Origin of the sequence: Oculatella sp. FACHB-28, assembly GCF_014696015.1 — a bacterium.
Taxonomy (GTDB): Bacteria; Cyanobacteriota; Cyanobacteriia; order Elainellales; family Elainellaceae; genus JAAUTN01.
The window spans coordinates 115,344-230,686 of the sequence record NZ_JACJPJ010000045.1 but is presented as its reverse complement, the minus strand read 5'-3'; the positions used below and the strand labels follow the sequence as shown (position 1 = coordinate 230,686).

The 115,343-nt window shown below is 49.0% G+C and carries 102 protein-coding genes and 3 pseudogenes (2 of these 105 cut by a window edge); 53 read left to right on the top strand and 52 right to left on the bottom strand.

Annotated elements, in window-relative coordinates; translation table 11 throughout:
- Positions 1-235 carry the end of a DMT family transporter gene (locus H6F88_RS08140; protein WP_190642232.1) on the top strand. 848 nt of this gene lie to the left of the window's left edge, so only the last 235 of its 1,083 coding nucleotides appear in the window; its start codon lies beyond the left edge, outside the window; the stop codon is at positions 233-235.
- A 193-nt stretch (positions 236-428) separates the two neighbouring features.
- Here H6F88_RS08140 and H6F88_RS08135 read toward each other — a convergent pair whose 3' ends face one another.
- The gene (locus H6F88_RS08135; RefSeq protein WP_190642231.1) at positions 429-623 is read right to left on the bottom strand and encodes a hypothetical protein; all 195 of its coding nucleotides are present in this window, start codon (positions 621-623) and stop codon (positions 429-431) included.
- Positions 624-840: 217 nt separating this feature from the next.
- A complete protein-coding gene (locus H6F88_RS08130; RefSeq protein ID WP_190642230.1) occupies positions 841-2,100 on the bottom strand; it encodes a class I SAM-dependent methyltransferase in 1,260 nt (419 codons plus the stop codon).
- Positions 2,101-2,533: 433 nt separating this feature from the next.
- Here H6F88_RS08130 and H6F88_RS08125 point away from each other — a divergent pair, with 433 nt between their 5' ends.
- From H6F88_RS08125 to H6F88_RS33900, 7 genes are all read left to right on the top strand, one after another.
- Positions 2,534-5,941, top strand: a complete 3,408-nt coding sequence (locus tag H6F88_RS08125; protein WP_190642229.1) for a phycobilisome rod-core linker polypeptide — start codon at positions 2,534-2,536, stop codon at positions 5,939-5,941.
- Between the two features lie 720 nt (positions 5,942-6,661).
- Positions 6,662-7,147: an allophycocyanin subunit alpha gene (gene apcA / locus H6F88_RS08120; RefSeq protein WP_190642228.1), complete on the top strand. Its 486-nt coding sequence runs from the start codon at positions 6,662-6,664 to the stop codon at positions 7,145-7,147.
- A 48-nt stretch (positions 7,148-7,195) separates the two neighbouring features.
- A complete protein-coding gene (gene apcB / locus H6F88_RS08115; RefSeq protein WP_190642227.1) occupies positions 7,196-7,681 on the top strand; it encodes an allophycocyanin subunit beta in 486 nt (161 codons plus the stop codon).
- A gap of 258 nt (positions 7,682-7,939) precedes the next feature.
- A complete protein-coding gene (locus H6F88_RS08110; protein ID WP_045054192.1) occupies positions 7,940-8,143 on the top strand; it encodes a phycobilisome linker polypeptide in 204 nt (67 codons plus the stop codon).
- 311 nt (positions 8,144-8,454) lie between these two features.
- Positions 8,455-9,021, top strand: a complete 567-nt coding sequence (locus H6F88_RS08105; RefSeq protein ID WP_190642226.1) for a Uma2 family endonuclease — start codon at positions 8,455-8,457, stop codon at positions 9,019-9,021.
- Between the two features lie 24 nt (positions 9,022-9,045).
- Positions 9,046-9,462 (top strand): hypothetical protein, encoded by a 417-nt coding sequence (locus H6F88_RS08100; RefSeq protein ID WP_206756429.1) that lies wholly within the window; start codon positions 9,046-9,048, stop codon positions 9,460-9,462.
- Between the two features lie 51 nt (positions 9,463-9,513).
- Positions 9,514-9,645, top strand: coding sequence for a hypothetical protein (locus H6F88_RS33900; RefSeq protein WP_277882150.1), 132 nt, complete (start codon positions 9,514-9,516; stop codon positions 9,643-9,645).
- Between the two features lie 64 nt (positions 9,646-9,709).
- Here the strand turns inward: H6F88_RS33900 and H6F88_RS08095 are convergent, their stop codons facing one another.
- From H6F88_RS08095 to cimA, 4 genes are all read right to left on the bottom strand, one after another.
- On the bottom strand, positions 9,710-10,000 hold the full coding sequence (locus H6F88_RS08095; RefSeq protein WP_190642291.1) for a DUF2103 domain-containing protein: 291 nt from the start codon (positions 9,998-10,000) through the stop codon (positions 9,710-9,712).
- Between the two features lie 124 nt (positions 10,001-10,124).
- Complete coding sequence (clpS, locus tag H6F88_RS08090; protein ID WP_190642290.1) at positions 10,125-10,451, bottom strand: ATP-dependent Clp protease adapter ClpS; 327 nt, start codon at positions 10,449-10,451, stop codon at positions 10,125-10,127.
- A 180-nt stretch (positions 10,452-10,631) separates the two neighbouring features.
- Complete coding sequence (locus H6F88_RS08085; protein WP_190642224.1) at positions 10,632-12,683, bottom strand: FAD-dependent oxidoreductase; 2,052 nt, start codon at positions 12,681-12,683, stop codon at positions 10,632-10,634.
- 145 nt (positions 12,684-12,828) lie between these two features.
- Positions 12,829-14,463 carry a citramalate synthase gene (gene cimA, locus H6F88_RS08080; RefSeq protein WP_190642223.1) on the bottom strand — a complete coding sequence of 545 codons (1,635 nt, stop codon included), beginning with the start codon at positions 14,461-14,463 and terminating at the stop codon, positions 12,829-12,831.
- Positions 14,464-14,641: 178 nt separating this feature from the next.
- Between cimA and H6F88_RS08075 the strand changes: the two genes are divergently transcribed.
- The 3 genes from H6F88_RS08075 (at position 14,642) to thiO (ending at position 17,796) form a co-directional block, all read left to right on the top strand.
- Positions 14,642-14,980, top strand: a complete 339-nt coding sequence (locus tag H6F88_RS08075) for a 2Fe-2S iron-sulfur cluster-binding protein (RefSeq protein WP_190642222.1) — start codon at positions 14,642-14,644, stop codon at positions 14,978-14,980.
- Between the two features lie 167 nt (positions 14,981-15,147).
- A complete protein-coding gene (locus tag H6F88_RS08070) occupies positions 15,148-15,684 on the top strand; it encodes a hypothetical protein (RefSeq protein ID WP_190642221.1) in 537 nt (178 codons plus the stop codon).
- Between the two features lie 36 nt (positions 15,685-15,720).
- Positions 15,721-17,796 (top strand): glycine oxidase ThiO, encoded by a 2,076-nt coding sequence (gene thiO / locus H6F88_RS34340; RefSeq protein WP_190642220.1) that lies wholly within the window; start codon positions 15,721-15,723, stop codon positions 17,794-17,796.
- 27 nt (positions 17,797-17,823) lie between these two features.
- On the opposite strand, the gene glsA is transcribed toward thiO, so the two are convergent.
- Together glsA and H6F88_RS08055 are read right to left on the bottom strand one after the other, a co-directional pair.
- On the bottom strand, positions 17,824-18,858 hold the full coding sequence (gene glsA, locus H6F88_RS08060; RefSeq protein ID WP_190642219.1) for a glutaminase A: 1,035 nt from the start codon (positions 18,856-18,858) through the stop codon (positions 17,824-17,826).
- A 165-nt stretch (positions 18,859-19,023) separates the two neighbouring features.
- The gene (locus H6F88_RS08055) at positions 19,024-20,676 is read right to left on the bottom strand and encodes a CHASE2 domain-containing protein (RefSeq protein ID WP_190642218.1); all 1,653 of its coding nucleotides are present in this window, start codon (positions 20,674-20,676) and stop codon (positions 19,024-19,026) included.
- Positions 20,677-21,113: 437 nt separating this feature from the next.
- Here H6F88_RS08055 and H6F88_RS08050 point away from each other — a divergent pair, with 437 nt between their 5' ends.
- Positions 21,114-21,569 (top strand): hypothetical protein, encoded by a 456-nt coding sequence (locus tag H6F88_RS08050; protein ID WP_199313801.1) that lies wholly within the window; start codon positions 21,114-21,116, stop codon positions 21,567-21,569.
- Positions 21,570-21,591: 22 nt separating this feature from the next.
- Here H6F88_RS08050 and H6F88_RS08045 read toward each other — a convergent pair whose 3' ends face one another.
- Complete coding sequence (locus tag H6F88_RS08045) at positions 21,592-22,371, bottom strand: SDR family oxidoreductase (RefSeq protein WP_190642217.1); 780 nt, start codon at positions 22,369-22,371, stop codon at positions 21,592-21,594.
- Positions 22,372-22,375: 4 nt separating this feature from the next.
- Positions 22,376-23,227, bottom strand: coding sequence for a nuclear transport factor 2 family protein (locus tag H6F88_RS08040; RefSeq protein WP_199333500.1), 852 nt, complete (start codon positions 23,225-23,227; stop codon positions 22,376-22,378).
- Between the two features lie 195 nt (positions 23,228-23,422).
- On the opposite strand from H6F88_RS08040, the gene murG reads away from it, so the two are divergent.
- Positions 23,423-24,493, top strand: a complete 1,071-nt coding sequence (gene murG / locus H6F88_RS08035; RefSeq protein ID WP_347277676.1) for an undecaprenyldiphospho-muramoylpentapeptide beta-N-acetylglucosaminyltransferase — start codon at positions 23,423-23,425, stop codon at positions 24,491-24,493.
- A 561-nt stretch (positions 24,494-25,054) separates the two neighbouring features.
- A complete protein-coding gene (locus H6F88_RS08030) occupies positions 25,055-25,222 on the top strand; it encodes a hypothetical protein (RefSeq protein WP_190642216.1) in 168 nt (55 codons plus the stop codon).
- Between the two features lie 142 nt (positions 25,223-25,364).
- Here H6F88_RS08030 and H6F88_RS33895 read toward each other — a convergent pair whose 3' ends face one another.
- The 6 genes from H6F88_RS33895 to H6F88_RS08000 form a co-directional block, all read right to left on the bottom strand.
- On the bottom strand, positions 25,365-25,976 hold the full coding sequence (locus tag H6F88_RS33895) for a prepilin-type N-terminal cleavage/methylation domain-containing protein (protein WP_190642215.1): 612 nt from the start codon (positions 25,974-25,976) through the stop codon (positions 25,365-25,367).
- 55 nt (positions 25,977-26,031) lie between these two features.
- Positions 26,032-27,045, bottom strand: a complete 1,014-nt coding sequence (locus H6F88_RS08020) for a type II secretion system protein (protein ID WP_190642214.1) — start codon at positions 27,043-27,045, stop codon at positions 26,032-26,034.
- 66 nt (positions 27,046-27,111) lie between these two features.
- Entirely contained in the window at positions 27,112-27,888 is a 777-nt protein-coding gene (locus H6F88_RS08015) for a type II secretion system protein (protein WP_190642213.1), read from the bottom strand.
- Positions 27,889-27,935: 47 nt separating this feature from the next.
- Positions 27,936-32,507 carry a hormogonium polysaccharide biosynthesis protein HpsA gene (gene hpsA, locus H6F88_RS08010; RefSeq protein ID WP_190642212.1) on the bottom strand — a complete coding sequence of 1,524 codons (4,572 nt, stop codon included), beginning with the start codon at positions 32,505-32,507 and terminating at the stop codon, positions 27,936-27,938.
- A 758-nt stretch (positions 32,508-33,265) separates the two neighbouring features.
- A complete protein-coding gene (rpmB, locus tag H6F88_RS08005; protein WP_190642211.1) occupies positions 33,266-33,502 on the bottom strand; it encodes a 50S ribosomal protein L28 in 237 nt (78 codons plus the stop codon).
- 79 nt (positions 33,503-33,581) lie between these two features.
- Entirely contained in the window at positions 33,582-34,778 is a 1,197-nt protein-coding gene (locus H6F88_RS08000) for an aminotransferase class V-fold PLP-dependent enzyme (protein WP_190642210.1), read from the bottom strand.
- A 234-nt stretch (positions 34,779-35,012) separates the two neighbouring features.
- Here H6F88_RS08000 and H6F88_RS07995 point away from each other — a divergent pair, with 234 nt between their 5' ends.
- Together H6F88_RS07995 and H6F88_RS07990 are read left to right on the top strand one after the other, a co-directional pair.
- On the top strand, positions 35,013-36,719 hold the full coding sequence (locus H6F88_RS07995; RefSeq protein ID WP_242050446.1) for a TM0106 family RecB-like putative nuclease: 1,707 nt from the start codon (positions 35,013-35,015) through the stop codon (positions 36,717-36,719).
- Positions 36,720-36,745: 26 nt separating this feature from the next.
- The gene (locus H6F88_RS07990; RefSeq protein ID WP_190642209.1) at positions 36,746-37,357 is read left to right on the top strand and encodes a rhomboid family intramembrane serine protease; all 612 of its coding nucleotides are present in this window, start codon (positions 36,746-36,748) and stop codon (positions 37,355-37,357) included.
- 3 nt (positions 37,358-37,360) lie between these two features.
- On the opposite strand, the gene H6F88_RS07985 is transcribed toward H6F88_RS07990, so the two are convergent.
- From H6F88_RS07985 to H6F88_RS07975, 3 genes are read right to left on the bottom strand one after another with little or no spacing between them, the layout of a single operon-like run.
- On the bottom strand, positions 37,361-38,596 hold the full coding sequence (locus tag H6F88_RS07985) for a DUF445 family protein (protein ID WP_190642208.1): 1,236 nt from the start codon (positions 38,594-38,596) through the stop codon (positions 37,361-37,363).
- Between the two features lie 31 nt (positions 38,597-38,627).
- Positions 38,628-39,335 carry a bifunctional demethylmenaquinone methyltransferase/2-methoxy-6-polyprenyl-1,4-benzoquinol methylase UbiE gene (ubiE, locus tag H6F88_RS07980; RefSeq protein ID WP_190642207.1) on the bottom strand — a complete coding sequence of 236 codons (708 nt, stop codon included), beginning with the start codon at positions 39,333-39,335 and terminating at the stop codon, positions 38,628-38,630.
- Positions 39,336-39,376: 41 nt separating this feature from the next.
- Positions 39,377-40,210, bottom strand: a complete 834-nt coding sequence (locus H6F88_RS07975) for a response regulator (protein WP_190642206.1) — start codon at positions 40,208-40,210, stop codon at positions 39,377-39,379.
- A gap of 25 nt (positions 40,211-40,235) precedes the next feature.
- On the opposite strand from H6F88_RS07975, the gene H6F88_RS07970 reads away from it, so the two are divergent.
- The 3 genes from H6F88_RS07970 to H6F88_RS07960 all read left to right on the top strand — a co-directional run bounded on the left by H6F88_RS07970 (position 40,236) and on the right by H6F88_RS07960 (position 43,890).
- A complete protein-coding gene (locus H6F88_RS07970) occupies positions 40,236-40,766 on the top strand; it encodes a GrpB family protein (RefSeq protein ID WP_190642205.1) in 531 nt (176 codons plus the stop codon).
- 139 nt (positions 40,767-40,905) lie between these two features.
- Positions 40,906-42,882, top strand: coding sequence for a molecular chaperone HtpG (gene htpG, locus H6F88_RS07965; RefSeq protein ID WP_190642204.1), 1,977 nt, complete (start codon positions 40,906-40,908; stop codon positions 42,880-42,882).
- A gap of 381 nt (positions 42,883-43,263) precedes the next feature.
- Entirely contained in the window at positions 43,264-43,890 is a 627-nt protein-coding gene (locus H6F88_RS07960) for a YdcF family protein (RefSeq protein ID WP_190642203.1), read from the top strand.
- 137 nt (positions 43,891-44,027) lie between these two features.
- On the opposite strand, the gene H6F88_RS07955 is transcribed toward H6F88_RS07960, so the two are convergent.
- From H6F88_RS07955 to H6F88_RS07940, 4 genes are all read right to left on the bottom strand, one after another.
- Complete coding sequence (locus tag H6F88_RS07955; protein WP_190642202.1) at positions 44,028-45,104, bottom strand: AI-2E family transporter; 1,077 nt, start codon at positions 45,102-45,104, stop codon at positions 44,028-44,030.
- Between the two features lie 117 nt (positions 45,105-45,221).
- Positions 45,222-45,518, bottom strand: coding sequence for a DUF2288 domain-containing protein (locus H6F88_RS07950; RefSeq protein ID WP_190642201.1), 297 nt, complete (start codon positions 45,516-45,518; stop codon positions 45,222-45,224).
- 93 nt (positions 45,519-45,611) lie between these two features.
- The gene (locus H6F88_RS07945; protein WP_190642200.1) at positions 45,612-46,250 is read right to left on the bottom strand and encodes a lysophospholipid acyltransferase family protein; all 639 of its coding nucleotides are present in this window, start codon (positions 46,248-46,250) and stop codon (positions 45,612-45,614) included.
- Between the two features lie 238 nt (positions 46,251-46,488).
- The gene (locus H6F88_RS07940) at positions 46,489-48,495 is read right to left on the bottom strand and encodes a hypothetical protein (RefSeq protein ID WP_199333499.1); all 2,007 of its coding nucleotides are present in this window, start codon (positions 48,493-48,495) and stop codon (positions 46,489-46,491) included.
- A gap of 402 nt (positions 48,496-48,897) precedes the next feature.
- Here H6F88_RS07940 and H6F88_RS07935 point away from each other — a divergent pair, with 402 nt between their 5' ends.
- The 3 genes and pseudogenes from H6F88_RS07935 (at position 48,898) to H6F88_RS07925 (ending at position 51,713) form a co-directional block, all read left to right on the top strand.
- Entirely contained in the window at positions 48,898-49,167 is a 270-nt protein-coding gene (locus H6F88_RS07935; RefSeq protein ID WP_190642199.1) for a hypothetical protein, read from the top strand.
- Between the two features lie 447 nt (positions 49,168-49,614).
- Positions 49,615-50,804 (top strand): annotated as a pseudogene (locus H6F88_RS07930) (IS701 family transposase).
- A 255-nt stretch (positions 50,805-51,059) separates the two neighbouring features.
- Positions 51,060-51,713, top strand: coding sequence for a hypothetical protein (locus H6F88_RS07925; protein WP_190642198.1), 654 nt, complete (start codon positions 51,060-51,062; stop codon positions 51,711-51,713).
- Positions 51,714-51,768: 55 nt separating this feature from the next.
- Here H6F88_RS07925 and H6F88_RS07920 read toward each other — a convergent pair whose 3' ends face one another.
- Positions 51,769-51,918 (bottom strand): hypothetical protein, encoded by a 150-nt coding sequence (locus tag H6F88_RS07920; RefSeq protein WP_190642294.1) that lies wholly within the window; start codon positions 51,916-51,918, stop codon positions 51,769-51,771.
- 165 nt (positions 51,919-52,083) lie between these two features.
- Between H6F88_RS07920 and H6F88_RS07915 the strand changes: the two genes are divergently transcribed.
- The 4 genes from H6F88_RS07915 (at position 52,084) to H6F88_RS07900 (ending at position 54,164) form a co-directional block, all read left to right on the top strand.
- Complete coding sequence (locus tag H6F88_RS07915) at positions 52,084-52,347, top strand: hypothetical protein (protein WP_190642197.1); 264 nt, start codon at positions 52,084-52,086, stop codon at positions 52,345-52,347.
- Positions 52,348-52,586: 239 nt separating this feature from the next.
- Complete coding sequence (locus H6F88_RS07910; RefSeq protein ID WP_190642196.1) at positions 52,587-52,880, top strand: hypothetical protein; 294 nt, start codon at positions 52,587-52,589, stop codon at positions 52,878-52,880.
- Between the two features lie 248 nt (positions 52,881-53,128).
- The gene (locus tag H6F88_RS07905) at positions 53,129-53,803 is read left to right on the top strand and encodes an HAD family hydrolase (RefSeq protein WP_190642195.1); all 675 of its coding nucleotides are present in this window, start codon (positions 53,129-53,131) and stop codon (positions 53,801-53,803) included.
- A 10-nt stretch (positions 53,804-53,813) separates the two neighbouring features.
- Positions 53,814-54,164: a DUF952 domain-containing protein gene (locus H6F88_RS07900; protein WP_190642194.1), complete on the top strand. Its 351-nt coding sequence runs from the start codon at positions 53,814-53,816 to the stop codon at positions 54,162-54,164.
- Between the two features lie 38 nt (positions 54,165-54,202).
- Here the strand turns inward: H6F88_RS07900 and H6F88_RS07895 are convergent, their stop codons facing one another.
- The gene (locus tag H6F88_RS07895; RefSeq protein WP_190642193.1) at positions 54,203-54,658 is read right to left on the bottom strand and encodes a DMT family transporter; all 456 of its coding nucleotides are present in this window, start codon (positions 54,656-54,658) and stop codon (positions 54,203-54,205) included.
- A 112-nt stretch (positions 54,659-54,770) separates the two neighbouring features.
- On the opposite strand from H6F88_RS07895, the gene H6F88_RS07890 reads away from it, so the two are divergent.
- Positions 54,771-55,262, top strand: coding sequence for a MarR family transcriptional regulator (locus H6F88_RS07890; protein ID WP_190642192.1), 492 nt, complete (start codon positions 54,771-54,773; stop codon positions 55,260-55,262).
- A gap of 70 nt (positions 55,263-55,332) precedes the next feature.
- Here the strand turns inward: H6F88_RS07890 and H6F88_RS07885 are convergent, their stop codons facing one another.
- A complete protein-coding gene (locus tag H6F88_RS07885) occupies positions 55,333-56,631 on the bottom strand; it encodes a pitrilysin family protein (RefSeq protein WP_190642191.1) in 1,299 nt (432 codons plus the stop codon).
- Positions 56,632-57,082: 451 nt separating this feature from the next.
- On the opposite strand from H6F88_RS07885, the gene H6F88_RS07880 reads away from it, so the two are divergent.
- Positions 57,083-57,316: a hypothetical protein gene (locus H6F88_RS07880; protein ID WP_190642190.1), complete on the top strand. Its 234-nt coding sequence runs from the start codon at positions 57,083-57,085 to the stop codon at positions 57,314-57,316.
- Positions 57,317-57,723: 407 nt separating this feature from the next.
- Here the strand turns inward: H6F88_RS07880 and H6F88_RS07875 are convergent, their stop codons facing one another.
- The 5 genes from H6F88_RS07875 to H6F88_RS07855 form a co-directional block, all read right to left on the bottom strand.
- Entirely contained in the window at positions 57,724-58,527 is an 804-nt protein-coding gene (locus tag H6F88_RS07875) for a DUF4340 domain-containing protein (protein WP_190642189.1), read from the bottom strand.
- A 13-nt stretch (positions 58,528-58,540) separates the two neighbouring features.
- On the bottom strand, positions 58,541-60,211 hold the full coding sequence (locus H6F88_RS07870; protein ID WP_190642188.1) for a Gldg family protein: 1,671 nt from the start codon (positions 60,209-60,211) through the stop codon (positions 58,541-58,543).
- Between the two features lie 171 nt (positions 60,212-60,382).
- Entirely contained in the window at positions 60,383-61,180 is a 798-nt protein-coding gene (locus tag H6F88_RS07865; protein ID WP_190642187.1) for an ABC transporter permease, read from the bottom strand.
- Positions 61,181-62,230, bottom strand: coding sequence for an ABC transporter ATP-binding protein (locus tag H6F88_RS07860; protein WP_190642186.1), 1,050 nt, complete (start codon positions 62,228-62,230; stop codon positions 61,181-61,183).
- A 206-nt stretch (positions 62,231-62,436) separates the two neighbouring features.
- Positions 62,437-64,500 (bottom strand): S9 family peptidase, encoded by a 2,064-nt coding sequence (locus H6F88_RS07855; protein ID WP_190642185.1) that lies wholly within the window; start codon positions 64,498-64,500, stop codon positions 62,437-62,439.
- 594 nt (positions 64,501-65,094) lie between these two features.
- On the opposite strand from H6F88_RS07855, the gene H6F88_RS07850 reads away from it, so the two are divergent.
- A complete protein-coding gene (locus H6F88_RS07850; protein WP_190642184.1) occupies positions 65,095-65,691 on the top strand; it encodes a hypothetical protein in 597 nt (198 codons plus the stop codon).
- A gap of 68 nt (positions 65,692-65,759) precedes the next feature.
- On the opposite strand, the gene H6F88_RS34335 is transcribed toward H6F88_RS07850, so the two are convergent.
- The 7 genes from H6F88_RS34335 to H6F88_RS07820 all read right to left on the bottom strand — a co-directional run bounded on the left by H6F88_RS34335 (position 65,760) and on the right by H6F88_RS07820 (position 71,180).
- Positions 65,760-66,023 (bottom strand): hypothetical protein, encoded by a 264-nt coding sequence (locus tag H6F88_RS34335; RefSeq protein WP_347277675.1) that lies wholly within the window; start codon positions 66,021-66,023, stop codon positions 65,760-65,762.
- Positions 66,020-66,250, bottom strand: a complete 231-nt coding sequence (locus tag H6F88_RS07845; protein WP_190642183.1) for a hypothetical protein — start codon at positions 66,248-66,250, stop codon at positions 66,020-66,022. Before H6F88_RS07845 ends, H6F88_RS34335 begins: the two co-directional genes overlap by 4 nt.
- Before the next feature lie 88 nt (positions 66,251-66,338).
- Positions 66,339-67,388: a hypothetical protein gene (locus H6F88_RS34330; RefSeq protein ID WP_190642182.1), complete on the bottom strand. Its 1,050-nt coding sequence runs from the start codon at positions 67,386-67,388 to the stop codon at positions 66,339-66,341.
- Complete coding sequence (locus H6F88_RS07835) at positions 67,376-68,344, bottom strand: GTP-binding protein (protein ID WP_190642181.1); 969 nt, start codon at positions 68,342-68,344, stop codon at positions 67,376-67,378. The genes H6F88_RS34330 and H6F88_RS07835 overlap by 13 nt, the downstream gene beginning before the upstream one ends.
- 43 nt (positions 68,345-68,387) lie before the next feature.
- Entirely contained in the window at positions 68,388-68,894 is a 507-nt protein-coding gene (locus H6F88_RS07830) for a DinB family protein (protein WP_190642180.1), read from the bottom strand.
- On the bottom strand, positions 68,891-70,873 hold the full coding sequence (locus H6F88_RS07825; protein WP_190642179.1) for a WD40 repeat domain-containing serine/threonine-protein kinase: 1,983 nt from the start codon (positions 70,871-70,873) through the stop codon (positions 68,891-68,893). Before H6F88_RS07825 ends, H6F88_RS07830 begins: the two co-directional genes overlap by 4 nt.
- Before the next feature lie 58 nt (positions 70,874-70,931).
- Positions 70,932-71,180, bottom strand: coding sequence for a Ycf34 family protein (locus H6F88_RS07820; RefSeq protein WP_190642178.1), 249 nt, complete (start codon positions 71,178-71,180; stop codon positions 70,932-70,934).
- Positions 71,181-71,354: 174 nt separating this feature from the next.
- On the opposite strand from H6F88_RS07820, the gene H6F88_RS07815 reads away from it, so the two are divergent.
- Positions 71,355-72,722 (top strand): CCA tRNA nucleotidyltransferase, encoded by a 1,368-nt coding sequence (locus tag H6F88_RS07815; protein WP_190642177.1) that lies wholly within the window; start codon positions 71,355-71,357, stop codon positions 72,720-72,722.
- Positions 72,723-72,927: 205 nt separating this feature from the next.
- Positions 72,928-73,122 carry a hypothetical protein gene (locus H6F88_RS07810; RefSeq protein WP_190642176.1) on the top strand — a complete coding sequence of 65 codons (195 nt, stop codon included), beginning with the start codon at positions 72,928-72,930 and terminating at the stop codon, positions 73,120-73,122.
- A 312-nt stretch (positions 73,123-73,434) separates the two neighbouring features.
- Here the strand turns inward: H6F88_RS07810 and H6F88_RS07805 are convergent, their stop codons facing one another.
- Positions 73,435-74,493 carry an FAD-dependent oxidoreductase gene (locus H6F88_RS07805; RefSeq protein ID WP_190642175.1) on the bottom strand — a complete coding sequence of 353 codons (1,059 nt, stop codon included), beginning with the start codon at positions 74,491-74,493 and terminating at the stop codon, positions 73,435-73,437.
- Positions 74,494-74,711: 218 nt separating this feature from the next.
- Between H6F88_RS07805 and H6F88_RS07800 the strand changes: the two genes are divergently transcribed.
- The 3 genes and pseudogenes from H6F88_RS07800 (at position 74,712) to H6F88_RS07790 (ending at position 76,751) form a co-directional block, all read left to right on the top strand.
- Positions 74,712-75,557, top strand: coding sequence for a hypothetical protein (locus H6F88_RS07800; RefSeq protein ID WP_190642174.1), 846 nt, complete (start codon positions 74,712-74,714; stop codon positions 75,555-75,557).
- 185 nt (positions 75,558-75,742) lie between these two features.
- Positions 75,743-76,168: pseudogene (locus H6F88_RS34325) on the top strand (J domain-containing protein); the annotation flags it as partial.
- Positions 76,169-76,478: 310 nt separating this feature from the next.
- Complete coding sequence (locus H6F88_RS07790) at positions 76,479-76,751, top strand: DUF3143 domain-containing protein (RefSeq protein ID WP_190642173.1); 273 nt, start codon at positions 76,479-76,481, stop codon at positions 76,749-76,751.
- Positions 76,752-76,787: 36 nt separating this feature from the next.
- Here H6F88_RS07790 and H6F88_RS07785 read toward each other — a convergent pair.
- The 4 genes and pseudogenes from H6F88_RS07785 to lysA form a co-directional block, all read right to left on the bottom strand.
- Positions 76,788-76,973 (bottom strand): annotated as a pseudogene (locus tag H6F88_RS07785) (DUF4351 domain-containing protein); the annotation flags it as partial.
- A 54-nt stretch (positions 76,974-77,027) separates the two neighbouring features.
- Complete coding sequence (locus H6F88_RS07780; protein ID WP_190642172.1) at positions 77,028-77,780, bottom strand: isoprenyl transferase; 753 nt, start codon at positions 77,778-77,780, stop codon at positions 77,028-77,030.
- Entirely contained in the window at positions 77,777-78,697 is a 921-nt protein-coding gene (gene cdaA, locus H6F88_RS07775) for a diadenylate cyclase CdaA (RefSeq protein WP_190642171.1), read from the bottom strand. Before cdaA ends, H6F88_RS07780 begins: the two co-directional genes overlap by 4 nt.
- A gap of 172 nt (positions 78,698-78,869) precedes the next feature.
- Positions 78,870-80,273 (bottom strand): diaminopimelate decarboxylase, encoded by a 1,404-nt coding sequence (gene lysA / locus H6F88_RS07770; protein WP_190642170.1) that lies wholly within the window; start codon positions 80,271-80,273, stop codon positions 78,870-78,872.
- Between the two features lie 101 nt (positions 80,274-80,374).
- Here lysA and rimI point away from each other — a divergent pair, with 101 nt between their 5' ends.
- The 4 genes from rimI (at position 80,375) to H6F88_RS07750 (ending at position 85,466) form a co-directional block, all read left to right on the top strand.
- Positions 80,375-81,064: a ribosomal protein S18-alanine N-acetyltransferase gene (rimI, locus tag H6F88_RS07765; RefSeq protein WP_190642169.1), complete on the top strand. Its 690-nt coding sequence runs from the start codon at positions 80,375-80,377 to the stop codon at positions 81,062-81,064.
- Positions 81,065-81,261: 197 nt separating this feature from the next.
- The gene (locus tag H6F88_RS07760) at positions 81,262-83,739 is read left to right on the top strand and encodes an ATP-dependent Clp protease ATP-binding subunit (RefSeq protein ID WP_190642168.1); all 2,478 of its coding nucleotides are present in this window, start codon (positions 81,262-81,264) and stop codon (positions 83,737-83,739) included.
- A 242-nt stretch (positions 83,740-83,981) separates the two neighbouring features.
- Positions 83,982-84,914 (top strand): phosphoribulokinase, encoded by a 933-nt coding sequence (locus H6F88_RS07755; protein WP_190642167.1) that lies wholly within the window; start codon positions 83,982-83,984, stop codon positions 84,912-84,914.
- A gap of 39 nt (positions 84,915-84,953) precedes the next feature.
- Complete coding sequence (locus H6F88_RS07750; RefSeq protein WP_190642166.1) at positions 84,954-85,466, top strand: hypothetical protein; 513 nt, start codon at positions 84,954-84,956, stop codon at positions 85,464-85,466.
- Positions 85,467-85,563: 97 nt separating this feature from the next.
- On the opposite strand, the gene H6F88_RS07745 is transcribed toward H6F88_RS07750, so the two are convergent.
- From H6F88_RS07745 to H6F88_RS07730, 4 genes are read right to left on the bottom strand one after another with little or no spacing between them, the layout of a single operon-like run.
- Entirely contained in the window at positions 85,564-86,679 is a 1,116-nt protein-coding gene (locus H6F88_RS07745) for an ABC transporter ATP-binding protein (RefSeq protein WP_190642165.1), read from the bottom strand.
- A gap of 45 nt (positions 86,680-86,724) precedes the next feature.
- Positions 86,725-87,630 (bottom strand): carbohydrate ABC transporter permease, encoded by a 906-nt coding sequence (locus tag H6F88_RS07740; protein ID WP_190642164.1) that lies wholly within the window; start codon positions 87,628-87,630, stop codon positions 86,725-86,727.
- Positions 87,631-87,633: 3 nt separating this feature from the next.
- Positions 87,634-88,548 (bottom strand): sugar ABC transporter permease, encoded by a 915-nt coding sequence (locus H6F88_RS07735; protein WP_190642163.1) that lies wholly within the window; start codon positions 88,546-88,548, stop codon positions 87,634-87,636.
- A gap of 12 nt (positions 88,549-88,560) precedes the next feature.
- A complete protein-coding gene (locus tag H6F88_RS07730) occupies positions 88,561-89,901 on the bottom strand; it encodes an ABC transporter substrate-binding protein (protein ID WP_190642162.1) in 1,341 nt (446 codons plus the stop codon).
- 432 nt (positions 89,902-90,333) lie between these two features.
- On the opposite strand from H6F88_RS07730, the gene H6F88_RS07725 reads away from it, so the two are divergent.
- Positions 90,334-90,960, top strand: coding sequence for a hypothetical protein (locus tag H6F88_RS07725; RefSeq protein WP_190642161.1), 627 nt, complete (start codon positions 90,334-90,336; stop codon positions 90,958-90,960).
- A gap of 108 nt (positions 90,961-91,068) precedes the next feature.
- Here H6F88_RS07725 and H6F88_RS07720 read toward each other — a convergent pair whose 3' ends face one another.
- Positions 91,069-94,287: a COR domain-containing protein gene (locus H6F88_RS07720; RefSeq protein ID WP_190642160.1), complete on the bottom strand. Its 3,219-nt coding sequence runs from the start codon at positions 94,285-94,287 to the stop codon at positions 91,069-91,071.
- Positions 94,288-94,492: 205 nt separating this feature from the next.
- On the opposite strand from H6F88_RS07720, the gene H6F88_RS07715 reads away from it, so the two are divergent.
- The 3 genes from H6F88_RS07715 (at position 94,493) to H6F88_RS07705 (ending at position 96,212) form a co-directional block, all read left to right on the top strand.
- Positions 94,493-94,762, top strand: coding sequence for a DUF4278 domain-containing protein (locus H6F88_RS07715; RefSeq protein WP_190642159.1), 270 nt, complete (start codon positions 94,493-94,495; stop codon positions 94,760-94,762).
- 573 nt (positions 94,763-95,335) lie between these two features.
- On the top strand, positions 95,336-95,704 hold the full coding sequence (locus tag H6F88_RS07710; RefSeq protein WP_190642158.1) for a hypothetical protein: 369 nt from the start codon (positions 95,336-95,338) through the stop codon (positions 95,702-95,704).
- Positions 95,705-95,963: 259 nt separating this feature from the next.
- Positions 95,964-96,212 carry a hypothetical protein gene (locus H6F88_RS07705; RefSeq protein ID WP_190642157.1) on the top strand — a complete coding sequence of 83 codons (249 nt, stop codon included), beginning with the start codon at positions 95,964-95,966 and terminating at the stop codon, positions 96,210-96,212.
- Between the two features lie 208 nt (positions 96,213-96,420).
- Here H6F88_RS07705 and H6F88_RS07700 read toward each other — a convergent pair whose 3' ends face one another.
- Positions 96,421-97,035 carry a Uma2 family endonuclease gene (locus H6F88_RS07700; protein ID WP_190642156.1) on the bottom strand — a complete coding sequence of 205 codons (615 nt, stop codon included), beginning with the start codon at positions 97,033-97,035 and terminating at the stop codon, positions 96,421-96,423.
- A gap of 36 nt (positions 97,036-97,071) precedes the next feature.
- Positions 97,072-97,692, bottom strand: coding sequence for a YdeI/OmpD-associated family protein (locus H6F88_RS07695; RefSeq protein WP_242050445.1), 621 nt, complete (start codon positions 97,690-97,692; stop codon positions 97,072-97,074).
- A gap of 908 nt (positions 97,693-98,600) precedes the next feature.
- Here H6F88_RS07695 and H6F88_RS07690 point away from each other — a divergent pair.
- The 5 genes from H6F88_RS07690 (at position 98,601) to H6F88_RS07670 (ending at position 107,277) form a co-directional block, all read left to right on the top strand.
- Positions 98,601-99,878, top strand: coding sequence for a response regulator (locus tag H6F88_RS07690; RefSeq protein ID WP_199333498.1), 1,278 nt, complete (start codon positions 98,601-98,603; stop codon positions 99,876-99,878).
- Between the two features lie 53 nt (positions 99,879-99,931).
- On the top strand, positions 99,932-100,297 hold the full coding sequence (locus H6F88_RS07685; RefSeq protein WP_190642155.1) for a response regulator: 366 nt from the start codon (positions 99,932-99,934) through the stop codon (positions 100,295-100,297).
- 152 nt (positions 100,298-100,449) lie between these two features.
- A complete protein-coding gene (locus H6F88_RS07680; protein WP_190642154.1) occupies positions 100,450-101,034 on the top strand; it encodes a chemotaxis protein CheW in 585 nt (194 codons plus the stop codon).
- Positions 101,035-101,087: 53 nt separating this feature from the next.
- The gene (locus H6F88_RS07675; protein ID WP_190642153.1) at positions 101,088-103,601 is read left to right on the top strand and encodes a methyl-accepting chemotaxis protein; all 2,514 of its coding nucleotides are present in this window, start codon (positions 101,088-101,090) and stop codon (positions 103,599-103,601) included.
- A 70-nt stretch (positions 103,602-103,671) separates the two neighbouring features.
- Positions 103,672-107,277: a hybrid sensor histidine kinase/response regulator gene (locus tag H6F88_RS07670; protein ID WP_190642152.1), complete on the top strand. Its 3,606-nt coding sequence runs from the start codon at positions 103,672-103,674 to the stop codon at positions 107,275-107,277.
- A 40-nt stretch (positions 107,278-107,317) separates the two neighbouring features.
- Here the strand turns inward: H6F88_RS07670 and H6F88_RS07665 are convergent, their stop codons facing one another.
- Positions 107,318-108,196 (bottom strand): DMT family transporter, encoded by an 879-nt coding sequence (locus H6F88_RS07665; RefSeq protein ID WP_190642151.1) that lies wholly within the window; start codon positions 108,194-108,196, stop codon positions 107,318-107,320.
- Entirely contained in the window at positions 108,193-108,678 is a 486-nt protein-coding gene (locus tag H6F88_RS07660; protein ID WP_242050443.1) for a MarR family transcriptional regulator, read from the bottom strand. The genes H6F88_RS07665 and H6F88_RS07660 overlap by 4 nt, the downstream gene beginning before the upstream one ends.
- 166 nt (positions 108,679-108,844) lie before the next feature.
- Between H6F88_RS07660 and H6F88_RS07655 the strand changes: the two genes are divergently transcribed.
- The 6 genes from H6F88_RS07655 to H6F88_RS07630 form a co-directional block, all read left to right on the top strand.
- Entirely contained in the window at positions 108,845-109,837 is a 993-nt protein-coding gene (locus tag H6F88_RS07655) for a ligase-associated DNA damage response exonuclease (protein ID WP_190642149.1), read from the top strand.
- Complete coding sequence (locus tag H6F88_RS07650) at positions 109,837-111,453, top strand: ATP-dependent DNA ligase (RefSeq protein ID WP_190642148.1); 1,617 nt, start codon at positions 109,837-109,839, stop codon at positions 111,451-111,453. The genes H6F88_RS07655 and H6F88_RS07650 overlap by 1 nt, the downstream gene beginning before the upstream one ends.
- A 358-nt stretch (positions 111,454-111,811) precedes the next feature.
- The gene (locus tag H6F88_RS07645; protein ID WP_190642147.1) at positions 111,812-112,546 is read left to right on the top strand and encodes a PEP-CTERM sorting domain-containing protein; all 735 of its coding nucleotides are present in this window, start codon (positions 111,812-111,814) and stop codon (positions 112,544-112,546) included.
- A gap of 117 nt (positions 112,547-112,663) precedes the next feature.
- Entirely contained in the window at positions 112,664-112,945 is a 282-nt protein-coding gene (locus H6F88_RS07640) for an acyltransferase family protein (protein WP_190642280.1), read from the top strand.
- 132 nt (positions 112,946-113,077) lie between these two features.
- Positions 113,078-115,270, top strand: coding sequence for a polyphosphate kinase 1 (gene ppk1 / locus H6F88_RS07635; protein ID WP_190642146.1), 2,193 nt, complete (start codon positions 113,078-113,080; stop codon positions 115,268-115,270).
- Between the two features lie 43 nt (positions 115,271-115,313).
- On the top strand, positions 115,314-115,343 hold the beginning of the coding sequence (locus tag H6F88_RS07630; RefSeq protein ID WP_190642145.1) for a glutaminase. The gene runs 888 nt beyond the window's last position; 30 of the gene's 918 nt are visible here — the first part of the coding sequence; its start codon is at positions 115,314-115,316; its stop codon lies beyond the right edge, outside the window.

Here is a 115,343-nt window from a genome sequence, read left to right as displayed (position 1 = left end):
CACGGCGATCGCAGGCTTTTTGCTCAACAACATCGGCATTCGCAGAGTTGGCGCGGCCCAGGCTGCCATCATTAGCGCAAGTGGTCCCGTTTTCACAACACTGCTGGGCTGGCTGCTGATTCAAGAAGCGTTACAAGACAAAGCTCAAGCAATTGGCATTTTGCTAGTGACAATTTGGGTGGGGGCGATCGGCACCGGAGCAATGAATCGAGATTCGCAAAATCAAAGCTCGTAAAGTCATTATGCTTTGGTTCGAAATAGCATTGCTTCTATCAAGGGCTTTTGCTCGCTGCACGACACCATTCCAATGAAAATGGACTACAGATTGGAGCGGGTGCCCTTTCATCTGTAGTCCGAATTCTTGGAATGAGTATTAAGTTTTGTGATTATGACGAAGCTAAGTGGCTAGCGATCCTTTCTAGCAGCTTCTAGTAGCTGTCATCTCCTGCTACTTCTACTGTTTCTGGTTCCGGGAGACGCTGCTCCAGGGAAGCATCACGAATTGCCTGCCAGTGGCAAAATAAATCGTTTTTACTTAAGTCATTCGTCCTGTAATAGCGGATTGCCTGCTCCAACTCTTGAGGGGTTTGAGGAATAGGAACAGTACAAGTGAGTTCTGCCATAAATGACCTCTACTGTTAATTGCGTTGTGATTGCGTAAAACCGTAGTTTCACTAATTGTAATGAAGCCCTCTCAGAAAAAGTATCAAGATATACAGTTTTTGTTTTGATTTATGTGAACTTCTCGCAAAGCCGAGGGCAGGTGAAGGAGAGTTTGCTTCGTTGTCCTACTGTTCCCCTATTACTCCGTCGATCTTCTACGCAAGGCTAGAAAAATCCTCAAGCAGGAGTAAGCAAAATTAACTGCTGACTGAGTAGCGATCGCACCCCCTCTATTCCCAAATTCACTTCGGCTAAAATCTGTTCTACAGTTTGCTGTTCAGCTTGCTCTGCGTTGCGATCGCAAGCCTTAAGAAACTGCCATTCATTTTCAGCCAGATTAATGATCTGGTAATCATAATTAAACAAACAGCGGCTATCCCACCCGTCCATACATGGGCTCCGTTCTGGAATGGCGGCTAAAACTGCCTGATCAGATGACCAGTCGTTTTTAGGTAAAGGGTTCCGCCCTAAGAAAAATTCGTAGTGAGTAATGGTTTCCGGGTCGAGCAGTTCGATGAGGCGATAGAGTTGGCGATCGCTCAAACCTTGCGATCGCTCCAGCAAGTCCGGCACTTTGCCCAATAGCCGCTCTAGATTCCAGACGCGAGGATTAGAAAAGCCGATGAACTCCAGCCCAGACGCATCGATTAGCTCGAATAAGGTGTCAATGTTGTAGTCGATTTCTTGGGGATGCACGTACATGTCAGCAAAGCATTCATCTCGCTGATTTTCGAGTGACCAGCGCTCTTGTTCCCGCTTGACCAATCGATTGTTTTCGGGCAGTGCTGAGAAGATTTTTCGCCCAAGCTGTACGCCGTCCCGGTAGTCACCTCGCTGGTTTCCTTGGAGGAGGGCGATCGCCTGCTGCATCAGCTTGATTTCCCAGCGGCCCAATTCGCCATAGACAAAAATGTGCATCAGCCCACCGGGAGCCAGTTTCTTAGCGAGAGACTGAATTCCACGAATTGGGTCAGGCAAATGGTGCAGCACACCGACGCAGTTAATCAGGTCAAACTCACCTTTAAGTTGGTCAGCATCATAGAGACTGAGATGGTGAAACTCAACTCTGTTAGTTTCAGAATTTGCTGCTGCAACGCCCGACTTTTGACAGCGCTCTTTTGCCACTGCCAGTGCACCCGCACTCAGGTCAATTCCTACCACCTGTGCTGAAGGGTTAAGGTGAACCAGATACTCCGTACCTACTCCTGTTCCACAGCCCGCGTCCAGAATGCGAATGTTTTGCTTAATGGGCTTTTGTCCGGTGCAAAAGTTGTAAGCGGCTAACCAATCCCAGCGCCAGTTAAAGCCTGGAGGTGGAGCGTCGAGCAATGGCTCTGGTGGAAAGGGGTAAGTGTCATAAAGTTTTGCAACGGCAGCACTCACGGTCTGAGAGGCAGTTTGAGCAGGTAGTTGAGAGGAGGGCTGAGAATCTAACATAATGGACAAAATTGCAGCAACCTAGAGTTTACCGAATGTTCTACTCATAAGGTTGTCGGGCAGCAATTTTGTACAGCCCATCAAGTTACTTTCAGGAGTTTTGCAAATTCTTGGTTTTGAGAAAGTAACAGAACTTAAATTTTTTCTCAGCTTCCTTACCGCGATCCTCTATGATTGCCTTTGTAATGACTACGCAATCTCCTTTGGGAATGCTACACACTTTTTAATAAAGCGATGTTGTAACCCCGAAACGTTTTAATCTAAAAACTGATCGAGTTGACCCTGGGCAGCCGTTGGTGGATTTTTGACCGGAAGCCGCTTGATGCAAGAGCAATCTGGAATTATTCACCCGACAAATATTCATCCAATCGGGCTTTGGGCAGGTCTCATGTAATTACATGCAATCCAATTGATAGGGAGCTTTTGAAATCCAATGAGTGTAAAGGCAAGTGGTGGAAGCTCTGTTGCGCGTCCGCAGCTATACCAAACCCTACCCGTTTCAACAATTTCTCAGGCTGAACAGCAAGATCGCTTCTTGGGGCGAGGAGAACTGGGTGAATTGTCTAGCTATTTCAGTTCAGGAATTAAGCGCCTGGATATTGCCCAAACGATCACGCAAAACTCAGAGCTAATCGTCTCGCGCGCTGCCAACCGCATCTTCGTCGGTGGCTCCCCGATGGCTTATCTGGAAAAGCCCAGAATTCCTGTAGAAAGCTTTGCCACCGCAGAAGCAGGGCTGGACGTAAAACGGGCAATGGAACTGGGAACCGCGACCTATGTGGAAAGCCGGGGCGGTTTTCTAGAAGGATTGCGATCGCTCTTTAGCGCCTCAGGCGGCGGTCCAACCCCAGCCGGATTCCGTCCTATCAACGTGGCTCGCTATGGTCCCAGCAACATGCAGAAGTCTCTGCGCGATTTAAGCTGGTTCTTACGCTATGTCACTTATGCGATCGTTGCAGGCGACCCCAACATCATCTCGGTAAACGTCCGAGGTTTGCGGGAGATTATCGAGAATGCTTGCTCTGGCGAAGCTACGATTGTCGCACTGCAAGAGATGAAGCAGGCTGCGGTCGGCTACTTCCGCAAAGACAGTGATGCAGAAGCGATCGTCAGCCAATACTTTGACGTTCTGATCACTGAATTTAGAGCGCCAACCCCCTCTAACAAACTGCGTCAGCGTCCTTCTGGTGACTTGCAAGGCTTAGAGCTGCCGCAGATTTACTTCAACGCTGCCGAGCGTCGGCCTAAGTACGCCATGAAGCCGGGCCTTTCTTCCACCGAGAAGAATGATGTCGTCAAAGCTGCCTATCGTCAGGTGTTTGAGCGCGATATCACCCGCGCCTATTCACTCTCCATTTCTGATTTGGAATCAAAGGTGAAAAACGGCGAAATCTCCATGAAGGAGTTTATTCGTCGCCTTGCTAAATCGCCGCTTTATCGTAAAAACTTTTTTGAACCCTATATCAACAGCCGCGCTTTAGAACTGGCATTCCGTCATGTCCTCGGTCGTGGACCTAGCTCCCGCGAGGAAGTGCAGAAGTACTTCTCCATCGTTTCCAACGGTGGTCTGTCTGCTCTTGTAGATGCGCTAGTTGATTCCAAAGAATACGCTGACTACTTCGGTGAGGAAACCGTCCCTTACCTGCGTGGTCTAGGTCAAGAGGCACAAGAGTGCCGCAACTGGGGTCCTCAGCAAGACCTGTTTAAGTACAGTGCTCCTTTCCGCAAAGTACCTCAGTTTATTACTACCTTTGCTGCTTACGAGCAGCCTCTGCCTGATCAGCACCCCTATGGTTCTGGCAACGATCCGTTGGAGATTCAATTTGGCGCAATCTTCCCCAAAGAAACTAAGAATCCCAGCAGTAACCCCGCGCCTTTTGGCAAAGATACTCGCCGGATTTTGATTAACCGGGGTGCAGGTATCAACAACCAGTTGAGCAATCCTGGCGCTAGAGGTGTTGCACCTGGTTCGTTGGGTCCAAAGGTGTTCAAGTATGACCAGATTCCTAGCTTTACTGGGCTCCAAACGGGCAGACGCACAACCAACACGCAGGGCATCAGCGTTAAATTCTCGGAGAGCTCGACTCAAGCTGTCATTCGGGCGGCTTACCTTCAGGTATTTGGGCGTGATGTCTATGAAGGGCAGCGACTCAAGGTTTCTGAGATCAAGCTAGAGAATGGCGAGACTACAGTCCGTGAGTTTGTCCGTCAGCTTGCCAAGTCTGACCTATTCCGTAAGCTCTATTGGACTTCGCTGTATGTGACCAAGGCGATCGAATACATCCACCGTCGTCTCTTGGGTCGCCCAACCTACGGACGCCAGGAAATTAACAAATACTTCGATATCGCCTCCAAGAAAGGTTTCTATGCGGTTGTAGATGAGATCATTGACAGCCTTGAGTACAATGAAACCTTTGGTGAAGACACGGTTCCCTACGAGCGCTACCTCACTCCTGGCGGTCTGGCACTACGAACTAACCGAGTTGGCAGCATCAATGAGAAAGGACTGCGAGTTGATCAGGAAGAAACACCTCGCTTTGTAGAATTGGGTCAAGTCAAGGAAAACCGCTCTGAACCTGATGTCCAGTTCCGCTCTCTGCAAGGGGTCAACAAGCGGCGTGAACAGACTAAACAGTTCAAACTCACTAGCACTGAAGATAAAACTCAGTTGCAGACGGTGGTTCGTGCTGCTTATCGGCAAGTCTTTGAGCGCGATATTGAACCCTACATCCTCAAGAATGATTTCTCTGAGCTAGAAAGTAAGCTCGGAAACAACGAAATCAACGTGAAGGAGTTTATTGAAGGGCTGGGCATTTCTGACCTGTACCTTAAGCAGTTCTATACGCCCTATCCCAACACCAAAGTGATCGAATTGGGTACCAAGCACTTCCTTGGACGTGCGCCTCAAGATCAGGCAGAGATTCGCAAGTATAACCAAATTTTGGCATCGTCCGGGCTGAAGGGCTTTATTGGGGCGATGGTCAACAGCATGGAATATGCTCAGGTATTTGGCGAAGATACGGTGCCTTACCGTCGCTTCCCCACCTTGCCTGCAGCGAATTTCCCCAACACAGAGCGGTTGTATAACCAACTCACCAAGCAAAATGATGACCTGGTGGTGCCCAGCTTTGAGCCAGTCAAGTCCCGCATGGACAACACCAAGCTGCCGCTGATGGGGCTAGCTATGGCGGATATGGCAATTCAGGCTCGTAAGATGGACTTGAGCAAGCCTAAGTTCATTGAACTGGGTCGCTCATTTACCAATGGTGATGGTCAGTCGGTTGAGGTGGGTGTTGGTACATCTCGCCGTAAGCCAGCTCGCATCTATCGGATGAATCCTGGTATGGGTCAGGACGAAACGATGCTGGTGATTAACTCCATCTACTGTCAAGTGTTGGATGTGTTTAGCGGACAGGTGCCGGGAGAGTTCCGCCGCTCTGACCTGGAGAGCAAACTCCGCAATAGCGAAATCTCAGTGCGCGAATTTGTTCGCACTTTGGCTAGCTCTGACATCTACCGTCGTCGTTTTTACACGCCCTACCCCAACACCAAGGTGATTGAATTCCTGTTCCGTCACTTACTGGGACGTGCGCCAGCAACTCAGTCTGAAATCCGCCAGTACAACAAGTTGTTGGCTGACCAAGGTTTGAAGGCGGCAGTTGAGGCGATGGTGGATAGCCCTGAGTATGCCCGCTACTTTGGCGAGGATGTAGTGCCTTACAAGCGCTTCCCCTCGCTGCCAGCTGGCAACTACATTGGTAGCGTCAAGGCAGATGCGGACTTGGTGAAGCAGTCTTGGTCTGACCTGTCGCCTTCTTACCTGACAGGGCAGTCTAGCTAGAGGAGCTTAAATCTTGTAGGGGTGTTTCAAAAACACTCCTACAGGTGAATAGGCTTCCTAAACCCATCTGTGCTTTGAGTCGCAAATAAACCGCAAAAAGGGGCACTCCTTCCGGGTGCCCCAGTCGTCATCAAGTGGTGGTGACTCGACCTTGTGACTCGATTGAATGCAGCATAGGGCTAACCCCTCTGACTTCTTGTATCAAGAAGCACTTTGTTGGGTTTGCGTGGGCAATTCATAACATTTCCATGTAAGTCTGAATTGGACATAAATTTGAGCTTGGCTGTAGAACTGAAGGACAGCCAAGATTTTGTGCTGAGAAATTTTCGAAATTGGTTGGGAGAGGGAAGGGCGATCGCCCCTCCCTCTCTTTTGCTCAAAGCATTGCAATTTTTCTTAATGTTTATTCTGCCAAAATGCCCGAAGATCCAGCGAGAGTAAACATGAGTGTGAATATTACAAAATATTGCGAGTCCACTAAGAATGTGAACCCTATGCCCGAAAATATTTGCGGTACCGCAACTTGAGCCTGAACTTTTAAGAGGGCGATCGCGTTAAAGCGTAACCAAGCCTCTTAGGGTAGAGTGAAAAATGCACATCCAGGCAGTGGTCAAAAGCTGCTCAACCTGGAGGCTCTTTGTTTCAAGGCTTAAGTCGTTCAATCATGAACGTTGGTTTAAACACATCCGGTTACATTTTGCTTTTCGGAGGAATCCATCAATGAGTATTGTCACGAAGTCAATCGTGAATGCCGATGCTGAGGCACGCTATCTCAGCCCTGGTGAGCTAGATCGGATCAAGGGCTTTGTTACTTCTGGTGAGCGCCGTCTACGGATTGCTCAAGTTTTGACCGAGTCTCGTGAGCGCATCGTGAAGCAAGCAGGCGACCAGCTTTTCCAAAAGCGCCCTGACGTTGTTTCTCCTGGTGGAAACGCTTACGGTGAAGAGATGACTGCTACCTGCCTGCGTGACCTCGACTACTACCTGCGTCTCGTGACCTACGGCATTGTTGCTGGTGATGTCACCCCCATCGAAGAAATCGGTATCGTTGGCGTGCGCGAGATGTACAAGTCTCTGGGCACCCCCATCGAAGCTGTGGCAGAAGGTGTGCGGGCAATGAAGAACGCGGCAACCTCCATGATGTCTGGCGAGGATGCTTCTGAAGCAGGCTCCTACTTCGACTACGTGATTGGCGCAATGCAGTAAGGGTACATTTGTCCCTCACTTAATGACCATTTTTAAGGAATCAAGATCATGCAAGACGCAATTACTTCTGTTATCAATTCCTCCGACGTTCAGGGCAAGTACCTAGACACCGCTGCCCTAGAAAAGCTCAAGGCTTACTTCCAAACTGGTGAACTGCGCGTTCGTGCGGCAACCACCATCAGCGCTAACGCTTCTGCGATCGTCAAAGAAGCAGTTGCTAAGTCTCTGCTGTACTCTGACATCACCCGTCCCGGCGGCAACATGTACACCACCCGTCGCTATGCTGCTTGCATCCGCGACTTGGACTACTACCTCCGCTATGGCACCTACGCAATGTTGGCTGGCGATCCCTCCATCCTGGATGAGCGTGTGCTGAACGGTTTGAAAGAGACCTACAACTCTCTGGGTGTACCCATCGCTGCTACTGTGCAAGCAATCCAAGCAATGAAGGAAGTCACCGCTAGCTTGGTTGGTGCAGATGCAGGTAAAGAAATGGGTGTTTACCTCGACTACATCAGCTCTGGCTTGAGCTAGTCAGTTACGAGTTATGAATGATGAGTGGTGAGTTGGTTAAAACTCAAAACTCAAAACTCAAACTCACATTGAGGTCTGGGAGATCTGGAGCGAGTGTTAGATGGTCAATGGCTATTTCATCACTGGCTGTGGCGATTTAAGATTGGCTCTCGACTTCCAGACCTCAAGCAATTAACTTGATATATCAATCAAAAATTTTGGCGTTGTGGTTCTGATTGAGATTAAAAATTCTCAAGCTTATCTAGGAGAAATTGACCCATGCGGATGTTCAAAGTCACTGCTTGCGTTCCCAGCCAAACCCGAATTCGGACTCAGCGTGAACTGCAAAATACTTACTTCACCAAGTTGGTTCCCTATGACAACTGGTTCCGCGAACAGCAGCGGATTATGAAAATGGGCGGCAAGATCGTCAAGGTCGAGTTGGCAACGGGTAAGCCTGGAATGAACACGGGACTAGCCTAGTGGCTAAAGGGACTTGAGCCTATCTGAAGGCTTGAAGCAGTCTCTCATCGACACTGCTCAGCCTAAAGGTCGCTATTAAAGCTTTCAATATTCAATACTCTGCTGAATGTTTAAGAGGTCGTAAGACCTCTTTTTTGTTGGTTTAGCCTGTCAATGTATAGCTTTATCCATACAGGTTAGGACAGAAAAAAGGGGGGTGGGCAAAGCCCACCCCCCTTTTTTCTGTCTTGACTTTCGTGACCAGCGCCATATCAATAAAAAATACAATAATTGCTAAACTAGACCCAACCGATTTCATAACGATAAGAGGTATGACTGTTGCGAAACCTGCATCTCTAACTCTAGAGGAGTTTCTGAAATTACCAGAAACAAAGCTTGCTAGTGAATATACTGATGGGGAAGTCATCCAAAAAACAATGCCAAAGGCGTGCTGCTCAAGACTTCAAGGCAAATTGATTGATGCGATCAACGAAGTCACGGAGGCACAGCAAATTGCTTATGCTTTTCCAGAGTTGCGCTGTACTTTTGGCGATCGCTCCATTGTTCCAGACATAGCGGTATTTCGTTGGCAGAACATTGAGCTTGATGAAGATGGAGAACCTGTAGGCAACGTCTTTGCTGCTCCTGACTGGACGATTGAAATCCTTTCACCCGATCAAAGTTCCAATCGGGTTACAGGCAACATTTTGCACTGCTTAAAGCATGATTGTCAGCTTGGTTGGTTAATTGACCTTGATGATCGTTCAATTCTTGTGTTTCAGCCGCAGCAACAACCAGAGCTATTTCATCAAGACGACAAATTGGTTGTTCTAGAGGGCGTTGAGTTAGACCTGACAGCAAAACAGTTATTTAGCTGGTTGAAGATGCAAGCAGAGTGAGTAGGACACAGATCAGGTATTGCAATGAGAAACTTCATGGTCACTCCCCCATTTGCACTACCACTCTACGTTCTTTCTATTGGGCTTTGGCTAGTAGGTTGGTTTTACCTGATTGACCCATATTTCGAAGCAGTCAGTAAACTTCCCACCTATACCGATGGGCAATCTATCGCACTTTCAATCGGTCAAATTGGGGCAATCCCTGCCCTGCCTGTCATTATTCTGATTCTTTTTCTCATCCTCAAACCCTATCCCGGTTGTGTGTCCCTCTGGGCATGGAATTCTCAGAAACAGGGTTTAAGTATTTTTTGGACAGCATTATTTTTGTCTCTGTCCTTCGTCTTAATCCCAGAAGCTCAACGAATACTGTCTCTTGGGTTATGGCTGAATGCCCTGATCTATCTAGTTTGGGTTTATTTTTGGCATTCCGTTCGATTGTAGTAACAAAGACAATAGGTGTTGAGATAGTGCTTCCAAGCACCGCTCCGGATTATGTTATTTGTTCCCAATGTGATTTGGAACAGTGGCGAGGATATGACGAATGCCAAAGATGCGGCAGACATATCGCCTGATATTCTACTAAACGCCAGGAGGAAAGCGATCGCTTCTGCAAAGACGCTATGAATCACTGTCTTTACAGAAGGTGGCGATCGCGTGTTTACATTGCCTAAAGAATGTGTGTTTAGGGTTAACGCAGGACTTTGGCGATCGCCCCCTCCAGTTCCTCCTGAGACAAACTGGTTAAAATAAATACCTCTTGCACCGTTTTTCCTTTGCGGGCAATGAGTTTGAAGCCACCACGAATGGGAACGGATACCTTCAGCTTCAGGTTGGGTGAATTGGATCTAACACTGCCGATGACAGCGGGAGTAATCGTTTGAATGCCGGGTTCTTGGGTCAGGCGTTCTAAGATTGGGATGAGTCCGGGAAGGTGAGTTGAATGATTCCAAACGAGTCTGCCACTGTCGGGTTTGGGCATGAGGTTGAGGGTGCGATCGCCTGCCTCTTTAGTGTAGGGCTTTCTACCTAGTTGCACCGCCCAAATTAAAGGGCATCCCTTTGTTAAGGGATGCCCTCTAAAGTTCCTAAATCAACACCGTTACTCAAGCCGCTTCTAAAGGAGCCATTGTTAGCCCCGCTCGTTGAAGCTGGACGTGATAGAGTTCGGCTTGCTCTTGTGGCCCCACCCAAACAACCGCCTGTCCCTCATTATGAATCTGGTGGGTCAGTTCCCAGGCGCGATCGCCCGTCATGTTGGGAACGTATTTCACCAAACACTCTGCTACGTGCTGAAACGTGTTGAAATCATCGTTCAACACGATCACCTTGTAGTTGGGGTACGTTTTTCGAACCGTCTGGCTGGTGCGATCAGGCGTTACAACCGGTGCAGTTGCCATTGCATGAGGAACTTGTGGAAGTGCCGTCACCATAAGCATTAGCTACTGGGAGAAGTTAACAAAAGTATGCGTTAAGCAAACTTTACCCCACCAGTCTAACTGCTGACAGCAAGATGTATCACAAGTTCTGGTGTGAATTCAACCTCAATTTGCCAGACGCGCAGAATCATGTCATCCATAGTACGGGCGACATGATTCTGCATGACTTAGCAATTATTGCCATTCCTCCCAATCTTCATTAAAGATTGAAGTGTTGGGGAAAGCTGTGGGATTGCCCTGACGCTGTAAGCGTTGCTGAAACTCTTCTAGCAAAGGTTCTCTCAGCGGAATTTGATCCACCAGTTCGTAGGGCAACACGTCTCGGTCGAGAGCAAAGTCCACCACGTTGCCGACGGCGGCACCCGATGACCATTCAAATGAATGCACTCGATAAGCTGCCGCCGCGATGTGGCTGGTGGCAATGCTCTTTCCAGCAACCATTAGGTTGTCAATCTCCTGGGGAATCAGCGATCTCAAGGGAATTTGGAAAGGATAGGCCTGTCCTGCGCCTCTCCGCTCACCCGGACGCTCATAGTTATCAGGTTGCTCTGGTGGAGTTAGCGCCATGCAGGGGTGAAAGTCGATCGCATAGTGCCCAATTCCGACTGCATCAGGGTAGATGGTAGAACGGGTGCGTCGAGCGGTGTCGTCAGGCGATCGCACTCCTCCCACCACAGCAGTTGCTTCTAGCCCTGCCAGCGCCGTTCTCAGACTGCGGTACATGGCTGGAGGCAGTGCCTCACGGTAATATTCGTCGGCGTAGTCTCGGCGAGAAATATCGATTTCTGTAATCGAGAATCCGTTTGGATATCCGGGCGCGGGTCGTCCTAAAATCCGCCGACCTTCTCGCATGTAAGGATATTTTGACAAGCCGTGGGCGGTTCCCATGGGCGAGTTCAACCCGGACAGGTAGCGATGGTTGGGGTTAGGCTGCTTTACACCTTCGCCAAGCTGTGAGTCGGTTTCCCCTTCCACTAGCCAGTAGAAATAACCTAGAGCGTTTTCTTCTCCTCGGCGCAAGGTTTCGCTTCGCAAGCCGCCAAGCCAACCGCCCGATTCAAGCTGTCCGGTTGCCTCTAGCTGGTCACGGCTGTAGATCAAGTTATCTTCGGCGGTGCCGGGACGATAGTCATTTCCCCAAGTCCAGTTTTGCATCGAGATATCGCCAGGGCTAAATTGGTAGCTGCTGCCCTGCGTTCGAGGTCGGGCATCGTAGATACGGCGGTAGTTAAATACCAGTCCAAAGTTAGCAAGGCGAGGCAGCTCGTAGCTGTAGTAAGGCTCGTATTGCGGGTAGAAGGAAGGCATTTCGTGGGTCTGCGGTTCCTCGGTTGCCTCCATTGCAAAGGTGTAGGTAAACCCCTGAGGGCAGTACGGATCTTGGACGGCACTGGAGGAAGATGGCTCCCGATAGGAGAGGGCATCAATTCCCAGACGATAGGGAACGTCTGCTAACCCGATGATTTCTCCTGTTTCAGTCGCGTCCACGACGTACCAATTTGTGGGACGAGGTTGGTTTGCGTTTGCCGATCGCCGGTCGGGTGGTTGAGGCACAAAGCGAATAATGGTTTTCTCAAACTGATCAGAGTCTTCGTAGCGGTAGGAGTCTTCAATGGTTTGAGAGAGCGGCAGGGTATTGAGGGGTGGTGCATCGGGGGCAGGGCTGTGTTGAATGGCGATCGCCCCTTGAATCTGCCCACCTTCAATGTCTACTTCTTTAATGACAGTCGAAGGAAACCAGCGCAATCTACCATTGCCTTCGTCGGCTGCATCTTCCAGCATTTCCTGCAAAATTTCGTCGCCATCATAGGGAAAGAAGCAGGATTCGCTGACCCAGCATTCACCCGGATTCATTCGCTTGTAGTGGCTTTCAATGCGATCGCGCAGTTCCAGGTAGCCGCGTGAGTAGAACAACTGTGCCCGTTGAGTGGTGCGCTCATCCAGGGCAGAAGTTCCTTGAGAGGAAATTTGTCCGCCCAGCCAGTCAGTAATTTCGGTCAGGCAGACGGTACGTCCTGCCAACAAACCTTCATAGGCTGTGGCAACTCCGGCTAGTCCTCCACCCACGACTAAAATTTCACAGGCAACTTCTTGATCGGGCTGTCGAGGTGGGGCGGCAAATGCAGCGGGGGCAAAGGCAGGTAGCAAGAGCAGACTAAAGAGTAAACGGCTCAAACTACGATTGGAGGAAGGCTTGCTTCCAGAAACACCAGGCGATCGCTTCATCACACCAAAAACCTTAAAGTTCAGTAGAGAGGGTCAGAGTCGCAGAAATACTGTCTAGGCTAAGTCTTTCTGTATCAATTGACTTCATGCTAATGAACGACCTGACGAGGCGATCGCAATTCAGAGTTCCTTTCGCCAGAAAAAATTAATTTGCAATCTCCAGTGCAGTTTTTGCCTGATTTTGCAGCAGCAAGCCGTACTCCAATCCTTCAACAACTGCTTGACAGGAGGCATCCAAAATATTGGGAGAAACGCCTACCGTTGTCCAACGCTGTTGCCCATTGCTGGATTCGAGCAACACCCGCGTTTTAGCAGAGGTGCCTAATGTGCTGTCTAAAATTCGCACTTTATAGTCAGTCAGGTGAAACTCGGCAATGACCGGGTAGAAATTCATGAGAGCTTTCCGTAGAGCGGCATCTAACGCTGAAACAGGTCCGTTTCCTTCTGCAACTTCAAGTAGCTCTTGATTGCCGACGGCCACTCTCACTGTTGCGAGGGAATGGGTTTGGCAGCTTTGAGTGTGACAGGTCATGTCAGAATGCACCTGAAAACCACGCAGGTCAAACCAGGGTTCGCGCTTGCCCAGCGCTTCTCGCATCAATAGCTCAAAGCTAGCTTCAGCCGCCTCAAACTGATAACCTTCACTCTCTAACGCTTTTAATCGCTGTAAAATTTGGCGACAGGTGGGGTCTTGTTTATCTAAATTGATGCCAAAACTGCGGGCTTTTGCCAGGACATTGCTCAGCCCCGCTTGATCGGAGATAACGATGCGACGACGGTTGCCGATTAGCTCTGGCTGAATGTGTTCATAGGTGAGCGGGTTTCGTTCGACTGCGCTGACATGAATTCCGCCCTTGTGGGCAAAGGCAGATAAGCCGACAAAGGGAGCGTGGTCGTCAGGGGCAAGGTTTACGACTTCACTAATTAGACGACTGGAGTCAGTGAGTTGAGCAAGCTGTGCTTGGCTGACGCAGTCGTAACCCAGCTTTAGTTGCAGATTGGGAATCAGGGTGCAAAGGTTAGCATTGCCGCAGCGTTCGCCATAGCCGTTGATCGTTCCCTGTACCATTTCTGCGCCTTCCATCACAGCGGCGATCGCGTTTGCCACAGCGGTACCGGAATCATTATGCGTATGAATACCGATTTGGGGAGGATTTGGGGTGAAGGCAGCGATCGCCCCTTTCACCGTTTGCACCACCTGAGCGACTTCGTGGGGAAGCGTGCCGCCATTCGTATCACATAGAACCAACCATTCTGCGCCACCTGCGATCGCTGCCTCCAAAGTTTTCAGGGCGTACTCAGGGTTGCGCTTGTAGCCGTCAAACCAATGCTCCGCATCATAAATTACCCGTCGTTCCTGGCTACGAAAAAATTCCCCTGTGTCCTGAATCATCGCCAAATTTTCTTCAAGGCTAGTTTGTAGCCCTTCCGTTACGTGCATATCCCAGGATTTGCCGAATACTGTTACCCAGCGCGTTCCAGCAGCCAAAATGGGCTGAAGCATGGGGTCATCGGCTGCGGCTTTACCAGGACGACGAGTCGAGCAAAACGCCACAACTTCTGCCTGAGTCAGTGGTTCTTCCTGAAGCTGCCAAAAAAACTGCACGTCCTTGGGGTTTGCTCCCGGCCAACCACCCTCAATAAAGGGAACACCCAACCGATCAAGCTGGTGAGCAATTCGCAATTTATCTTCGAGCGAAAGTGCCAACCCTTCGCGCTGAGCGCCATCTCTTAAAGTTGTGTCGTAGATCCAGAGCCGATTTGAAGAAGTCTCAGTCATGGGTATAGGCGTGGGTATTGCTAGAAGGTCAGCGAGAGAATAAGTAGGTTTAAGAAGTAAAGAAAATTAGATTATTATTAAGAACTTGAAAGTTGAGGCAAGCTGCTGATTGCTGATCAAAAACTGGTTCAAGGGTGGAAATTCAGGGTTAGGAAAAGTTTAGAGTGAAAAATTAATCATGCCAAAAGTGACAGCTCAAGGAAAAACATTTGATTCCGAGACGGGCGCTAACCTGCGTCAAGTTTTGCTGCAACATGAAGTTGAGTTGCACAATGGACGGGCAAATTTAATTAACTGTCGCGGCATTGGGACGTGTGGTACTTGTGCTGTACAGATTCAAGGAGAAATTTCTGAGGCAAATTGGCGCGATCGCACTCGTCGGTCACTGCCTCCCCATTCTCCCACGCGAAATCGTCGTCTTGCCTGCCAGACTCAAGTGTTAGGTGATGTCAAAGTGACAAAGTTTGATGGATTTTGGGGACAAGGTTCTCAACCTATTTGGACACCAGAAGGTTAACCAATTAAACCCCATCGTTAGCAAGATTAAACTCTTGCGATCGCAGGTTAAATTGAAGCAGTTTCATCTAATTTTAGAGACATTTTTTGAGAAACCCTGCTCATAGCTGTCCTAAAAATTGATGGACTAAGAGATGATGGAATTAGAACCTTGTGGAGGTAGAGGCTGTGGCTCGACTTATTGGCTCTTTCGTTATACTAATTGCCCTTGTTTTGCTGATTAGTTCTTTGGCAACCGACAATTTACCGTCTCTCTCCAATCTGTTTGGGCAGCGTTCAGACGAAGAAGAAGCCAACGGAGAGCAATCTGAGTCTTTTAACACCGCCTCTCCAAACAATACTGCGGCTCCAAACAATACTGCGGCTCCAAACGGTGCCCCGCAAAACAACGCAGCTCCGAATAGTGCTGCTCCAAATACTGCGACGGCTCCAAATAGTGCCACTGCCCCGAATACTGCAACGGCTCCAAATACTACTGCTCCAAATACTGCCACTCAAAATGGAACTTCTCCGAATGAACGCCGACCCGTTCCTCAACAGGGGGCTAGTGGCACAACTGGAACGAGCGCACCCGCTCAGGTTCCAGCCAACGCTCCGGCAACTGGTACTGGAACGACGACTGCTCAATCTCCGACTCCTGCTGCGTCTCCTACGCCTGCTGCAGGAACGGCTCAACGTCCACGTCCTATCCCTGCACGGTGGTAAGTCGCTTAACTTGATTCGCAGCTTCCTATAGCTTTCATGAATACTGCATCTGACATTTTAATTATTGGCGGTGGCGTAATTGGCTTGGCGATCGCTATCGAGTTAAAGCTGCGAGGAGCTAATGTTACAGTTTTAAGCCGCGACTTTGCTGAGGCTGCGACTCATGCGGCGGCGGGGATGTTGGCTCCTCAAGCAGAGGCGATCGCCGATCCAGCTCTACTCGAACTGGGTCTTAAAAGCCGGATGCTCTACCCCAACTGGGCTCAAAAAATTGAAGAGATCAGCGGACTATCAACCGGATACTGGACTTGTGGCATTCTTGCCCCTTCGTATGAACGCCCACAGCCTGGAAATTTAGAAATTTGCTCCAGTTCCTCTCCTGCTCTTTGGCTCGACCAAACCGCAGTTCACCATGCTCAACCTGGACTCAGTTCTGAAGTCATTGGCGGCTTTTGGTTTCCTGAAGATGCTCAGGTAAATAACCGTGCCCTGGCTCAAGCCCTTAAAGCTGCTGCTCAAACTTTGGGAGTTGACTTGCGAGAAGGGGTAACGGTTGAAGCAGTTCAGCAGCAGCACGGACAGGTTATAAGTCTGAGAACAACAGCCGGTGAGTGGCAGGCAGAGCAGTACGTTTTGGCAACCGGAGCCTGGTCTTCAGCTTTGCTTCCTGTTCCGGTACAGCCTCGAAAAGGGCAAATGCTCTCGGTTCGTATTCCCTCTGACCAAGCCAACCTACCCTTACAGCGTGTCTTGTTTGGTGCTGAGGTGTATATTGTGCCGCGCCAAGATGGGCGAATTGTAATTGGCGCAACGAGTGAATCGGTTGGTTTTACTCCTGGCAATACTGCAGCAGGGCTACAAAAGCTGCTAGCAGCAGCAATTCGCCTCTATCCCGTACTGCAAGAGTTTCCAATTGAAGAATGCTGGTGGGGGTTTCGTCCGACTACGCCAGATGAAGCTCCTATTCTGGGAGCAGGTCTTTGCCAAAATTTGACGCTAGCTGTAGGACATCACCGCAACGGCATTTTGTTAGCCCCAGTCACAGCGCTCTTGATTGCAGATTTTCTCTCGCAACAGCAATCTACTCCCTTGTTGCAAAGTTTTTCTTGGGAGCGCTTCCATACTTCAACTGAAGCGATCGCCAGTCCGTCAATCAAGCCTGTTTCTAATTCCGCTCAGCCTTCAGCCGATTCAAATGGAAGGCTGAATTCAAACTCCATTGATTCCAACACAGTTCACTCAAACGCAATGTTGAAGCAGTATTCTACTCCGCTCGATCGCCCCGAAATTGACACAACTGAACCAGTTTCAAATAGCCTAGATCAACCGCTGGTAATTGCTGGAAGATCTTTTCGGTCTCGCCTGATGACCGGGACAGGCAAATATCGAAACTTTGAGGAAATGCGCCAAAGCATTGCCGCCAGTGGGTGTGAAATCATAACCGTAGCAGTGCGCCGGGTGCAGACCAACGCTCCAGGTCATGAAGGACTGGCAGAAGCGCTAGATTGGAAAAAACTCTGGATGCTGCCTAACACGGCAGGTTGCAAAACTGCGGAAGAGGCGATTCGGGTCGCCCGATTGGGGCGAGAAATGGCAAAGCTGTTGGGTCAGAAAGACAACAACTTTGTCAAACTGGAAGTGATCCCCGATGCAAAGTATTTATTGCCTGACCCCATCGGTACGTTAGAAGCGGCTGAACAATTGGTCAAAGAAGGGTTTGCAGTGCTGCCTTATATTAATGCCGATCCGCTGTTGGCTCAACGATTAGAGGCAGTGGGTTGTGCCACGGTGATGCCATTGGGTTCACCCATTGGTTCTGGTCAGGGAATCAAAAATGAGGCAAACATTCAAATCATCATTGAGAATGCCAACATTCCAGTGGTGGTAGATGCAGGAATTGGTGCCCCGAGTGAAGCGGCTCAGGCGATGGAAATGGGAGCTGATGCGCTGTTGATTAATACGGCGATCGCCCAAGCCCAAAACCCAGCCTTGATGGGTCGAGCAATGGGAATGGCTGCCGAAGCCGGACGGCTTGCTTACTTAGCAGGACGAATCCCAGTGAAAACCTATGCCAGCGCTAGTTCACCCTTAACCGGAACGATCGCGCCGTAAAGGGTCATTGATGGTAGGTTGTTTGGCTTACGCAGGTTTAGAGTTTGGGCGAGCAAGCGCTTCAATCAGCTTGGAGTTGGGGGTCTGTAGGTCAAAGGAATGCAGTCCGTAATGTAAGGAAAGGTCTTCGCAAACCTTAACGCCTCGGATGCTGTTACCGCGTGAATCTAGTAACGGCGAGAAGACCCCAATTCCCATTTTTCCAGGAACAACCGCGACGATGCCGCCACCTACGCCGCTTTTAGCAGGTAAACCAATGCGGTAGGCCCACTCGCCAGAATAGTTGTACATCCCGCAGGTGTACATGACGCTGAGTACATCTTTGATGTATTGAGCTTCGATCGCTCGGTCGCCCGTGATGGGGTTCACACCACAGTTTGCTAGCGTTGCAGCCATGACTGCGATGTCGCTGCAATTAACCATAATTGAACATTGCTTGAAATAGAGATCCAGCGTCTCATCAATGTGGTCATCGATCATGCCAAAGTTAAGCATCAGGTAGGCGATCGCTCGATTGCGGTGTCCTGTTGCCCGTTCGGAGGTAAACACCGACATATCCATAAAAACTTCTCGCCCACAATAACGCCGAAACATATCGAGCATTCGGTTTAAGCGTTCGGTGGGGTCTGCACCCTTAATTAAGCCAGCGGTGGCGATCGCCCCTGCATTCACCATTGGGTTATAGGGACGTTTAGATGCCTCATCTAAAACAATGGCGTTGAATGCATCGCCTGTTGGCTCCACTCCAACTTTCGTTAAAACGTAGTCACGCCCATGATCTTCCAATGTCAAGCCATGTACAAACGGCTTTGACGCGGACTGGATTGTAAAAAGTTGGTCATAATCTCCCACCTTATAGATCTGTCCATCAACCGTGACGATGCAAATGCTAAACCAGTCGGGGCTTGCCTTCGCTAATTCTGGGATGTAATTTGCAACAGCGCCGTCTCGCAGAGGTTTGTACTTGAGGTGTAGCTCGTTGAGAAAAGCCTGTAGAGGAGATGCAACTGACTTATACTGCTGAACCAGCGCTGTTAGATTATCGTCATCTTGGTTGTTCATTTTTAGTGATTCATACAGAGTTAAACTTCTTTCATTGCTTACGAGCTGACAAGCTCCAGCGTCTACTGCTGTTGGGTTACGCTTTGCTTCCCCAACCTACATCTACCAGAGCTGACTGAGCTGCTGCAGGTGGAGTATAGAGTTCTGCACTGGTGAAGCTTTTGGCTACGAACCTTCCTTGTCGTCGCTTTGCCCTTGTCTTTGGTCGCGTAGTCGTTTAGCGTCCAGTCTCAACTTTTGGAAATAGTCCAATTCGTCCTCATCTCCTGACTTAACAACTGGCTCGGCTGGTGAAGGGACAGCTCTGTGAGCTGTTGTAGGAATGGAGTCTTCCGTTGCGGGAGCAGTGGAGCTGTGGGTTCCGGCTGAAGATCGTAGGGCCTTTGCTTTTTGCTGTAAATCCTGAAAGTAATCAGATTCGGTAATTTCAGCGACTTGTTTTTCTAGCTTTGCCTGGTCAATCTCAATATCGAGTTTGAGGAAGCTCTTAACCTGGCGGTAGACTGTTTGCCCATAGGTGCTGTGATTAAAGCGATCAACCAAAATGACTGTGGCTGAGGTGACAACCAGGGCGATCGCCCCCGGCACCAGCGGAATCCAACCACCCTGCAAAAACAGCAAAAAGCAAATGCCGTAGATGATCCCGCCTGCGATCGCGATCGCTCCTCCAAACTTCAGCGGATGGCGCACATACCAAGCCACAACCCCGCCAACTAATGCCCAGCCGAAAATCCAAATTCCTTCCTGGGCATTTGACCAAGACCAGAGCAGCGGGCGATCGTCCAGCACGGCACTGAGAATTTGGCTGACGGATTGGGCATGAACGACGACCCCTGGCATTTTTTGGCTATCGCTGGCTCCTGCACTGTAGGGCGTGTAAAACTCATCTTTGGCTTGAGGTGTGGTGTAGCCAATCAGAACGATGCGATCGCGAATCAGTTCTGAATTCACTCGATCGCTCAACACATCGGTGATGCTGACTTGTGGGGCTGCACGGTGAGCCGAGCGATAGTCGAGCAAAATTTGGTAGCCGCTAGCATCTGCTTTCTGGTATCCCCCGGTGGTGGGTTGAAGCCGAGAGAGTAAGGTGGAACCTAGCTTTAACTCATCGGCTTCAGTCAATTCAGGCTGAATGCCTTCCTCTGCCAGGTAAGTCAGTGCTAGCTGAAAGCCAAACGAAAGCAAGGTATTGGGCTGATTGTCTAGAGTTGTTGGCTGACTGCACAGGTGAGGGACTAAAGGAACACCATTCTCTGGCAGCGGCGGCACGATCACGAGTAGGCTGCGACGCAAGATGCCGCCGGGATCAATCACTAAATCTGAGAATCCAACAAATTCTGGTGCGACTCCCGGCGGAGGTGGGAAACCCGGATCGTTGGGAGCGCTGACTTTACAGACAGTAATCAGGCGATCGCTCTGTTGCATTTGATTCAAAAGAGCTTCTCGACCTGGCTGAATGGGTACATCTCGAATGATGTCTAGCCCAATTGCACGCGGTTGCTGTGCTTCTAGTTTCTCCAAAAGTTGAGCTAGTGTCTGATCTGAAACGGGCCATTCTTGGCGGGTCTGGATGTCTGCTTCTGTAATTCCCACAATGAGAAGGCGATCGTCTTCTCCCTGGTCGGGTCGTAAACGAATCAGATGATCATAAGCTGCTAAATTCATCCCTTGCAGTACGCCTAACCGACCCATCCCTAACAGCAATGCTGTCATGATCAGGCTGGGCAACAGCACAGAACGCCCCATCTCGACTGCCTTGGGGTTAAGTTTTCCTAGCTCAGAAAGTTTTGAGCGAATGGTTTGGAGAAGGGGAGCCATAGCAAAAAGCTGAGGAAAGAAATGGCAAAGATGATTTGATTATGTGGCAGGAATGGAGATGAAAATGTATAAAAATACCAAAGGTCTGATACGGCAGTTGTAAGTGAGAAATATTCATATTAAACCTATAAAATAGGCGAATTTTGTAGACTTTTAGCTCATAATTGGGCTATGTTCTACTGATTGAGCTGTTATTACCAATTGAAAAGGTTATTTTTTCTGTGGAAGAAATGCAGGGAAAAAATAACCTCAAACAGAGCTTAGTGCTGATTGACTCGGTGGTCTGTCTTATAAAAGTAAATTCTGTAGCTAGTGAGGAGTTTGGGATGCAGTTTCTTAGCAACAAGAATTGGACAAATCGCTTGAGGGCGATCGCACTTAACAGTCTGGTTGGCGGTTTAGTCGGAGGGTTGATTGGTGCGCTTGGTATCATTCCAATGACCTCATCAACTGCTTCAGCTCAAGCTGCTTACGGTAGCTATGTCGGAGTTGGTCCTTCCTTTGGTCTAAGCTCAGGAGACGATTCAGATAGCAGCACCGCCGCTGTAATTGCCGTGCGCTATCGCCTTCTAGAACTGCCCATTTCACTCCGGGCACAGGCGTTAGTTTTTGGAGATACGCCCGCGCTCGTTCCCACTGTTTCCTATGATATTCCGCTAAACTGGCAGACGGATGCTTATATTGGCGCTGGCGTGGTACTACAAGATGGTGGTGAAGGAAACGCTTCCCCACTCGGTAACCAAACTAGCTTTGTGATTCAGCCTGGGGTGGACTACAGCTTGCCCTATAGCGACCTAGTCATTTTTGGTAATGCGATTATTGCCTTTGATGCCTATCGTGATGGTGGCGGCACGGCTGCTTCGCTTCAAGGTGGTGTTGGTTTGAGATTCTGAAGCTAAAGACTTGCTTTTACATCTAGCGGTTTTGCTGACGGTAAAATAGGGTGGCACTGGCTTGCTCCGTTGGCACAAGCAAGACCTCGCTAATATTGACATGCGCCGGTCGAGTTGCACAAAAGAGAATGGTGTCTGCCACATCTTCAGGGGTAAGTGGAGTTAACCCTTGATAAACTTTGCTGGCTCGTTCTGTGTCACCGTGAAAGCGCACCTCACTAAACTCGGTTTCGACCATTCCCGGATCGACTGCACTAACGCGAATGGGTGTGCCTAGCAAGTCCATCTTCAAACCTTCAGACAGGGCTTTAACGGCAGCTTTTGTGGCGCAATACACGTTGCCGTTGGGGTAGGTTTGGTGCCCCGCGATAGAGCCTATGTTGATCACATGTCCTTGTCCTCGCTCAACCATTCCTGGCACCACTGACCGAGTGATATAGAGCAAACCTTTGACATTGGTGTCAATCATTTCCTCCCAGTCCTCGATGCTGCCTTCGTGCAGTTTATCTAAGCCTCTGCTCAAGCCTGCGTTGTTGATCAGTATGTCAACTGTGTGCCAGGAATTAGGGAGGGCGTTGAGGGCAGATTCAACCTGGGTGCGATCGCTCACATCAAGCTGCACCAAATGAACCTGAGCTGAATGTTTTTCAGTCAGATCAGCAGCCAGACTTTTCAGTCGGTCGAGCCGCCGTGCTGCCAAAATCAGCTTTGCCCCTGCTGCTGCAAAAGCTCTGGCACAGGCGGCTCCAATCCCACTGCTAGCACCCGTAATTAAGACAATTTGGTTTTGAATCGAAGCCATGTGCCTATTGCCCTACCACTCGCAGGCGCTGTGTTACTTCGGTAATGCCGTCTTCTCGAATAATGATGGCTGAAACCCAACGGCTTTCGGGTGTAGCAGGAGCCTGACCCACCTTAAAGAGTCCTCCGGCAGGTAGGAGTGTTAGGTCGAGGGTTATTGGGTTAAGGTAACCTTCAGGTCTAACTGGCTCTTCCAGTGCGGTTCCTAGAAGAACGCGATCGCCCAATGGCTCTGTCACAATTGCGTCAAATGGATATTCCTGCTCGGTCGTCACCTGTTCGGGCAAGCTAACGGTCACTGTGGGTGGATTTTCTCCAGAAGTCACCTGACTGCGCTCCGTGAGAATTTCCTGGCTAACCATCTGCCGTCCGACGAAGCGTTGGCGTGACGCAATGGTTGAATCGAGCTTGAATGTTCTGCCTTCGGCTTCTTGAGTACCAGTGATGGTGGTAACCGTTTCTGCCACGATTGCGTCGCCGTCCGGCTCCCAGGAGGTTAAGGCAGTTTGGTAAGTGAGGTCGGGATACCGTTCCCAAAAAGCTGTGAGAGCCTGCTGCATCGTCTCATAAGTTAGCCCGTCTGCATGGGTAAACTCTGAACTATAAAATTCCATTACAGCTTCCACGTCGCCCTGACTGGCAGCAGCATCAATCTGAGTCAGAGTTTCACGCAGTTCTGGTGGCGCAGTCGCTGGACTTTCAGCTCGGGCACTGATATCTCCTCCCCAGGCGATCGCCAATCCCACAATTGACGGCACTAGCCAAGCTCGCCCTGTAGCTTGAATCCAGTTCAACAATCGCGACTGGATCGGTTGAGGCTTAGCAAATGTAGAGCGTTTGGTGGAAGCGTGAGGCATAAATGATAAGTTTGGATAGTTAATTCGAGAAGGCAGCGTTTTGCAAATCGCTACTTCAGAAGTTTTAACCTGAATTTGAGTGAAATGGGTTAGATGCGCGAAAATTAGAAGTTAAAGATGACGGTGAGTAGAAGCTTTAAGTTCTGAATTGCGAGTTCTAAGTTGTCCTGAGATGCTGGGGGAGAAAGTAGATTTGTGACAAAGCCGATCCGACTCCTGATTGCGGCAAGCGGTACGGGGGGGCATTTATTTCCGGCGATCGCTACGGCTGAGCAGTTGCCCGACTACGAAATTGAATGGTTAGGCGTACCCGATCGCTTGGAAACGCAACTGGTTCCTAAGCAATATCCACTTCATGCGATCGCTGTCGAAGGCTTTCAGCAAAGATTTGGTCTGGGGACGCTGCGAATTTTTGGTAAATTAACAGGCTCGATTCTCCAGGTGCGCCAACTTCTTCAACAAGGACAGTTTCAGGGTGTACTAACCACGGGAGGCTATATTGCTGCGCCTGCGATTGTAGCGGCTCGAACGCTGGGTTTGCCGACCATTCTCCATGAATCTAATGCGTTACCCGGAAAGGTGACTCGCTGGCTGAGTCCCTGGTGCAGTCGAGTAGCGCTTGGATTTGAAGCGGCGATGCCCTATTTGCCCCGTGCTCAGACGGTGTGTGTGGGTACACCAGTTCGCTCTAAGTTTCGAGCTGCACTAGACCATGCCTCGCCCACTGGCTTGAATATTCCGGACGATGTGCCGCTGATTGTGGTAGTTGGCGGTAGTCAAGGTGCCGTTGCAGTAAATCGCTTAGTGCGTCAGTGTGCTCCCGAATGGTTTGCTGCCGGAGCCTGGATCGTGCATTTGACTGGGGAAAATGATCCCGAAGCCAACGGCTTAAGCCACGCTCAATATTTGCCACTGCCGTTTTATGACGACATGGCGGGTTTGCTGCAACGAGCAAATCTGGCAATTAGTCGAGCAGGAGCAGGCACTCTAACGGAACTGGCAATCACTAAAACTCCCTCCATTCTGATTCCCTATCCCTATGCAGCGGAAGATCATCAGTCTTACAATGCTGCTATCTTTGCGGCGGCAGGGGCGGCTCAAGTTTGTCGTCAGGCTGACCTATCGGTCGAAAAGCTGCAAAATAAGGTGCTAAATTTGTTGCGATCGCCCGATCAGCTTGAGCAGATGGCAGCCGCAGCGGGAGGACTGGCGATCGCAGACAGTGCCGAGCGTTTGGCTGACCTGGTTCGCAGTTTGATCAAATAATTTATGAAACGCTCTCTCAAAACCGCTGTCATGAGAGCCTTCAACCTGCTTGGCAACTACAATCGCCCCTTCAACGAGCGTTCTGCTAGGTTGATATGGCCTTCGTCAAAAAGAATGGACAGTTTCGCAAAAACCATTTCTCTGCTACATCCCAACCGCGTCAACAGCAAACCCAACGGCTACAAGTATTGAATCCGAAAAAATAGGGCGATCGCCAGTTTGGTTTGGACAAAGAAGAGGAAGTAGATTTAGCTCACGCCCTCTTTCTTTGTCCTAATTAACATGAAGAACATTATACCTTTTATCAAGATTCCGCAGCAGTTTTGATTGCCTCTCAGGTCAATCCCCTACGATAAAAGTATCGAGATCAATGTAAGCAAATAAGTGCCACGTAGACTATTGGTTCAAACATAGCTTCGGATATATTTCAACGCAGCTGGGGCACGCAGTAAAAAGTTCGTACCTGTTGAAACAGGATTTCGCTTCGAGTGGTCACTGTGTAAGCATACATTGATGTCGCCTATCGATTACACGTCAATGACACACATTGAGGGCGATTCTATGAAAATTTTTGACTTTGCGGTTAATGCAATCCAGTACGTTTCTGAAGGGGTTTCCCGGATCTTTAGTCCGAGAGATGATCACTATCCTGAAACTGGAGTTCAACCTTTTGATGGCGAACCGTTCTCAGAGTGGGTTGACCTGAAGGTAACGACAAAGGAGAAGTAGTAATTCCCCTTTTGCAAATTCCATTTCGTCAAAGAGCAGGGTGCGTTCATCATCAGGTGTATACGCACCCTAATGCTGCAAAAAGTCTACGAAAGCGTAGGATGGGAAAAGCAAAAGCAAAGAGTACCTATTTTTTCTCCTCTTATGCAGGAGGTCTATCACATCCGCGATCGGATGCTGATCGGGTTGCACCTAAAAGTGTTTGAACAATAACGCAGCGTCTTGAAGGGTTATTGCCCGCAGGAGCAGAAACTACGACTCTAATCGGGACGGCTGGTAGGGTTGGATTAACACCAGTAAGGTTTCCGTTTGGATCAAAGGTTGGAGTACCCGCCACACTGCCGTCCTCAGCAAAAGCAATTCCAGTTAATCTATTGCCGGTCTGATCAAATACGTCCAAGGTAGCCATACCTGGTTTTAATGACCCATTACCCAAGGTTTGCACATCATTTCTAATTCTTAAAGTAGGGAGTGCTGCTTGAGGGTTAGCTGGGATGTTGAACTGTACTCCTACAGGCTGCCGCAGCCGTTTTGCACTGGTTTGAGCTGTCCGTAACGCCTGAAGCACCTGATCTCTGCCTGCATTTGCCCGCTGCCGATTCATAAAAGTGACCCAGCTTGGCGCAGCAATTGCTGCCAACAAGCCGATAATCACAACCACAATTAAGGTTTCAATTAGGGTAAAACCTGCAATGTTGCCTGCACGGGTCTTATTTTGCGAAGCCAACCGCTCAGAAGGCTTTGTCTTGATCATTGCTTCACTCCAGGCTCAAAGATTAAAACAGCTATAGTCTTGAAGCTTTTTATCATTAGGGGTTTCTACCCAATACACCCCGAACTAACACCCTGGTTTCTAGGGTGGGCACGAATGTGTTAGCTCCACGAATACCGGGTCGTCCCTGAGCATTACCTCGGACGTAAAGAATGACCTCCCGATTTCTACCCGATGTTGCGCCATTGTCTATACAGGCGTAAAAGCTCCGGATTTGTGGAGCGCCAAGCTGGGTAAATGCAGTGTCAGCAGGGGATATGTTGTAGTCGCCTGTTGGACAGACTGTCCTGGTGGCAGCGTTACCATTGATGCCTACTCTATTGTCCAGGAAGTCCACCAGGATGTTTGAAGTGTCAGTTGGACGGGTCGCTTGAAGATTTTCAACCCGATTCGTGGTTGGACTGTTTCCAAAAGGCCAGGTGTCAAACTTGACGCTGACTTCATCTGGCCTGACATACCCCTGTACGCGAGTGCCATCAGCTTGAAATTCTGTTAAAGCATAGCGCTTGATTCGAGCATTGCGACTCCAGATATTGTTTGGATTGTCTCGGTTAATGTAATAAACAATCAGGGCGTAAGAAGAAGCAGATGTGCAAGGGTCACCGTTATTAATTGCAGTGGTCGCATTGGCAGCGCATCGGGCTTTAACGGGTTCTGGGATAGGCTGCTGTTTCCAGAAAGCAAGCACTGGAATGTTGTTGTTATTCTCCAAAGCTTGAGGCAAATAGTTAATCAGGCGAGGGCAATCAGTCGGAGGGGTAGTTGCACTGCGGCCAGCAAAGCACTCGCCATTGTAGACGTAGACTGCCTCGCGCAGTTCTGATGCCATGTAGTCCATCGCAAGCTGCATTTCCCGCTGAGTTTCGGTACGGGAAGACTCACGCTGATCGACACCCAGTAGCTCGACCACCAGGTACATCAAACCGGAGATAATGCCGCCAGCAATTAGGATGACAACTAACAGTTCAATCAGGGTGAAACCACTGGCTTTGCGCTTTTGCCTGGACTGGAGCAAGCGACCAAATTTTCGTTTCAGGAATGGTGCAGCCATTGGTTTAACTCAATGAGAATTTCAAATGCGGCAGAACTTAGCAAAGAAGCAAACGGACGTTACAGTCTAACAGCGAGGGTTTTGACGGTAGTCGCAGAGTGCGCCGCTGCGATCGGTCCAGATTAAATCTGAGTTAAAGACGGCTAGGGGACCAGTCCTGCCTCTATCAGGAGCAGGACCGTCACGAACAATATCTCCTTGACCTGCGGCAAAGCGCAAATTTGCTGGCCGGTTTGACAATCTAGTGATGTTGCTTTCAGCTTTGGCAGAATAGACTCTAACCCCAACCGAGAAGTCAACGGGTCGGTTGCGCTGATCAGCAATTGCAGGATTATTGTTGGTTCGGTAAAGCTGCACCAGGAAATCGGCTTTACAGTCTCCAGTGGTATCAACTCTCAGCATTCGGTTGACTGGAATTTGCTGACCGGTGTAAGCATTCGGACAATTTGTGATGGACTTCATTATGTTTGAAACTCCAGTCGGGGCAGGAACTCCGTTAAGGGAAGCAACTACTGGAGGTAGGTTGGCTGGAATGTGTTCGCCTCGCGCAACCAGAACCCGAAGGCGATCGACTTCTGCCTGAGCAATTTGGAACGCCTGCTCTGCTCGTTGATTTTGTAGTCGTGATGCAGCGGTAAATACCAGGGGTGGCCCAATCATTGCCCCTAAGATGGCAATCACTGAAATTGCAACTAGACACTCCAGCAGGGTTACACCCTGTTCAGATTTAACCTGCTGGAGAGAACGACCTTGAAGCTGCGAAGCATCTCTATTAGCCGCCAGCGATAGGGCCCTACCCAAACTTTTTAAGGGCTTATTTAGGAGAGGGATAGACTGTGGCACGAGATGCCTCCTCATAGAACGTTAATAGAATCTAGGTAGAACAGGAATCAGGCAGGGCACCGGGCAGCGTTAATTGCTCTGCACAGGTTAGAGATGTAAGGGTCGTTTGCAGGTGGCTCATCGTAGAACTCACTGCGGATTGAGGCAAAGGTGACAAAGCGTTGAGCTATTGGACCTGCTGGCGCATATTGCAGCCCCACATCATAACCCCAGACCCGAATAGGAGGATAGTAGTAATCGGCTAATTCACCATCTGGGTTACTGTCAGGGCGGGTTGCAGAGCCGACTTCAAAAGCATCCTGGTCATAAGGTCCAGTAGCATAGTTGCTGAAGTTGAGTTGAAGGAAGGAGCCAGCAATATACAGTTTCTTATCCCTCCAGTTCTCCAATAGGCGGGGGAAATTATGCATCCCACCATAAGATTGACCCACGCGAGACGGGGGAATGCCACTGATGATGATGGAGTTAACCCTTGTATTAGCTCGAGCAACATTTAATGGTTCGTCGGTAGCGTCAGTAGGGTAGGGATAGTAACTCTGACCATCGGCGGGAGCATAGCCATATTCATTTTCAACGATACTTGGAAGGCTTGCACTAGCCCTACTGGGATTTCCACTTCTACTAATCAGAATTGGAGAACCCTGATCATAAGGGTTAACTCTTAGCCAACGAGTTTGCACTCGATTGACTGTGGCAGCTGGGGGATTTTTATTCGGACGGTTCTGGTTCAGATAAGAGGTAATAACATTCTGCTGAGGTGCTGTCCCAGCATCGATTAGACAACCATAAACTGAACCGTTTTCCCCAGTTCTTTGCTCATCTAAGAGGGTACTAAGGTTTGCTCCACTTGGATTTGGTAGCTCTGCTGTGATTATGCCATCCTCAATGCTGCCGTCGCAGAAGTTGTCGGAGAGAATCGTTACTCCGTCTGCCAAAATCTCGCTGGGCCGCCACTGGTCAGTAGTGAGCGCCGCAAAGTTTGTATTGATGTTTCTGCGGTTGTAGAACTGGGCTGGAGTAAAATCGTCTGGCAATGGATCCTGGAATTCTTCTAAGGGAGTACCTGCTGCATTCTGATGCAGATTAAAGTTGCCTTGAATGTAGACCGGATCATCGCTGATAAATGACAAGCCTCGACCATTATCGCCTGGGCGACTGAGAGCAGTTCCACGCCAAAGCGCTGCACCTCGACGCAAACGGAATCCATGGGGTCTACGATCCGGATCAGGGGAGTAGTCTACGGGTTTGGGGCTGATGTTGTAAGTACTAAGAGGTGGATCTTTTGCATCCCTGGCTTCAGCAGTTCCAGTACCCTGCATAGTGCTGCCACCTGATGAAGGTCTAACAATTGAGTTTTCTGAAACTGCATCTTCCCGAAATGCATAGACGACACCGGATGCTGGCAACCAATAATCTCCTCTGTAAGGAATGCGGCGTAGTAGATCCAGATTGACGTCTAACACTCGAACGCTCATCATTTCTCTGGCGTTGAACATACCGGAGTCTTTGAACGCAACCCTAACTAAGCTGCCAACACTTGCATTCCTGTAGCAAGTTTCAGTAACACACACTTTAATCAAAGTATCTCGGTTATTGCTTGCAGTGGTAAGGTTTGGGGTTACAGTCTCAGTCGGTGTTACCCAGCTAGCGATTTGCCTAGGACGTAACTGAATTGCCGTTAGATCTACGACTTCGTAGATTGGACTTGCAGGGTTCACTGAAGTAATGTAGCTGTAGGCAAATCTACGGTCTTCAGCATCTCGGGTTGGTTGGTTTTGATTTATATCCCCATGATTGTCCGCAGCATTGATGACATTATCTCCGCTGGTATCGCCAGGAAAAAGTGAGAAGAGGATAGGAAATTTGGGCTGAGACGAACATAGAAAAGATAGATTCTCTATTTGCCCTCCGTTAACATTCGTGAACCTTGTTGCACAATTTGGGCTTGGAGCAACTCTAAATCCATGCCTGCGATCGCGCTCGACCTGCTCCTTCTGAACGACTAACTCTGCTAAAGGAATTATTTTGTCAAAGATGGAACGCTCGGCATCATTCGGACCTCTGGCATCACGCCATTTTCTCAGACCGTCAATGTAAGCTTCTGGAGAAGGTTGAGTGACCACAATACCACCGGTGCCATTTCCACGCGAGAGTTGTCCGAGCTTAGTTGCCAGTGCGTTTAAGTTGGGATTGGGGGTGGCGTAGTCGTACCCAGATAGGTAATTCATGTTGTATGCCAACATACCCAATGCACAAGCAGCCGTGTGCATTGTTGTTTTATCGGCAGGGCTGAGCTGGTCATAAGGCGTTCTGCTATCTAGAATTCGCCTCAGAACCGAAAAGTCGCCCCACATTGCCATACTGGGATATGGGTGTACGTCAGTGTCCTGGACAGGGGGAAACGAAGGAGCGCCTCCCTTGGGGTCTCCGGCGAAATACGCTAAATTCTTCAGGGCTTTTGTCATTTCAGCCGAGGGAAATCCAGCCGCAGCAGGAGGTTCATATTCCCAACCGTTTGTGCCTCGTCCTGAGAAGAAATCGGTGACTGTGAGCAGAGAAGCGTCAAGTCTCCTATCCTCTTTAGCTGCAAGGGCAAGATCTTCGAAGGTTGTGCTGCGGTCTAGCGTCACTGAGGTACCAGGGTGGGCCGTCGTTGCCAAGCAAGCCAGTGGGAAATCAGGGCCTCCCGCAGTGGAAGGGTTTGCGTAATGGTAAACAGCAGTTGCCTGAACTGCGGCAAGGTTATCAATTAGCGTCCGTCTTTGCCTCGCCTCGTTACAGCGAGTGTTGCCATCAACGTTGGGAGAACAAGTCTTCCAAGGGCGGAGCGGTTCGCGAACCGGCAATTGGTCACGGTTTACGGATGTCTCACTAGTGGGGTCATATCCACCGAGAATTCCAGGATATGGGTTTCCTAACTCCAACCTTTGACCCACAATTAGGCGCAAACCTTCTGCACGGGCGCGTCTTTCCCAGTAGCCATCCAGACCTACAGAAGTAGCATCTGTGGAAACTGCCGGAACGTCGGTAGTCAACCTGGTATCTGGAAGCTGGCTTGGGTTGCCCGCCATAAGGTTCCCCGTGATTGGAGCACCAATACTTATTCCATCAGGCAGCTTCTTGTTGTCATAGCGAGGCTTAGGTCCGTAGCGGTTGTCTGCCCGGAAGGAGTCATCCAGGTAGGGTGCTTGTTCAGTCTTATTCAAGATGCGCCCTTTCTGGAAAAACTGAGTGTTTTCCCAGCGTGTGTCCTGAGGTGCTACCGAGTTACCGTTACGGGCTTCAGAAACCCCTCTGGTCAAAAGAGCAACCGGGTCAAGAGCACGATCTGCTGGGCCGCCTGCACCGCTGTTGTTGCCAATAGAGTCAGTACCGACAAGCAGCTTAGTATCGTTGTTATTAGGGTCAAAGGTTGGTTGCGCCCCGGCTCCATTAAACAGATGGAAACGGCTTCCGTCCTCAAATTCATTTGTTCCTGTTCTACCGCTGATAATCTGTCCTATGAAAGGGGTAATACCTTGAGCCGGAACAGCTTCGATCTCGGCAACGGACACCTCTGAAGCGTCCTTTGTAGTGTTGAGGCAAGAATACTGAGAGCTAATCAAATAGCTGTTATACAAGGCACCTTGAGGCTTGCCCACAATCAAGCTACCTTCCGTGTGCATAGCTCCGTTCCAGTTGAAAACTGCACCTGGAAAGATTTCCAGGTCATTACGGAACCAAGCTCCCCACTTGTTGCCCCGTTTAACTTCGCGATCCTGGTAAAACTCCAGAGTCGTTACTGTGCCGGTCGGTCTATCAGGCAGAACAAACGCGTCAATTTGGAAGTTCTTACGCAGCGTTGAGGTGTTGATTCCATCGGGAATCCATCCGGCTTCAGGTAGGGTGTTAGCAGCTTGACGGCGGCAAGCATTGTTCAACTGGTCAACGCTGCTGAGCGGGCCTCGACGTACCTGCAATTTCCTTGCTCTTTCTCTAACAGCCGCATCCGTAGAGTCGGTCAGCAAGGGTTGTTCGTTATCACCTGGATTCGGCCCAGTCCCGGGAATTTGAAACAGGATGGAGTATGCAACGGTGGCATCATCAACTCCATCTTCGTCGGTGTCCACTCGATAGCTCCAGGCATTATCAACACCGCCCGCTCCGTTAATATCAACACGGGTTTCGTCCGGCAATGTGTAGACATCTTGCCCTGGCAAAGCCTGAACACCATTGCTGCCATTGTTGAGTAGCATAGCTGCCAGACGACCTTCACCAGGAATACCACCCGGGAAGCGAGGGTCTTTTTGGGGGTCAAAGAGAAACTCTAGCTTAGCTCTAGCTCTATCGATGGCAGGTGTGGCAGCGTTGTAAATGACGCGCTGTTGGCGATCGCCAATTGTCTGCGCTGTACGGGTATAGGTGCGATAGGTGATGGAGCCGATGGTCAGTGTAGCGACTAGCAGCAGCAGCACGGTTGTGGGCAACACAAAGCCTGCTCTAGACATGCGGGGTCGTCTACCAACCAGTAGCAAGTTCCGCAGGAAGCCGGTCACGATCTTTTTAGTGATGCGCTGAGTCAGCCTGCTGGTGTGAGAGAGGAGATGCTGGATCGCCCTAATTAATGCGCGGATTGACATAACTGCCTTCCTGATCAATGGGATGCCTGAAAATTGTGGGTACTAGAGTTTCGGAATTAAAAACTGAATATTGATATCAAAAAAGCCGTCACTTAAAAATTTTAAGAAAATGAGGTTGAGACAATACAGCTAAAGTGCTGGGGCTCAGGAGAATTTACTCAAAATTCATAAATGGCTCATAGAGATGCCTACTGTCATAACAAGTCAGACAACTTTGTATCAACGGTGAAACTACGAACTTCTGTCAGATTTAAGCTTCAGTAGAAGTGACACAAGTTAAGCTCAATAAGGTTTAAAACCTGCTCTAAAGTTTGGACGCATTGCGGTAACTTACCGTTTCTGACGGAAATTACTGTCTCAGTCTAAGTAGATGCACTTGGTAAAAACGAACCCACTGCCCTGATATCCAAAATGACCTAGCCTGATTGATCCCAACTTTACACTGGGCAAAGCATATCTTTGTAAAGATTCTATAACACCTGCATGAAGCCTATAGTACCCACTTGTTCTAACAAAACGATCAGGGAAGGGCAAAATTTTAACGTCAAAATGGCAATGGGGTTGGATTTCAACAAAAAAGGGACAGCATTGAGCCATCCCCTTCTTTATCAAAACTTTTTGATCTTTTGATGAACTTGAATCCATTCTGGATCTCTGGGCTATCGAAAAGCGAGGAGTGTACTCTCATGACGATGCACTCTTCGCCTCCCTAAACCCTTTACGCTTTCACAAAAGTAAAATCTTTCTCTGAAATCGCCTTAGTACTTGTTTAAGTCAAGCCCAATTTCTTTTGCCATTGCGGATAGCCCTTTGTGTTCGAGGGTTTTAATGGCTCTGGTGGAGAGGCGCAACTTGATCCAGCGATTTCCCTCAGACCACCAAACTCGCTTTTCTTGTAAGTTGGCTTCCTGGATCTTTTTGGTGCGGCGATGAGAGTGAGAAACAGCATAGGCGTTGTTTGCCTGCTTACCAGTCAGTTCACATTTACGAGCCATAGCGGTTTAGGAGAAATAGGAAATTTAGCAACAGTCCTCTATTGTACACAAAGTGGTGAAGCTTGCATAAGTCCATACTCTAGCTGTTGATCAAAGCAGCGATCGCCTCAATCAAGCGCTCGATTTCTGATTCTAGGGTGAAATAGTGGACGCAGACGCGAGCGCAGTCGGGGTGGAGAATGGTTCGGAGCATTAGGCTTTGCTGCTCTAGCGCATCGACAAATTGCTTGTGAGTCATCCCGTTGACCTGAAACGAAACCAGTCCGGATGCGGGAGGAGTTGCTTTGAGTCGAGTAATTTGGGGAAATTCGCCCAAACGCTGCCAGAGGTAACGGCTTAAGGTGCAGATGCGCTGATATCGTTCTGTGGCAGTGCCCCACTGGTGGTGAATGGCGATCGCCTCCCTTAGTCCGGCATAAAGGGCAAAATCGGAAGTTGCTACCTCAAACTTTCGCGCATCCGAGAGCAAGCCTGTGGGATGTCCTGTCGCGTTTTTGGTAATGCCACGCCAGCCGATAAACGTAGGATTCAGGCACTCTAGTACATCCGGTCGAACGTATAGCCCACCGACTCCGGCTGGACCGCACCACCATTTGTGTCCGGTGAAGGCGTAGAAATCTGCACCTAATTCGGTTAAGTTAAGCGGCAAAACGCCGACAGACTGAGCAGCATCAACTAACACGCGCACTGGCTCAGCTTTGGTGACGTGATTTCGACAAGCGGCAATGATTTCCGCTAGCGGCAAAACTTGTCCGGTATTCCAGAGGATGTGGCTAACTATGACTAGGCGCGTAGTCGGACGTAAGTGTTCTGAAATTATCGCTACCGGATCGCCGGCATTAAGCGTTGCCATGAGAGGACAGGTGGATAGCTCTACGCCAAAGCGACGACCGATCTCCTGAGCAGCAGCAATAATGCCGGGATGTTCACAGTCTGAAAGCAAGATGTGGTCGCCCGCTCGCCAATCGATTCCCCACAGCGGAATGTTGCAGCCTACTGACACATCTTCGGTGAGGGCGATCGCTTCTACAGGTGCATTTAACTCGGCCGCGATCGCTCTTCGCGTCTGGTTTGCCTCCTGTGTCACCCAGGCATTCACCCCACCCGAAAAAGGGCCAGCGGTTTGAATGTAGTTCTGAGAGTGATGAATTGCGGCGATCGCGCTTTGCGGCATGGGTCCTTGCCCGCCATAGTTGAAATACAGCTTATTGCTCAAACTGGGAAACTGCTGACGGTATTGTTGTAAATCCGTCACGGTTAGCGATGCACTGCTCATAAAATCAAAAAGTCAAATCAGTGGTAGGAAAATCAGTTGCGTGATGAGTGGATTGTGAGTGCACTCCTCCTGAGTGCGCTCATGCCCCTTTGGAATTGCCATAGCTGTAGCGATTTTAGCGATCGCTAGACCAAACCAGACTAATCACGTTAAAGTCATAACAGAATCAGGTGCGTGAAACCGCTTGCGAATGCAAGACAGGTGTGCATTCGATACAGGACTTAGATTGTGTCAATGTCTGGTTCAACTGGAGGAAACCTATCCGTTGACTCCCACAGCTTCAACGCAATGGAGGCTGAGGATAATTCCTGTGCTGCTTCTGTAGCGATACCCTTTCAGCGATCGCTGCCTCAAGCTGCCCCGATCTTCTCGCCAGAAGCGACCTTAGAAGGGGTTTGGCTGACCGACGAAATTCTCTTCAACTATCAACGATGTCGGCGACGAGCTTTTCTTGATTTATATGGCAACCCAGAGCAGCGAGATGCACCCAGCGACTATTTACTAAAGCTGCGTCAAGACAGCCAAGAACACCAGATTGCAGTCATTCAAAACCAAACTGTCTATCAGCCCCGTTATCCACGCCGCGATTGGGAAGCAGGTGCCGAGGCAACGTTAGCCCTAATGCAACAAGGCGTAGAACGCATTACCAATGGCGTGTTGCACTTTACTCGTGCGGATGGAGTTAAGCTGGTCAGCCGTCCTAACTTGTTGGTCAAACATCCTGGAGAATCCATTTTTGGAGATTGGCTCTACGTTCCCACTGAGATTAAGTTAGGCAAACGCCCCAAGCTAGATTACCAGATTACGGTAGCCTTTCACGCTCACTTACTTGCAGCGATTCAGGGCGTTCTACCCGACACAAGTTGGCTTGTCCTACGGCAGCGTGGAGCTTATGCAGTCAACTTGCCAGAGCTGATTCCCCGCATGGAAGCAATCTTGGAAGAGTGCATCCAGATGCTTCAAGAACAGCGGGAACCAGAAGTTTTTATTGCCCACAATCGCTGTGATCTTTGTCATTGGTTTAGTCACTGTTACGAGCTTGCTAAAGCTGATAAGCACCTATCGCTGTTGCCAGGAGTAACACCGAGTCGATATGTTCATTTGCAAGCTTTGGATCTGACAACGGTTGAAACGCTAGCAGCCGCTACTCCAAAACATCTGGAAACTTTGCCCGGATTTGGTCCACAGGTTGCTCAAAAATTGGTTCGACAAGCGCAGGCAACCCTTTCAAATCAGGCATTGGCGAGTCCGTTCAGTTCTGATTTGCCCGATGAACCGCTGCTTTCAATCGAGGAACTGCCGACTGCCCCCATAGAACTTTATTTTGATATTGAGGCAGCACCAGAACAAAATTTAGTTTACCTGCATGGGGTTTTGGTGGTCTATCGCACGAGGTCATCGGAAGTTGAAACAAACGAGGAAAGTGCTTCTACTAAGACTGAGTTCTATCCCCTGCTGGCTGATTGCCCCGAAGATGAAGCGTTTGTCTGGCAACAATTTCTTGACTTAGTTTGGCGCTATCCGACAGCGCCAATTTTTCATTTTTGCCCCTATGAAGTGCAGACTGTAAAGCGTCTAGCAGAATATTACGAAACCCCAGAAGCGCTGGTTTTACCGCTGCTCGATCGGTTTGTTGATTTGCATGAACGAGTGACTCGGGTTGCGACTTTGCCGGTTGAAAGCTATGCTCTAAAACCGATCGCCCGCTGGTTAGGGTTTAACTGGCGCGATCGCGACGCAAATGGAGCGCAGTCGATTTACTGGTATGCTCAATGGCTATCGACGGGCGATCGCGCCTTTCTGGATGCCATTCTCCGGTACAACGAAGATGACTGTCGCGCTACCCACCGCGTCAAAGACTGGCTAGTGGAGTTCACGCAAGCTAGCCGACTCCACGATAGCCACACTCAAAACGGTCACTCTTTAAGACTATTCACTTAACCTCGAACAACCCGACTGAAGGCGGAATGCTCAACAGTAATGATTTGGCAGGGCTAACACGCCAGCTAGAACTCCATGCCACCATTTTGATTGGCTTTGTTGGTGCACTGTGGATTCTAGAATTATTTGACTCAATTTTCCTGAGAGGCGCACTCAACCGCTATGGCATTCGCCCTCGTACCAGTGAGGGCATCTTTGGCATCGTATTTGCCCCCTTGCTGCACGGCAACTTACGTCACCTGACAACCAACACCGTTCCGCTGATTGTTCTGGGATGGCTAATTATGCTGCGGCAAACCAGTGACTTTTTTATCGTCACGGCTGTGGCTTGGCTAGTCAGTGGCTTAGGGGTTTGGTTATTTGGTTCACCTCGCACCAACCACATTGGTGCAAGTGGACTGGTGTTTGGTTACTTTGGCTTTTTGCTGCTGCGGGGTTATTTTGAGCAAAGTGCGATCGCTATTCTAACGGCAGTGATTGTGGGTTTGCTCTACGGCAGCTTAATTTGGGGCATTTTACCAATTCGGCGAGGCATGTCCTGGCAAGGACACCTATTTGGCTTTGCAGGTGGTGGGTTGGCAGCAAAGTATTTGCCTCAGTTGCAGCAGGTTTTTGAGGGGCTAGGGGTTGTTAGCTAGTTCCTATAGCCCTCTAGCCAACAAAATTACTGTCTGAAGCAGTCCAATCACAAATCCCAATACGCCGCCCAGGTTGACGATCGCCTGTAGCTCGTTCCTGACGATGCCCTGAATTGCTAGCTCCAGCTCTTGAGCTGAAGTGGCTCTGACTCGCTCGATGATCACCTGGTCGATATCTAAGATTGGAATAGCTTTCGCCACAATGTTTTCTAAGTCCTGCTCCAGGTATCGCTCTAAGATTAAAGCCAACTCCTGGCTAACGGGTTCTAAAGAACGATTGACTGCAGGCGAAGTGCGTAAACGATTTAATAACATCAGAGAAACATTATCCCAATCAATCGAGTTGCTTAGCCCTTGCAGCAGATCTGAACCGCGCTCCTGGACGTAACTGCGAATGCTGTCTCGTGTGGTTTTGCGAAGCTGGCGTACGGTCGAGACGGGCAAGTTCTGCAAAGATAAGTTTTGCATCCACTCTCGCAGACGTGGCTGTACGCCGAGGGATTGAATGAGTTCCTTGATGCGTACATTGCTGGCATCTTTTTCATCCAGGCAGTAGGTTCGCAGTCGGGTCAAGGTATTTCGTAGCCCAAACAGGTTGGCGACGACCCAGTAGGTACCGCTGCTTTTTTCGCGAAAGCCTTCGTCGATTACTTGAATATTGCGATCGGTGAGGAAGTCTACAAGAGCTTGCCGAATGACGTCGGGCGGCAAAACCACCTGCAATAGCCAATCAGAAAGCTGGCTGGCTTGAGCTTCGGTGAGCTGAAACTCTAACAAAACCTGGTCAAAAATTTGGTTAAGTTGAGTCTCCAGAAAGTCTTCGCGCCGAGCCCAGATTTTGACTAGTCGGGGCAAGGATTGTCCTAGCAAATCTTTCAGCACCTTTGCCAAAATTTTGCTGGTTTTTTGCTCATTGCTTCCCTGGATCTGGGTCAGTGCCAATTTCAACAGCCACAGGATTGCAGCCTGCATCCGTTCGGTTTGAAGCAGCCGACGCGCCAATTTTTGCAGTTCTTCTGGGGTCAGTAGCGATCCCATAATGGTGTCTGCAACACGCTTGGCCAGGCGTTCTTGATTAGCTGGAATTAATCCGGGGGTGAGCGGCAGTTTTCGTCCACCGATGTAGAGGGGGCGATAGGGACGAAACAGCATTTTGATCGCTAAATCATTGGTGAAATATCCAATAATTCCACCGACGACGGGAGGGGCGATCAGTAACCAGAGTGTGGAGAAGTCCAAGGCGAGATTGGGGGTTGGGGATGAAGGGAGGTTAGAGCGGTTTGGTGGCGACGAGGATGCCCATCATGCCTGCGGCGATCGCATAATGCACCACATTGATAAACCCAGCTTGGTGAGCCAGGTCAACTTGTTCAGCACCAGTGGGAAATCGGTCAAGACTGGGACTGATGTAAGCATATTCATCGCTTAAGCCAAACTGGGTTGCCATTGGCACGACTACAGTATCCAGATACCACTGTTGAAAAATCCGCATCTGCTGGCTTTGGGGACGATGAAAGTCTAAAATTGCGACTTTGGCACCCGGTTTGAGGACTCTGTATAACTCTTTTAGGCTAGCTGGAATGTCAATGACATTGCGTAGCCCGTAGCCCATCGTGGCAGCGTCAAAGTGATTGGAGTCAAAGGGCAAGTCCAGCGCATCTGCCTCAACCCAGGTGACAGGGAGCGGGTGAAAGCTTTGCTGAGTGTGTTGATGAGCGATCGCCAACTGAGCCGTTGAAAAATCTACGCCAAACACTTGCCCAGCCGTACCTACCTGTCGGGCTAATAAGCGAGCCAGGTCGCCACTGCCGCAGCACACGTCCAGGCAAGTATCTCCAGGTTGGGGGCTGCACCATTTCACTGCCATTTTTTTCCAAATGCGGTGCTGTCCCAAACTTAGCCAATTGTTGAGCGGGTCATAGACTGGAGCAATTCGGTCAAACAGAGAACGAATTTGCTGAGACTGTGGGGTATTCACGGACAAAAGTTGGGATAGTGACAAACTGCATCAACTTGATCCTACACAACTGCGCGACGGTAGCGGGTACTACTTAGTGCCAGAGCAACCTGCTGGACTGCCAGATGCAGCAACGATAGCTCTGCGGATGTAAGGCTTCGAGGCTGCTGCCAATAGAGCGACAAAACGGCCAGTCGCTCGTCTTGGAGTGTAATCGGCATCGTCAGATGGGTGAGTTCTACTGTTGCGGCAGTGTCTACCGTCTCAGATGAAAGAGGCTCAGATGGAAGAGGGGCAGCCGAGCCATTCTCAGTTGCGGGTTGCAGGATACAGCTATCGGCGGCAAAACTTTCGGCAAAGGCAGTGGCGATCGCCTTCAGACAAGCTTCTGAACTAGTGGCTTGCTGAACAACCTGAACAATAGTACTGAGCAACAGGGCTTGAGTTTGGGCTAAGCGCAGTTCTGCTGCACGTCGCTTTGACAACTCATAGGTTTCTGCGGCTGTTTTGACGACTGCTCTTAACTCGCTGGGGTCCCAGGGTTTCGTGATGTATTTATAAACTTGTCCAGCATTAATCGCTTCTACCAGATCTTCTACATCTGTAAATCCAGTCAGAATGATCCGAATGGTGTTGGGAAATTGGGGCACCGTTTTGCTCAAAAACTCCGTGCCTTTCATTTCTGGCATTCGCTGATCGGAGATAATGATCGCGACTTCCCCTTCCGTTGCTAAAACTTCTAGAGCGCTCTTACCACTCTCTGCCCGTAAGACGTGAAAGTCTCGCCGGAAGGTGCGATAAAGCAGGTCAAGGTTATCTGGTTCGTCATCTACAACCAGCAGCTTAAGTTTTTCTAGCTGTTTCTGAGGGGTTGGCTGATGGCTAGCAGAATCCATAAAGTTGAGAGATGAGGGACAAGGGATGAAAGATGAGGAAGATGGCGTTTGGATTGTAGAGTATGACCCTGGCTGGGCAGAGAAATTTGAACGAGAACGGCTTCTTTTGCAGGTTTTGCAAGCTGATATTAGTCAGATTGAACACATTGGCAGCACCTCGGTTCCGGGCTTGGCGGCAAAGCCTATTGTTGACATTTTAATGGGGCTTCAACAGCTTATTCCAACAGACGACCAGATTCGCAGCCTTGAGCAACTGAATTACGTATATGAAGGGCAGGTTTTGAATATTCCTGAGCATTATTTCCTACGAAAAGGAATGCCTCGCCTGTTCCATCTGCATATTGCCCAACCGGGAAGCGCTTTTTGGCAGAGGCAAATTTTGTTTCGAGACTTTCTTCGGGCACATCCTGATCAGGCTCAGGAATACGTCTGTTTGAAGCGATCGCTAGCCACTCAGTTTCGCCACGATCGCAAAACCTATGCAGCTCGCAAAACGCCTTTGATTGAAGTCATGCTGTCTCAGGCAAGAGCATGGCAGCGACAAGTTCAAGAATAAAGGTAGAGAAATCCGAATCTGAGCAGGTGCGGCAATTTCTTCATGTAAAAGATTTCTAGAATAGAATGCGATCGCATAACGTATTCTTAGAAATCCTTAAGAATGCAATCCCATCACCTCAAGAACCTGAAGTAGACCCATGACGACTATTCTGGAACAGGGCAACATCAGTATCCATACTGAAAATATTTTTCCCATTATCAAAAAATGGCTCTATTCAGACCATGAAATCTTTTTGCGTGAGTTAATTTCTAACGCGGTAGATGCCATCCAGAAGCTAAATATGGTGGCTCGTTCTGGTGGGTATTCTGGAAATTTGGAGCCTGAAATTCAGATTGCGATCGACAAAGAGCAAAAGAAACTGTCGATCTCAGATACTGGCATTGGCATGACCGCCGATGAAGTCAAGAAATATATCAATCAGGTTGCTTTCTCCAGCGCTGAAGAGTTTGTTGAAAAGTACAAGAGTAGCGCCGACCAGCAGATTATTGGTCACTTTGGTTTAGGTTTCTACTCGTCCTTCATGGTGGCTAGCCAAGTTGAAATCGACACCCTGTCTTACCAGGAAGGGGCGCAGGCAGTTCACTGGTCGTGTGATGGCTCAACGCAGTTTGAGCTAAGTGACTCAACTCGAACTGAGCGGGGTACGACTATTACGCTAACGCTACAAGATGATGAACTGGACTATCTTGAAGCGTCCCGCATTCAGCAGTTAATTAAAACCTACTGCGACTTTATGCCCGTTCCAATCAAGCTGGACGGCGAGCAGATCAACAAGCAGAAAGCACCCTGGAAGGAGTCGCCCAGCAGTCTGACTAAAGAGGACTATCTGGAGTTTTACCGCTACCTCTATCCTTTTCAGGAAGACCCGCTGCTGTGGGTGCATTTGAATACGGATTATCCGTTTGTGGTAAATGGAATCCTGTACTTCCCCAAACTTAAGCCCGATGTGGATGTTACCAAGGGACAGATTAAGCTGTTCTGCAATCAGGTGTTTGTCAGCGACAACTGCGAGGAAGTGATTCCCCGGTTCCTGCTGCCGTTGCGAGGGGTAATCGACAGTAGCGACATTCCGCTAAACGTTTCTCGCAGCTTCTTGCAGAACGATCGCACGGTTCGCAGAATTGCCGATTATATTGCCAAGAAAGTAGGCGATCGCCTCAAAGAGCTTTACCGCGACGATCGCCAGGAATACGTTCGCGGTTGGCAAGACCTCGGCACCTTCGTCAAATTTGGCTCTTTGAATGACGACAAATTCAAGAAGCAGGTCGAAGATATTCTGATTTACCGCACCACCTGGCAAGGTGCAGGAAATCAAGCATCCACTGACGCTCCCGAAGTGCAAGTACAGTCTGCTGAAGGCGATGCGTGGCAGGACGTTAGCCCAAAACCCGAAGCTGATGGCACTCCTTCTTACACCACCTTGAAAGAGTATCTGGAGCGCAATCAATCACGTCACGAAAATCGGGTCTTTTACTGCACCGACGAGGTAACGCAGGCGACCTACGTAGAGCTACATAAGAGTCAGGGGCTAGAAGTTCTGTTTATGGACTCCTTTATCGATAGCCACTTTGTTAGCTTCTTGGAGCGAGAGCATCCAGAGGTGAAGTTCTCGCGGGTAGACGCTGACCTGGACGAAACGCTGATTGATTCAGACAAGTCCAGCGAGATTGTTGACCCTGCAACCAACAAAACTCGTGGCGAACAGATCAAGGAACTGTTCCAGCAGGCGCTCAACAAACCCAAACTCACCATTCGCACAGAAGCCCTCAAGACAGACAACGAAGCCGCTCCTCCGGCAATGGTGCTGCTGCCAGAAGCCCTGCGTCGAATGCAGGAACTCAATGCCCTGCTGCAACAGCAAACCGCTCAGTTTCCCGAAGAGCATGTGCTGCTGGTGAATACAGCTCACCCGCTGATTCAAAACTTAACGAAGCTGAGCCAGGGCAGCGTTCTGCAATCATCTGGACAGTCTCCCTCAGCCGAACTCTCAACTTTAATTTGCCAACACGTTTATGATCTGGCGCTGATGGCGCAGAAAGGGTTTGACGCAGACGGGATGAAGGCGTTTGTAGAGCGATCGAATCAGGTGTTGACCCGGCTGACTCAAAACTAGTAGCGCAGCGGAACCCAACACTTTTTACAGAAATTGATCTGTCGCGGAACTTTAAACCGATGTGAGATCCCTAAATTCTCAAAGAATCTAGGGATCTTTTAATTCGGCTGGCGATCGCCCTATATAGCGGTTCTTGCCTGAGTGGAATGCAGCAGTGGCACACTGCGCCACTGCTGTATGACGTGCAGTCGAGAATTGCTATATTCTCCGGAGCGTAAACAAAAATGGGCGGATGCTTGTGGAAAGACAAGTATTTTACCGACAAGTTGCAAAATTCCAGATAAATTCAAGCTTCTAGCTCTTCAAATAATTGCCTCTAAGGCGGTAGTGTTTTAGACGGTAGTATGGTGCTTTTCCTGAATCTCAGTTTTGTTCGAGTTTATGCAATCGCGACGACCCGCCTCCGTTTCCAGACGACAACCCAGCCCCAGGAGAAATGTACGGTCTAGACCTCGTTCTCGTCGCTTTCAGCTTTGTCGAATTGTGCTGATCGCGCTTTTGTTGGCGATCGGGTACAAACAAATGCAAGCCTATCTGCGGACTCCTCAAGCCGTGCTGGTGTTAGGCGGAGCCGTCGAGCGCGAAGAATTTGCCGCAGAATTTGCTCAACAGCATCCTGACTTGCCCATCTGGGTTTCATCAGGCAGCAACCCCGAATACTCAGAATGGGTGTTTTCAGAGGCAGGCGTTGCACCTGAGCGCGTGCATTTAGACTACCGCGCCAAAGATACCGTGACTAATTTCACAACCCTGGTTGAAGATTTTCAGAACCAGGAGATTGATAGTGTTTACCTGATCACCTCAGATGATCACATGCGTCGCGCTCGAGTGATTGGCGAAATCGTCTTTGGTAGCCGGGGAATTAGCATTAAGCCTGTTGCGGTGGAGTCGGGGCGATCGCCCGAACCTCTAGAAAAAGCTATCCGAGATGCCGCCCGCTCTTTGCTTTGGGTGACGACAGGATACACTGGCTCAGCTATGGGGCAGTTTTTGCAGACGAGGCATTGAGAAGTCAAGATCTGAGTATGTTTTTGAACGTAGAACTAAAGGTTCCATGTTCAAAAACATACTTGACCAAGCGATAAACCTCCTACATAAATCTCACTTTTTGAAGCGCTACCATTCACGCAGAAGCTCTAACACCCTCACTTCTCCTCCAGCGGCAAATCTCTAGGTAGGGAGACTTGCGATCGCCCGCGCATTTCCTCAATTTCTAATAAACTGACCACTACGCCTGCTACTGGAACTGCCAGGAAAAGTCCAAATATTCCGGCAACTCGCGCACCCACCAGTAGCGCAAAAAACATGACGACAGGATTAATATCTAGAGAATTTTGCATAATTCGAGGCAACAGCAAATTCTCTTCAATTTGCTCAATGATTATGCAAACCACTAATACTTTGAATGCTAACCAGACGCTTTGAGATAAAAGAATCAGGGAAATTAGGCTAATACCTAAAGTTGCACCAATTCCAGGAATTAGATTAAACACACCCGCAATAAACGCCAGCACTAAAGGAAACGGAACTTTGAGGATGAGAAACACCACAAAAGCAGAGCCAATATAAAAAAAGCAGAGCAACAGACGTCCCCAAAAGAAACCAAGCAAATTGCGCTGTAGCGTCACTGTTAAACGTCGTCGTAGATGAGACGGAAAGACCTTTAGTACAAAATTCCATAGCCGCTCTCCGTCTAGCAGCATAAAGAAAGAAACGACGGCAATCAGAATCAGATTAATTAAATTAGCAAAAAAGATTTGAATTAAAGATAAACCCGATCCAATTCCAGAAAGTGCTTGAGTTCGTAGCTGTTCTTCTATTCCTTCTAAATCAACTTGAAGGTTTCTAGATTGCAATAGCTCTTCGACCTGCCCCACCACAGGGGCTAGAGAATTGAGGAATTCTGTGACGCTCTCTGCTAACCTTTGCCCTTGAGATAAGATACCTAGCCCAATCGTGATGCTGGCGGCACCAATGATCATCATGCTGATGAGAAATATTAAAATAACTGCTGCACCACGCGGCACCATGCGGCTAAGCCACCGCGTTGGATAGCTCAACAAAAAAGCTAAAATTGTTGCGGAAGTGAAGATGACAACAACGGTCTCGAAATAGGATAAAAACTGTACAATCGCCCATCCAGAAGCAAATAGCAACAGAAGGCGAACTAAAGTTAGATTGTTTAAACGCTCCCAGAGACTTTTGGCAGATGGCTCAACCATGTATTTTTGATTGAAAAAATATCAAGAGTAAAGGCAGTCATGGAACAGATCACTATCTCAAAGCTCAAAATTAAAAATCTTTGTCGTCACTATTTCTGTGTTTTGAATTGCTTTTTTCTAAACGGTTGCTGGCTCTTGCATCAAAACATAGGGTTGCACAATTAATGCGGTAAACCGACGATCGCCATCACTCCCTCGCTCAATTAACTCATCAGCAGAGAGCTTAAAAATCAACTGTTCATCAATCCAATTTTGGACGGAGGCAACGTTATCATTGGCGATCGCCACGCCCACATCCAGCAGATCTAGCTCTGGGTTGACTGCGACCAGTGCTCCTCTGCGGGCATGAGGCAACAGCCAACTTAGCTCTGCCTCATCAACCATCTCTGCTAGCTCAGCGCGTAAGTCCTGCATGGCTTAATTCCCTGAATGCTATTTCTATACAAAAGTTAAGGCTTCATTCTACCGTGCCTACCCCAAATCGCATTCCATCTCAGGCTTTAATCCTCACCGTCCCAGGTCATGCATCGCGTGAATTGCAGTAACACACTGCTGTGTCACAGATTCTAGTTCTGCCCGATTGGTTGACGCAGGAGGGGCGATCGCTTCTCCAATGCGAATGGTTAGGGGTACGGGATGGGGGAGGCGATCGCCTTTCGCCGTAATGGCTTCGGTTCCCCATAAACTTACTGGCAGCAGTGGAGCCTGAGCCTTGGCTGCAATCATTGCTGCTCCTAACTTTGGCTCAGGAATGCGTCCATCGGGAGTGCGCGTCCCCTGCAAAAAAATCCCGACTGCCCAGCCCGCCTCTAGCTGCGCCAGGGCTGCCCGAATTGCGCTGCGATCTGGCGATCCTCGCTTTACCGGATATGCGCCATAGAGTTGAATTGCCCGGCTCAGCACCGGCACCTTAAACAATTCCTCTTTTGCCATGTAGGAAACGGGACGACGCACCGAGCAAGACAAAATCGGCGGATCAAAATCGCTGGCATGATTCGCCACAACGACCAGCGACCCTTGCTGCGGCACCCGTTCTACATCATAGACCCGTCCTCGAAAATAGCCGTGCAGCATCGGGCTAACCACCGACCACTTAAACAAGTGATAGAGCAACAGACTGACGGCAGGTTCACGCTTGCGATCCATAGCAATTAGGAGATGAAAAGATACATCTCATATCATTTCATCTTGTTAACCGTTAACTCCAAACAGTTTGTATTCACGTCTAAGGAGATTTCTAGCAAACAAGATACCTGTAGGGGCAGGTTTAGCATTAAAGCTGTCGGTCAACTGCAAAGATTCTGTCAAAACCTGCCCCTACCCAGGGGTAAATTTTTTCTTAGAAATCTCCTAAAGACTTTTCTTGGAGAGGTTAGGGAAGGTTTTATCCTTCGTTCCCAGCAACGACCGATGATTCAAACACTTCACCACCTGCTTCAACGCGCAGAGTGCCTTGCTTCCAGCCGAGAGAGATAGGGGCGTTGCCTTCGGTGGGTTGGTATAGGGCGAAGTGATCTGACCAGTTGTGTTCTTCCCCGTTTCTGGTGATTTGAGGGAGTTCGTTCTCAGGATTATGAGTCAGTCCCAAGGTGCTGCCTGTGCTACTGGTGAATTGAACGGTGTCTTGCGCGTTGGTCGAGAAGTTTTGAGGGAGAGTTTGCCTAAATGTGAGTTGGCTTCGTTCCACTACGTTTTGCTTAAATTCGGCGTAGTTGCCGTGAGAGTCGGGTTCTCCTACTTCTAGGGCAAATCCGGCGTAGCCATTGCCTTGAATGGTGGCTTTCAAGGTTTGTTCGTTAGTGTAGAGTTCGGCAGCTTTTTCATCGGAAATATCAATCGCTTCAAAAGCACTTAGGTTAATCGGGTGAATCGCCAGCCAGGTGTTTTCGAGTTGGAAAAACCAGATGTTATCTCGAATTTCGGTTTGAGCCGTTTTTGGTATTTGGAAGTGAAAGGGAGTATCTGCGGCGGGCCTGAGCCAGATGAGGAGGTTGCGATATTGCCCAATTTGGTCGCCTTCTCGTTTACCCGGTTCGACGCGATCGCCTCCCGTATTCACCACAAAATAATTGACTCCTCGCTCTGAGTTATCCGCCATTAACTTAAACGGTCCAACATCTCCATCGGCAAAATCTGCCGCGACGCTTCCCATTTGATAGGTTTGACCAAAGAAGGTGGTTTCCCAATAAGCAGGCTGTTCATCACCTCCTTCTTTCCAGTTTTCATAAGTCGGTTTTGTAGCTAGCACTTCTACAGGACGGTCAAACTGACGACGCGCCAGTGCCACAACCGCTAACGGTGGACGGTAGGCACTGGTGATTACATGAATCGCATCTCGTTCGGGTTCAGGATTATCGCCAACTGCATCGCCAAAATAGTGCCAGAGCAATCGAGCTGCGGCTGACCCATATACCACGTTGCTGGAACCGTAGTCCCGCTTGGTTGGGCCACCAAAGCCGCCCCGGTAATACTTCACTGCACCTGCGGCTGACATCCAGTCGAGTGCTGCTTTGGCAAGCTGAGTGACTTCTGGATCTTTGGCGAAATCATAAAGGTTGAGATAAGCAGAAAAGGTGTGACCATGATAGTTTTCTGAATCCCACTCTCCCATCCCAATGTTGTAGAGAGCTTCAACATAGCGCTGAAGTTTTTGTTTATAAAGCTGGCGGGTGTCTTCGTTGCCTGTTTCCTCTGCCATTAAGTAAACGGCGACCTCTCGCATGGCTCTGAGGTTATCGGTGTTGCGACCATCAACCCAACCGCCACGTCTCTGAACGCTCCAGTCATTTCCGGTTCCTGTGCCGTTGCCATAAAGGGGATGCGATCGCCCATTCGGCTCTTCCTCCGTCCAGCGTTTTGCACCCTCAAACATACGCTGACGGTAGTCAGGATCGAGCCATTCTCCAAAGAAAAAGTATTTGCGAATTTGCCCTTTTAGCGTGAAGGCAAAGTAGTAATCAATGCCTTCGGTGTGGGCGTGGTCAGCCCCATCGGCATCATCATTTTCTAGAAAAGAGATCGCTTCTTCACGATTTCCGGCAAGGAAGTCAAACATTGCTAGCGGATAAGATTTCTTCTCATTCTCACCACTGGTATTGCCATAGCCCTCATCGGCGTAATGTTCGATCGCTACATTTGCCCGCTGCCAAAACTCTTCTTCTAGCTCTGCCGGCCACTCGTTGCGAAACTCTGGCGCGACAGATGGAGGGTCTACCCGAATCAATCCATCGCTATCGGAGATCTCTGCCGCGACAGTTACAGATGGGCTGGGCACTGAGGGAGCCGGAGAATCGGATGAAGTGACTGGATTGCAGGCGATCGCTCCCAGTTGAATCAACCCAACTATCATTCCAGCTATCAATCCATAGCGGAGCTTTGAAAGAAGATTCATAGCAAATCGCGGAGACAGAACGTCCCTATCTTGGCTCAAAAACTCTGTAACTTGTCACCTTGACTAAATACCGTCTGCTCAGATATGCTCTCACGTTAAGGTTGTCTTTTTTACTCACGGCAACCCCACTAAACCCAAAGATCTAGCGCCGCTCAAAGCTGTTGCGAGCAGCAATGAGCGACTAACCCCCAAACTGGTACAAGCAGTCTGGCGGCTAACGGTGAATTTTAACACTCCCTTAGCCACCCCGACTTGTCATGTCAAAAAAGCGTTGCTGATCCTTTAGGACATGAAAGTGAAAGTCAACTCACTTTTAGTTCTCTCACTCATTGCAGCGCGTGAATTAGTGCGGGGTGGCTAGGTTTTTGGGGTTTCCTCAAGAACCTTAAGGAGTCACAACTTATGTCTCAATGTTTTTTGGAATCTCCCAACGCATCCACCGTTGAGAGAGAAGTCTCTGCACTTCAGAATAGTGAGCGCGATTACCCCATAGGGGGAACTGCTTCGCACCGCCTGCGAGTTCTCATCATCGGCTCTCGCGATGGTGTAATTGAAACGATTCACGACCTGTATCATCGAGGCTTTGCTGAAGTGAGCGCGTGGAGTCCGCTTTTACCTGCACCTAGTTCTGGTGAAGTGATGAGTATTTTGACTCGCGATCGGAGAAGGTAAGAGAAAAGAGGGGACAGGGGCGATCGCTTGTGGAGGAGGGGCGATCGCTCCTTTCCTGGTCGATACAGTCGGCACGTATTGCGATTGTTTGGCACACTGTATCCCACAATAGGTGGAAGGATTCAAACTATTTAGCTTCAGCAACGTCTTATGCAGAATAAGCGCTAAATTTCCGATGTTATGCTGAATCATTCTGCCTATTTCCCCACTGTGGGATCTTAGGCAGAAACGTTCTGTCTAAGAATAGTTAGACAGCTTAAGTTCTGGTAAGGATAGTGGCTAAGGTTGTCTGTAGTATGCTTAGGGGTTTGCATTGTTCTACAGTTGCAGATTGCGTAATACAGAGTTAGCGTGAACGTAAGTTGAGACAGACAAAGTCAGGAGGACTGTATGTCTGTACCTACCTCGCCTCATCTTTTGTGTCCTGATTCACCAACTCCAACTCACTTGAATGTTGATACTTCTCCCCGGTGGCAGGCTGAACTAGACCAACTCTGCCACCGCATTAGCGGTCGCTTTGCTCGCGTCGAAGCTAAAGCCAGAGCGAGAGCTTACCTGGTCGGATTGCTGAGTGAAGTTGAACGCAAGAACGCCTGGCAACTTGCCGAAGAGCTAGGAGACACTCATCCCTACGGCATCCAGCATTTTCTCGGTCGCGCCCAGTGGGAGGCAGACTTAGTTCGAGATGACCTGCGGGCTTATGTGCTCTCTCGCTTAGCAGACCCTGAAGCCGTTTTAGTCATCGATGAAACTGGGTTTCTCAAAAAAGGCAACCATTCGGTCGGGGTACAACGACAATACTATGGCACCACTGGACAGATCGAGAATTGTCAAGTCGGAGTGTTTCTGGTCTATGCCACTCCTCGAAACTATACGTTTCTAGACCGAGCACTCTACTTACCCGAACGCTGGGCAAGCGATACTCAACGACGACAAGAAGTGGGCATTCCAGAGACAGTTCAATTTGCCACCAAAGCCCAACTCGCTCGGCAACTGTTGGAGCGCACTTTAGAGGCTGGGGTGAGCGCAGCCTGGGTCAGCGCAGATGAAGTATATGGGCATGACTACTCTTTGCGCCTGTGGTTGGAGCAATATCGCCAAGCTTATGTGCTGACCGTACCGACTAGTACACAGGTGTGGGTCGATGCCCTGAACTGCCGCATCGATGAGTTAGCTGCAAGTTGGCCCGAGGAAGAGTGGGTACGGCTCAGTTGCGGAGAGGGGTCGAAGGGTCCACGTGAGTATGAATGGATTGCCATGCCCCTCAGTGGTTCCCCTGCTCCAACTTGGCAACGATGGGGATTGGTCAGACGCAAATGCAATCAACCTCAAGAACTAGACTATTTCCTGGTCTTTGCCCCAGCTAATACCACTTTGCAGGCAATGGTGGAGGGGGGGGGCGGCGCTGGACGATTGAAACCTGTTTTGAAACGGACAAGGGGGAAGTGGGACTCGACCAGTATGAGGTGCGCTCTTGGCAGGGATGGTACCGTCACATCACGATGGCAATGCTGGCTCATGCTTATCTCACAGTTATGCAAGCTGATGAACCAACCCATCATCTGCAAAAAAGGGGGGCGTTATCCTCTCTACTTTCGCCTCGCCTCGCCAGCTACCCTTTACCCCAATTCGCTTGATTCCACTCACGCTGCCTGAGATCCGCCGCTTGCTTTGGCGCTTAGTTTTTCGGGTGTTGCCTTCCCTCAATCAGATTTTGCACTGGTCTTACTGGCGACGACGACATCAGGCCATCGCGCGGCTCTGTCATTATAAGCGCCGCTTATGCTCATCTCCTACATAAATACAACTGTAGAGATTGGGTAGATTTTTTTCTTTACCATGAGGATAGTAATACTAATGGGCGGCAAACTTAGTTTTTTCGAGGGTTATCAATGGACTGGAATCCATTGGCAAAAATAGAACTTCGAGATGTTTTCTACTTAACTTCATTAGTTATATCTGCTATTTCTCTATTTATCTCCGGTTATTGGAACAGTTTAAGGGGAGCAAAATTCACAACTGTAGCTCCTCGTTTTGTCATCTACCTTTATGTCATAGATAAGCAAGACTTTCTTATCTTGCCAATAACAATTGCAAATGTTGGTGCCCAGATTGGAGTTGTTGATTCTCTATATCTCAAAGTAACTAAATCAGCATACGAGAACGAACCAGTTTTCTATGCTGTCTCAGACGGAGAGGGGCTTGAGGAATTTTTTAAGCATGTTCCACTAACAGATATACCCTATGCAATACCGTTCACTGAACCTAGTTTAGGAGATTTGCCTCGTCCATTTGTACTTAAGCCAGGAGAGAGCCAAACAAAATATTTATCTTTTATTGCTCCTACAGATTGGGACTTATCTTTGTCCATTAAAAAACTTACTGTCTACGGCAATATTAGTGCTAAGAAGAAACCACAAAAGCTTCTAGAACAAGGGTTCAAAATTCAAAATCTTCCAACTACAACAAGCTATGCACAGGGCTTTAACCTTGTACCAAGCCAAACCCTCACATTGGGTAAGTTTCCAGAACTAAACGGTCAGTGATTGGATGACAATATCAGTAGCTACAGTGGACAGTTGAGAGGTGCTGGTGTTGAGTTTAAGGTTGTCTGCTGCCGCTGATTTGAGTGCGATCGCCGATCTTGTAAGGTTCGTTCCTTAATGCAACTCTTGTTGCTCTACCGATAGATTTCTGGGAACGCACCATGCTCATGCTTGAAGCAAGCGATCGCAGTCTAACAACGCCCACGCACATCTACCATCGAGAAGTTATCTGTTGAAATTCAAAGGTTATCTGCGGCGGGTGATGGGCAAGGTTAGACCGCACAGAAAGAGCCAAAAGCTTGCTGCAAATTTAAGTGTTATGGTGAGAAAAACACAAATCTCATAACGCTTCAAAGCCTGGAGTAGCATTATGACTCAAGAACCTATAGAGAAGCTCAATCGTGCTGAAGCTTTGATATTACAAGGGGAGCAACAGCTTAAGCAGGCAGCTCTGGATTTTGGGATGCAGTTTGCTCAAAATCTTCGTCAGAGCATCGAAACCTTAATTAGGCAGTTGCAGGAGAGTTTAATGCAAAGTGATGACATTCACATTGAACAATACTATGTTGACCTCCAGTCAAAAATAGACGAGCTAAATCAACAAATGCGTCAGCACAGCACACTGAATTTCTAGGGTCTTTTATGCTGTTTTAGTGCGATCGCCGATCTTGTAGGGTGCGTTCCCAGATCTAACTTCTAGTCCTTCACGGATAAGTTTCTAGGAACGCATCGTATTTATGAATTTTCAAAGCAAGCGTTGCAGTCTAACAGCGCCCATGCAAACCGACCGTCGAGAAGTTATCTGTTGAAATCAAGATTGTCTACGGCGGCTCATCTCAATCGTTATGCAGATTAGTGCTTGGGGGTATGGTGATGAACGATGACCAACTATATAGAAGCATCCAGTCAATCGGAATGGGATGCTTTGTTAAATACTTTGAGGCATTCAGTGATCGTGAAAAGAGAGATGATGATCTAATTGAAGCCTTGATGAAGATTGAGGGGTATGAAGAAAGCGGGGCAAGAACTAGAGTTTCACAGTCTCGTCGTATTTTTCGGGAAAACCGTGCCGTAGATGCTCTGAACAAAATTGCAGAGAGCGAGAGAACTGAATCATGGGTATTAGCAAAAGCCAAATATTTGATTGAGAAAATCCAGGTTCAATGATGGGTACATCCCAGTGCGATCGCCGAGCTGGTAGGGTGTGTTCCTTAATGCAACTCTTGCTACTCTACTAATAGATTTCTGGGAACGCACCATGCTCATGCTTGAAGCAAGCGATCGCATTCTAACAACACCCCTGCACGCCGACCGTCGAGAAGTTATCTGTTGAAAATTAAAAGTTAGCTGCGGCGGGTAATGGGCAATGTTATGCTGCCACGCGCAGCTTGGTTGCGTTTGGCATACTGCAAACGATGATACTGTTTGACATAGACGACACATTGGTCAATCACAAGCAAGCTCAGATTCGTGCGGCTCGCTTGTTCCTCAGCCAATTCAACCATCTGCTGCCTCATTCAGAAGATGAGTTCTGTGCATTGTGGGATTCAGTTCTGCTAAAGTACTTTGGCGCTTTTACCAGAGGCGAAATCTCATTTTTAGAGTATCGCCGCCATCGTATTCGAGAACTTTTTGCAGAAGTTAATCCTATCCTTTCGGATTCTGAAGCCGATGCGCGTTTTGAGATTTATTTGCGGAGTTATGAGGATAGCTGGACATTGTTTGATGATGTTTTGCCTTGCCTTTCCGCTTTATCGGGTCACAGGTTGGGCATCATCTCAAACGGAAATACAGACCAACAGAAATTGAAACTGCATCGTTTGGGATTAGAAAGTAGGTTCGAGGTCGTCGTTATTTCGGAAGAGGTTGGAGTTGCCAAACCCAATCCGCAAATCTTTCTAGAAGCGTACCGCAGAGCATCGCTCAAACCACAAGGTTGTGTTTACGTGGGCGATAACTTGGAAGTTGATGTTTTGGGAAGCCAATCTGTTGGCATGAGGTCCATATGGCTGAACCGAACGGGAACATCGAGTACTCAAGTCAATGTGGTGGAGATAAACAGTCTGTTAAAGTTACCAACAGCGGTTTAACAAAAATCTAATGACGACGATTTACCACATCACTACAGAGCGCCGGTGGCACGATGCCAAAGGTCAAGGACAATACGAGGCTGAGTTCTTTCGGTCGGAAGGTTTTATTCACTGTTCCGATGCTAACCAGGTGGTTCGAGTCGCTAACCATCTCTTCAGAAACATGCGAGGTCTGATCCTTCTGCACATCGAGACTGAACTGCTACACCCCCGTCTCGTTTACGAAAACCTAGAAGGAGGAAGCGAGCTTTTCCCTCATGTCTACGGTCCTATTAATCTGGATGCGATCGCTCGTACTTCTTCGTTTGAACCAGGCCTCGACGGAACCTTTGATCATCATGTGGGCATTGAGTCCGCTTAATTCAATAATCGGGCTCATGCTTTTGCCAAATGGTTGAATTAACGTCTTACGTAGGCAACCAGGGAAACACCCAAAACTACTAATACAACACCTGCAATGCGGGTTGGGCTTGCAGCATATCGAGTCAACCCGATCGCACCATAGTGATCTAAGAAAAGTGCTGCAATCATTTGACCGGCGATCGTGAGTGCAAGGGCAAGAGCGGCTCCAATTTTAGGCGTTGCGAAGATCGTTGACCACACATAAAACGTGCCTAAACATCCACCAATCCACATCCACCAGGATGTCTGAGTCAGAGCAGCGGCAGCAGGAAGGGGATATCGTGCAACGAAACAGATTACAAGCGATGCTAAAGCACCTGCAAGATAGGAAATAAACGTAACCTGCATCGGTTCCCCTACATAGCGCCGCAGTAGGGTATTTAAGGCAACTTGAACTGGAAGAACCGCCCCACCTGCTAGGGCAGCTAAAAGATAAATCGTCCGTTCATTCATGGGTGAAAGTCCCTGTTTATCTCGAAGGCAAGATACTTGATGCCAAGATTGTAGCAAAATATCTTGGTGTTAAGATAGTTGATGTCGAGAATTCAGTTGAGTAAGCAGCAGAATGAAGCGCGATCCAGTCGATGCGATTTTGGCTCAATGGCAAAAAGAACGTCCTGATCTGGACGTATCCCCTATGGGCATCATCGGCAGAATGGGGCGGCTCTCGAAATACTTAGATCGAGGAATTCAAGCGACGTTCTCAGAGTTTGGCTTACATTCTGGAGAATTTGATGTGCTGGCAACCTTGCGGCGTTCTGGTCAGCCATATCAGCTTTCACCGACGGAGCTATTCAACACCCTAATGGTTTCGTCAGGGACGATGACTCATCGAATTGACCGCCTGGAACAAGCTGATCTCGTGAAGCGTATTCCTGATCCGGGCGATCGCCGAGGAACGTTAATTCAGTTAACCCGCAAAGGGTTTGACCTGATTGAAAGAGCAGTTGAGGCTCACGTCGCCAATGAACATCGTCTCCTTAACGGGTTAAAGGAATCAGAACGAAAAGAACTCGCTCAATTGCTGCGTAAGCTGCTCATTTCGTTTGAGGAGTGATCAAAAAATGGGAGAAGGTTTCACCCTCTCCCATTTTTTCTCCTAATGAAGCAGCTTTGTTAAAACTGCATCAGGCAGGTTTGATCGTCATCACACCGTAAGCTTCAGGTGAAAGGTACTGCTGTGCCGCAGTTTGCAACTCTGCTGCATTGATCACCTGAATGCGGGCGGGATAGTTGAATGCGGGGGTGAGGTCGCCTACAACAGACTGATAGTAGCCGTAAAGTCCAGCGCGATCGCCTGGTGTCTCATTGGCAAAAACATATCGGTTAGCAACTAGGGTGCGGATTCTGGCAATCTCACTTTCGTTAATCAGCTCTGTCTGAACGGTGCGGATGTGTTGGGCGATCGCCTGCTCCACAGTCTCCAGATTTTCGACCGGAAGCTGAGCCGAGATGTAGAAAAGTCCCTGCTGCGTGTAGGTCATGTTGCTGACTGAGATGTTAGTGACTAACTTTCTTTCTTCGCGCAAATCTCGGAATAGGCGGGCTGTACGTCCCTGTCCTAAAACGGAAGCGAGAATATCTAACGCATAGGTTTCCTGGAGATTCACCGTACCGGGAACACGCCATACCATGACCAGACGCGCCTGTTGCAGGCTGCTATCAACATATTCCTGGCGCTGAATGGTGGAGAAAGCGGATTCGGGAGTTGTGTTAGGAAGCGTTGGAAGGTGGTCGCTTGCCAGCTCAGAGCGGGTTTCTGCTTTAGCAAAGCTCTCTGCAACTGTCTGAATCAGTTCCTCAACGGGTAAATTGCCGACCGCTACAGCTGTAATGGACTGCGGCTGATACCAGGTTGAGTGAAAATCGCGCATTTGCTGCGGGGTCAGTTGCTCAACCACAGCCGTAGGTCCCAATACGGGACGGCGATAAGGCAACCGCTCAAAGCCAAGATCCATCGAACGGTAGAAGGTGCGACGGCGCGGATTGTCATTGGCGCGGCGGATTTCTTCTAAAATGACAAACCTTTCTCGCTCAAACGCTTCATCAGGAATTGCCGCATTCATCACCACCTCAACCTGAAGGGGAGCCAATTCAGCAAAATCTTTGGGCGCAGTAGTGATGTAGTAGTGGGTGTAGTCTTGACTAGTAGCGGCATTGGTGACAGCGCCTCGCTGCTCAATCAAGCGTTCAAACTCACCGCTTTCCAGGTGAGCCGTTCCCTTAAAAATCATGTGTTCTAAGAAGTGAGCCATGCCGTTGATCGAGTCAGACTCTACCGCTGAGCCAATCCCCAGCCACAGGCTAAGGTTGACTGCTTCGACGGGCATCCGCTCAGCAACAATGGTTAAACCATTGGGTAAGCGATGCAGGGTAGGGGCATTTAGCCGGGGAACAGCAGCAGACTGGAATAGGGCTTGGGTCATGAGGTTTTTCTAGCTTGACCGTTTCTTCATCTATCTTAATCGTCATTGCTAAAAGTCGGGGTTCCGCCTGGACAATTCACTATTCCTTTACAAGAAATTCCTGTCAAATGGCTACTTCAGACAGCCGCCCTGCCCTAATTTTCACCCTGTCAAAATGAGTGGAAGAATTAAAAGTGAGTTTACAGCTTTTATACTTCCATATCCTAAAGTTCCTCTGCTTGAAATCTGCTCTCCATTGTCTTTGCGCTCGGTCAGAGCAAAAGAACTTTTACCGCCTATAGCCGTTGGACAACTAGGGACGGTATTGTTTTGGTGAGTTCTATAGGTATTGCGATCGCCACCCAGGACATTAACGATGCGAAACTAGAGTAACCCGTTCGCTTACACGCTAATGCCTGCCCCTTCCCTAACTACGGCACCCTTGGAGGGACTGTAATGGTAATCTCGGTGGATGCGGTCGCCCCTCGCGCTAAGTTCAGCAGCGCCAGCATCAGGCAGTCCTGAACCAGCATTCACTACAAACTCTTGTGAGGTGACGATTCAACCGGAGGAGACAGTTCTAACCACTGGCAATCGCCAGTGTCAGCTACAGGCAGGTATGGAAGCAGAGGCAAATATTATTGCTCGCCAGGAGAGCTTTTTGCAGTTCGCTCTAAGGAAAGCCAGACTAGTTACAAATCTATAACTTTGTCCTTGGTTATTTGTTTTTTGTCATTTGCAGTTAACTCTGTAGTCAACTTCTCACAAATGACAAATAGCCAATGACCCAGGAATAATGACCGAGGACTGCTAACTATCAGTCCTTTTTCTCGGTTTTTCTATCCTGCTCTTGCTGAGCTTCTATCTCTTTCAGGGCTTTGTAAATGCAGAGCTTAGATAGTTCTAGAGTGCTAACGCTATCAGGAATTTTTGTCATGGCGAAGGAGTAAATTCATCTCTTTCCGTAGAGTAACAAGGCCAGTAAATTTCTTTCCGTAGGTATATAAATCTGAAACAATTCTTCAAAAATCTCCTCATCAGGAGCTAAAAATGCTAAGCAGGGCGAACATATGTTCGCCCCTGCGCAAGTTCTACCCTTCCTCGGAAATCTGCTTAATTTCCTTCTGCGGGTTGTGTTGATTCAGCTGCAGGTGGACTAACTGCGGGGGCACTCGCCTCAGGTTCACTTGATTCAGGCGGATTTGCTGCAGGTGGATTTGCTGCGGGTGGACTCGCTTCAGGTTCCGCAGCACCCGATCCACTCGTATCAGGTGGCGCTGTGGAGGGTGAAGGTGAATTTGTAGGAGGTGGTTCGTCGGGCTGCGATCGCCATTCCTCTAACGGACGATTCACTGCATTCTCAAAGTCTGGAGAAACCTGTAAGACGCTGATTTCTGGCGCGTCGGCTGTTTGCTCTGAATTCCCTTCCTCAGTCGCTGGTTCAGGCTCGGAGTCAGCTTCTGGATCAGCCTGAGCGTAAATCGCACTGTTGTCAAAGTTGGCGCTACCCAAAATCAACTGGTGGGTTTCCTGGTTGTCTAGCACGACATTAATCGTTGCTGTTGGTTCATCCAGACCAAATTCTGCTGTATCGGTAGCAGGGACAGTGAGAATGATATCGCTCTCCCCAGTCGCTAATAAATTCAGCAAATAAGCAACAGAGGCATCACTCGCCAGACCAGATTCCGGCTGCTGCATTTGCCATTGCCCTGCATCATCTTTCTCAAAAGATAGGGTTCGTTCTGGCGTTTCTACCGTGAAGGACTGCACCTGGTCTTCTTCAAATTCAAAGATGCTACCGTCTGCCCCTTCTGTCGCTTCTGGGTTAGAGGAATTGCGGGTTTCGGTGAGATAAACAACTCCACCTAGAATGGTGGCGATCGCCACCAGTGCCAAAGTAGTCGGCTTAAACTTCATTTGCGCTAACTCCTTATCGCCGCCGTAGCCAAACTAAAATTGCTGCCCCAAAGCCCAACACAGGCAAAATCACCAGTGCGGTCAGGGCTGAGGTGATCTGCTGTCGAGGTGTCATGATGATGCGGCGATTGGTTGCCTCTTTGGGACGAATGGAAAGCACCTGAGTATCTTGCTGGCTCAGCCAGTTTACCGAGTTGAGAAACACATCGCCATTGAGCTGCTGCTCAAACAGTCCGTCTGTCGCAAAGCTAGAGTTGCCAATCACAACTAGTCTGGTTTCCGATGCGGTTTCATCGTCCTCCGCTTCAGTGGCTTCATCTGCGTCTAGAGATGCTGACGCTTCAGGGGAAGGGGATGGTGTAGGAGACGCTGATGCTTCAGGTGAGGGAGATGGCGCAGGGCTGGGGCTCGCTTCTGCTTGTGGTGCTTCGTCGGGTACAGGACGGCTCAGCGCCACACCCAACGTCAGTGAACCTTGCGGCGGAAGATTGGGGTCAAAGTTTAGCTCACCACTTTCAGGAATAGGCTTTGCCTGGACGCGATCGCCCGTCAGCAGCAGCGGTGAGGCTTCTACTTCTGGGGTTTCAGTTACGCCAATCGGTCGAGCCAACGGATAGAAGGAAATGCCATCGCCAAACTCTTCTGTAATTGGGTGAACACCGTATTGTGTGACGATGGTGACTGCTGCGTTAACTCCGGCTGTCTGTCCGTTGGGGTCAATAATCAGGCGATCGTCCAGGCTGATGCCCCAGTCTTGCAGCAGTGCCCCTAAACCCGGATCGGTGTCGGGGTCGAGCATTAACAGCAGTCCGCTTTTGCGCTGAAGATAGTTTCGCAGGGCGGTGACTTCTGGTGGTAGCAGTGCTCGCTGGGGTCCAGCCAATACTAAAACGGTTGTGTCTTCAGGAATGTCTGGATTTTCAGCTAGGTTCAGCGGTTCGGCAACAAAGTTTTCATCCCCCAGACTGCCCAAAGCTTGAGAGAAGCTACCCTGCCCCGGCTCCAGTGCGCGCTCTCCATGTCCCTGAAGGAAATAAACCTTGGGTTGGCGATCGCTGGCGATTTGCCCAACTGCATTGGTAATTCTGCGTTCTGACAGTGGCTCTTGAGCAATCTGCTGAAGGAATGTCCGGTTTTCGCCTCTTTCCAGATAGACCTCACCCGCCTGCTGTACCCCGAAATCTCGTGCTAGTCCCGGTCGTGCTTGAGGGTCAACATACTCAAAGCTAAACTGATTGCTCTGCCGCTGATAGTTTTCGAGCAGTCTGCGATCGTTTGGGTTTGGCGTAATGGCAAACACCCACACTTTGACGGGCTGTTCCAGGTTTTGCAAAACTTCCTGGGTTTGAGGTGAGAGCGTAAATAGCTGATTTTCCGTCAGGTCAACCTGCTTGGAGTAGCGCACACCCAGGAAGTTAATCAGTCCCAAGATCACCAAAACCGCCAGGGTTGCAGCTAGGGCGTTGGTGCCAGCTTGAGTCGAACGACGATCCAAAAATCCTTTCAGGACAGTGGGTTCAGAAAACAGCCAAATCCCTGAAATGATAACTCCAGCCATAATCAAAGCTAGAGGTAAAGGACCCCAACTTCCAGCAACCACTCCGGCTGAAAGCCCCATGATGATCAGTATTGGACCTAGCCAAAACAGATATTTAATGTATTTCCATTTAATGGCAGTTTTCATGGGAATGAAGGGGATTAGGAGTTAGGAATTGAGGATTAGGAGAATCCAGATTGGATTAGATTGTCCAGCTAGGGGTAGGGGCGTAGCATTCGGGCGGTGACTTGTGGCTCTCCAGAGACTTTCTGCCGAATGCTACGCCCTTACGAGGACAATTTGTTATCTAAACAGTTTCTACGAGCGCTGGAACCGGAAGGTTTCAATCGACTGAGCAGTAAGAAAGATCCCTAGCAGAATATAGCTAGCAAACAGAATCAACCCACTGGTGTTGACAGTGCCCTGAATCAGGTCGGTATAGTGTTTCAGGAGAGAAAGATGTCCTAAGGCTTCTCCTGCCCAACCGCTGAGGCTTCCGGCGATCGACTCAACAATCCACAAAAACAAGATCAGCGTAAAAGTGAGAATTGCAGCCAAAATGGTGCTGTCAGTGAGCGAAGAGACAAACATGCCCAGGGATAACACTCCAGCTGCAAGTAGAATCAAACCTGCGTGACCCAACAGCATGACGGTAGGCTGAACGGGCGGGTCGGCAGCGCTAAGGGCGATCGACTCGTAGACCAGCAGCGGCAGCACCATTGTGATAAAGAAAGTCAGCACGCCCAGCAGTTTACCCAGTGCCACGGCCCAGTTTGTGATCGGGGAAGTAGCAAGCAATTCCAGGGTGCCGCGCTTGCGTTCTTCGGCATACAGCCCCATCGAGAGCATTGGCAGCAAAAACAGGGAGAGTGAACCTAGTACTCCTAAATAAGCATTGAGGAATTCATAGGCAACATCGACTGGTTCGGTTACACCCATCTGATCGCGAAGGGCAATTTGAGCGATTAACCCCTGAGGGCTAAGCATTAATATCGCAAAAAATATACCGCTGAGCAGCCAAAACACCCCTGCGATGATGTAGGCAAAGGGGGAAGCAAAATAGCTTTGCAGCTCTTTACGGTAGATCGCCAAAACGTTTCCTAAGATGACACGCATCTAAGCTGCTTCTCCTTCTGATGAATTTCCTGATGGCTGTGAGGAGCCTGTCACCTCTGATGGGTCTGATTCTGTGAGTTCTGGTTCTGGCAAGCTTGCGTCTGGTGTTTTCTCTTCAGTAGTGAGTTCCAGGAACACATCTTCCAGGCTGACCTGAACCCGTTTCATTTCATAGAGTCCCAGCCCAGTCCCAACGATCGCCGCTGCAACATCTCGCCCCGGATCGGCTTCGGGTGTGGAAGTGATACGAATTTTGTAATGATTTTCGGGCAGCATTTCGGCGGCGATCGCTTCTACAGCCTGCACGCCGGGTAAGGTCTGCAACCGCTGCTGCACTGCCTCAAAATTACCTTCGACCTCTAGCTCATAGCCTGCACCACCCCTGAGTTGTGCAACCAGTTGGTCAGGGGTATTGGTCGCAACGACGCGCCCCTTATTAATGATGGCGACGCGGCTACAGGTCATGCTGACCTCTGGCAAAATGTGGGTCGAGAGGATAATCGTGTGATCTCCTGCCAGGCTTTTGATCAGATTGCGAACATCAATAATTTGGCGGGGGTCAAGCCCGACGGTCGGTTCATCCAAAATGATGGCGGGTGGATCGTGAACGATCGCCTGAGCAATTCCTACCCGTTGCCGAAAGCCCTTGGACAGTTTGCGAATTAAGACGTTGCGCTTTTCCTGGAGGTTGCAGCGAGATAGGGCAGACTGGACTTGGTTGGAGCGATCGCCAGCCGCTACGCCTTTCAGCCGCGCCACAAAATACAAAAAGCCCTCAACGGTCATGTCGGGGTAAAGCGGTGGCGTTTCTGGCAAATAGCCAATTCGCTTGCGGACTGCCATCGAGTCTTCATGCACATCAAACCCGGCAACCTTAGCTGTACCACCCGTTGCAGGCAAATATCCGGTCAAAATTCGCATGGTCGTGGTCTTTCCGGCTCCGTTGGGGCCAAGAAATCCCAAAATTTCCCCTGGCTCTACCGCAAACGTGACATCCTGGATCGCCGGGGTCGAGCCATAGACCTTACTCAAATGCTCAACTTCAATCATTTAACTTTTTACTCCAGGGCGCTTTTCATTTCACCGACCCTAATCTAACCCGCTGCAACTTAGATCAAGTTGATTCAACATCATAGATTACCAGAATCAGTTGTAGCTAAAATGACAAAGATATTGCTGGGATATGAGGAGCTGATCAAGGTTGATTTTTTGCGTACTGAGTACGCAAAAAATCAACCTTGATCAGCTCCTTTCTTCTAAACCATCCCCCATCGATCCAACAAAAACGCATACTCAAAAGCAATTTCCTTGAGTCGCTCGTAGCGTCCGGATGCACCACCATGACCTGCCCCCATGTTCGTCTTGAGCAGCAGGATATTTTTGTCGGTTTTGAGCGATCGCAACTTTGCCGTCCACTTAGCGGGTTCCCAGTACTGCACGCGGGAGTCATTTAAGCCAGCAGTAATTAGCAAATGCGGATAGTCCTTTGCCTCGACGTTGTCATAAGGCGAATAGGATTTCATGTAGTCGTAGTAGGCTTTGTCGTTGGGGTTGCCCCACTCTTCCCATTCCAACGCCGAGAGCGGCAGCGATGTATCCAAAATAGTGGTAACCACATCCACAAAAGGAACGTGAGCCACCACGATATTAAACAGTTCAGGGCGAGCGTTAATTACGGACCCCATTAGTAAACCGCCCGCACTGCCGCCGGAGATAGCGAGGCGATCGCTCGATGTCCAGCCTTCTGCAATCACGTGTTCGGCACAGGCAATGAAGTCAGTGAAAGTATTCTTCTTTTTCAGAAACTTGCCGTCTTCGTACCACTTGCGTCCCATTTCAGCACCGCCGCGAATGTGGGCGATCGCCATCACCACGCCCCGATTCAACAGCGATAGTCGGCTAGACGAAAACGACACCGGGTAGCTAAAGCCATAGGAGCCGTAGCCCGTCAGCAGGAATGGGTTTGCGCCATTCTTCTCAATCCCTTTTTTGCAAACAATCGAGATTGGAACTTGAGTGCCATCCGCAGCAGTTGCAGTGATGCGTTCGCTCACATACTGAGTTTTGTCATAGCCACCCAAAACGGGAGTTTCCTTCTTTAGCTCCCGTTCTCGTGTTTCCATGTTGTAGTCATAGACCGAATTAGGAGTCACCAGAGAGGTGTAGCTAAATCGCAGAATTGTCGTGTTAAATTCTGGGTTGCCGCCAGGGGAAACGTCGTAGGTCGGCTCTGGGAATTCAATATCATGTTCATCACCCGTGGAAAGCTGACGAACGCGAATTGTCGGTAAGCCTGCCGCTTGCTCATAAATCACCAGATGATCCGCAAAGGCACTCACACCAGATATCATCACGTCTTCGCGATGGGGAATCACCGTCTGCCAATTTTCCTTCGCGGGTGCATCTACCGGAGCTTTCATCAGCTTGAAGTTGATCGCATTGTCGTTAGTGACAATGTAAAAAGAGTCGTTGTGATGTTCAATGCCGTACTCCATGCCGGGCGATCGCGGATGAATCAACCGAAACTCATCCGTCGGATTGTTAGCTTCCAGGTAATGCACTTCTGAAGTGATTTTGCTCTCCAGATGCAGCAAAATGTAAGCTTCGCTGCGGGTCTTACCGACCCCCAGAAAGTACGAATCGTCGGCTTCGTGGTGGATCAGCGCATCCTCCGCCGTGTTGTTGCCCACCTCATGTCGAAACAGCTTAAACGGACGATTGGTCGCGTCTACTTGCGTATAAAATACGGTCTTGCTGTCATTCGCCCAGGCAAAAGCAGGCGAAGTTTCGGTAATGCCTTCTGGGAACAACTGGCGAGTTTCCAGATCCATGAAAAATAGCGTGTAGCGTTCTGACCCACTGGTATCGACGGAATAGGCTAGTAGCTGATGGTCAGGGCTAACCTGCAATAAACCAAGCTGAAAAAACTCATGCTCTGCGGCAAGTTGGTTTTGGTCAAGCAGCACTTCTTCGGGTGCGTCGAGGCTACCTCGTTTGCGGCAGTAAATCGAGTAAGCTTTGCCTTCTTCAGTGCGCGAATAGTAGTAGAAATCGCCTTTGCGATAAGGCACTGATAGGTCGGTTTCTTGAATTCGAGCCAGCATTTCCTGGTACAGCATGGTTTGCAGTTCTTCCGTGTGCTGCATCACGGATTGGGTGTAGGCATTTTCTGCTTCTAGGTAAGCAATTACTTTGGGATCTTGGCGATCGCGCATCCAAAAATAATCGTCATGCCGTTGATCCCCATGCAGATCATGCACATAAGGCTGCTTTTCTGCTGCGGGAGGAAATGTTTTCTCTAAGGAAATTGCTCGATTCATGTTAGGTAGAAACCTCCTGTGCAGTTGCCGTAAATGAACTCTAATCGATTAGCTGTATGAATAGCCTGAATCGCTTCTTAAATTATGGCGATCTCAAGTTTGCCTTAATTGGAAAGGAATAGGAGTTGTGAGTTTTAGGAAAGAAGAGCGATTACCTCAAAAGGGGAACTGCTTCGCACCGCCAGACGCAAAAAAACAGCCTCGCCCTAACGGATCGAGGAGGCAAACAAATTCTATAGATGCAACACCCTGCCTGCCCTATCTGAGGAATAGTTAAAGTACTTTAAGAGTTGTAAAGACTGCTCCCATTCCTCAGTGTTTTCTTCCCGCAAAACTGCGAAGACCGTTTGAAAACTCTAACAATAATTTTACGGCTGTACGCCATTCGCTAGGCGAAGTTCAGGGTAATTTCTTGCCCAAAATAGAAATTGCATTGCATTTTTCCTGAACCGGCAGGTTTTGCCTGCTAGAGTAATCTGAGCATAGACTCTAAAATATTTAGCATCTGAATAACACGTACAGATTTCTTGAAATCTGTCGTGTAGCGGCTGCCGCAAGATTTACAGTTAAACGACCCTTTTCAAAGATTGAGTTATGAAAAGTAAGATTGCCCTCAGTCTAGTATCCCTTCCCAGTTTGACTGGGGCGATGCTGTCTTTGCTAGTAGTAACGAATTCGGCTCATGCAGGTGTACCTGTTGCTGCTGAGTCGGTTGAGCCTGTGACGTGCCGCCCCTCCCAACTGCAGCCTAATCAGTTTAGCTGCACACGGGTAGCTCCAGCGCAACACGTTGCTAGCCTTGCGGCTCGTGTCAATATTCCGGTTGTTGGTCCAGCGCAAACTGGCGATTCGGTTCAGGCTGCGGCTCCAATCGCTCCAACGTTTACTAATGCCTCAGTTAGCGACGACTCCAGAGTTTACGAGAATCCAAATGCTGAATATCCCATGCTGGCATTTAGCGAGGCAGAAAGCGATGCAGCCGTTGCTCTGTTCGGTTGTGACTGCCCCGCCTGCATGAACTCTCTGCGACAATTGCGAAACCTGGCTCCCGTCACAACCGATGGTCGCGATGCATGCTGGACAGTCGTTCAGCGTCAGTTTCGCCGCGATCCGGCGGAGGTGATCGAGGCACTCTCGGCTGCTGAAAGCAATCAGACGGACTTCTACTTTGAGCTAGAAGCGGTGAACTAGAGACAAGATAAGGACAGAAAGTCTGTTAGCCAGGAACTGGACAGGTTAAGGGGTTGAGCCAGCGGAAGCTACGAGAAGAAACGCTCATAGTTGTCATGGCTACCGATCCAGAACCAAGTCACGGTGTCACCTTCTAAGATTCCAAGTGCCCGATAGCTCCGCGTCACTCTGACAGACCAAATCCCTTCTTCGGCGTTAATGCATTTGAAATGCAAGGACGGGTGAAAGGGATTTTCTGCCCACAATCGATACGCTTTCCTTGCACTTTGTCTTGTTTCATAACCTAGTTGCTGGTATCCACTCCAAAATGAGGGTAGAACTGCGGACTTCATAGCTTGTCGTAGTTCATAGGGACTGCTTGTCCCTCAGCGATCGCTCGTTTAGCTTGCTGCGCCGCAGCAACAAGTTTTGGCTGTGTTCTCTGGAATATCTCGTTCCATGCGATTTCATCTTGTAGGTCGTCGATGTACTCTCGTAGATGCTCTGCAACTTGCTCTTGTAGTTGAGTCGGCAACGACTCCAGCATTTTGACAACTGTAGTGACTGCTGTGGAAGACATAGTAATAGCTCTTATACAATGCTCTGCCCTTAAACTAGCACCTTGGACTAGAGGTAGTGAACTAACCAAATCCTTCTGCTTAGCCAAGTTACGACCAGATCAGCAGTTCGCCGTTTTGTCCTCCGGCGGCTAGTTTTTGACCGCTGGGTTGCCATGCCAGACAAGAGAATCCCTGAGGTGCTCCTTCTAGGATTTGGACAACTTTTGAGGCTTGTTGCCATAACCCGATCCAACCGTCGTTAGCAGCAGATGTCAGTAGTGCGGTGCCCGGTTGAAAGGCGATCGCCTGCACCGTTCCCTCATGCAAATTCAGTACATTTGCGCCCCAGCCAACTGACTCATCGGGATGTTTTGCCCAGACGATTAGTCCTTCTTGACTGCTGGTCACCAACAGTGGTGCACCTGTTTTAGTTAACAGGTCTGACCAGGCAAGCTGCCGCACTTTACCCGGAAAGCCCTGCATCTGCCAGGGATAGGGATTGCCCCATTGCCAGACCAGCAATGTTCGATCCATGTTGCCGGATGCTAGATATTCTCCGTTAGGCGACCAAGCGATCGCCACGCTTGCGGCTATCAGTTCCCAGGTAGTTGGGTCGCTGTGCCAAGCTTCACGGTTCCAGGTCTTGACAGCTCGATGTCCTGCCGCTGCCAAAAATTCACCCTGGGGATGCCACACTAGATCCAAAACAGACGATGCCTCAAAGTTTAAGGTAGCCGTAACTTTGCCAGCTTCCACATCCCAAATTTGGACATCGCGTCCTAGACTGAACGCTAGCTCGTTGTGTTTAGGATTCCAGGCGAGGTGATCGATCCAAACCGGGGGGTTTTCAATCGTCGTGATTAATGTGAAATCTCCAGCTTCAATCTGCCAGATTTTGACCCATCCCTCTTGCCCGCCTGTTGCTAAAAATCGACCGTCTGAAGAGAAACCCAGGCAGTTGAGCGATCGCCCATTGCCCGTTTGTATAGACCGGAGCGATCGCGTCTCAATATCTACGATTACAACCTCTCCAGCAGCAGAACTAGCGGCAAGAATTTGACCGTTGGGCGACCAGGCGATCGCTGTCACGTAGTCATTTAGATTGCCTTGCCAGAACGGTTCTACAAGCTGACGATTAGCTGCACCTACATTAGACACGCCCGGAAATCCTCTCTCAGTTTGGTTTCGTCCAGGTTGCGACCGATGAAAACTAGTTCATTCTTGCGAAGTTCATCGGGCTTCCAGAGGCGATCGGGTCTGCCGTCAAAAATCATGTGTACGCCTTGAAATACAAACCGCTGGTCAGAACCCGCCAGATTCAAAATTCCCTTCATCCGAAAAATATCAGGACCCTGGGTTTGCAGCAATTGGCTGATCCAGGCTTGCAGCTTTTCGCCGTTAATTGCACCCGACTCAACCAGCGCGATCGAAGTAATCGTTTCGTCGTGCTCGTGGGCATCTTCATTGAGAAACTGCGGATCAATTTCTAGTGCCCGCTGAAGGTCAAATGCACCTACACCTAAGACGGAATCCATTTCAACCGAGCAGTTTTGGGTGTGATAGATTTTGGCGATCGCATTCATTCCCCGAATTCGCTGCTCCAACTCCTGCAGTTGGGCTGGCTCAACCAGATCAGTTTTGTTGAGCAAAATCACATCGGCAAAGGCAATTTGCTCTTGTGCTTCGCTGCTGTCCCAATGCTCCCAAATGTGCTTAGTGTCAACTACCGTCACAACAGCATCTAACTGCATTTGAGAATTGACATCTTCGTCTACGAAAAAGGTTTGAATCACGGGAGCGGGATCAGCTAATCCAGTCGTTTCAATCACCAGATGATCAAACTTGTCGCGTCGCCGCATTAAATTGCCGATGATGCGAATCAGATCGCCTCTCACCGTGCAGCAGATGCAGCCGTTGTTCATCTCAAAGATTTCTTCATCGGCATCGATTACTAACTGGTTATCAATGCCCACTTCGCCAAACTCATTCACGATTACTGCCACTTTTTTGCCGTGTTCGTGAGTCAGAATGCGGTTTAGCAGCGTTGTTTTTCCTGCTCCCAGGTATCCTGTCAACACAGTTACGGGAACGGCTTCGATGGAGGAGTTGCCCATAGCTCAAACCTTTTTGTTAATCAAAAATGATAATTGTTGTCGCTCACTGCAAACTTAGTTCAGGCAACCAGGGTAAATCCGTTACGTCCGGATCGTGCCCTATTTGAGAGAGCAAAGTTGTGAGTTGACCGCGATGGTGCGTTTGATGGTTGAACAGGTGCGTTACCAGGGTCCAGGTCGGCAAAGTTCGGGTTCTGCCGTCTACGTTGCTGGTGTATTCAAAGGGTTGGGCAAGCCATTCGGCTGAAAGTGTTTTAGCCCATGCCAAAATTTCCTGGTCAACCTGCTCGCGTTCCTGGCGGAGTTGCTCAAAATCAGAATACAGTTCCCCTCCAATCCTTCGGGATGAAAAGGGTTTTCCGGTAAATCGCTCCATCCAGGTGCGATCGCCATCCAGCAAATGATTTAACGTACCGTGAATTGACTTGAAGAAAGCACCCCGATCCTGCTTCCGCTCCTCATCAGGAATCTCCGCGCAAATCGCGTAGAGCTTCTGATTCATCCAGTGGTTATATTGGGACATGAGTTGGCAGTAGGACGGGTCGATCATTCAGCCTGCCTCCAAATCTTAATCGTCTCATCCGAACTGCCGCTGACCAAGAATTCTCCATCTGGGCTAAAGGCAAGGGCGTTAACTCCCCAAGCGTGGCGGAGAGTGGAAAGGCGATCGCCCGTTTCTGCGTCCCACAGGTGAATTGTGCGGTCTTCACTGCCACTGGCAAAAAGCTGTCCATTGGGATGAAAGGTGAGGCAGTTGACCGAGTCAGTGTGGGCTGCAAGGGTGCGAAAGGGTTCTTCTGGATTTAAGTCCCAAATTTTGATATTGCGATCGCTGCTGCCGCTGACCATCGTGCGCCAACCCGAACAAATAGCGATCGCATTCACCCGATCGCTGTGTGCGAGTAGGGTATTGTTGAGCTGATCGTGCTGCAAATCCCACAGGCGAATTGTTTTGTCGTAGCTGCTGCTGACAAGGGTTTGCCCATCGGGACTGATCACAAGGGAAGTGATGCGATCGCGATGTTTGTCTAGCGTGGCAATGAGTTCCTGGTCGGGCAGGTGCCATAGATGAATTTTGCCATCTCCGCTGCCGCTGGCGAGAAACTGTCCGTCTGGTGTAAGGGTGATCGCTCCCACAATCCAGCTTGGGCTGTCGAGAGTAACGCTAGCTCGTCTATCACGCAAATTCCACAAAATTAGGCTGCTGTCGTCGCTGCCGCTGATCAGGGTTTGTCCATCAAGGCTGAAAACTAGGCTGTTGATGCGGTCGGTGTGTCCGGTGCGAAACCAGAGCGATCGCCCCAGGGTTTGCTCTAACTCTCCAGTGAACAAATTCCACAGCCGAATTGTTTTGTCAGTGCTGCTGCTAGCAAGGGTCTGCCCATCGGAACTGATGGCGATCGCCGTCACGCCCCCCGGAAACCCTAACAGCGTTTGCACGCATTGCCAGTTAGCAAACTGGCGATTGGTCGTTTGACTATTTTGAGTAGATTGTCTGCTGCGAGGTTGCCTGCCAGGTTCACCCAATTCTTGCCCTAGCTCAATTGATAGCGGAGGACGTGCCCAGGCTAAGGACGATTCAGTTACTTTATTTGGAGCCTGATTTGGAACTTGCTTCACGGCAGCTATTGAGCGACCCATCTTCACAGCACCTAGCTTTGCGCTTAAATCTTGCAACACTTCTGTAGAGGTCTGATAGCGCTGACTGGTTGCCCGCTGCAACAATTTATCTAAAACCCGCTCCAACTCCGCACTGACAGGCTCTACCAAATACTGATGCCAGATCCAGTCATCTTCACTGACCGAATACAGGTCGAAAGGATGCATTGCTGTCAGCAAATGCACACAGGTAACCCCCAAACTATAAAGATCGCTGGCAAATTCTGCCCTACCGATCGCCTGCTCTGGCGCAACAAAGCCTGCACTGCCGATCACGGTTCCAGTTCGGCTCAGAGCGGTCCCGGTCGCGTACTTTGAAGCTCCGAAATCTACCAAGGCAAGGCGATCGCCCGTTTTAGGACGAATGATATTCTCAGGCTTAATGTCGCGGTGAATCACCTGGTAGCTGTGAATAAAGCGCAGGACGGGCAGCAAATCATCTAGCAGTTCGCGAATTTCGGTTTCGCTAAATGGACCTTCCTCTGCCAGCACTTCAGCCAGATTTTGCCCGTCAATGAATTCTTGCACCAGGTATTGGCCGTCTGATTGCTCGAAATGCGCCAATAGCCTGGGAATTTGAGGGTGTCGCCCTAATTCTGCCAGTCGCTCTGCTTCCTGACGAAAAAGCTCTGCCGCTTTCTGCAAATTCCTACCTGCGTTAGTTGGTAAAAACTGCTTAATCACACAGCAAGGCTGATTTGGAACTGACTCATCAATAGCCAGAAACGTTCTACCAAAGCCACCCTGTCCAATTAGCCGAATCGCCCGATAGCGTTCTGCTAGTCGCAACCTCGACCCACAAGTTTGACAGAAATTAGCACTATCAGGATTTTTAGGCTGCTGACAAACTGAGTTAAGGCAATGGCTCATACGCTTTATAGACAGGCAGTAGTTCTATGGTAAGCCTGCCTTGGCGGATCGCTCCTGCTCAAGTTGGCACTAGTTCGCCTGGGCGTAGCCTTGCCCACTTGCCTGCTTCTTCCTTAAAACTGAGGCAACCTACGACATCCCATTCCATTTCAATCTCATCGCCGTGATTGCGAATGTTGACGTTGATGGTGGGTTCTGTTGCCTCAAATGTAGGAAATTCCGTCAGATGGGGTTGCTGATGCTGCCCTTCGACCGCATGGTAAGTTGTGCAGCGATCGACGTAGTGGCAGTTTACGCAAATACACATCTTAGTTTCCTCCGTGCAATCCGCGAGTAAGCGATATTTGATGTTGGCTAGCGAAGCCAGTCAGCATTAAACAAATACCTTTTGCAAAAGACTATAGCGATGTCTAGCCTCTTTTCTGCTACTCTAGCTCAAGTTTTGCCAAACCCATCACCGACCATCGAGTGATGTTGCAAAATGAAAGACAAGCGCCCAAGTTATTTTTTTGCCTGGATTAGGCTGTTGAACTGTACAAATTTGCACTTAGATTGTGACCCACCGCAGGAATGTCCTGCTGCTGCGTCGGTTTTGTTTCCCCAGACCTGGCCCTTTGGGCGGGAGTGGTTACCCAGGGCAACCTATTTAGTGGGGGGAAATGTTCGAGATGCCCTGCTCGGACGAAACGCCGAGTATTTAGATTTAGATTTTGTACTGCCAGAAAGGGCAGTCGAAACGGCACGGGCGATCGCCAACCACTATAAGGCTGGGTTTGTCTTGCTTGATGCAGAACGCCAAATTGCGCGGGTCGTATTTGACATGGCGACGGTCGACTTTGCTCAGCAGGTCGGTCACAGCTTAGAAACTGACCTGCAACGGCGCGACTTTACAGTAAATGCGATCGCCTACCATCCGCACACCGAGGAACTGCTTGACCCGCTGCAAGGCTACGGTGACTTGCAGCAGCGACTCATTCGCATGATCGCTCCCGAAAATTTAAAGGAAGATCCACTGAGACTGCTGCGGGCTTACCGTCAGGCGGCTCAACTTGATTTTACGCTAGAGCCAGAAACCCAAACGACGATTCAAAAGCTAGCAGGATTGCTAGAGGAAATTGCCGCAGAAAGAGTCCAGGCAGAACTGAGCTATCTGTTAAGCACACCTAAGGGGACGCCGTTTTTGAAGATGGCGTGGCAGGACGGTTTACTGCAATATTGGCTGCCTCATGCGACTGTAAAAGGGTTAACGCAAATTGAGAAAATTGATCAGGCGGCGATCGCCCTCAGCAATGCCTGTCCGCCTCTAGGTTTAGAGCTATTGGGTTGGGTTCGCGACCAGCAAAAATTTTCTGGCGCAGGACGGAGTTGGCTCAAGGTGGCAAAGCTGACTCGCCTAATTGGGACGCTAGAAACTGCTGAGTCAGAACTGTGGCGCTTAAAATACAGCCGCACGGAAGTCCAGGCAGTTTTGATGGCACTTAAATTTTTGCCCCAGATGCCATCTCTGGTTTTGCCCACGACATCTTTGCGAGAACAGTATTTTTTCTTTCAGCAAGTTGGAGCAATCTTTCCGGCGCTGGTGGTGTTAGCTGTTGCAATGGATATCTCAATCGAGGCGATCGCTCCTTTGATTGAGCGATTTCTTGATCCCCGTGATCCCGTTGCCCATCCCACTCCACTGCTCACGGGTCGCGACTTGATGTCCAAGTTGAAATTGCCTCCTGGGCCGCAAATTGGTCAACTTCTAGAAGCACTTCAAATTGCTCAAGCGGAAGGCAAAATTTCTACACCAGAAGAGGCATTGCAATTTGCCCAGGTGTTAGCCGATGCTGCTAAGCTTCAGCCCTAAACGCTCAAGCAAAATTATTAGTGTCCTGAGATTGTGTTAGAGTTAACTTCTTGCAAACCGTTTGGGGTGAAATTCCTCAAATAGTTGATCACTTTCTCGAAATCAGCCACCGGTTGGTATGGCTGATAATCTTGTGTGAGTTCCCTACTTCGGGAGGTTCAGCTAATGGTTTTACTATTTGTTCATTGCTCTAAAGAGGTCAAGAATGGCTAAGCGCCGTAACCAAAAGAAAGAAAAAGCGCTTCGTAATCAGGCATACGCTCGCAAATTCCGTAAGCGTACCAACACGGGTCGGTTTGGTAGAAGACGGTATGGTGGTGGCAACATGGCTCAAGATTCAGATGAGTCTGAGCAAGATTCCAGCAGAGACAACAGTGAAGGGGCTGCGGATAGTCTCTAACGCTGTAGCAAAGTTTTTAGCAGATAGCCCCTGGATTAGAGTGCAGCAGTTTGCCCAAGTGCAACGTCCTTACTCTTTTTGGGCAACAAACTAAACTTTTCAAACCTCTTCTTAACAAAAGCCTGAATTTTTGGCGAAAGTTCAACTTTCGCCAAAAATTCAGGCTTTTGCTTTGTTTAGTACTGCATGAAGCGGGGTAGGTACCTTCTCCTCTTTGCTTAAGCAGTCTCCACTTGTATAAACCACTAATCCCTGTAGGGGCAGTTCGCGAACTGCCCCTACACTACGGCTTATATCCTAAGCAGCAACGCCCTATAGAAGCAGATTGATGGGCGGCATGGATCGCTGCTCTAGCTGCTGGTTGATGGTGATCGCTGCCTCCCTACCCGAACGGAGGGCATTTTCAGTTTGCCTGCCGCCACACCAATCACCACTACACACGAGGGGTAACGGTGCATTGGTTTCCAAATATTGGTCAGCTAAAGGCTGACTGGCAAAAGCATAGCGCCACCGATGCACCTGCAAGGTTTCCGGCGTATTCAGCCAGGGCAATCCCAGTTTTGCTGCTTGCTCCAGCAAATGCTGTCCTGCTAGCTGTAAGTCCGTGGTGTCTAGATAACGTTGAGCAAATTCAGGGCTGCTCTGCGCGACTATGACGGGTTGGCGATCGCCAGGGCGTTTGCTGCTCTCTATGCTCAGCCAGGTTAAGTCTGAATCTTTAGGGAAAGTAATTGCTTCTGCAAGGTTTGCAAGGTCTTGCTGATGACCGGTAGGGTAGGTGGCGATCGCACTCAAGCAAGGCTCAAACTCAACCGAACGCAGCTTCTTTAAGAAATTAGTAGGTACTACTGAACTCAGGGGTTCGATCAACGCCAACGCCTGTGGTGCAGGGATCGCCACAACCAGGGCTTTGGCTCGAAAGTTAGGGATCGATTCACCCGCCGTCGGTTCTAGCTGAAGTTCCCACTGATCAGTAGCAGGAGCGATCGCTATGACCCGTTGCCCTCGCCAAATTTCTAAATCTGTCGCCAAAAACTTGGCTACAGACGTGATCCCCGCCGATGCTGCATATCGCAAGGAAGGGGATGTCGGATGTAAAGTCTCAGCTTCTAACTGATAAGGGGTTTTGAGCCAGGGATGTAGAATTTGGCGATCGCTCAAAATCTGGATCAACTGCTGCGACAGTTCACCCTGGTCTTCTAAATACCGGACTCCGTGATCAGCACAGGTGTCCTGCAATCGTCGTGTTGCAACCCGTCCACCCAAGCCACGCGATTTTTCGATGACGACAACCTGATATCCCACTTGCTGGAGCTGTCGGGCGCAAATTAACCCTGCCAGTCCTGCCCCAATTACCGCTATGTCAACCATGAGCAATCCTGTTATGCCTGCAATTCAGTAGAATATGGGACAAGCAGGAAAATTGCGGGAAGAATTTGAGCAGGAAAAGCTCTACTGACGCTTTACTTACAATTAGGCTGGCAAACAATTAGGCTTGCAATAGTTAGGTTCGCAATAGGACGTAGAAGTTGTAAGCCGCAAAGAATCTTCCAAACATCTAGGCTTCGCACAAAGGGGAGGAATTTAAGGTGGATGAACTGAGAGCAGGGTTAGAGTTGGCAACAGAAGAAGAACTGCAAGTCTTAACTGAAATTCTGTTTCGCCGCAAGTTTAATCCACTCGATTACGTTTACACACCTGATCCGCTAGATGTGCAAAGCTGCGATCGCCAGATTTGGTTGGATGCATTAGAAGACAGATTCCGCTTTCTAGCTGCCGATGGCATGACTGTTTTGCGAGGTCAGACCAATCAAGTTAACTATCGACAGGTGCTCATTCAAGTCTGCCGCTACCTCAAAATTCCTTATGGGGAAAACTTTTCCACGATGGATTTGGAGGCAGAACTGTTTCTAGACCTGCTCAACCGAGCTTGGAAAAAACTGCCTGCTGCTGAGCAAAGGGTTCTGAGTGGGAAGATTCAGCGATCGCTCTCTCAATCGCAGCTTGCCAAACAACTTCCGGCTCCGATGCAGCAAGACCCGCTGGGTCTGTTGCTAAAAGGTGGTGGAGCACTTGCTGTTAGTTCAGTGATTCGTCCCTGGCTACTCCAGCATGTCGCTCGTCAGTTCGCACTTCATGCTGCAACCTATCATGTGGCAAAGCAGGCAATCGTCAAGGGCGGTGCAACGGTAGCTGCTCAAATTCAAAGTCAGGCTGCACTTCAGACGGCCTATCGAGGCATGGCTTTAAGTGCCGCCCGATACGGAACTGTTCGCAGCATTTTTGCACTCTTGGGACCAGCCATGTGGGCCTGGTTTTTTGCTGACTTGGGCTGGCGGACGATCGCCACTAACTACGGTCGTGTGATTCCAGTTGTTTTCACCCTGGCGCAAATTCGCCTGACCCGAACTGAGTGTTTTGAAATCGTGTTCTAAGGGTAGGGTTTAGAGCTTAAAAATTTTTGTTTAGGATATGCGTCCTACCGTTTCTAAGCAAACTGCTGAACCCAGTTAAAATAGTCGAGACCAGTAAGCGTATTGCAACGAGCAGCAGAGGGTTTTGTGTGACTCGCAGTGGAGCAACCCCGAACTCTAATAACCAGGAAACGCCAGAGCAAAGGCTGGCTAATAGCTACTATGGGTTGCTGGGGCTGCCTCCCTCAGCATCTGCTCAGCAAATTCGTCGGGCTTACCGCGAACTGAGTAAGCTTTATCATCCAGACACTACGACTCTGCCTGCGGCGGTGGCGATCGCCAAATTTCAGGAGTTGAACGAAGCCTATGCTACGCTAAGTAGCCCCGAACGGCGATTTGCTTACGACTTAAAGATTGGTTACTCTCGCGTATCCGTAATTCAATCCTCAACCGACCTCAGCCGTTCAGCTTCTCGGTCAAAAAGCTTTCGTTCCTCTGCGTATCTTGACCCTACTGATCGGCCCCTTTCCCCGGGTGAGGTGTTTGCTCTGTTTATCCTCGGTATTACTTTTGTCTGCTGTCTAATTCTTGTTGTGACTATTGGTCTGACTCGGGGTGAGATAGCTTTTCGACCGTTTAGCCAAGCCCAGATTCAGCAGGAAATTTCTCATCCCATACCTCAACTAGAGCAAACTGTAGATTTGCCCCAGGACAATTCGTCAGCTTCGTCTCTAGAAACTCCATCCGTGGATGATGAATTGATTCAAATGCAGCCTGCGATCGAATCGAATGCTTCTGACTCCAATTCTGTAGAATCAGGAGAAACTCCTTCTGTTCTGACGCCATCAAACCCAGATCAACCCGCTTCTGTTGATTTGACTTCTACATCAAACTTGGTTGATCCAAACTCTTTTGCAACTGTTCATGTATGACTCTGCTGCTATGACTCTTCCCTCGGCTGATACTCCCCTTTACAACCATCCCTTACCCGATATTGAACAATGGCTCATTTCTCAGGGATGCCATCAGGACAGTCTGGACATTCACTGTTGGCACATTGAACAGCTCAACTGGAAAGCAGAGCTTTGGCTGGATGTTGACTCCTTAAATGTACGCTACATCCGGGCTGGAGAAGATGGGCAAGACATTCAGCGCTCATTCAAGTACTCCCTCAGCCGCAGGGATTTGGATGAGGCAATTTTTACAGGTCCATGACCCCTCGAAACTGGATCTGTTGAAATAAATTGGCGCTCATCTAGAGTTTTGATTTGCTTCTAACCAAACTACCAAATCTGCTACATCTGAAAAGTCTAAGAGTGCTTCACTCAAACTTTCTAGCTGGTTAAGGGAAAGCAAGTGAATTTGCTGTCGAAGAGGAGAGGCGATCGCCCCGAACTTTTGAGTCAGTAAACGCAGAAGTATTTCCCTCTCCCCTTCCTGACGACCTTCTCCCTAAAAAATCGGCAAATTAACTCTTTATCGGAGCATAAACTAACTCTTTACTTTCCCAAAACGCCGATCGCGCTGTTGATAGGCACAGAGGGCACGATGAAACTCAGCGCGGTCAAAGTCGGGCCAGAGGGTTTCAGTAACGTAAAGCTCAGCGTATGCGACCTGCCAGAGTAAAAAGTTGCTGATTCGCATCTCGCCGCTAGTGCGAATTAATAAATCAGGGTCGCAAATGCCAGCTGTGTAAAGATGACGCTCAAATATAGCCTCATCAATCTGATCGGGTTGCAATAGCCCTTGCTGCACTTGGGTGGCGATCGCCCGACAAGCCTGAACAATTTCCTGCCTGCCGCCGTAATTAGTCGCTACTGTAAACTGAATACCCTGGTTTTTCTGGGTTTCTAGCATTGAACGTTCAATTTCAGCCTTAAGCGATCGCGGCAGTGCATCTAAATTGCCGACAAAGTGAATCTGCACATCCTCAGCCATCATTTCCCGCAGTTCCTGGCGCAGAACCCGCTCAAACAGCGTCATCAAGAAGTCAACTTCTTCTAACGGGCGGCCCCAATTTTCTGTTGAAAAAGCATAGGCCGTCAGTGCTTTAACTCCCCAATCTTTGCAGCAACGCAGCAAGTCTTTGAGCGTGTCTACTCCTCGGCGGTGTCCCATGATTCGAGGTAAACCTTGCCGCTTTGCCCAGCGACCATTGCCGTCCATAATTACAGCGACATGCCTGGGTAAGCGTTCCTGATCCAAATCAGCAGGCAGTTGCAAAAGGGTTGATTTGGCTGTCATTTTTTCTCCCGAGAAGCCGACGATGAAAGGCGAATTAAACGCAAAAACAATGCTTTTAGTTGGGTACTTAACTGACGACCCAGGCTCCGCAGTTGAGGGGCAACTGCTTCACGCTCTACAGATTGAGAGAAGCGATCCCGCAAAAGCTCTCTCAGTTTACTGCTGGTTAAGGGTCGGTTTAGAGTACCCCTTTCAGCTAAGGAAATTGACCCTGTTTCTTCGGATACAACAACGCACAGGCAATTTTCGACTCGTTCTGTAATTCCCATAGCGGCTCGGTGGCGAGTTCCAAGTTGGCGGGAGGCCGTCCGCTCAGAAATCGGCAAAATTACTCCCGCCGCTACAACGCGAGAGCCTCGAATTAGGACTGCCCCATCGTGCAGCAGGGTGGTGGTTTGAAAAATGGTTTGCAGCAGTTCCTTAGAAACTTCTGCGTTAATGCGAACCCCTGGTACCGAAAAGTCTCGTTCGTCAATCGGGCGATTTGTTTCCAGAATCAGCAATGCACCGGTTCGATTTTGAGAAAGCTCTTTGACAGCATCCACAATTTCATCAATGACGCTATCAGGTTTAGGAATGGCTGCATGAGCGGGCTTAAATAGCTGTACGATTTCTCCCCGCCCAAGCTGTTCTAGAAAGCGCCGAAACTCAGCTTGCAGGATAAAGGCCATTGCTACAGCGGAGCCGATCACCAGTTTTTCCAGCACAAAACTGAGCAGTTTGAGATTAAGCGTACTGCTAAGTGCTGCTGCCAGCATAAGAACGATTAGTCCTCTTACCATCCATAGAGTCCGTCGTTCTCCAATGATGATTAGCACCATGTAGGTTAAAACCAGAACCAACCCAATGTCGATCGCGGAAAGCAAGGACTGAGTCCAGCTCAGGTTTTTCAGCCATTGCTCCAACAGAGATCCCATCTGATTGATCTAGTTATTCTTGCGTCGCGGGTTGGAAGGGGACTTGGGAAGGATGAAGGAAGGAACGCAAATGCAGTTCTGTTGTTGTTAGCAACGGAATAGGGGTGCTTCAGTTAATCAGAAGGTAGCCAGAAAACAGGTGGACTTTGCTTACCCTTCATCCTTATATCCTTCATCCCTCATCCTTGGACATCAGTCTTTCTGGTATGCAATCTTGTCGAATCAAATCTTGGTAGGTTTCTCTCTGCAAGATTAAGCTAGCTTCTCCCTGGTTGACTAAAACTGCTGCTGGGCGAGGAACCCGATTGTAGTTAGAAGCCATGCTGTAATTGTAGGCTCCTGTGTTCATAACGACGAGGATATCTTCTGGCTGAGTTTTTGGCAGGTGAGCTTGCTTGATTACAATGTCGCCAGATTCACAGTGCTTTCCGGCGATCGCTACTGTCTCCGTACAGTCTGCCGACATTCGGTTAGCAACAACTGCCCGGTACACCGACTGATACGTGATCGGTCGAGGATTGTCAGACATGCCGCCATCTACACTAACGTAAGTTCGTACACCTGGGATCACTTTTTGGCTACCGATTGTGTAAGCCGTGACACAGGCAGACCCAATCAGCGATCGCCCCGGTTCGGCAATCAGCTTCGGTAGAGGAACTTGTTGCGCCTCACAAGCCTTGACGACGCTTTCACAAATTACCCGCACCCATTCCTCAATGCTGGGTGGATCGTCTGACTCGGTGTAACGAATTCCTAAGCCACCACCAATATCCAACTCTCTGATAGGCAGTCCATGTTGTGAGGCTTTGCTAAGCCATTGCACCATGACACCTGCTAAGTCCTGGTGGGGCTGTAGCTCAAAAATTTGAGAGCCGATGTGAGCATGAAGCCCAATGCATTCCAGTCCTTCCTGCTGACTAATAAACTGAAAGACTGAATCTAGCTGGTCAGGATCAAAGCCAAACTTGCTGTCCAGGTGCCCGGTGCGAATATATTCGTGGGTGTGGCATTCAATTCCTGGAGTAAGGCGGAGCATGATCGGCAATGGAGGATTTTTGCCGTGCGTCAACTCTGCCAGTGTTTGTAGCTCAAACCAGTTGTCCACGACAATCGTGCAGCCAGAAGCGATCGCCAACTGCAACTCTTCTAACGATTTATTGTTGCCGTGTAGATAAAGTACTTTGGGATCAACGCCAGCCTGTAGCGCTGTGTAGAGCTCGCCCCCCGAAACTATGTCGATGCCTAACCCTTCACTCGCGGCGATCGCACAAACTGCCAAACAGTTCCAGGCTTTTGAGGCGTAAATCACCAGTGACTCAGCCGGATAGTAGCGCTTGAAGGCATCGCGGTACTGACGGCAAGCCGTTCGCAACGTCTGCTCATCCAAAACGTAGAGTGGTGAACCAAATTGCCGAACTAGTGCAGGCACATCGCAGCCACCAATCTGCAAATGGTCTTGCGAATTAACTTGAGCAGTCAGCGGCAGCAAATACTGATTGGGCGAAGGCTGAGCAGTCGTGGGATGTGGTAAATACTGGCAACCAGAATTTGTCCCCACAGCGGGAGTCGATACCATTGCGTTTGCGATGTCCTTAAGAAAATTAGTAATTATTGCGTTCTATTACCTAGTGTACAATTGAGGGCTGTGCATCCTTAAGTCATTCCTTCAAGGTTTGTTTGAAATTCCTCAAAATAGCGTCTCTAACTTCAGACCAACTCGCCGCTGCCGTAGAGCTAGATCAGCTTGCTCTAGGAGGTCTGTGGACACTAGATGGTTATAAGCGAGAACTTGACAGCCCCAATAGTGATTTACTAGTACTAGAAAATTTGGGGGAAGAGGGGTTAGGGGCTAAAGGCGGGGGGCGGGGGCAAGAAGAGTCGGAAGCACAGGAGCAAAGATTGGAGACGGAAGACTGGAATAGTCAACCTACTTCTCCTGAACCTTCCACACTTCCTCTCTTAGGAATCGCCTGCCTTTGGGCAATTCTAGAAGAAGCGCATATTACTATCCTTGCAGTTCATCCTGACTATCAGCGACAGGGGCTAGGGCAAATTTTACTCTGGGCACTGCTGCAGTCGGCTTGGAAACGGGGTTTAGAATGGGCAACTTTAGAAGTGCGGGTTTCTAATCGAGCGGCGATCGCCCTCTATCAAAAATTTGGCTTCAGCGAGGTGGGAAGACGACGACGCTACTATCAAGACACTGGGGAAGATGCCCTGATCCTTTGGCACAATGGCTTACAGCGTCCTGAGTTTCAGCAAACTCTAAAGATTTGGCAAAGTCAGATCTTGGATCGCTTATGCCAGTCCGGATGGAGTTTGCCCGTAACTGATGAAAGTTTATATCCAACCCGAAAGATCCCTTGACTTGGGGACACCTTCATGATGTGATTTCTTTTCGGGAAGTAAAATCGACATCCTCTAGGCAAAAATTCCTAGCCAATTAATCTGCTGAAGCTTTGATAACTACTACTATGGGCTGGTTGTTGTACAGGTGGCAACCAGTCCGTTTCCCTATGCTAGAATCAGCAGTACCGGCACGCAGCAGGTGATGGAAAAACGCCATGTTTGAACGCTTCACAGAAAAAGCCATTAAGGTGATTATGCTTGCCCAGGAAGAAGCACGTCGCCTGGGACATAACTTCGTGGGTACAGAGCAGATCCTCCTGGGTCTGATTGGAGAAGGGACCGGCGTCGCCGCCAAAGTGCTGAAATCAATGGGCGTCAATCTCAAAGACGCTCGGATTGAAGTCGAAAAAATCATCGGCCGAGGCTCTGGCTTCGTCGCCGTTGAAATCCCATTCACACCACGAGCCAAGCGCGTCCTAGAACTGTCGCTTGAAGAGGCTCGTCAACTGGGGCATAACTACATTGGGACTGAACACTTACTCTTGGGTTTAATCCGAGAGGGGGAAGGAGTCGCCGCACGGGTTCTGGAGAACTTGGGAGTTGACCTTTCCAAAGTTCGAACCCAAGTCATTCGGATGCTAGGAGAAACCGCAGAGGTTTCTGCTGGTGGCAGTCAAGGTCGTACCAAAACTCCAACCCTGGACGAATTTGGGGCTAACCTGACCCAGATGGCCGCTGAGGGCAAGCTTGACCCCGTTGTTGGTCGTCAAAAAGAAATTGAGCGAGTTATTCAAATTCTAGGTCGCCGTACAAAGAACAACCCTGTTCTAATCGGTGAACCTGGAGTAGGTAAAACCGCGATCGCTGAAGGTTTGGCTCAGCGCATTTCTAACAACGATGTCCCTGACATCCTAGAAGAAAAGCGCGTTGTCACTTTAGATATTGGTCTGCTGGTTGCAGGCACCAAATATCGAGGTGAATTTGAAGAGCGCCTGAAGAAGATTATGGATGAGATTCGTCAAGCTGGGAACGTCATCCTGGTAATTGACGAAGTTCATACCCTAATTGGTGCAGGTGCTGCAGAAGGGGCGATCGATGCTGCTAACATCCTCAAGCCAGCCTTGGCGCGGGGTGAACTTCAGTGCATCGGTGCAACGACCCTGGATGAATATCGTAAGCACATCGAGCGAGATGCCGCTCTAGAGCGCCGCTTCCAGCCTGTCATGGTCGGTGAACCCACCGTACCTGAGACAATCGAGATCCTACACGGTTTACGAGAGCGTTATGAGCAGCATCACAAGCTGAAAATCTCTGATGCCGCCCTCGAAGCAGCCGCTAAGCTCTCCGACCGCTATATTTCAGACCGCTACCTACCTGACAAAGCAATCGACCTGGTTGATGAAGCAGGTTCTCGCGTTCGCTTGATCAATTCTCAGCTTCCTCCTGCCGCTAAGGAGCTAGATAAGGAACTGCGCCAAGTCCTCAAGGACAAAGATGATGCGGTTCGTTCTCAAGACTTCGATCGGGCTGGAGAATTGCGCGATCGCGAAATGGAAATCAAAGCTGAGATTCGGGCGATCGCTCAGAGCAAGAAAACCACAGAATCCACAGACGGTGAAGACACTTCCCCGATTGTGGATGAAGAGGATATTGCTCAAATCGTTGCTTCCTGGACAGGTGTTCCGGTCAATAAGCTGACCGAATCCGAGTCTGAGAAACTACTGCACATGGAAGACACCCTGCACCAGCGCCTTGTTGGTCAGGAAGAAGCCGTCAGAGCGATTTCGCGCGCGATTCGCCGCGCTCGTGTTGGATTGAAGAACCCCAACCGACCCATCGCTAGCTTCATCTTCTCTGGACCAACCGGGGTAGGTAAGACAGAGCTTGCTAAGTCTCTGGCTTCTTACTTCTTTGGTTCCGAAGAAGCAATGATCCGCCTTGACATGTCCGAGTTTATGGAGCGCCATACAGTTTCTAAACTGATTGGTTCACCTCCCGGTTATGTTGGTTACAACGAAGGGGGGCAGCTTACTGAAGCAGTGCGTCGTCGTCCATACACTGTTGTGTTGTTCGACGAGATTGAGAAAGCGCACCCAGACGTGTTCAACATGTTGCTGCAAATCCTGGAGGACGGTCGCTTGACCGACGCCAAAGGACGCACAGTGGACTTCAAGAACACGCTGTTAATCATGACCTCTAACATCGGTTCTAAGGTGATTGAGAAGGGTGGAAACAGTTTGGGCTTCGAGGTTTCCTCGGAAAATCAAGCAGATGCCCAGTACACTCGAATCCGCTCTCTGGTCAACGAAGAACTGAAGCAGTACTTCCGCCCAGAATTCCTCAACCGTCTCGACGAGATCATTGTCTTCCGTCAACTCTCGAAGGACGAAGTCAAGGAAATCTCCGACATTCTGTTGAACGAAGTCTTTGGTCGCTTGAGAGAACAGGGAATCACCCTGGAAGTCACAGAGCGCTTCAAAGATCGTCTGGTGGAAGAAGGTTACAATCCTTCTTACGGTGCAAGGCCTTTGCGCCGAGCGATCATGCGCCTCTTGGAAGATAGTCTGGCTGAGGAAATCCTCTCCGGCCGCGTCAAAGAAGGGGATACCGCTATCGTTGACGTAAACGATGACGGGCAGGTGCAGGTACTTCAAGGTGAGAAGCGAGAGTTGTTACCTCAAGCTGTTGACTAATCACGACAGTAAAGTTTGAAAACCTATTATGGGTTTATAGCGGTGTGGGCTGTGCCTACACCGCTTTTATATTTGGGCGATCGCTCTGATTAGTTGGGCTAATGCAAAATAAGAACGGCTACGGTTGCTCACCCTAAATCGAACTGATGTTAAGTAAAAGAATTGCCGTCCCCAATTAACCTTAAAATTATTGCATTCAATCTTTGATTGACGTTGTCCTTATCCCTGAACAGGAGGAAGCCATGACTGATCGCCCTATTATCCTTGGTATTGTTGGCGACAGCGCGGCTGGTAAAACGACTCTGACGAAAGGTATTGCTCAAGTCTTGGGAGAAGAAGACGTTACGGTGATTTGCACCGATGACTATCATCGCTACGATCGCCAGCAGAGAGCCGAAATGGGGATTTCAGCCCTGCATCCAGACTGCAACTATCTTGATATCATCCAGCAACACTTAGCGCTTCTTCGCACCGGGCAGCCAATTCTAAAGCCGATTTATAACCATAAGACGGGTACTTTTGACCCGCCTGTTTACATTAAACCTAGCAAATATGTAATTGTTGAGGGTTTGCTGGGTTACTCAACTCGTGGAATGCGAGACAGCTACGATGTCAAAGTTTATCTAGCACCGCCAGAACCATTGCGGGCAACCTGGAAAATTAAGCGAGATACCGCCAAGCGGGGTTATAACAGCGAGCAGGTTTTGGAGCAATTACAAAAGCGGGAACCTGATTCAGAAGCGTTTATTCGACCTCAGCGCCAGTGGGCAGATGTGATAGTCACCTTTTATCCTTCTAGCGAAGAATCGCAGGACGATCTGCTGCTGAATGTGCACTTGGTGTTGCGACCTACGATTCCGCACCCTGATTTGGTTCACGTTCTCAAGCCGGATGGCAACCATTTGGGTTCAGCCATTCGGTTGGAGCTAGATCGAGATATGGGTAAGCCTGTAGACGTTTTAGGAATCGATGGTCACGCGACTGTGGAACAGGTTAGGGAGCTAGAACGAATTCTCTGTAATGAGGTTCCTTACCTGGGGCAGTTTTGTAGCTTGAATGGAAATCAAGCGATTGGTAAAGTCGTTGGCACGACGGGTGAGATTTTGCAAAGCCATCCACTGGCCCTAACGCAGCTTTTAATTACTTATCACATGCTCAAAGCTGCCAAACTGTAGGAACGACTTTAGGATTGAAGTAAAAATTGCTCAATTGTTATGAGTTCAATTCATCGGTTTTTAGTGGGTGCAGCTGGAGTTACTTTAGGGTGCATTGTTTCAAGTTGTACGACAGTTGCAACGACCCAATATGAAGCAACTGCTTTAACGACTTATACTTGGCGAGTTGAGTATACGACTGATCCAAGCGATCGCCGCCGCACTCGCACCGAGGAATTTGCCTCGACCTCGCTGCTCAATCAAAATGGTGAACAGGCTGACGGTGCGGTGACTGGGCCAGATGATCAGGGACTATGGTGGCCGGAGTTGCCGCCGCGCCCAACGGCAGAGGAGCTGGAGGGCAGAAAGCGATCGCTGGAACAAATCGGCACTCCAGAACTGCTCAAAACCGTGGAATACTCATTGACCTACACGACTGACGGACAAACTCGAACATTGCCAACCGATCACTCTGTTTATCGTAAAGCAGTTAGAGCTCGTCAGGATGGACACTCTCTGGAAGTACTGCTAGGTGTAGGGGATGCAACCGTTGAAGATGTAAATCCTCAATAAGAAAGCTCGTTACATTTCTGCTTGGGTAAACCACAAATCCCTGTAGGGGCAGTTCGCGAACTGCCCCTACAGGGATTTGTGGTTTACTATAAAGGACTTAACGCTTAACCGGAATACCCTGGTCTAGGTGGGCTTCCTCGTGGGTGGTGGGGAGGCGATCGCCATTTTGAGCATTAAACCAGTGAATTGACTCCAGTGGTAATGCCAAGGTAAGGTCTTCGTTATTCCAGCGCTGATCTGCCGAAAGTAGCGCCCGAACGGTGACATTTTCTGCGCCTTTTATCCGAACGCTAAGCAGGTAGCTCATACCCAGGTTTTCAACCAGGAAAACTTGACCTTGGATTGTTTGCCGCTCATCGGGTCGAGCTAGACGAACGTGTTCAGGACGAATGCCCAACACAATTTCGGGTGGCGGTGCAAATCCGCCTGGAATCGGGATCCTGTAATCACCTAGAATCGCGTTATTGCCCTGACACTTAAGCGTCAACAGGTTCATTTGTGGGCTGCCAATAAATCCAGCTACAAACTGGTTTGCAGGTCTGTTGTAAATTTCATGCGGTGCGTCTAGCTGCTGCAAATAACCATTGTTGAGGACGGCCACTTTTGTAGAAAGGGTCATCGCTTCGGTTTGGTCGTGGGTCACATAAACCACAGGTGTGCTTTGAGCATCAAAGATTTGCTTTAATTCTGCCCGCACCTGTTCTCGCAGCAATGCATCCAGGTTACTCAGCGGTTCATCTAACAAAAATACGTCGGGGCGACGTACCAGCGCCCGAGCTAAGGCAACCCGCTGCCGTTGTCCGCCTGATAGCTTGGCGGGTTTGCGATCCATTAGTTCCTCTAAACCCAAGATGTGCCCTGTTTCAGCAACTCGGTGCCGGATTTCATTGGAAGGAACTTTTTGCAGCTTTAAACCTGAAGCAATGTTGTCATGCACGGTCATGTGCGGATAGAGCGCGTAGCTCTGGAACACCATTGCAATGTTGCGATCGCCCGGTGCTTTTGCGTTGACATTGCGATCGCCAATTCGCACTTCGCCCTTGGTTGGCTGCTCCAATCCAGCAATCATTCGTAGCGTAGTAGACTTCCCGCATCCTGAAGGCCCCACAAATGTGAGAAACTCTCCATCTTCTACTGCCAAGCTCAAATCCTTCACAGGAACAATCTTCGGGCTGTAGGTCTTGTTTAAATGTCTTAATTCAAGTTTAGCCATGACTTTTAAATAGAGATAGCAGTTGACAATGTCGAAAGGTTTTTCCTATCCTTTCACCGCACCAGATGTTAAACCTTGAACAATCTTGCGCTGGAAGAACAGCACCAAAAGGATCAGCGGCAGCGTGCCCACAATTGTTGCAGCCGCTAGAGGACCAAACGGAACATCAAATAACGTGGTGCCACCCAACTGAGCTGCTGCAACAGGAATCGTTTTCAGGTTCTCACGGGTCATGAAAGTGAGTGCAAAAATGTACTCGTTCCAGGCAAAGATGAAAGCCAGAATTCCTGTTGTCACCAATGCGGGGAGCGTCATGGGTAGAACAATCTGAGTCAACATCTGCACTGTGTTGTATCCATCCACCTTGGCAGAATCTTCCAGATCGCGAGGCAACTGTTGGAAGAAACTTCGCATCACCAGAATGGTTAAAGGTAAGTTGATCGCCGTGTAGGGAATGATCAGCGCTAAATAATTGTTGGCAAGTCCCGTTACTCGAACAATTTCCAGCAATCCTAAAAACAGCAAAATGTAAGGAAACAGTGTGACGATTAACACGGCTGCTAGAATGAATTGCTCTCCTGGTAGCCGCAGTCGTGCCAGTGCGTAAGCCGCAGGCGACCCGATCGCCAAACACAACAGGGTAGATGTGATTGCCACAAACGCACTGTTGAAAATGTAAGCGCCAAACCGTTCCCGTGTGAACAGCTCAATGTAATGCTGCAAGGTGTACTGATTGGGAGCCGGAAAGTAGACTACAGGCAATTCTGTAATCGCATCATTAGTTTTGATTGAGGTTAACCATTGCCACAGCACGGGCCCTAAGCTAAAGAGGACAACGGCAATGATGGCAACCCAAAGCAACACTTTTTTTAGCGGAAAACTCTGTGCTCCAGGTGTAGAATGACCCGCAGGCGGAGTTTGGCGAGGAGTATCATGGGCTGTAGTGGTCATGGCTTACTGAACTCCTGTTGCGTTACGAACTTTGGATAAGAAGAAAGTAGACAACGCTACTACAGCAACCAACACCAGGAATGTGATAACTACTAGTGCTGCCCCATAGCCAAAGTCTAGATAGTTCATCACCGTTGCGTAGATGTAGAGAGAAACCATCTCCGTTGCGCCACCAGGACCGCCACCCGTCATAACCTGAGGCAAGTCGAAAATACCAAAGGCTTGAGCAAAGCGGAATAAGCTAGCAATCAAAATTTGCGGCATCAGCAGCGGCAGCGTGATTTGGCGAAAGCTCTGCCAGGGCGTTGCACCGTCAATTGAATGAGCTTCATACAGGTCTTGAGAAATCGACTGCAAGCCTGCCAACAGCAAAATGCTGACAAAAGAAGTGGTTTTCCAAACGTCTGCCGCAATTACGCAGATCATTGCCCAGGTGGGATTTCCTAGCCAGTTCACGGGATTTTCCAGAATGTGAAACCAATTCACCAGCATGTCATTCCACACGCCATATTGGTCATTGAAAATCCAGCGCCATGCCAAGGCGATGATGGCAGTGGGTAGGGCCCAAGGCAAGATGGCGATCGTTCTGACGATGCCTCTGCCACGAAAGGCTTGATCTAGAATCAGGGCAAATGCCATTCCTAGAATCAGTTCCAGAATGAGGGAAACAACCGTGAAAATGGTTGAATTCCAGATACTGAGCCAAAACCGCCCATCCAAAGCCATTCGTACATAATTATCAACGCCTGAAAAAACAGGCTCTAAGCCAGTACTCAGGTTTTCGGTGAAGAAGCTGAGTACAAAAGCACGACCAATTGGATAGGCGTAAATCGCCAGCAGAATGAGAGCAGCTGGTGCAAGCAGCAACCAGCCGGTGCGTTGCTCTCTGGCGCGAATTGGGTCCGTTGTTGTGGTCATTCGATCGCCTCTCTATGCGTTGTTGTTATATCTGCCGAGCAATCGGCGGGTTTCACCTGCTGCCCGCTCCATTGCCCGTTCTGGAGAAATTTGTCCAGAAATTGCCGAACTCAGGTAGCGCTGAAGAATATCAGATACCTGCGTATACTGTGGCACGGGTGGACGCAACACAGCCTGCTCTGCAATTTCTAACAACTGTGGATAGTGACCATATCGACCTACAATTTCAGGATCGGTAAATAGATTGACGCGGCTAGGCACATAGCCATACTCCATCACAAACAGTTTTTGGGCTTCCTCACTGGTCATGAACTCGATCACTCTCCAGGCTTCCTCAGGATGAGGAGAACTTGCGGAAATGCCAAATCCCCATCCGCCTAAGCAGGCACCGCCTTCGCCTTCAGCACTGGAAACCATAGGTCTGATGCCCACTTTTCCATTGATGGGAGAGCCTTCCTGGTTAACCTCTGGGAAAGCGTAGGGCCAATTTCGCATGAAAGCGGAGTTACCGTTTTGGAATACCCGTAGTGTTTCAACCTCTTGATAGTTGGTGACACCAGGGGGTGAAACACGCTCGGTCACGGTATTGCGCAAAAACTCAGCGGCGGCGATCGCCTCAGGTTGGTCAAGACCCACTTCTTGCGTTTCAGGATTAACCCAAAAGCCGCCAAACCCGGCTAGCACTTCGACAAAGTCTGCCGATAGTCCTTCGTATTGCGCGCCTTGCCAGACATAGCCCCAATCTATATCGCCTTGTTTTAGCTGTTGGGAAACTTCAATCAACTCCTCAAAGGTGTCTGGTGGCTCCAAACCTGCTTCTTCTAGTAAGTCAGTGCGGTAGTAAAGTACGCCAACGTCGGAGCGCATTGGCACCCGATATAGCTCACCTTCGTAGCGGCTACCTTCAATATCGGCCGGGAGGAAAGCCGATAACTCTTCTTCAGAGATCCGGTCGGAAAGTGGAAGCAGCCAGTTTGCAGCCGCAAATTTAGGAATCCAGGTAATGTCAGCTAGCACCAAATCATAGGGCGAGTCGCCCAACAAAAATGATGAGGTGTATAATCCTTCAACTGCATCAGAGGCGTTGGGAGCGGGAGCAATTTGAATCCGAATGTTTGGGTTTTCTGATTCAAACTGCTCAACTAGTGGCTGAAACTGTTCTGCTTCCAGGGCACTCACTAAAAAACTAATGGTAACGGGCTGCTGGCTTAACACCACAACCCCATAAAAAATCACCCCTAAAAAAGCGGCGATCGCTATCCCCCACAGGCGCAGACGGCGGGATGACAGCGTTTGCAGAAGGTGTGTTTGCAGAAAGTGTTTGAGTCTGCGAATCTGCTGATTAACATTCATATCTGTTAAGGTAATTCATAAATTGTCGGAAATTGTCGGGCGAAGATGACAAGCGAAGATAGTGAGGTCAGCGAGTTAATCAAACTTCCAGCTTCGAGGCAACAAGTCAGACAAAAGGTTGCTTATTTTGAGCAAACGAAATAGATAAAGAAACGGTAACTTTGACGCGAGCGCACTTCACTCGATCTAAAACGCGGTCTACTAATAGAAATTGGGGCTGCCTGCGCTGCAAGCTTCCCACCGCTTTTAATCTTTGCTTTTTGGAGCAATTTTTTGTCTGTTTCTTGTGTAACACTTTAACTGGTGTGACACCCCTGTCCGTCGATATATTTTTAATCCAATCGTTTAGAAAAGTTAACATTATTGAATAAATTTAGTAGTTAATAATTCAATCTATTGCTTGACAAATGTACCTCTATTTAATGAATAGAAATGAGGTGTTTATATCTGTTTAATGCAGGCGATCGCATTCTGGTATTTAGTCACGCTCAAAATGTATCTGTTACTATCCTTACAGGCATCCTTCTTCTAGAGAAGATGGTGCTTTCCAAGTTTGTACGCATTGATCAAAGGGCTATGAGAAAGGAAAGTAGTTTGCAGAGTTTATCTTCTCTTGATGTGGACGAAGAACTTCTGGAAGTGCTTCTACTTTATTTAGATAAGTTAATTGCGATGGGTGTTGATCTAAACTATCTTCCGTTACAACAAGCGATCGAAGGACATGTAAATCATTTAGAAACAGCATGTAGAGCTCTAATTGGGTATGCAGGGTGGTTAGCCCATTGTGGCGATCGCTTTAATAGTGAAATCCATGCCACTAAATGCTTCATTAAAGCGTTGGTTGAATGCTGGGAGCCTCATCCGACATGGGAAGATTATGCAGATCTTGTTGCACAATCAAGATACGTTAGTCCTTATGAGCGCGCACGCATATTAATTTATGAGCTTAATTGCAAGGATTCTGTAAGAACCTGGAAGTCTGAAATCCTGGAGCATCTTTCAGACAAGGAGATTGAAGAGTTAATTCCCAATCTTCAAAATGAACTTAACGCTCTCTAGCATTGAACGTGGGATGGGCAAAGCTAGTCCATTAGCCCATACTCCTCCCGAATCAAGCAGATGGACATAAGCGATTAAATGGGGACGAGCGCTCGCTCTTTGCTCGTCCTACGTTCCTACAAATGCTGCTTTAAGTTTCTTGCAGATGTTTACTAGGGCAAAGTTTAGGTCCGGTGGAGAGAGGCTATCCAAAGGTTTCTGAGGAGGATGAGCTGACTGATATTTTGCAATCTCGGTTTCCTCATAGGAACTGTAGCTGATCGGTATCCAAAATACGGTCAATCCTTCTTGCTCAGCCGCATTCAAAAGTGGGGGCAATTCCTGGTCTGCAATGAAATCGGATGCCAAAAAGTCAGGGCTAACTAGCAGGACTGCAACCTTTGCTGCCAATAAAGCTGTCTCGATGTCTTTTCGCCATTCTGCACCGGGTTGAATGCGGGTATCGTCCCACACGTCTAGCGTTTGGTTGCGAATCATCGGCTTGAGGTGAGTTTGAAGCTGTTTTAGCCAGTTCTGATCTTGATGGCTGTAGCTGACAAAAACCTGATTGCGACTGGCTGTTTCTGTCATAGAAGGTTGCCTCGATTGACGATTGAGTGACTTTTCCCGCGCTTGCTCCAGTTCTCGTTGGAGGGATTCTGCGGGAGTGGGCAGACGAGCTGGTCTGACGAGATACTTTTGCTCTAGTTCAATTTCTTGGGACAAAACATCATCAATTAGTCTGCGAACATCTACCATTTGCCGACTTTTTTGACATTGGATGAGGTATGCCTGGTCATCCAGAAACTCACGTAGCGTTTCTAGGGGGTAGGAATAGGGCATTTGGCTGTTTTTGCATTTCTTCTCACAGTTGCAGGGAACCAGGGTGTCATACTGCAAGCGTTCGTAGGATTGGTGAATCTTTGTGAGTTCGTAGGTGACGACGGCCAGCAGTTCTTTTTTGCGGCTTCCGGTGACGCGAATTCGGATTTCTCGCTGGTTGTAATGCTCAATCACTTCGGCGCGAGTCTGGTCTTTGTGCAGAACGGCACCGTTTTTCCAGACTAGCTGCTGCTCAATCCAGGGATGCATTTCCACAATCAGACGGGTGAGGATGCCTTTGGGCATGAACTCATATTCATAGCGCAGGCTCAGGTTATCGGTCTCATCCCAGTCATAGTCGGGCTGGTTGACGGAGAGCAGGTTGGGCGCGATGTAGGTGTGGGGACGACCCGGAATTTCGTAGCAAAGCTTGAACCGCATCATCAGGTGCAGCAACTCATCTCGCATATCGGCGTACTCAGCATTGCTCCAGATGTCGGCAAGCTCATCCTGGGTGAAATAGCCGAGGTTGTTTATAACAGTTTCATTATCCAGCACTTTATAGACGGCAGCAGTGCCCCACTCTGGCTTGAGGATGACAGTCTTTTTGAGCAGTGGATCGGTGTGAAAATGTAGACAAACGCCGATGTCGTGAAGATAGCGAATTAGCGATAGCATCTCTTGCTGATCGGTTAAGCCGTCGAGTCGACATAGCCGGTAGTATTCATCGAGGCTGATGTAGTTGTTGCGAGTATAGCTTTCTAGAACAGATCGAACTTTCGCCCATACTTTAGGTAAGCGAGTACCCATATGAGGCAGTCTGCTGATATAAAGCTGAATTGCATCTTTGATTTCTTGCAAGCCTCGGTTGTCAGCAAGGTTTGTAGCCAAGGTTTCTTTAAGGTTGTTAAATTCTCCTCGGAATTGGCGATCATTGATTTCGCACCGGCGGTTCTGTTTCTCATTCTTGATGATCAAAATGGGGCTGTTGTTGCTCAACAGTTCCACTACGCTGAGCCAGTAATAAAAATCGGTATTTTCCTTGCGTGTATCGGCAACTAGAAGATAGAGGGAACGCTCAGTGAGAAAAAACTGGTGAGTTTGATGATAGATTTCCTGTCCACCAAAGTCCCAAATATTGACGCGAAAATGTTGACCGTTCGGCAGTTCAAACTGCCAACGAATCACATCAATACCTTGGGTGGTGTTTTCGTCTTGTAGTTCGTGAGCTTCGTCGGCAATTTTTTTTGCTAAAGACGTTTTGCCTACTCCTCCCTCTCCTAAAATCAAGAGCTTTGCTTCATAGATCAACTCAGTTTCTTCTGGCTTTTGGACTTGAAAGTAGAACCTTAAAATGTCAATAGATTTAGTTTGTTCGTAAGCTTCAGCTTCGTCGGCAATCCTTCTTTCTAAAGACGTTTTGCACACTCCTCCCTCCCCTAAAATCAAGAACTTCACCCTGCAGAGCGCTTCAGTTTCGTCTGAGTCTTGGACTTGAAAGTAGGACTTTAAAGTATTGGTAGGTTTGCCCAGACTGTTCCGGGAACTCCCCAGAATTTCGGGAGGAATGGGAAGCGGATTGCCCTGCAACTCTAGTCGTGTAAGTTGAGGGATTTGCTTGATCTCTACAGGTAGGCTACTCAATTGATTGTTGCTGAGGTTGAGCGACCGCAAATTGATGAGCTGAACAATCTCAGCAGGTAGACTAGTCAGTTGGTTTTCGCGGAGGTCAAGTGATTGCAGATTGATGAGTTGAACAATCTCAGCAGGTAGACTAGTCAGTTGATTGAACCCGAGGTGGAGCGATCGCAAACTGGCAAGTTGAACGATCTCAACAGGCAGGTTGATTAGTTGATTACCGGTGAGGTCGAGTGATTGCAGATTGATGAGTTTCCCAATTTCAGCAGGTAGGCTGCTCAGTTGATTGAAGATGAGGTCGAGCGATCGCAGACTAGTGAGTTGACCGAATTGAGCAGGTAGACTGCTCAATTCGGTGCCGGTGAGGTTGAGCGATCGCAAACTGGCAAGTTGAACGATCTCAACAGGCAAATTGATTAGTTGATTACCGGTGAGGTCAAGTGATTGCAGATTGATGAGTTTCCCAATTTCAGCAGGTAGGCTGCTCAGTTGATTATCGCTAAGGCTGAGCGATCGCAAGTTTGTCAGTTGAGTAATTTCAGCAGGCAGGCTGCTCAATTGATTTTCGTCGAGCTTGAGCGATCGCAGACTGGTGAGTTGACCGATTTCAGCAGGCAGGTTGCTTAGTTGATTAGCAGAAGCCCAAAGTTTTTTGAGATTGATAAGCTGTCCGATTTCTGGCGGCAAAGCTTTCAAATTGTTGCCAATGTACTCGCCACGTCTTTCCTCATGGTTGTAGTACCACTTACCGAGAATCAGGTGTTTAAGCTGAGTTAGCTTACCGATTTCAGGTGGTAAAGCTGTTAATCCCTCTCCAGCGAGGTCAAGCGTTCTCCTCCCATCTCTTGCCGCCTGTTCGATTACTTGCAGCAGTTCTTCCTGAGTCATCGGTAATCACTAAATCATTACCCAATACTGTAGCCACAAATCTGTCTATCACTGCTGACTTTCCCTGACCTTTTCATACCGACAAATCTCAGCGGCAACCTTAACTTAAACATATAGCGCAGGGAAATCACGCCAAAGATTACACCTGCGCCAGGCATTACATCATTTGTATATCTCTTCAAGAACTCCCAAGGAGAATAATCTCATGCTGTTTTCTCATCATTTCAGCCTGTTTCAAGCTATTCTTGACCAAGGTTTCGAGGCAGGTCCGATCGCAGCCAGTAAAGAAGTTTTGGGCGATCGCCTCACCTATCGCGGTATTTCCTATCGCCGTCCTACAACATCTGAAAACGTATCATTTGCTGCCAATGGAACCTATCGCGGAGGCACTTGGCATTCTCAACCCCAATCCTGGGTTCCAGACGCAACGGTGGTTTTACGTTATCGCGGCTGTTGCTATCTTAAGCAGTCCTAATCGGGGTTGCTTGTTGGAGTGCGATCGCTAGATACAGATCTATAAGGTATTTGAAAAGTGGCGCACGTCTCCTGTAAGGGCTTAGCATTCGGGCGAGGATTTTGGGTCTATTGCGGGATCTATCTGCCGAATGCTAAGCCCCTACGCTGTTTAGGCAAAAACTAGATTTCTCAAATCTCCTGGCTGAGCTAAGCCATCGCTCAAAGCGATCGCCCCTCCCAAAACCTGATTTCAAACTCTTAAACCTGATTTCAAACTCGCAAAACCTTGTTTTGAATTTAAAAATCAGGTTTTAAACTCTTAAACCTTGTTTTGAACTTACAAAACCTGATTTCAAACTCACAAAACCTTGTTTTGAATTTAAAGATCGGGTTTTAAACTCTTAAACCTGTTTTTGTTTACAATTTCCAGCAAAAATACGGGCGTGAAGGGCGATCGCCAATTTTGTTGCTCTCGAAAGTTCTGTGGCTTTACTGAACCTGGTACTTTTGCGAATTGCGTATTTTGATGGGGTCAATTCAACCGATGTCAAGTGATTTCAGGTTGCTCTACTCACTGTTAAAGGATTGTGTAATGCCGCAAAAGAGAAGAAACTCGTTAGCACAGACCAAAGCAGAACGCCGGATTGAGGGAATGGAAACAATTAGCCCCACCCTTAACTTTGAGAATGGATTTTCTCTTGTCATCTACAACGAAAGGTTGCAGGACGTGAAAGAAAAGCTAGCTGCCCATAACCAGGCGCGATCGCTGGTGGATAAAACTCAAAATGACTTGCTCGAAGCAGAGCGGGCATTAAACGATTACTCTGAACACATGCTGTTGAATGTTGCCTCTCGATATGGCAAAAATAGCAATGAGTATGAAATGGCAGGCGGAACGCGCAAATCAGATCGTCGGCGATCGCGTACTGCTGTCAGCAAAACTATTGCCCCAACATCTTGACGAGGAGACATCATCCCAGATATGCTCTCACGTTAAGGTTGTTTTTCTTACACAAGACAGCCGCCACGACCCAAAAATCTAGCGTCGCTCATCGCTGCTGGTAACAGCTTTGAGCGACTAACCCCCAAACTGGTAGAAGCAGTCTGGCGGCTAACGGTGAATTTTAACACTCCTTAGCCACCCCGACTTGTCGTGTCAAAAAAGTGCGGGGTGGCTAGGTTTTTGGGGTTTCCTCAAAAACCCTAAGGAGTCACAAATCATGTCTCACTGTTTTTTAGAATCTCCCAGCGCATCACCCGTTGAGAGAGAAGTTGCCGCTCTCCAAAGTCCCGATCGTGAACGATTACGAATTTTAGTGATCGGCTCTCGCGATGGTGTAATTGAAACAATTCACGACCTATATCGACGCGGTTTCGCCGAAGTAAGTGCCTGGAGTCCGCTTTTACCTGCGCCCAGTTCTGGTGAAGTGATGAGTATCTTGACTCGCGATCGCAGACGAGAAGGATAAGGATAAAAGGGAAGGGGCGATCGCTCTTGAGGAGAGGGGGCGATCGCGCTCTATTCAAAGAAGTGACCTAGTTGCCTAACAAAACTCTAAAAACTATTGATATACAGTAGGTTGGGTGAAGCAAAGCGGAACCCAACAGAATCTACGCAAGTGTTGGGTTTCACGTTGTTCCACCCAACCTACATCCTTTAGGGCACCGGGGAATTTGTTATCCTGTCGCAAAAATCTGATCGACAGTTAGTTTTAAACTGGGAAAGGTGGGTGAGTTTAGGCGATCGCCTGCTCGAAATTGTTGCAACTCGTATTCTCCATCTACCCATTGGCAAACTGTGATTGTTGGCTGTTTGGGATTGCCAATAAAACGTCGTCCACCCAATGCGACGTGATCTACAATCCAATATTCCTGGATGCCTAATGCTTCATATTCCCCAAGCTTCATGAAGTAATCATCTCGCCAATTAGTTGAAACGACTTCCACAATAATTTTGACCGATTTGCCCAACGTGATGATAGAACCGCTTTCCCACTGAGGTTCATCTATTAGTGCAGATTCATCCAAAACAATGACATCGGGTTCATATCCAGAATTACCATCTACCGAACGGACAATGCATTCTCTGGGAATGAAGTAGGGTAAGTTTGCCTGACGAATCGCAGCGCCCAACTCATAAGCTAAATTGCCAGATACATTTGAATGCTTGCCTGTTGGTTTTGGCATCTCTACAATAGCCCCACGGCGTAACTCATAGCGGCATTCAGAAGTTTCGGGTAGCCACTCGAAAAATTCATCAAATGTGATTGGCTGCTGTAATGCTTGGAGCATAAACTCACCTCATTTCCTTTGCTGAATTCTTCTTAATTACCTTTGCCATTGATTCGCTCGCAGATTTTGAGCTGCTAATTGAGCTGTCTCGTTTATGCGTTTAGTCCGCGTTTCGGGTCTCTTAGCCGCAGCAACCCATTCTAAAATGCCCCGTTTAACCGAGCGTGGGAATGCTTCAAAATTCTGTTTTGCCTCGGCATAGCTAGCCAAGGCTGTTTCTAAATCAGGCGGAATTTCTAGCGCCTCGATCGCATCCAGGGCATTCCAGGAACCATCTTGCTTAGCAGCTTCAACTTTTGTCAGTCCCGCAGGCATCATCATATTCTGTGCAATTAATCGCTCGACTCGTTCTTTGTTTAGTTTTGACCAGCCAGTACCAGGTTTTCGGGGGGCAAACCAGAGAAGCGATCGCTCCTCATCCAGCTTGTTGCCTTTGCTGTCAATCCAGCCAAAACACAGCGCCTCCTCTACCGCTTCTTCATAGTCAAATCGCGGCTTTCCCGTTGCTTTTTTGTAGCTGATGAGCCAAACCCCTTTGTCGCGTGTGTGATGTTGTTCTAACCAAGCACGCCATTCTGACCGTGTTTTGGGATGGGTCGAGTTTGTTGGCACTTCAGTCATGACGGTATAGTCGGCGACTTGCTTCTTGCTGCTCATTTTAACGAGAATGGAGATTGCACCGTGCAACACCCCTATAAAATCTGCACTTGAGCCACGAGTGCATTAAATAGCAATTTCAGGGTTTCTCTAAACGTCTGCTGCTATTTAGATTCTCTTTAATTTAAGCTGTTTCTTTGTTTATTTTTTGCTTGGTTTCAACTCGTTTGACATCTAAAATGTCCGTCTAAAGCAAGAAATCTATCCAGTGTATAGAAACACAATTAACGTTCTGGCGCATCAGTTTTCTAGTCCAAAAAAGTCCAGATAAGTAGATATAAGTTGAGTTGCAAGGCGATAGAATTGTGAGAAGTCATCCCCTAAAGGATTAGGCTCGTAAACGCTTTGGGATTATTAAAACTATCAGTTTCGGAGTAGATTATCAAAATAATTTTAGTCGGATTTATACGCACATTTAACGCACAAGAATTTAGTGAATTAATGCACCAGCTCATACTATGAATCGATGCAATAACATTTTTGAAGATTCTATTAACTCTGCTTTTACACCTTGCAAAACCCTAATTAGGTATAAGATTATATAATGCACATACGATGAACACATTTGGGTGTAACACAAGCAACACAGGCAAGAGGTATTTAGGTTTCAACTTGTCTTTCACGAAGTTCTACCAAATCGTTTGTTTCCAAGCTATCATCTTCAAACGAAGTCAGACTGTAACCGTTGCACTACCAGTTGCAAGATTAGCAATTTTCTGTAGCAGAAATCACAATTCATCTACCTCCACAAACAGGGCTAGCAATTTACCGGGTTAAAGGATTGATCGCCGCTTTTTGGATGTGATTTCAGATTCTTGTCTGCACTTAGCAGGTCAAGCTTTTTTGTCAGCCGTGGCTTTCCTGAAATAAACAAATTTTCCCTCCCGTCTAAGCGGAGGTTTGGTGCTTTGAGACATACGATTTGGTTTCTCAAAAATTTGCAGCAGCTTCACTTCAGCGGTCAGCTGGTACATGTAGAGCCAGCAGGTCAGCAGTGGACTTTTTATCTGTCTCAAGGCTCTGTTGTGTACGCTACAGGCGGCACTCATCCGGTCAGGCGATGGCGCAGAAATTTGGCGATTCACTGTCCCTGGATTGGCGATCGCGACATGGCACCCGATGCAGAATTCGAGCGCGGCAGTGCTGATCTGACGATTGGCTGGGAATATGCGCTATTAAAGCTTTGGGTGACTCAACAAAAAATCACCCGTGAGCAGGCTGCACGGGTGATTTGCGACATTGTGATCGAGGTGCTGTTTGATGTGACTCAGGCAGTAGATTTGACCGACCAGGTTAATCAAGACCGTTCTTTGTCCACGTTTGTACACCTGGGTTTGGTTGATGTGGGAGGGGCGATCGCCCAGGTTGAGAGGCTCCAGCGCACTTGGCAAGACGCGAAGCTTAGCGACTATTCGCCCAACAAAGCACCCGTAATCAAACAGCAGGAACAGTTGCGAAAACTCAGTTCAGCCCGCTTTTACGAAAATCTGGTCGAACTCCTGGACGGACAGCAAACCCTGCGCGACCTGTCAGTCAAGATGCAGCGAGACGTGGCGGCGATCGCAACCTCGCTGTTGCCCTTTGTCCAAATGGGTTGGGTCGGGTTCATCAGCATCGCTGACCTACCTACTCCTGTTTTGCAGAAACAGCCTCCCAAAGCACTAGCTCCAGCAATTCCTAAAAAACCTGTAGAAGAACCAGTAGCAAGTCCACTAATCGCTTGCATTGACGACAGCTTCTGGGTTTGCAACATGATGGAAAAAATTATTGCATCCGCTGGTTATCAATTTGTGGGGGTTAACGATCCTTTGAGAGCCATTAGCATTTTGCTCTCTCGCAAGCCCGACCTGATTTTTCTAGATCTGGTCATGCCAACGGCGAATGGCTACGAGATTTGCGAAAAGTTGCGCAAAATTTCCTGTTTTCGAGACACCCCGATTGTGATCTTGACTGGGAATGACGGATTTGTGAGCCGTCTCCGCTCTAGCTCCGCTGGAGCGACTGACTTCCTCACTAAACCCTTAGAAGCTGAAGCAGTGCTGGGTGCAGTTCGTAAGCACTTAAATCAGGGTATGGCCAATAACCATGCACCCACCGACCGGGGCGCATCCAGGGAAAATCCAGTCAGTGGATCTGCATCTAGTGACCCCAATACAGCCCGCTTTTCTGTGGCTACTGACCACTGACACTAGACCACTGACACTAACAGTTCTGTGACTTATTTCTTGAGGTGAATGCGATGGGTACGGCGCTAGTTGTGGATGACTCGCTAACAGATATGCAGATTTTGATTCACTGTTTGCAGCAAGGCGGGGTAAATGTCTTAGTTGCTCAAAGTGGAGAAGAAGCCTTAGCAACGATTACCAAACAAAAACCTGATGTTGTGGTTTTAGACGTTGTACTGCCAGGACGCAGCGGCTTTGAGGTCTGTCGAGAATTAAAAGAAAGAGCCGACACCAGCGATATTCCTGTGATTATTTGCTCGACCAAAGGCAGTGCGATGGATAAGTTTTGGGGCATGAAGCAGGGAGCTGCTGCCTACCTATCCAAACCCATTGATCAAGAAGAGTTTTTACGCACGGTTAAGCAACTGATCAAACCCTAATCGCAACTTACAGCAGTTTCCACTTCGATCAACCACAAGTCCCTGTAGGGGCAGTTTGCGAACTGCCCCTACGCTATGGCTTACCCATCCGAAAATGGCTGTAATTCCTGGCTCAGTTCTGAACAAACTTTGAACGAATTCTGGACAAATTAATGTCTAACTTTCTGTCAATTTCAGATTCCGGGTCACCGTCTGCTCATTTGCAGCTTGCATCATCTGCGCCAGCGCAAGATATTGTTTCTGCTAGTTCCGGCGCAAGTGAGCAGTTCTTGCGGCTATATCTTTTTCCAAATGCCACCGTTCTTTTGCCCATTCAGCAATTGTCGGAAGTGCTGACCTTGCCAACAGAACGAGTTACCCCCATTCCGCATATGCCGGACTGGGTCATGGGAGTTTACAACTGGCGAGGTGAGATCTTATGGACGGTGGACTTGGGGCACCTGTGTGGCTTTATGCCCTGGTACCAACAAGCAACTAATGTTTCAGCCTTTCCTGCTGTAATCCTTCAGGTTCGTAACCACAAAGCAGGCTCTGCTCGAAACCAAATGCTAGGTCTAGTCGTTAATCGAGTCGAAGACATTGAGTGGTGCGACCCAGAAATGATTCAGCCCCTACCTCGCACAGCCGTCTCGCCGCAGCTAGCGCCTTTTTTGCGAGGCTACTGGTGGAAGTCAGGTGGCGATATGTTGGCGGTTTTGGATGGGGAAGCCATCATTCGGGCGATGCCTCAGTCTTAGCAACAGGACTCAGTTCCTAATTCCCAAGCTCTCTTGATGACAAGGTTGATACCATGACTCCGACTCCTTCTCAGTCCAGTTGGCAGAATGCTACCCAAGTCCATACTCCGGTGCTTGAGGAAACTCAGGTTGAGCAGGGGGCAACTCCTGACTTTAAAGGTGATCAGGTTCCGACCCAATCCTCACCACTGGAAAGGAAGCGTCGGATTTCGCTGCGTCTGCTCCTGGTTGTGCCTGTTGTGCTGCAAATCTTCGGTGCGGTGGGGTTAGTGGGCTATCTCTCCTATCGAAATGGACAGCAAGCAGTGAATGACCTGGCTGGACAGCTTGAGAATGAGGTCAGCAGCCGGATTGAGCAGAACCTCTTGGATTATGTGGAAACGCCGCATTTGATTAACCAGGTGAATGCGGACGCGATTCGAGCAGGTTGGCTGAATGTACAAGATCCGGTAGCTGTGGGGCGGCATTTTTGGAAGCAGATTCAACTGTTTGATTCGATTGGCTATATTCAGTTCGGCTCAGAACAACGGGAATTTGTCGGTCTTGAGCGATTGGCAGATGGAAGTTTGCGGCTAGATTTGAGCAACGAATCTACTGGGTTTAACTACCGCACTTATGCGACGGATGCTCAGGGCAATTCGGCAAATTTGTTAAATGAAAGCGGCAGTCACGATCCACGGGTGCGCCCCTGGTATACCGCTTCGGTGGAGGCAGGTGAGCCAACCTGGAGTGAAATTTATCCTTATTTTGCGTCGCCCAAGCTGGCGATTACTGCGGTACAGCCCTACTACGGGGCGAACGGTCAACTGGTGGGCGTGTTGGGAAATGACCTGACGCTTTCCCAGCTGAATCAGTTTTTGCAGGAAATTGAAGTGGGTAAGTCTGGGCTGGCGTTTATCGTGGAACGCTCTGGAGACATTGTGGCTTCTTCAACCGAGGAAGAGCCATTTCGGGTGAGCAATGAGGGTGAAGAAGTTCTGCGGCTTCCAGCAGTGGAGAGTGAGGTGCCGCTAATTCGCGCTAGTGCGACTTATTTAAATGAGACGTTTGGTGAACTGGCTAAGGTTGAGTCAGAGACGCAAAGCAGCTTTGAGGTGAATGGCGATCGCCACTTCCTCCAGGTCACGCCCTTTAAAGATGAACGCGGACTGGACTGGCTGATTGTAGTTGTTCTGCCCCAGTCCGACTTTACTGCTCAAATTGATGCCAATACCCGTACTACGGTACTGCTTTCTCTGGCTGCGCTGGGGGTAGCGATCGCCGTTAGTCTTGCTACCTCGCGGTGGATTATGCGACCGATAGAGGAGCTAAACCAGGCATCAAGGGCGATCGCGCAAGGAGATCTAGACCAGGTTGTGCAGGTAAAAGGCGTGGATGAACTGAGCAAGTTAGGCCACTCCTTCAACCAAATGACAGCGCAACTGCGAAACTCCTTCAGCACGCTAGAAGAAACTAATCAAGCCCTAGAAGAAACCAACCAAGCCCTGGAAGCACGAGTTGTCCAACGCACCGTCGAACTACAGCAAGCCAGAGAAACTGCCGACCAAGCCAAAGAACTCTCCGAACAAACCAAAGAAGAGCTACAGCAACGCGCCTTGCAACTGTTGCAAGAAGTAGACCCGATTCGACACGGCGACCTGACCGTTCGCGCTCGTGTCACTGCTGACGAGATTGGTACTGTTGCCGACTCTTACAACGCGACAGTGGAAAGCTTGCAGAAGATTGTGGCACAGGTGCAAGCCGCTGCCACTCAAGTAGACCAGGCAACACGCGACAACGAAGCCTCGGTGCAAAATCTCTCGGAGGAAGCATTGCGGCAATCCGCTGAAATTAGCACCGCCCTCGATCGCATTGAAGAAATGTCCGAAGTGGTGCAAGCCGTCGCCATCAGTGCCGAACAAGCCGAAGCTGCTGCTCAACAAGCTGCTCAAACGGTGGATGAAGGCGATGCAGCAATGAACCGCACCGTTGATGGAATCCAAGCGATTCGAGCCACTGTTGCTGAAACTGCTAAGAAGGTAAAGCACCTAGGGGAGTCGTCGCAACGTATCTCAGCAGTGGTGGAGTTGATTGGCAGCTTTGCCGCTCAGACAAACATGCTCGCGCTCAATGCATCGATTGAAGCCTCTCGTGCCGGAGAAGAAGGACGCGGCTTTGCCGTTGTTGCCGCAGAAGTGCGAGTGCTCGCCAGACAATCAGCAGAAGCAACCGAAGAAATCAGGAAGCTGGTAGCAAGCATTCAAGCAGAGACGAATGAAGTAGTCGCAACGATGGAGTCAGGCACCGAGCAGGTCGTCAGTGGAACCCGACTAGTGGATGAAACGCGACAAAGCCTGAACAAGATTACGGCTGCCACGGCTCAAATTAGTCGTCAGGTGAAAGCAATTGCTCAAGCGGCAACGATGCAAACGGAAGCATCGAAAACGGTGACGCAGACGATGCAAGGGGTGGTGCTGATTGCCAACCGTACTTCAGAGGAAGCGGCTCAGGTGGCTGCTTCATTTGAGCAACTGCGGCAGGTGGCTCAGGATCTCCAGATTGAAGTGAGTCAGTTCAGAGTTAGCTAATCCTCATTCTGTTGGGTTTCGCTTTGCTTCACCCAACCTACTTTCCAATCCCCAATTCTCACCCTGCATCATGGCAATCAACCCTGATATTCGCGACCAAGCCTATCAATTTTTTATTCAAGAGGCTCCTGAGCTGTTGCAGGTGATTGAATCTGGGTTGCTGACGTTGCAGCAGGAGCGCAATACAACCAAAGTTCATAACTTAATGCGGGCGGCCCACTCGATTAAGGGAGGTGCTGCTAGCGTGGGCTTGGAAGCGATCGCCACCCTGGCACATCGTCTAGAAAACATCTTTAAAGCGCTCTACAGCGACAGCCTAATCGTTGATGCTGAGCTAGAAGACCAGTTGCTCCAGGCTTATGATTGCCTGCGATTGCCCCTGATGTTGCGGATTACGATGGGTTCCTTTGATGCTGAGCAAGCCCTGGCGATCGCCGAACCCATTTTTAGTCAAATTGAGGAACGCTTTGGCGATGCCCTCACCCAAACGGAAAACTATATTCCTAGTTCTTCTGATTTGGGGGTTGATATGATTTCCTCAATTCTGGAAATCGATGTAGCGCAAGGATTAGAGCGTCTTGCCGCAGTTGTCGCTAACCCCCAAAACTATGAAGTCGCAGGTGAATTGCGCGCTCAGGTAGAAGTTTTTGCGGGTTTCGCTGAGTTGATGAATCTGTCGGAATTTGAGGCGATCGCTGAAACAGTAAAAATAGCTTTGAATGCTAACCCTGACCGAGTGCTAGAAATTACCAAACTAGCAATGGCTGACTTTGAACGCAGCAGACAAGCCGTGTTGGCTGGCGGAGTAAATCAGTTGGAGTCGGGTCAAGGCGCTCCCTCTGAAGCTTTGATAGCGCTGACGGTTCCTGCTGCGCCAGTTGCGTCATCCGTCTCCACCACTGAATCTCTCACCATTGATGCGGCAATCCCCTTACTCCAAGATATTTTTGGCGATGGAGTTAGCCCGTTTGATCTGCCTATTCAGTCACAAGATACAAATCAGGAGGCTATTGGCGATCGCTTAGATATTACTCAAACCGATGATCAGCTTGATTTAGAGATAGATCCAATAGCAGTCTACGAAACAATTTGCGAAGTCGATCTGTTAATGGGTGAAGCGGAACTGGTAACCCGCAGTATCCCCAACCCCATGAACCTTGAGGAACCGTTGAATGTTGAGTGGGTTGCTTATTTATCAGAGTCAGCAAAAACGCTGGCTTCTTCTGACGTACTCACGCCGACGGAAACCGCATCTGAAGAGGCTTCAACCGAGAGTTTTGTCAATACTTCTATCCTGCCAGAGCTACAGAATGTTGATCTACTCCGGAGTGATATCTCTGATAATGTACCTGAAAATATAGAGTCTGCTATTCAATCGATTGAACAGATCTTCGATCGCTTTCCCCAGATGCAGTCCTCTGAGCAATCTTTGCCAGATCCAACTTCTAATTCCTCAACGAATGCACTGCAAGTTCCTTCACCAGTAGATCTCCCTGGAGCAATTCAACCGAGTCAAATTCAGCCCCATCAAAGTAGCGCGATCGCTCCCAATAAATCTGCTGATCGGCGAACGGCGATCGCCACCAACCTCAGCAAAAGACCCCACCCCCCTATTCAGCAAGGGGAAGCGGTGATCACGCCAAATCTCACCGTTCGAGTTGGCTCAGAACGACTTGAACGAATGAACAACTTGGTCGGTGAACTGGCAATCAACCGAGATGGTCTTTCCCTACAAAATGAGCAGCTTCAGACCTCTCTCAAGGAATTGCTAAGCCGCTTTGCTCGATTTCGAGACACCGTGAGTCATCTGCGAGAATTGTCTGACCAAATGTTGGTGGAGCCAGAGCGCCGCAGCTCTCGCTGGGAATCGTTGTCAGCCAGCCAAACCAATACAGAACCAACAGAAAAGTTTCCAACTCGTGCGTTTAACCCTGTTCCGGCTACGTCTGTCACTTCTGCCCTGGCAGAGTTTGACCCGCTAGAGATGGATAGCTATGGGGCTTTACATACTCAAATCCAGGAAATTTTAGAAGATATCGCACAGCTTGAAGAAACCGTAGACGACGTTTCTTTATTTGCTGGACACTCTAACCAAATTTTGGATCAACAGCGAAGCATGTTGACTCAGCTTCGAGATGAGTTGATCTGGGCCAGGATGTTTCCGCTGGGCGAGGTGATCAATCGCTTTCCTCGGATGATTCGTGACTTGTCCACGACCTATCACAAACCCGTCGCACTGAAGCTGTCGGGAGCAGGAGTGCTAGTGGATAAAGCGATTCTAGAGAGACTGTTTGATCCGTTGCTGCATTTACTCCGAAATGCATTTGACCACGGAATTGAGCCTGTCAACGTAAGACAGCAGCGAGGCAAACCAGAGCAAGGACAAATTGAGATACGGGCTTATCACAAAGGCAATCAAACAATTATTCAGGTCAGGGACGATGGTCAGGGGCTAGATTTAAATCGGATTCGGAGTCGAGCGATCGCACTAGGTTGGATAGACGCAGAACAGGCTGCGACCCTAGACCCTGCTCAACTGTACGAACTCATCTTTGAACCAGGATTTTCCACTGCCCGTCAGGTGACAGAGCTATCGGGACGGGGCGTAGGGTTAGATGTGGTGCGATCGCAATTGCGATTGATCAAAGGCACGGTCACCGTTACCTCTACGCCTGGACGGGGCACCATTTTCACCCTATATCTACCCCTTACCTTAACCATTGCCAAACTGGTGATTTGTCTGATTGGCCCTACTGCCGTGGCATTGCCCGCCGACAGCATCGAAGAAATTCTGAATCCGCAACCGGGACAAGTGCGACGGTCAGGCACTCAGCGTTACCTGAACTGGCGAGAACAAATTATTCCCACTTACCGTTTAGCAGACTTGCTCAGCTACAGTTGCCCGTTGCCCGAAAATCCGCCCAGCAAGGCTTTGTCCACCATTTCATTGCCCAAAGATTGGTCGCTGCCGATGCTGGTGTTGCGCCAAGAGCAGCAAATCTTTGCCCTGGAAGTCGATCGCCTGGTGACAGAGCAAGAACTCGTGATTAAACCCTTTGGATTGGCGATCGCCCCTCCCAGCTATGCATACGGCTGCACCATTTTAGGGGACGGTAGCCTGGTTCCTGTGATTGACGGGGCGGCGCTTCTGGCGCTGAGTCTCAATCAACCGACAACCGCAACGCTGATCACAGCAGAATATGAGCCAATGCCTGCTACACAGCCGCAGGCATTATCTCCTGCCAAAAAGCCACCTGCGATTAAAATGGCTCAAAGCCCAACGGTCTTGATCATTGATGATTCTGCGACGCTGCGGCGAACAGCAGCGATCTCTTTAGAAAGGGCAGGCTTTCGGGTAACGCAGGCAAGAGATGGACGAGAGGCGATCGACCAATTGCAACATGCCACGGTGCAAATCATTGTGTGTGATATTGAGATGCCCAACATGAATGGCTTTGAGTTCCTGAGTCAGCGCCGCAAAGACGCAAAGTTGGTGGCTATTCCCATCGTCATGCTTACCTCTCGGAGTAATGAAAAACATCGCTGGCTTGCCAACCAGCTGGGAGCTAGCGCCTACTTTACGAAGCCCTATCTGGAACAGGAATTTATTACTACTCTGAAAAATATGCTGGATATGCCTGGTAAAGCGCTAGCTGCGATCGCCCAATCCACTTAATACTTCTGGGCTTAAACTCGATTGGCATTGCTCATGTCGATTACACTGTCTGAAGCTTGTTGGCAAAATAGGACGATGCAATAATCAATCCGGCTCCTACCCACTGAATTAAACTGGGTCGTTCACCGAGGATCAAAATCGCACTGGTTACACCAAAGACCGGAATGAGCGCGACGTAAAAAGCAGCGTGGCTGACTGGCAGATTTTGCAAGGCAGTTAAATAGAGCAAGAACGCCAAAGCATACTGCATAACGCCTGACCCGACTGCAAGCAGCCAAAAGGGAAGTGAAATATGGGCGGCATTCACTTCATAGTTTGAATTTAGAACTGACAAAGCACTAAAACATAGCACCGTTACCATTAAACCGACAAACTGCTGGGAAGCAGTAAGCTGTAATGGATCTGAGTTAGCAATCTGTTGCTTGCTCAAAATCACATAAAATACCGCAAAGAGAGTGCCAAGCAGCACGAGCAAATCGCCGCTAAATGAGGCATAGTTTGTGCCTTCATCCCTCAACAGCAGCAGGCATACGCCTACAAAGCTAATCCCAGCTAGCAAAAATTTTATCCGAGTGAGTTTCTCACCTAGGAAGACTGCGGCAAACAAAACTGTCAGAATCACTTCAGAAGAGCCAATTAATGTTGCTTTGCTGGCAGTGGTCATTTCTACGCCAAAGGTTCCGACCATGTAAGCAAGAGCCGGTTCAAAAATTCCTGCAAAACCTTGTTTAAGGTTGCTCCAGGAAAACGGCAGTTGGCGATTTTGGCAATAGCAGGCGATCGCCAGAAAGCTGACACTGGACAGCAGTTGAATAATCAGCAGCGTGGTGGGCCTAATTTCTGAGAGAGCAATTTTAGTGAGCGTTAGCCCTACTCCCCAGCAAAAGGCGTAGCTCAGAGCAATAACGATTGGGTTCATGGATTTACCATCTGACAATATTTCTGTTCAACGGGGCAGCGATCGCCCGGACACACTTCTTCCTCACACAGACGACAAATCGCAAAGGCGCGCAACTCGCTCGTCGTCATTGCGGAGAGCATCTTTTCCAAAAGCTGAGTTAACTGTGCGGATTCATCAGCCGTAAGCGAATTAACCGCAGCTTGCAACGGTTTTCGCCGCTCAGCCAAAATTGTTTTGCGCCGTTCATGTCCTGCATCCGTGAGAAACAAGGCAAGCGTTCGACCATCTACGCCAGCCCTGCGCTCAACCAGTCCCTGCGCTTCTAGGCGATCGATTAAACGCACTGTTCCAGGATGTGAAAGGTCTAGAATTTGCCGCAGCGCATTAATCGAAAGTCCAGGTTCTACACCTAATGTGACCAGTGCAGCAGGCGTTTCGCCTCCATGTCCGGCATTTTCCTCAACCGCAGCACTCAAGCCATCAACGATGCTCAAAGCCATAGCACCTAAAAGGTTCAGGATTCGCTCTTGATCCATAGGTAGAATTCGCGAAGTATGTATGCATTATGCATATTTATGGACTGGATGTAAAGGAGAGGTTTGTCTCATGTCCAGGAGGTAAACGTTAAGCTAAAACTATTCGTTTTGGAAAGAGTCGTTGCGCTTCATGTCATTGATTACCGTGCGTCAGGAAGGGTTGTACTGTGAGCAGGGAGGGTTTTATATTGACCCCTGGCGATCGGTAGACTGTGCCCTGATTACGCATGCCCACTCTGACCACGCCCGTTCTGGCGCAAATCAATACATTGCTACTTGCCTCTCCGAAGGGGTTTTGAGGAAACGTCTGGGCGATGAGATCAATCTTCAGGGAGTTGAATATCGCGAAAAACTAAAGTTAGGGAATACCTTGGTTTCCTTTCACTCTGCTGGTCATGTGCTTGGCTCAGCTCAAATTAGAGTGGAATGTGGCGATCAGGTTTGGGTCGTGTCAGGAGACTACAAGCGTTGTGCAGACCCGACTTGTGACCCGTTTGAAGTTATTCCCTGTGACGTGTTTATCACCGAAGCAACTTTTGGTTTACCCATTTATGAGTGGGATATGGGAGAGGAAACCTGCCGCCAGATTTACCAGTGGTGGCAGAGTGATTTAGAACGACCTTCTCTACTGTTCTGCTACTCTTTTGGGAAAGCGCAACGGATATTGGGTGAGTTGTGCAAATTCAGCGATCGCCCCGTATATGTGCATGGTGCAGTTCACGTCTTGACCGAAATCTACAGACAGGTCGGCGTGAAAATGCTAGAAACTATTTCCACTACTGAGATGCCTCGCAGCCACAAATACACTGGCGATCTGGTGTTGGCTCCTCCTTCCGCGCACCGTTCCAGCTGGATGAAACGCTTTGTGCAGCCCCAAACCGCTTTTGCATCAGGCTGGATGGCGGTTCGAGGTGCCCGACGCAGACGGGGTTACGAACGGGGATTTGTGCTGTCTGACCACGCGGACTGGTCCGGTTTAGTTAATACGATTTTGCAAACGGGTGCTAAAACGGTGTACGTGACTCATGGGCAGTCCGAAGTTCTTTCCCGTTACTTACATGAAACCTATGACTTAAATGCTCAGCCCTTAAAGACTTTGTTTGAAGGGGAAGGAGATATCTAATGAAACGGTTTTCTCAACTGTTTCAGCAGGTTGACGCAACCACCTCGACGAATGAAAAAGTAAGAGCGTTGCGGCAATATTTCTATGATGAAATTCCTGAGAATGCGGTTTGGGCAATCTATCTGTTTTTGGGCAAAACTCGCAAGCGGCTGATTACCTCCCGAGTGTTGAGGGATGTCTTTCTGCAAATATCTGATATTCCAGAGTGGTTGTTTGAAGATTGCTACGCCCATGTAGGAGATTCAGCCGAAACGATCGCCCTATTGCTGCGCCACAGCCCCCTGGAGTCTCAGGAGAAAGTGGATCGCCCCTTACACGAGTGGATGGAAAAGGTAATTCCCCAGGTTAAAACGGTTCAATCTGAGGGGGAATTGCGGGATTTAGTGGTGTCCTGGTGGGCTTCACTAGAAGACACAGAAATTTTTGTCTTAAACAAAGTTTTGACGGGTGCATTTCGGGTTGGCGTGTCCGAGAAGCTATTAGTGAAGGCATTATCAGCAGAGTACAACTTACCCGAATCGGTTTTGGCCCATCGGCTGATGGGTGACTTTGAGCCGTCGATAAACTTCTATCGTCAACTGATTCAAACAGACAATGAGGAACTTGCCCCCAGTCAGCCTTACCCTTTCTTCCTGGCTTCTCCATTAGATGAAGATCGTTTTCAGGAAGAAGAACCCGCTAGATGGCAAGCCGAGTGGAAGTGGGATGGCATTCGCGCCCAGATTATTAAACGAGCGGATGAGGTATTTATCTGGTCACGCGGAGAAGATCTGATTACTCAGCAGTTTCCAGAATTGGTGGAGGGGTTTCAGCTACTTCCCAATGGGCATGTAGTGGATGGGGAAATTTTGTGCTGGGAGGGCGACCGTCCCATGAATTTCAATGCTCTGCAAAAGCGACTGGGACGAAAATCAGTCACCAAAAAGCTGCTGGCAGAAAACCCAGTTCACTTTATTGCTTATGATCTGCTGGAACATAACAGTCAGGATATTCGAGAAAAACCTTTGCTCGAACGGCGAAACCTTCTGGCTGAGCTGTTAACTTCCCTTTCTACTAGTCTGACAACCGTTTCCACTTCACTAAGCTTTTCGTCTTTTGCGGATTTGCAGGAGTTAAGGGAGCGATCGCGCCAGCAAGGGGCAGAAGGGCTAGTGATCAAAGCCAAAGACAGTCCTTATCGGGTTGGGCGCAAACGCGGCTACTGGTGGAAATACAAAGTCAATCCAATGTCGCTAGATGCAGTCCTGATTTATGCTCAGGCAGGCACGGGCAAACGAGCAAACCTGTTTACGGACTACACCTTTGCCCTCTGGCACAACGGAGAACTCGTCTCCTTTGCCAAAGCCTACTCAGGGTTAGACAATGACGAAATTAACGAGCTAGACAAATGGATTCGCAGACATACAATCGAAAAGTTTGGTCCGGTTCGCTCGGTTGAGCCGATCCAGGTCTTCGAGATTGGATTTGAGGGCATCACCGAGTCAAAGCGTCATAAATCGGGTATTTCGGTTAGATTTCCGCGAATTCTGCGCTGGCGTAAAGATAAGCCCGTTGAAGAAATAGACACGCTCCAGACTGCCTTTGAATTGCTTAAAACGATAGAGCAATCTAATTAATTAGGTCATAGAGTTCATTATCCGAAAAAATACTGAGCCCACAATCGGATTGTACGGACACGATGTATCGGTTCTTAGAGAAGACGAAATTAGGATTGAGCAACTCTTTTAAAAGACATCATTTTTTAGGCAAAAGCTAATATTAGCACGAGTTTCAGGTTTTCTAGAATGTTTATTTTTCAACACTGCCCAATAAATTCACAGAGGTAAAGCCTATTATTTCTTAATGAAAGGTAAAGTCTGCTACTTTTTTGCTGAAGTCTGCGTGAAGTGCTGTGCAGTACGTAGCGAATGCTACATACTGAAGAGGTAACAGGTGAACAACCTCTCGCCGCTTCTTCAAAAGAAAGCTTTAAACATGAAAATGACTGCATTTCTGCCTACTGCTGTAGGTGCTTTGGCGATCGCTCTCTCCGCTTCACTTCCAGCTCAAGCATTTACCTTTTCATTTGGCTCAAGCAGCCAATCTTCTAACCCTCAGGCAACAGGTGCTTCAGCCCTACTGACCTTCGACTTTAGCGAGGTAGTTGGCAACTCCAATGCAATCAAAGTTGACCTCAAGATTGAAAATACGACAGGCGACTCAATTTTTGGGGCTGGCGCAACCTCTTCAAAGCTGACCGGAATCGCTCTCGATCTATTGCCTGGTCTGACCGCTAGTTCATTCGTAGGCGACCAGTATCTTGATACCTTCCTAACTAATGTCAACTTCACTCCTTTCAGCAACTCTGCGGACAACTTCAGCATTGGAATTGCTGACAACAACAACTTTGAAGCCGGCAATGCCAATGCTGCCTTACCTCAAGGAGCAACATCTCAAATTAGCTTTGTGGTTAGTGGCTTTACTCCCGGAAAGACAGCAGCAGAATTGGAAGCAGATTTTCTTGCTGCCTACTCTAATTCCAAAGATGGAATTGACATCGCAGCTCGCTTCCAGCAAGTGAATGCAGGAGAAGGGAGCGATAAGCTGCTTGGTGGAATGCCGGGTGAGGATGATGATGAGGTGACGGTTCCTGAGCCTGCTACTGTCCTCGGCTTAAGCCTGATTGGTGGTGTATTTGCAACCCGTCGTCGCAAGCCGTGCCAAGCATAGTCGGAAAGCTTGCGTGTTAGTCGTGTATTCCTTGAATAAGTAGAAACGAAAGTTTAAAGTCCTCAGATTCTTGGAATTTGAGGATTTTGATTTTTTGGGCGATCGCTCGTTTGGAGTATTTGGGAAACCACCATTTGCATTGGCTTGTGTATTGGCATCTTGGTGCTGTTCCGTGAATACCTCAACAAGCAAGGCAAGTGGGAACAATGGTTGTCTGATAACGCTTACGTGGTTTATCTCATTCACGTCGTGATTGTAATTGGACTACAAGTTGGGTTTGCCCCGCTGCCAATTCCACCGTTGCTTAAATTTTTTGGAGTGACCCTGATTGGGGTACCCCTGTGTTTTGTGTTTAGCCACTACCTCCGAAAATTGCCGATCGCCAGCACGATTCTCTAGCAATATTGCAGCAGCATGTAGATTAAAAAAGGACCAGCACCCTATTGCTGATTGCGTCAGATGTTTGCAGGAAGACTTTCGCTTTAGGGTTATTTCTGGGAGTATCCTAAATAACTTTTCTCAGGCAGAGCTATGACTACCGCGAAGAATATTACTCCAGAAGTGAACTTGAGCGACCTATCTCAGCGTTATCTGAATCGGGAACTGAGTTGGCTGGAGTTTAACAAGCGGGTGCTGCATGAGGCATTAGATTCTCGCGTTCCCCTACTGGAGCGACTCAAATTTGTTGCTATTTTTAGCACGAACCTGGATGAGTTTTTTATGGTGCGGGTAGCTGCAATCAAAGAACAGATTGAAGCTCAGGTCAGTAAATTGACCCCCGATGGACTCACTCCCCAGGAACAGCTTGATCTGATTTGTCCGCATCTGCGTCCAATGGTGACTCAGCAACACCGTCACTTTGAGCAAGAACTGCGTCCAAAACTAGCGGAGAAAGGTATCCATATTCTGAACTATATGGATTTGACTCAAGAGCAGCGGCTTTACCTGCGGCACTTTTTTGAAGAGCGAATTTTTCCGGTATTAACGCCGCTAGCAGTCGATCCGGGGCATCCGTTTCCCCATATTTCTAATCTCAGTTTGAACTTAGCCGTGGTGGCAAAAGATCCAGAAACGGGAACCGAACATTTTGCCAGAGTAAAGGTGCCAAATATTTTGCCGCGATTTGTGGTGTTGCCGGAGGAGTTGCAGCGGCAAAACGGACAGCACACCGTTTGGGCAGGCGTACCGTTAGAACAGGTGATTGCCCACAACCTGGAGTTTTTGTTTGCGGGGATGAATATCCAGGAATATTATCTGTTTCGGGTGACGCGAGATGCCGATATCGCGGTGCAGGAGGATGAGGCAGATGACCTGCTGCTGGCGATCGAACAGGGGCTCCGCAGGCGGCGAATGGGCGGATTTGTGGTGCGATTAGAGATCCAAACCTCCACGCCTGGCTGGGTGCGACGAACACTGATGCGAGAAATGGATTTGGCTGAGAATGATGTGTATGAGGTAGACGGGCTGCTCAATCTAAAAGATTTGATGGCTCTCATGGGGTTACCGTTGCCTGAGCTAAAGGACAAACCCTGGGCTCCCGTTGCCCCACCTCGCTTGCAGGCGGCGATCGCCTCCCACGATGACCTCCTCAGCCAGGAAGCTCACGAAGATTTTTTCTCGGTGATTCGCCAACGCGATTTACTGGTACACCATCCCTATGAATCTTTTTCGGCATCGGTACAGCAATTCATCACACAGGCGGCGGCTGACCCGAACGTACTGGCGATCAAGATGACCCTCTACCGCACTTCAGGAGACTCCCCAATTGTCAAAGCCCTGATTGCTGCGGCTGAAAATGGTAAACAGGTAGTTGCCCTGGTGGAGCTAAAAGCCCGCTTTGATGAGGAGAACAACATTCTCTGGGCACGGCGGCTAGAAAGTACCGGCGTGCATGTGGTGTATGGGCTAGTGGGGCTGAAAACGCATACCAAAGTGGTGCTGGTAGTGCGCCAGGAGGGCGATCCCAAAGGGAATGGCATAACCTCGCGCATTCGTCGCTATGTTCACATCGGTACGGGCAACTACAATCCCAAAACTGCCAGACTCTACACCGATCTAGGTTTGTTAAGCTGCCGAGAAGAGTTAGGTGCAGATTTGACTGATTTGTTTAATTACCTTACAGGCTGTTCTCGACAGAGCGCTTACCGCAAGCTACTGGTGGCTCCAGTCAATTTGCGTCATCGCATGACTGAATTGATTCGCCGCGAAACCCAACATAGCCGCAATGGAGATCAGGGACGCATCACTGCCAAGATGAATTCCCTGGTCGATCCGCAAATTATTGCCGCTCTATATGAAGCCTCTCAGGCAGGGGTAGAGATCGATGTCGTTGTGCGCGGCATGTGCTGTCTGCGCCCAGGCGTGAAAGGCATGAGTGAGAATATTCGGGTTATCAGTGTTGTGGGGCGCTATTTAGAGCACTCGCGTATCTTCTACTTTCACAATAATGGTCAGCCGGAGACGTTTATCGGTAGCGCTGACTGGATGCCTCGTAACCTCGATCGCCGCGTAGAAGCCGTTACCCCAATCGATGATCCAGAGATTGCCAAAACGTTAAAGGAATTATTGGATATTTTCTTATCCGATAACCGTCAAGCTTGGGAACTTCAGCCCAACGGTGAATATGTGCAGCGCCGCCCTACCAAAAATGAGCCTGAGTGCAACGCTCAAACTATCTTGATGGAAAAAACATTGCAATCGGTAGGAACATTGAAATCAGTGTAATCAGGATATTGCGATCGCCCAACCCTCAATCATGACAACTGGCATGACAACAGGACTAGCCCGATTAACCCAA

Coding starts and splice junctions, on each gene's coding strand:
- H6F88_RS07865 (WP_190642187.1), bottom strand. CDS start 61,180: ATGCGTGTCATCTTAGGAAACGTTTTGGCGATCTACCGTAAAGAGCTG.
- H6F88_RS07740 (WP_190642164.1), bottom strand. CDS start 87,630: ATGACCACTACAGCCCATGATACTCCTCGCCAAACTCCGCCTGCGGGT.
- H6F88_RS33895 (WP_190642215.1), bottom strand. CDS start 25,976: ATGATCAAGACAAAGCCTTCTGAGCGGTTGGCTTCGCAAAATAAGACC.
- H6F88_RS07990 (WP_190642209.1), top strand. CDS start 36,746: ATGCTCAACAGTAATGATTTGGCAGGGCTAACACGCCAGCTAGAACTC.
- H6F88_RS08095 (WP_190642291.1), bottom strand. CDS start 10,000: ATGCCCAAACCCGACAGTGGCAGACTCGTTTGGAATCATTCAACTCAC.
- hpsA (WP_190642212.1), bottom strand. CDS start 32,507: ATGTCAATCCGCGCATTAATTAGGGCGATCCAGCATCTCCTCTCTCAC.
- H6F88_RS07850 (WP_190642184.1), top strand. CDS start 65,095: ATGAAAAGTAAGATTGCCCTCAGTCTAGTATCCCTTCCCAGTTTGACT.
- H6F88_RS07750 (WP_190642166.1), top strand. CDS start 84,954: ATGAGTTCAATTCATCGGTTTTTAGTGGGTGCAGCTGGAGTTACTTTA.
- H6F88_RS07805 (WP_190642175.1), bottom strand. CDS start 74,493: ATGGTTGACATAGCGGTAATTGGGGCAGGACTGGCAGGGTTAATTTGC.
- H6F88_RS08000 (WP_190642210.1), bottom strand. CDS start 34,778: ATGAGCAGTGCATCGCTAACCGTGACGGATTTACAACAATACCGTCAG.
- apcA (WP_190642228.1), top strand. CDS start 6,662: ATGAGTATTGTCACGAAGTCAATCGTGAATGCCGATGCTGAGGCACGC.
- H6F88_RS07815 (WP_190642177.1), top strand. CDS start 71,355: ATGAAAGACAAGCGCCCAAGTTATTTTTTTGCCTGGATTAGGCTGTTG.
- lysA (WP_190642170.1), bottom strand. CDS start 80,273: ATGGTATCGACTCCCGCTGTGGGGACAAATTCTGGTTGCCAGTATTTA.
- H6F88_RS07710 (WP_190642158.1), top strand. CDS start 95,336: ATGCCGCAAAAGAGAAGAAACTCGTTAGCACAGACCAAAGCAGAACGC.
- H6F88_RS08085 (WP_190642224.1), bottom strand. CDS start 12,683: ATGAAGCGATCGCCTGGTGTTTCTGGAAGCAAGCCTTCCTCCAATCGT.
- H6F88_RS07915 (WP_190642197.1), top strand. CDS start 52,084: ATGACTCAAGAACCTATAGAGAAGCTCAATCGTGCTGAAGCTTTGATA.
- H6F88_RS08125 (WP_190642229.1), top strand. CDS start 2,534: ATGAGTGTAAAGGCAAGTGGTGGAAGCTCTGTTGCGCGTCCGCAGCTA.
- H6F88_RS07735 (WP_190642163.1), bottom strand. CDS start 88,548: ATGACCACAACAACGGACCCAATTCGCGCCAGAGAGCAACGCACCGGC.
- H6F88_RS07970 (WP_190642205.1), top strand. CDS start 40,236: ATGAAAGATGAGGAAGATGGCGTTTGGATTGTAGAGTATGACCCTGGC.
- H6F88_RS07780 (WP_190642172.1), bottom strand. CDS start 77,780: ATGACAGCCAAATCAACCCTTTTGCAACTGCCTGCTGATTTGGATCAG.
- htpG (WP_190642204.1), top strand. CDS start 40,906: ATGACGACTATTCTGGAACAGGGCAACATCAGTATCCATACTGAAAAT.
- H6F88_RS07665 (WP_190642151.1), bottom strand. CDS start 108,196: ATGAACCCAATCGTTATTGCTCTGAGCTACGCCTTTTGCTGGGGAGTA.
- H6F88_RS33900 (WP_277882150.1), top strand. CDS start 9,514: ATGTTATTTGTTCCCAATGTGATTTGGAACAGTGGCGAGGATATGACG.
- H6F88_RS07700 (WP_190642156.1), bottom strand. CDS start 97,035: ATGCTCCAAGCATTACAGCAGCCAATCACATTTGATGAATTTTTCGAG.
- H6F88_RS08050 (WP_199313801.1), top strand. CDS start 21,114: ATGACCTCATCAACTGCTTCAGCTCAAGCTGCTTACGGTAGCTATGTC.
- H6F88_RS07955 (WP_190642202.1), bottom strand. CDS start 45,104: ATGGTTGAGCCATCTGCCAAAAGTCTCTGGGAGCGTTTAAACAATCTA.
- H6F88_RS08075 (WP_190642222.1), top strand. CDS start 14,642: ATGCCAAAAGTGACAGCTCAAGGAAAAACATTTGATTCCGAGACGGGC.
- H6F88_RS07660 (WP_242050443.1), bottom strand. CDS start 108,678: ATGGCTTTGAGCATCGTTGATGGCTTGAGTGCTGCGGTTGAGGAAAAT.
- H6F88_RS34335 (WP_347277675.1), bottom strand. CDS start 66,023: ATGAAGTCCGCAGTTCTACCCTCATTTTGGAGTGGATACCAGCAACTA.
- H6F88_RS07890 (WP_190642192.1), top strand. CDS start 54,771: ATGAAGCGCGATCCAGTCGATGCGATTTTGGCTCAATGGCAAAAAGAA.
- rpmB (WP_190642211.1), bottom strand. CDS start 33,502: ATGGCTCGTAAATGTGAACTGACTGGTAAGCAGGCAAACAACGCCTAT.
- H6F88_RS07945 (WP_190642200.1), bottom strand. CDS start 46,250: ATGGATCGCAAGCGTGAACCTGCCGTCAGTCTGTTGCTCTATCACTTG.
- H6F88_RS07845 (WP_190642183.1), bottom strand. CDS start 66,250: ATGTCTTCCACAGCAGTCACTACAGTTGTCAAAATGCTGGAGTCGTTG.
- H6F88_RS07695 (WP_242050445.1), bottom strand. CDS start 97,692: ATGAGCAGCAAGAAGCAAGTCGCCGACTATACCGTCATGACTGAAGTG.
- H6F88_RS08055 (WP_190642218.1), bottom strand. CDS start 20,676: ATGGCTCCCCTTCTCCAAACCATTCGCTCAAAACTTTCTGAGCTAGGA.
- H6F88_RS07650 (WP_190642148.1), top strand. CDS start 109,837: ATGAAACGGTTTTCTCAACTGTTTCAGCAGGTTGACGCAACCACCTCG.
- H6F88_RS08135 (WP_190642231.1), bottom strand. CDS start 623: ATGGCAGAACTCACTTGTACTGTTCCTATTCCTCAAACCCCTCAAGAG.
- H6F88_RS08100 (WP_206756429.1), top strand. CDS start 9,046: ATGAGAAACTTCATGGTCACTCCCCCATTTGCACTACCACTCTACGTT.
- H6F88_RS07905 (WP_190642195.1), top strand. CDS start 53,129: ATGATACTGTTTGACATAGACGACACATTGGTCAATCACAAGCAAGCT.
- H6F88_RS07760 (WP_190642168.1), top strand. CDS start 81,262: ATGTTTGAACGCTTCACAGAAAAAGCCATTAAGGTGATTATGCTTGCC.
- H6F88_RS07875 (WP_190642189.1), bottom strand. CDS start 58,527: ATGAAGTTTAAGCCGACTACTTTGGCACTGGTGGCGATCGCCACCATT.
- H6F88_RS07975 (WP_190642206.1), bottom strand. CDS start 40,210: ATGGATTCTGCTAGCCATCAGCCAACCCCTCAGAAACAGCTAGAAAAA.
- H6F88_RS07910 (WP_190642196.1), top strand. CDS start 52,587: ATGAACGATGACCAACTATATAGAAGCATCCAGTCAATCGGAATGGGA.
- glsA (WP_190642219.1), bottom strand. CDS start 18,858: ATGAACAACCAAGATGACGATAATCTAACAGCGCTGGTTCAGCAGTAT.
- H6F88_RS07810 (WP_190642176.1), top strand. CDS start 72,928: ATGGCTAAGCGCCGTAACCAAAAGAAAGAAAAAGCGCTTCGTAATCAG.
- H6F88_RS08110 (WP_045054192.1), top strand. CDS start 7,940: ATGCGGATGTTCAAAGTCACTGCTTGCGTTCCCAGCCAAACCCGAATT.
- H6F88_RS08045 (WP_190642217.1), bottom strand. CDS start 22,371: ATGGCTTCGATTCAAAACCAAATTGTCTTAATTACGGGTGCTAGCAGT.
- H6F88_RS07885 (WP_190642191.1), bottom strand. CDS start 56,631: ATGACCCAAGCCCTATTCCAGTCTGCTGCTGTTCCCCGGCTAAATGCC.
- H6F88_RS07855 (WP_190642185.1), bottom strand. CDS start 64,500: ATGAATCGAGCAATTTCCTTAGAGAAAACATTTCCTCCCGCAGCAGAA.
- H6F88_RS07935 (WP_190642199.1), top strand. CDS start 48,898: ATGTCTCAATGTTTTTTGGAATCTCCCAACGCATCCACCGTTGAGAGA.
- H6F88_RS07655 (WP_190642149.1), top strand. CDS start 108,845: ATGTCATTGATTACCGTGCGTCAGGAAGGGTTGTACTGTGAGCAGGGA.
- H6F88_RS07880 (WP_190642190.1), top strand. CDS start 57,083: ATGCGGTCGCCCCTCGCGCTAAGTTCAGCAGCGCCAGCATCAGGCAGT.
- H6F88_RS07860 (WP_190642186.1), bottom strand. CDS start 62,230: ATGATTGAAGTTGAGCATTTGAGTAAGGTCTATGGCTCGACCCCGGCG.
- ppk1 (WP_190642146.1), top strand. CDS start 113,078: ATGACTACCGCGAAGAATATTACTCCAGAAGTGAACTTGAGCGACCTA.
- H6F88_RS08030 (WP_190642216.1), top strand. CDS start 25,055: ATGAAAATTTTTGACTTTGCGGTTAATGCAATCCAGTACGTTTCTGAA.
- H6F88_RS08130 (WP_190642230.1), bottom strand. CDS start 2,100: ATGTTAGATTCTCAGCCCTCCTCTCAACTACCTGCTCAAACTGCCTCT.
- H6F88_RS07900 (WP_190642194.1), top strand. CDS start 53,814: ATGACGACGATTTACCACATCACTACAGAGCGCCGGTGGCACGATGCC.
- H6F88_RS07680 (WP_190642154.1), top strand. CDS start 100,450: ATGTCTAACTTTCTGTCAATTTCAGATTCCGGGTCACCGTCTGCTCAT.
- cimA (WP_190642223.1), bottom strand. CDS start 14,463: ATGACTGAGACTTCTTCAAATCGGCTCTGGATCTACGACACAACTTTA.
- H6F88_RS07675 (WP_190642153.1), top strand. CDS start 101,088: ATGACTCCGACTCCTTCTCAGTCCAGTTGGCAGAATGCTACCCAAGTC.
- H6F88_RS07825 (WP_190642179.1), bottom strand. CDS start 70,873: ATGAGCCATTGCCTTAACTCAGTTTGTCAGCAGCCTAAAAATCCTGAT.
- H6F88_RS07895 (WP_190642193.1), bottom strand. CDS start 54,658: ATGAATGAACGGACGATTTATCTTTTAGCTGCCCTAGCAGGTGGGGCG.
- H6F88_RS07940 (WP_199333499.1), bottom strand. CDS start 48,495: ATGAATCTTCTTTCAAAGCTCCGCTATGGATTGATAGCTGGAATGATA.
- clpS (WP_190642290.1), bottom strand. CDS start 10,451: ATGGTGACGGCACTTCCACAAGTTCCTCATGCAATGGCAACTGCACCG.
- H6F88_RS08040 (WP_199333500.1), bottom strand. CDS start 23,227: ATGCCTCACGCTTCCACCAAACGCTCTACATTTGCTAAGCCTCAACCG.
- apcB (WP_190642227.1), top strand. CDS start 7,196: ATGCAAGACGCAATTACTTCTGTTATCAATTCCTCCGACGTTCAGGGC.
- H6F88_RS07950 (WP_190642201.1), bottom strand. CDS start 45,518: ATGCAGGACTTACGCGCTGAGCTAGCAGAGATGGTTGATGAGGCAGAG.
- H6F88_RS07725 (WP_190642161.1), top strand. CDS start 90,334: ATGAGGTGTTTATATCTGTTTAATGCAGGCGATCGCATTCTGGTATTT.
- H6F88_RS07645 (WP_190642147.1), top strand. CDS start 111,812: ATGAAAATGACTGCATTTCTGCCTACTGCTGTAGGTGCTTTGGCGATC.
- H6F88_RS07835 (WP_190642181.1), bottom strand. CDS start 68,344: ATGGGCAACTCCTCCATCGAAGCCGTTCCCGTAACTGTGTTGACAGGA.
- H6F88_RS07960 (WP_190642203.1), top strand. CDS start 43,264: ATGCAATCGCGACGACCCGCCTCCGTTTCCAGACGACAACCCAGCCCC.
- H6F88_RS08105 (WP_190642226.1), top strand. CDS start 8,455: ATGACTGTTGCGAAACCTGCATCTCTAACTCTAGAGGAGTTTCTGAAA.
- thiO (WP_190642220.1), top strand. CDS start 15,721: ATGAATACTGCATCTGACATTTTAATTATTGGCGGTGGCGTAATTGGC.
- H6F88_RS07705 (WP_190642157.1), top strand. CDS start 95,964: ATGTCTCACTGTTTTTTAGAATCTCCCAGCGCATCACCCGTTGAGAGA.
- H6F88_RS07830 (WP_190642180.1), bottom strand. CDS start 68,894: ATGATCGACCCGTCCTACTGCCAACTCATGTCCCAATATAACCACTGG.
- H6F88_RS07670 (WP_190642152.1), top strand. CDS start 103,672: ATGGCAATCAACCCTGATATTCGCGACCAAGCCTATCAATTTTTTATT.
- H6F88_RS07995 (WP_242050446.1), top strand. CDS start 35,013: ATGTCTGGTTCAACTGGAGGAAACCTATCCGTTGACTCCCACAGCTTC.
- H6F88_RS07730 (WP_190642162.1), bottom strand. CDS start 89,901: ATGAATGTTAATCAGCAGATTCGCAGACTCAAACACTTTCTGCAAACA.
- H6F88_RS07685 (WP_190642155.1), top strand. CDS start 99,932: ATGGGTACGGCGCTAGTTGTGGATGACTCGCTAACAGATATGCAGATT.
- H6F88_RS07820 (WP_190642178.1), bottom strand. CDS start 71,180: ATGTGTATTTGCGTAAACTGCCACTACGTCGATCGCTGCACAACTTAC.
- H6F88_RS07870 (WP_190642188.1), bottom strand. CDS start 60,211: ATGAAAACTGCCATTAAATGGAAATACATTAAATATCTGTTTTGGCTA.
- H6F88_RS08020 (WP_190642214.1), bottom strand. CDS start 27,045: ATGGCTGCACCATTCCTGAAACGAAAATTTGGTCGCTTGCTCCAGTCC.
- H6F88_RS07790 (WP_190642173.1), top strand. CDS start 76,479: ATGACTCTTCCCTCGGCTGATACTCCCCTTTACAACCATCCCTTACCC.
- H6F88_RS07755 (WP_190642167.1), top strand. CDS start 83,982: ATGACTGATCGCCCTATTATCCTTGGTATTGTTGGCGACAGCGCGGCT.
- H6F88_RS07715 (WP_190642159.1), top strand. CDS start 94,493: ATGCTGTTTTCTCATCATTTCAGCCTGTTTCAAGCTATTCTTGACCAA.
- H6F88_RS07925 (WP_190642198.1), top strand. CDS start 51,060: ATGGACTGGAATCCATTGGCAAAAATAGAACTTCGAGATGTTTTCTAC.
- H6F88_RS07745 (WP_190642165.1), bottom strand. CDS start 86,679: ATGGCTAAACTTGAATTAAGACATTTAAACAAGACCTACAGCCCGAAG.
- H6F88_RS07720 (WP_190642160.1), bottom strand. CDS start 94,287: ATGACTCAGGAAGAACTGCTGCAAGTAATCGAACAGGCGGCAAGAGAT.
- cdaA (WP_190642171.1), bottom strand. CDS start 78,697: ATGGGATCTCTGTTGGAGCAATGGCTGAAAAACCTGAGCTGGACTCAG.